At 40.6% G+C, this 115,343-nt stretch carries 98 protein-coding genes, 2 tRNA genes and 2 riboswitches (1 of these 102 running past the window's edge); of the genes, 61 read left to right on the top strand and 39 right to left on the bottom strand.

Annotation, left to right across the window (positions count from 1 at the left end):
• Positions 1-560: the 5' portion of an AAA family ATPase gene (locus tag SLH46_RS17980; RefSeq protein ID WP_320282602.1), read on the bottom strand. Its footprint begins 436 nt before the window's first position; only the first 560 of its 996 coding nucleotides appear in the window; its start codon is at positions 558-560; its stop codon lies off the left edge, out of view.
• A 488-nt stretch (positions 561-1,048) separates the two neighbouring features.
• Between SLH46_RS17980 and SLH46_RS17975 the strand changes: the two genes are divergently transcribed.
• Positions 1,049-1,429 (top strand): hypothetical protein, encoded by a 381-nt coding sequence (locus SLH46_RS17975; protein ID WP_320282601.1) that lies wholly within the window; start codon positions 1,049-1,051, stop codon positions 1,427-1,429.
• Between the two features lie 79 nt (positions 1,430-1,508).
• On the opposite strand, the gene SLH46_RS17970 is transcribed toward SLH46_RS17975, so the two are convergent.
• Positions 1,509-1,949, bottom strand: coding sequence for an Hsp20/alpha crystallin family protein (locus SLH46_RS17970; protein WP_320282600.1), 441 nt, complete (start codon positions 1,947-1,949; stop codon positions 1,509-1,511).
• A 606-nt stretch (positions 1,950-2,555) separates the two neighbouring features.
• On the opposite strand from SLH46_RS17970, the gene truA reads away from it, so the two are divergent.
• Complete coding sequence (truA, locus tag SLH46_RS17965; RefSeq protein ID WP_320282599.1) at positions 2,556-3,317, top strand: tRNA pseudouridine(38-40) synthase TruA; 762 nt, start codon at positions 2,556-2,558, stop codon at positions 3,315-3,317.
• Here truA and SLH46_RS17960 read toward each other — a convergent pair.
• Positions 3,298-4,173, bottom strand: coding sequence for an AraC family transcriptional regulator (locus SLH46_RS17960; protein WP_320282598.1), 876 nt, complete (start codon positions 4,171-4,173; stop codon positions 3,298-3,300). The genes truA and SLH46_RS17960 overlap by 20 nt on opposite strands.
• A 349-nt stretch (positions 4,174-4,522) precedes the next feature.
• Here SLH46_RS17960 and SLH46_RS17955 point away from each other — a divergent pair, with 349 nt between their 5' ends.
• The 7 genes from SLH46_RS17955 to SLH46_RS17925 all read left to right on the top strand — a co-directional run bounded on the left by SLH46_RS17955 (position 4,523) and on the right by SLH46_RS17925 (position 12,208).
• Positions 4,523-5,416 carry a dihydrodipicolinate synthase family protein gene (locus SLH46_RS17955; RefSeq protein ID WP_320282597.1) on the top strand — a complete coding sequence of 298 codons (894 nt, stop codon included), beginning with the start codon at positions 4,523-4,525 and terminating at the stop codon, positions 5,414-5,416.
• Between the two features lie 3 nt (positions 5,417-5,419).
• Positions 5,420-6,901 (top strand): aldehyde dehydrogenase (NADP(+)), encoded by a 1,482-nt coding sequence (locus tag SLH46_RS17950; RefSeq protein ID WP_320282596.1) that lies wholly within the window; start codon positions 5,420-5,422, stop codon positions 6,899-6,901.
• Positions 6,902-6,929: 28 nt separating this feature from the next.
• Positions 6,930-7,946: a 4-hydroxyproline epimerase gene (locus SLH46_RS17945; RefSeq protein WP_320282595.1), complete on the top strand. Its 1,017-nt coding sequence runs from the start codon at positions 6,930-6,932 to the stop codon at positions 7,944-7,946.
• Positions 7,947-7,952: 6 nt separating this feature from the next.
• Positions 7,953-9,197 (top strand): NAD(P)/FAD-dependent oxidoreductase, encoded by a 1,245-nt coding sequence (locus SLH46_RS17940; RefSeq protein WP_320282594.1) that lies wholly within the window; start codon positions 7,953-7,955, stop codon positions 9,195-9,197.
• A 99-nt stretch (positions 9,198-9,296) separates the two neighbouring features.
• Positions 9,297-9,498: riboswitch (cobalamin riboswitch) on the top strand.
• 71 nt (positions 9,499-9,569) lie between these two features.
• Positions 9,570-10,376, top strand: coding sequence for an ABC transporter substrate-binding protein (locus tag SLH46_RS17935; protein WP_320282593.1), 807 nt, complete (start codon positions 9,570-9,572; stop codon positions 10,374-10,376).
• A gap of 19 nt (positions 10,377-10,395) precedes the next feature.
• The gene (locus SLH46_RS17930; protein ID WP_320282592.1) at positions 10,396-11,406 is read left to right on the top strand and encodes a FecCD family ABC transporter permease; all 1,011 of its coding nucleotides are present in this window, start codon (positions 10,396-10,398) and stop codon (positions 11,404-11,406) included.
• 1 nt (position 11,407) lies between these two features.
• Positions 11,408-12,208, top strand: coding sequence for an ABC transporter ATP-binding protein (locus SLH46_RS17925; RefSeq protein WP_320282591.1), 801 nt, complete (start codon positions 11,408-11,410; stop codon positions 12,206-12,208).
• A gap of 10 nt (positions 12,209-12,218) precedes the next feature.
• On the opposite strand, the gene SLH46_RS17920 is transcribed toward SLH46_RS17925, so the two are convergent.
• Positions 12,219-12,377 (bottom strand): hypothetical protein, encoded by a 159-nt coding sequence (locus SLH46_RS17920; protein WP_320282590.1) that lies wholly within the window; start codon positions 12,375-12,377, stop codon positions 12,219-12,221.
• A 264-nt stretch (positions 12,378-12,641) separates the two neighbouring features.
• Positions 12,642-12,859, top strand: a riboswitch (cobalamin riboswitch).
• 78 nt (positions 12,860-12,937) lie between these two features.
• Between SLH46_RS17920 and SLH46_RS17915 the strand changes: the two genes are divergently transcribed.
• From SLH46_RS17915 to cbiB, 8 genes are all read left to right on the top strand, one after another.
• A complete protein-coding gene (locus SLH46_RS17915; RefSeq protein WP_320282589.1) occupies positions 12,938-14,872 on the top strand; it encodes a TonB-dependent receptor in 1,935 nt (644 codons plus the stop codon).
• Between the two features lie 15 nt (positions 14,873-14,887).
• Positions 14,888-16,195: a PKD domain-containing protein gene (locus SLH46_RS17910; RefSeq protein ID WP_320282588.1), complete on the top strand. Its 1,308-nt coding sequence runs from the start codon at positions 14,888-14,890 to the stop codon at positions 16,193-16,195.
• Positions 16,196-16,294: 99 nt separating this feature from the next.
• On the top strand, positions 16,295-16,822 hold the full coding sequence (cobU, locus tag SLH46_RS17905) for a bifunctional adenosylcobinamide kinase/adenosylcobinamide-phosphate guanylyltransferase (RefSeq protein ID WP_320282587.1): 528 nt from the start codon (positions 16,295-16,297) through the stop codon (positions 16,820-16,822).
• A 130-nt stretch (positions 16,823-16,952) separates the two neighbouring features.
• Positions 16,953-17,957, top strand: coding sequence for a nicotinate-nucleotide--dimethylbenzimidazole phosphoribosyltransferase (gene cobT / locus SLH46_RS17900; RefSeq protein ID WP_320282586.1), 1,005 nt, complete (start codon positions 16,953-16,955; stop codon positions 17,955-17,957).
• 19 nt (positions 17,958-17,976) lie between these two features.
• On the top strand, positions 17,977-18,738 hold the full coding sequence (locus tag SLH46_RS17895; RefSeq protein ID WP_320282585.1) for an adenosylcobinamide-GDP ribazoletransferase: 762 nt from the start codon (positions 17,977-17,979) through the stop codon (positions 18,736-18,738).
• The gene (gene cobC, locus SLH46_RS17890; RefSeq protein ID WP_320282584.1) at positions 18,735-19,283 is read left to right on the top strand and encodes an alpha-ribazole phosphatase; all 549 of its coding nucleotides are present in this window, start codon (positions 18,735-18,737) and stop codon (positions 19,281-19,283) included. The genes SLH46_RS17895 and cobC overlap by 4 nt, the downstream gene beginning before the upstream one ends.
• A complete protein-coding gene (locus SLH46_RS17885; RefSeq protein WP_320282583.1) occupies positions 19,276-20,751 on the top strand; it encodes a cobyric acid synthase in 1,476 nt (491 codons plus the stop codon). The genes cobC and SLH46_RS17885 overlap by 8 nt, the downstream gene beginning before the upstream one ends.
• Complete coding sequence (gene cbiB / locus SLH46_RS17880) at positions 20,744-21,670, top strand: adenosylcobinamide-phosphate synthase CbiB (RefSeq protein ID WP_320282582.1); 927 nt, start codon at positions 20,744-20,746, stop codon at positions 21,668-21,670. The genes SLH46_RS17885 and cbiB overlap by 8 nt, the downstream gene beginning before the upstream one ends.
• Positions 21,671-23,126: 1,456 nt before the next feature.
• On the opposite strand, the gene floA is transcribed toward cbiB, so the two are convergent.
• The 4 genes from floA to SLH46_RS17860 are packed head-to-tail and all read right to left on the bottom strand — an operon-like array spanning position 23,127 to position 26,307.
• Complete coding sequence (floA, locus tag SLH46_RS17875) at positions 23,127-24,110, bottom strand: flotillin-like protein FloA (protein ID WP_320282581.1); 984 nt, start codon at positions 24,108-24,110, stop codon at positions 23,127-23,129.
• Between the two features lie 3 nt (positions 24,111-24,113).
• Entirely contained in the window at positions 24,114-24,584 is a 471-nt protein-coding gene (locus tag SLH46_RS17870; RefSeq protein ID WP_320282580.1) for an NfeD family protein, read from the bottom strand.
• 5 nt (positions 24,585-24,589) lie between these two features.
• Entirely contained in the window at positions 24,590-24,868 is a 279-nt protein-coding gene (locus SLH46_RS17865; protein ID WP_320282579.1) for an ATP-dependent Clp protease adaptor ClpS, read from the bottom strand.
• The gene (locus SLH46_RS17860) at positions 24,865-26,307 is read right to left on the bottom strand and encodes an SPOR domain-containing protein (RefSeq protein WP_320282578.1); all 1,443 of its coding nucleotides are present in this window, start codon (positions 26,305-26,307) and stop codon (positions 24,865-24,867) included. The genes SLH46_RS17865 and SLH46_RS17860 overlap by 4 nt, the downstream gene beginning before the upstream one ends.
• 154 nt (positions 26,308-26,461) lie before the next feature.
• Here SLH46_RS17860 and bcp point away from each other — a divergent pair, with 154 nt between their 5' ends.
• From bcp to rpe, 7 genes are all read left to right on the top strand, one after another.
• Positions 26,462-26,926 carry a thioredoxin-dependent thiol peroxidase gene (gene bcp, locus SLH46_RS17855; RefSeq protein WP_320282577.1) on the top strand — a complete coding sequence of 155 codons (465 nt, stop codon included), beginning with the start codon at positions 26,462-26,464 and terminating at the stop codon, positions 26,924-26,926.
• Between the two features lie 11 nt (positions 26,927-26,937).
• Positions 26,938-27,960 carry a recombinase RecA gene (gene recA / locus SLH46_RS17850; protein ID WP_320282576.1) on the top strand — a complete coding sequence of 341 codons (1,023 nt, stop codon included), beginning with the start codon at positions 26,938-26,940 and terminating at the stop codon, positions 27,958-27,960.
• 137 nt (positions 27,961-28,097) lie between these two features.
• Positions 28,098-30,518: a bifunctional aspartate kinase/homoserine dehydrogenase I gene (thrA, locus tag SLH46_RS17845; RefSeq protein ID WP_320282575.1), complete on the top strand. Its 2,421-nt coding sequence runs from the start codon at positions 28,098-28,100 to the stop codon at positions 30,516-30,518.
• Between the two features lie 102 nt (positions 30,519-30,620).
• Entirely contained in the window at positions 30,621-31,826 is a 1,206-nt protein-coding gene (locus SLH46_RS17840) for a cofactor-independent phosphoglycerate mutase (protein WP_320282574.1), read from the top strand.
• 105 nt (positions 31,827-31,931) lie between these two features.
• Entirely contained in the window at positions 31,932-33,245 is a 1,314-nt protein-coding gene (gene thrC, locus SLH46_RS17835) for a threonine synthase (RefSeq protein ID WP_320282573.1), read from the top strand.
• Between the two features lie 161 nt (positions 33,246-33,406).
• Positions 33,407-34,273: a sigma-70 family RNA polymerase sigma factor gene (locus SLH46_RS17830; RefSeq protein WP_320282572.1), complete on the top strand. Its 867-nt coding sequence runs from the start codon at positions 33,407-33,409 to the stop codon at positions 34,271-34,273.
• Between the two features lie 11 nt (positions 34,274-34,284).
• On the top strand, positions 34,285-34,935 hold the full coding sequence (gene rpe, locus SLH46_RS17825; RefSeq protein WP_320282571.1) for a ribulose-phosphate 3-epimerase: 651 nt from the start codon (positions 34,285-34,287) through the stop codon (positions 34,933-34,935).
• On the opposite strand, the gene SLH46_RS17820 is transcribed toward rpe, so the two are convergent.
• Together SLH46_RS17820 and feoB are read right to left on the bottom strand one after the other, a co-directional pair.
• Positions 34,927-35,175, bottom strand: a complete 249-nt coding sequence (locus tag SLH46_RS17820; RefSeq protein ID WP_320282570.1) for a hypothetical protein — start codon at positions 35,173-35,175, stop codon at positions 34,927-34,929. The genes rpe and SLH46_RS17820 overlap by 9 nt on opposite strands.
• Positions 35,175-37,637 carry a ferrous iron transport protein B gene (feoB, locus tag SLH46_RS17815; RefSeq protein ID WP_320282569.1) on the bottom strand — a complete coding sequence of 821 codons (2,463 nt, stop codon included), beginning with the start codon at positions 37,635-37,637 and terminating at the stop codon, positions 35,175-35,177. Before feoB ends, SLH46_RS17820 begins: the two co-directional genes overlap by 1 nt.
• A 142-nt stretch (positions 37,638-37,779) precedes the next feature.
• On the opposite strand from feoB, the gene SLH46_RS17810 reads away from it, so the two are divergent.
• The 5 genes from SLH46_RS17810 (at position 37,780) to SLH46_RS17790 (ending at position 43,715) form a co-directional block, all read left to right on the top strand.
• A complete protein-coding gene (locus SLH46_RS17810; RefSeq protein ID WP_320282568.1) occupies positions 37,780-38,532 on the top strand; it encodes a hypothetical protein in 753 nt (250 codons plus the stop codon).
• Positions 38,513-38,815 (top strand): thiamine-binding protein, encoded by a 303-nt coding sequence (locus tag SLH46_RS17805; RefSeq protein ID WP_320282567.1) that lies wholly within the window; start codon positions 38,513-38,515, stop codon positions 38,813-38,815. The genes SLH46_RS17810 and SLH46_RS17805 overlap by 20 nt, the downstream gene beginning before the upstream one ends.
• 144 nt (positions 38,816-38,959) lie before the next feature.
• Positions 38,960-39,036 (top strand) — tRNA-Arg (locus SLH46_RS17800).
• Between the two features lie 260 nt (positions 39,037-39,296).
• Complete coding sequence (locus SLH46_RS17795) at positions 39,297-40,976, top strand: hypothetical protein (RefSeq protein WP_320282566.1); 1,680 nt, start codon at positions 39,297-39,299, stop codon at positions 40,974-40,976.
• A gap of 48 nt (positions 40,977-41,024) precedes the next feature.
• Positions 41,025-43,715, top strand: a complete 2,691-nt coding sequence (locus SLH46_RS17790; RefSeq protein WP_320282565.1) for an alpha-L-rhamnosidase — start codon at positions 41,025-41,027, stop codon at positions 43,713-43,715.
• Positions 43,716-44,135: 420 nt separating this feature from the next.
• Here SLH46_RS17790 and SLH46_RS17785 read toward each other — a convergent pair whose 3' ends face one another.
• From SLH46_RS17785 to SLH46_RS17760, 6 genes are all read right to left on the bottom strand, one after another.
• The gene (locus SLH46_RS17785) at positions 44,136-44,996 is read right to left on the bottom strand and encodes a helix-turn-helix domain-containing protein (RefSeq protein WP_320282564.1); all 861 of its coding nucleotides are present in this window, start codon (positions 44,994-44,996) and stop codon (positions 44,136-44,138) included.
• Positions 44,997-45,122: 126 nt separating this feature from the next.
• A complete protein-coding gene (locus tag SLH46_RS17780; protein WP_320282563.1) occupies positions 45,123-46,535 on the bottom strand; it encodes a sodium:solute symporter family protein in 1,413 nt (470 codons plus the stop codon).
• Entirely contained in the window at positions 46,535-46,762 is a 228-nt protein-coding gene (locus SLH46_RS17775; RefSeq protein ID WP_320282562.1) for a hypothetical protein, read from the bottom strand. The genes SLH46_RS17780 and SLH46_RS17775 overlap by 1 nt, the downstream gene beginning before the upstream one ends.
• A gap of 192 nt (positions 46,763-46,954) precedes the next feature.
• The gene (gene ablB / locus SLH46_RS17770) at positions 46,955-47,797 is read right to left on the bottom strand and encodes a putative beta-lysine N-acetyltransferase (RefSeq protein WP_320282561.1); all 843 of its coding nucleotides are present in this window, start codon (positions 47,795-47,797) and stop codon (positions 46,955-46,957) included.
• Positions 47,787-49,103: a lysine 2,3-aminomutase gene (ablA, locus tag SLH46_RS17765; RefSeq protein ID WP_320282560.1), complete on the bottom strand. Its 1,317-nt coding sequence runs from the start codon at positions 49,101-49,103 to the stop codon at positions 47,787-47,789. Before ablA ends, ablB begins: the two co-directional genes overlap by 11 nt.
• Positions 49,104-49,184: 81 nt before the next feature.
• Positions 49,185-49,562 (bottom strand): hypothetical protein, encoded by a 378-nt coding sequence (locus SLH46_RS17760; protein ID WP_320282559.1) that lies wholly within the window; start codon positions 49,560-49,562, stop codon positions 49,185-49,187.
• Between the two features lie 167 nt (positions 49,563-49,729).
• Between SLH46_RS17760 and SLH46_RS17755 the strand changes: the two genes are divergently transcribed.
• Both SLH46_RS17755 and SLH46_RS17750 read left to right on the top strand, forming a co-directional pair.
• Positions 49,730-51,934, top strand: a complete 2,205-nt coding sequence (locus tag SLH46_RS17755) for a bifunctional alpha,alpha-trehalose-phosphate synthase (UDP-forming)/trehalose-phosphatase (RefSeq protein ID WP_320282558.1) — start codon at positions 49,730-49,732, stop codon at positions 51,932-51,934.
• A gap of 64 nt (positions 51,935-51,998) precedes the next feature.
• A complete protein-coding gene (locus tag SLH46_RS17750; RefSeq protein WP_320282557.1) occupies positions 51,999-53,804 on the top strand; it encodes a glycoside hydrolase family 15 protein in 1,806 nt (601 codons plus the stop codon).
• A gap of 7 nt (positions 53,805-53,811) precedes the next feature.
• Here SLH46_RS17750 and SLH46_RS17745 read toward each other — a convergent pair whose 3' ends face one another.
• Positions 53,812-54,306, bottom strand: coding sequence for a MarR family winged helix-turn-helix transcriptional regulator (locus SLH46_RS17745; RefSeq protein WP_320282556.1), 495 nt, complete (start codon positions 54,304-54,306; stop codon positions 53,812-53,814).
• A gap of 153 nt (positions 54,307-54,459) precedes the next feature.
• On the opposite strand from SLH46_RS17745, the gene dinB reads away from it, so the two are divergent.
• Together dinB and SLH46_RS17735 are read left to right on the top strand one after the other, a co-directional pair.
• Positions 54,460-55,542, top strand: a complete 1,083-nt coding sequence (gene dinB / locus SLH46_RS17740) for a DNA polymerase IV (protein WP_320282555.1) — start codon at positions 54,460-54,462, stop codon at positions 55,540-55,542.
• 134 nt (positions 55,543-55,676) lie between these two features.
• Positions 55,677-56,684, top strand: a complete 1,008-nt coding sequence (locus tag SLH46_RS17735) for an alpha/beta hydrolase (protein ID WP_320282554.1) — start codon at positions 55,677-55,679, stop codon at positions 56,682-56,684.
• A gap of 118 nt (positions 56,685-56,802) precedes the next feature.
• Here SLH46_RS17735 and pgl read toward each other — a convergent pair whose 3' ends face one another.
• The 7 genes from pgl to mutY form a co-directional block, all read right to left on the bottom strand.
• A complete protein-coding gene (gene pgl, locus SLH46_RS17730) occupies positions 56,803-57,534 on the bottom strand; it encodes a 6-phosphogluconolactonase (protein WP_320282553.1) in 732 nt (243 codons plus the stop codon).
• A gap of 34 nt (positions 57,535-57,568) precedes the next feature.
• The gene (gene zwf, locus SLH46_RS17725; RefSeq protein WP_320282552.1) at positions 57,569-59,062 is read right to left on the bottom strand and encodes a glucose-6-phosphate dehydrogenase; all 1,494 of its coding nucleotides are present in this window, start codon (positions 59,060-59,062) and stop codon (positions 57,569-57,571) included.
• Positions 59,063-59,071: 9 nt separating this feature from the next.
• Positions 59,072-59,707 (bottom strand): 4'-phosphopantetheinyl transferase family protein, encoded by a 636-nt coding sequence (locus SLH46_RS17720; protein WP_320282551.1) that lies wholly within the window; start codon positions 59,705-59,707, stop codon positions 59,072-59,074.
• Positions 59,707-60,279, bottom strand: coding sequence for a gliding motility lipoprotein GldD (gldD, locus tag SLH46_RS17715; protein ID WP_320282550.1), 573 nt, complete (start codon positions 60,277-60,279; stop codon positions 59,707-59,709). Before gldD ends, SLH46_RS17720 begins: the two co-directional genes overlap by 1 nt.
• Positions 60,280-60,300: 21 nt before the next feature.
• A complete protein-coding gene (gldE, locus tag SLH46_RS17710) occupies positions 60,301-61,617 on the bottom strand; it encodes a gliding motility-associated protein GldE (protein WP_320282549.1) in 1,317 nt (438 codons plus the stop codon).
• A gap of 15 nt (positions 61,618-61,632) precedes the next feature.
• Positions 61,633-62,082 carry a single-stranded DNA-binding protein gene (locus SLH46_RS17705; protein ID WP_320282548.1) on the bottom strand — a complete coding sequence of 150 codons (450 nt, stop codon included), beginning with the start codon at positions 62,080-62,082 and terminating at the stop codon, positions 61,633-61,635.
• Between the two features lie 70 nt (positions 62,083-62,152).
• The gene (gene mutY / locus SLH46_RS17700; protein ID WP_320282547.1) at positions 62,153-63,202 is read right to left on the bottom strand and encodes an A/G-specific adenine glycosylase; all 1,050 of its coding nucleotides are present in this window, start codon (positions 63,200-63,202) and stop codon (positions 62,153-62,155) included.
• A 137-nt stretch (positions 63,203-63,339) separates the two neighbouring features.
• Between mutY and SLH46_RS17695 the strand changes: the two genes are divergently transcribed.
• From SLH46_RS17695 to SLH46_RS17675, 5 genes are all read left to right on the top strand, one after another.
• Positions 63,340-63,624 (top strand): HU family DNA-binding protein, encoded by a 285-nt coding sequence (locus SLH46_RS17695; protein WP_320282546.1) that lies wholly within the window; start codon positions 63,340-63,342, stop codon positions 63,622-63,624.
• Positions 63,625-63,843: 219 nt separating this feature from the next.
• A complete protein-coding gene (locus SLH46_RS17690; RefSeq protein ID WP_320282545.1) occupies positions 63,844-65,394 on the top strand; it encodes an Rne/Rng family ribonuclease in 1,551 nt (516 codons plus the stop codon).
• 62 nt (positions 65,395-65,456) lie between these two features.
• Positions 65,457-66,536, top strand: a complete 1,080-nt coding sequence (locus SLH46_RS17685) for a helix-turn-helix domain-containing protein (RefSeq protein ID WP_320282544.1) — start codon at positions 65,457-65,459, stop codon at positions 66,534-66,536.
• Positions 66,537-66,721: 185 nt separating this feature from the next.
• Positions 66,722-68,647, top strand: a complete 1,926-nt coding sequence (locus SLH46_RS17680; RefSeq protein WP_320282543.1) for a protein-disulfide reductase DsbD family protein — start codon at positions 66,722-66,724, stop codon at positions 68,645-68,647.
• Between the two features lie 13 nt (positions 68,648-68,660).
• Entirely contained in the window at positions 68,661-69,113 is a 453-nt protein-coding gene (locus SLH46_RS17675; RefSeq protein ID WP_320282542.1) for a protein-disulfide reductase DsbD domain-containing protein, read from the top strand.
• Between the two features lie 523 nt (positions 69,114-69,636).
• On the opposite strand, the gene SLH46_RS17670 is transcribed toward SLH46_RS17675, so the two are convergent.
• Entirely contained in the window at positions 69,637-72,450 is a 2,814-nt protein-coding gene (locus SLH46_RS17670; protein ID WP_320282541.1) for a M16 family metallopeptidase, read from the bottom strand.
• A gap of 191 nt (positions 72,451-72,641) precedes the next feature.
• Between SLH46_RS17670 and SLH46_RS17665 the strand changes: the two genes are divergently transcribed.
• A complete protein-coding gene (locus SLH46_RS17665) occupies positions 72,642-73,265 on the top strand; it encodes a cysteine hydrolase family protein (RefSeq protein WP_320282540.1) in 624 nt (207 codons plus the stop codon).
• Positions 73,266-73,423: 158 nt separating this feature from the next.
• Here the strand turns inward: SLH46_RS17665 and SLH46_RS17660 are convergent, their stop codons facing one another.
• Positions 73,424-74,716 (bottom strand): aminotransferase class I/II-fold pyridoxal phosphate-dependent enzyme, encoded by a 1,293-nt coding sequence (locus SLH46_RS17660; protein ID WP_320282539.1) that lies wholly within the window; start codon positions 74,714-74,716, stop codon positions 73,424-73,426.
• 162 nt (positions 74,717-74,878) lie between these two features.
• Entirely contained in the window at positions 74,879-75,298 is a 420-nt protein-coding gene (locus SLH46_RS17655) for a hypothetical protein (RefSeq protein WP_320282538.1), read from the bottom strand.
• A 109-nt stretch (positions 75,299-75,407) separates the two neighbouring features.
• Here SLH46_RS17655 and SLH46_RS17650 point away from each other — a divergent pair, with 109 nt between their 5' ends.
• Complete coding sequence (locus SLH46_RS17650) at positions 75,408-76,007, top strand: HAD family hydrolase (protein ID WP_320282537.1); 600 nt, start codon at positions 75,408-75,410, stop codon at positions 76,005-76,007.
• A 64-nt stretch (positions 76,008-76,071) separates the two neighbouring features.
• Here the strand turns inward: SLH46_RS17650 and SLH46_RS17645 are convergent, their stop codons facing one another.
• Together SLH46_RS17645 and SLH46_RS17640 are read right to left on the bottom strand one after the other, a co-directional pair.
• On the bottom strand, positions 76,072-77,697 hold the full coding sequence (locus SLH46_RS17645) for a hypothetical protein (protein ID WP_320282536.1): 1,626 nt from the start codon (positions 77,695-77,697) through the stop codon (positions 76,072-76,074).
• A gap of 18 nt (positions 77,698-77,715) precedes the next feature.
• Positions 77,716-78,423, bottom strand: coding sequence for a hypothetical protein (locus SLH46_RS17640; RefSeq protein WP_320282535.1), 708 nt, complete (start codon positions 78,421-78,423; stop codon positions 77,716-77,718).
• Between the two features lie 138 nt (positions 78,424-78,561).
• On the opposite strand from SLH46_RS17640, the gene uvrB reads away from it, so the two are divergent.
• The 3 genes from uvrB (at position 78,562) to smpB (ending at position 81,787) form a co-directional block, all read left to right on the top strand.
• Positions 78,562-80,595, top strand: coding sequence for an excinuclease ABC subunit UvrB (gene uvrB / locus SLH46_RS17635; RefSeq protein ID WP_320282534.1), 2,034 nt, complete (start codon positions 78,562-78,564; stop codon positions 80,593-80,595).
• 127 nt (positions 80,596-80,722) lie between these two features.
• Positions 80,723-81,289: a Yip1 family protein gene (locus SLH46_RS17630; RefSeq protein WP_320282533.1), complete on the top strand. Its 567-nt coding sequence runs from the start codon at positions 80,723-80,725 to the stop codon at positions 81,287-81,289.
• A gap of 36 nt (positions 81,290-81,325) precedes the next feature.
• The gene (smpB, locus tag SLH46_RS17625; RefSeq protein WP_320282532.1) at positions 81,326-81,787 is read left to right on the top strand and encodes an SsrA-binding protein SmpB; all 462 of its coding nucleotides are present in this window, start codon (positions 81,326-81,328) and stop codon (positions 81,785-81,787) included.
• 97 nt (positions 81,788-81,884) lie between these two features.
• Here smpB and SLH46_RS17620 read toward each other — a convergent pair whose 3' ends face one another.
• Positions 81,885-82,607, bottom strand: a complete 723-nt coding sequence (locus SLH46_RS17620) for a 3'-5' exonuclease (RefSeq protein WP_320282531.1) — start codon at positions 82,605-82,607, stop codon at positions 81,885-81,887.
• Positions 82,607-83,221 carry a uridine kinase gene (gene udk, locus SLH46_RS17615; RefSeq protein WP_320282530.1) on the bottom strand — a complete coding sequence of 205 codons (615 nt, stop codon included), beginning with the start codon at positions 83,219-83,221 and terminating at the stop codon, positions 82,607-82,609. The genes SLH46_RS17620 and udk overlap by 1 nt, the downstream gene beginning before the upstream one ends.
• 105 nt (positions 83,222-83,326) lie before the next feature.
• On the opposite strand from udk, the gene SLH46_RS17610 reads away from it, so the two are divergent.
• The 8 genes from SLH46_RS17610 (at position 83,327) to SLH46_RS17575 (ending at position 88,869) form a co-directional block, all read left to right on the top strand.
• Positions 83,327-83,626, top strand: coding sequence for a Dabb family protein (locus tag SLH46_RS17610; RefSeq protein WP_320282529.1), 300 nt, complete (start codon positions 83,327-83,329; stop codon positions 83,624-83,626).
• 39 nt (positions 83,627-83,665) lie between these two features.
• Positions 83,666-84,649 carry a type I phosphomannose isomerase catalytic subunit gene (locus tag SLH46_RS17605; RefSeq protein WP_320282528.1) on the top strand — a complete coding sequence of 328 codons (984 nt, stop codon included), beginning with the start codon at positions 83,666-83,668 and terminating at the stop codon, positions 84,647-84,649.
• A gap of 46 nt (positions 84,650-84,695) precedes the next feature.
• A complete protein-coding gene (yihA, locus tag SLH46_RS17600) occupies positions 84,696-85,295 on the top strand; it encodes a ribosome biogenesis GTP-binding protein YihA/YsxC (protein ID WP_320282527.1) in 600 nt (199 codons plus the stop codon).
• A 202-nt stretch (positions 85,296-85,497) separates the two neighbouring features.
• Entirely contained in the window at positions 85,498-86,439 is a 942-nt protein-coding gene (locus SLH46_RS17595; RefSeq protein WP_320282526.1) for a ribose-phosphate pyrophosphokinase, read from the top strand.
• Positions 86,440-86,556: 117 nt separating this feature from the next.
• Positions 86,557-87,171 (top strand): 50S ribosomal protein L25/general stress protein Ctc, encoded by a 615-nt coding sequence (locus SLH46_RS17590; RefSeq protein ID WP_320282525.1) that lies wholly within the window; start codon positions 86,557-86,559, stop codon positions 87,169-87,171.
• Between the two features lie 86 nt (positions 87,172-87,257).
• A complete protein-coding gene (gene pth, locus SLH46_RS17585; protein WP_320282524.1) occupies positions 87,258-87,821 on the top strand; it encodes an aminoacyl-tRNA hydrolase in 564 nt (187 codons plus the stop codon).
• A complete protein-coding gene (locus SLH46_RS17580) occupies positions 87,822-88,199 on the top strand; it encodes an RNA-binding S4 domain-containing protein (protein WP_320282523.1) in 378 nt (125 codons plus the stop codon).
• 130 nt (positions 88,200-88,329) lie between these two features.
• The gene (locus SLH46_RS17575; protein WP_320282522.1) at positions 88,330-88,869 is read left to right on the top strand and encodes a DUF4924 family protein; all 540 of its coding nucleotides are present in this window, start codon (positions 88,330-88,332) and stop codon (positions 88,867-88,869) included.
• Here SLH46_RS17575 and SLH46_RS17570 read toward each other — a convergent pair.
• Complete coding sequence (locus tag SLH46_RS17570; RefSeq protein ID WP_320282521.1) at positions 88,866-89,237, bottom strand: thiol-disulfide oxidoreductase DCC family protein; 372 nt, start codon at positions 89,235-89,237, stop codon at positions 88,866-88,868. The two genes, SLH46_RS17575 and SLH46_RS17570, sit on opposite strands and share 4 nt — an antisense overlap.
• 53 nt (positions 89,238-89,290) lie before the next feature.
• A complete protein-coding gene (locus tag SLH46_RS17565) occupies positions 89,291-90,313 on the bottom strand; it encodes an N-acetylmuramoyl-L-alanine amidase family protein (RefSeq protein WP_320282520.1) in 1,023 nt (340 codons plus the stop codon).
• Positions 90,314-90,522: 209 nt separating this feature from the next.
• Here SLH46_RS17565 and SLH46_RS17560 point away from each other — a divergent pair, with 209 nt between their 5' ends.
• The 3 genes from SLH46_RS17560 to lnt are packed head-to-tail and all read left to right on the top strand — an operon-like array spanning position 90,523 to position 93,692.
• Complete coding sequence (locus SLH46_RS17560) at positions 90,523-91,182, top strand: 5'-nucleotidase (protein ID WP_320282519.1); 660 nt, start codon at positions 90,523-90,525, stop codon at positions 91,180-91,182.
• The gene (locus SLH46_RS17555) at positions 91,175-92,083 is read left to right on the top strand and encodes a bifunctional metallophosphatase/5'-nucleotidase (RefSeq protein WP_320282518.1); all 909 of its coding nucleotides are present in this window, start codon (positions 91,175-91,177) and stop codon (positions 92,081-92,083) included. Before SLH46_RS17560 ends, SLH46_RS17555 begins: the two co-directional genes overlap by 8 nt.
• 16 nt (positions 92,084-92,099) lie before the next feature.
• Positions 92,100-93,692 carry an apolipoprotein N-acyltransferase gene (lnt, locus tag SLH46_RS17550; protein ID WP_320282517.1) on the top strand — a complete coding sequence of 531 codons (1,593 nt, stop codon included), beginning with the start codon at positions 92,100-92,102 and terminating at the stop codon, positions 93,690-93,692.
• 507 nt (positions 93,693-94,199) lie between these two features.
• Here lnt and SLH46_RS17545 read toward each other — a convergent pair.
• The 3 genes from SLH46_RS17545 to SLH46_RS17535 form a co-directional block, all read right to left on the bottom strand.
• Positions 94,200-96,011 carry a glycoside hydrolase family 2 protein gene (locus SLH46_RS17545; RefSeq protein WP_320282516.1) on the bottom strand — a complete coding sequence of 604 codons (1,812 nt, stop codon included), beginning with the start codon at positions 96,009-96,011 and terminating at the stop codon, positions 94,200-94,202.
• Between the two features lie 10 nt (positions 96,012-96,021).
• Entirely contained in the window at positions 96,022-97,197 is a 1,176-nt protein-coding gene (locus SLH46_RS17540; RefSeq protein ID WP_320282515.1) for a glycoside hydrolase family 43 protein, read from the bottom strand.
• Between the two features lie 148 nt (positions 97,198-97,345).
• Entirely contained in the window at positions 97,346-101,500 is a 4,155-nt protein-coding gene (locus tag SLH46_RS17535) for a hybrid sensor histidine kinase/response regulator transcription factor (RefSeq protein WP_320282514.1), read from the bottom strand.
• 325 nt (positions 101,501-101,825) lie between these two features.
• On the opposite strand from SLH46_RS17535, the gene SLH46_RS17530 reads away from it, so the two are divergent.
• The 4 genes from SLH46_RS17530 to SLH46_RS17515 all read left to right on the top strand — a co-directional run bounded on the left by SLH46_RS17530 (position 101,826) and on the right by SLH46_RS17515 (position 108,913).
• Positions 101,826-102,752 carry a glycoside hydrolase family 16 protein gene (locus SLH46_RS17530; protein WP_320282513.1) on the top strand — a complete coding sequence of 309 codons (927 nt, stop codon included), beginning with the start codon at positions 101,826-101,828 and terminating at the stop codon, positions 102,750-102,752.
• A gap of 49 nt (positions 102,753-102,801) precedes the next feature.
• Positions 102,802-105,846 (top strand): SusC/RagA family TonB-linked outer membrane protein, encoded by a 3,045-nt coding sequence (locus tag SLH46_RS17525; protein ID WP_320282512.1) that lies wholly within the window; start codon positions 102,802-102,804, stop codon positions 105,844-105,846.
• 12 nt (positions 105,847-105,858) lie between these two features.
• Positions 105,859-107,571: a RagB/SusD family nutrient uptake outer membrane protein gene (locus SLH46_RS17520; RefSeq protein WP_320282511.1), complete on the top strand. Its 1,713-nt coding sequence runs from the start codon at positions 105,859-105,861 to the stop codon at positions 107,569-107,571.
• Positions 107,572-107,782: 211 nt separating this feature from the next.
• A complete protein-coding gene (locus tag SLH46_RS17515) occupies positions 107,783-108,913 on the top strand; it encodes a glycoside hydrolase family 88 protein (RefSeq protein ID WP_320282510.1) in 1,131 nt (376 codons plus the stop codon).
• A 104-nt stretch (positions 108,914-109,017) separates the two neighbouring features.
• On the opposite strand, the gene SLH46_RS17510 is transcribed toward SLH46_RS17515, so the two are convergent.
• Positions 109,018-109,092 (bottom strand) — tRNA-Arg (locus SLH46_RS17510).
• Between the two features lie 145 nt (positions 109,093-109,237).
• On the opposite strand from SLH46_RS17510, the gene SLH46_RS17505 reads away from it, so the two are divergent.
• From SLH46_RS17505 to SLH46_RS17495, 3 genes are read left to right on the top strand one after another with little or no spacing between them, the layout of a single operon-like run.
• A complete protein-coding gene (locus tag SLH46_RS17505; protein ID WP_320282509.1) occupies positions 109,238-110,020 on the top strand; it encodes an HD domain-containing protein in 783 nt (260 codons plus the stop codon).
• Positions 110,020-110,430: a secondary thiamine-phosphate synthase enzyme YjbQ gene (locus tag SLH46_RS17500; protein ID WP_320282508.1), complete on the top strand. Its 411-nt coding sequence runs from the start codon at positions 110,020-110,022 to the stop codon at positions 110,428-110,430. Before SLH46_RS17505 ends, SLH46_RS17500 begins: the two co-directional genes overlap by 1 nt.
• Positions 110,430-110,645 (top strand): (2Fe-2S)-binding protein, encoded by a 216-nt coding sequence (locus tag SLH46_RS17495; RefSeq protein WP_320282507.1) that lies wholly within the window; start codon positions 110,430-110,432, stop codon positions 110,643-110,645. The genes SLH46_RS17500 and SLH46_RS17495 overlap by 1 nt, the downstream gene beginning before the upstream one ends.
• A 22-nt stretch (positions 110,646-110,667) precedes the next feature.
• Here SLH46_RS17495 and SLH46_RS17490 read toward each other — a convergent pair whose 3' ends face one another.
• Entirely contained in the window at positions 110,668-111,615 is a 948-nt protein-coding gene (locus tag SLH46_RS17490; protein ID WP_320282506.1) for a PorP/SprF family type IX secretion system membrane protein, read from the bottom strand.
• A gap of 45 nt (positions 111,616-111,660) precedes the next feature.
• Positions 111,661-115,343: gliding motility-associated C-terminal domain-containing protein (locus tag SLH46_RS17485; RefSeq protein ID WP_320282505.1), on the bottom strand; the 3,683-nt coding region annotated here is incomplete at its 5' end.

Genomic DNA, 115,343 nt, shown 5'->3' with positions numbered 1-115,343 from the left:
TAGTTGATAACCACTTTCAGCATAAAACGGTCGACCTGCGCTTCAGGCAATGGGTAAGTACCTTCCTGCTCAATCGGGTTTTGTGTTGCCATTACAAGGAAAGGCTCGTCTAATTTGAACGTTTCGTCGCCAATAGTGATCTGGCGTTCCTGCATGGCTTCAAGCAAAGCAGACTGTACTTTTGCCGGTGCACGGTTGATCTCATCCGCCAAAACGAAGTTGGCGAAGATCGGTCCTTTTTTAATGCTGAACTCTTCTTTCTTCTGACTGTAGATCATCGTTCCCAAAACGTCAGCAGGCAGCAGGTCGGGCGTAAACTGAATACGTGAAAACTTAGCGCTGATTGTTTGCGACAAGGATTTAATGGCGAGTGTTTTTGCCAATCCCGGAACACCTTCCAGCAAAATATGGCCGTTTGAAAGCAGGCCGATCAGCAAACTTTCAACCAGGTGTTTTTGTCCAACAATCACCTTGTTCATTTCCATGGAGATCATGTCCACAAATGAACTCTCTCTCTGAATTCTCTCGTTTAATTCTTTAATGTCAATTGCTTGATTCATTTGTATGCTTATTTCTTATAATTTTTATCAATAAATGTTTTTTCGATTTCACTGGTTTTATCGGCCGGAAGACGGAAGACTGAAGACGGCAAGGTTTTCAGTGTCCGCATATTTTAATTTCAGGGACGAAATCAAAATACCCGCCTGCCTGTGACAAGCGATTTCTAAAAAACTAATCGTCTAATTTTTCGAAAGCACGAAATTAAACGATTGCAAATATAAAAAGCCTTTAATTGTGTTAAAAAATTTTAAGTTGTTAAATAACTGGTAAAAGCTGCATTCTATTGACTCATTTTTTGCCCGCGAATTAAGGAAATACCTAGTTTCGCGTAGTATTCGGCAGTTTGGACGCTGGCCGGGAAAAATACATTTTCAAAAAAAAGTAGATTTATTATTAACCAGAACTGTTGAAGAGAGAGTGCTATGCTTTTGTATTGTGTTCTTTTTGAGTGGATATGTGGAGTAGGCAAGAGTCACTTATAGGGACTATGGAAGTTTCAAAGGTAAAGTATGAATACAAAGATCGGATTGTATTCAAACAGTATTTTGGGGTGATCAGTGTTATGGATATTGCTGAAACGTGGTTGACAGCAATTAAACAAAATTTGCTGCCCGGTAATTCTATTGGATTTATCCTTGATTACCGGAATGCACGTTTTGATATAGAACCGGGAGGGCATATAGAAATTCCGAAATTTTACCAGCAACATCCGGATATATTTTATGGAAAAAGAGTTGCCGTGCTTACGGTACGCCCCGAGGATGTGGTTTATCCGTTGTTAGTTCAGGTTTACGACAAAGGTTATGAGTCGATGCCTTTTTCAACTGTTGAGGCTGCAATCCGGTGGGTAAAAGATTCCGTTTTTTAATCCGCTTTTATTTTTGCAAAGTGGACATAAAAAACGCCACCCCGCAAAAGCTGAGTGGCGCATTTCAAAAAACAAGTTCTTAAGCAATTTTAATCTGTCTTTCGGGTTGTGGTTTCACCTCGTCGCGTTTAGGCAGTATGATGTGTAAAATTCCGTTGTTATACTTCGCCGAAATTTTTTCGCCAACAACCGCATTTTCGGCTACCGTAAACGAACGCTGGAACGACTGATAACTAAACTCACGACGTGTGTACTTATCTTTTTTCTCCTCGTTTTCGCTTTTCTTTTCCGAAGAAATGGTAAGTACATTGTTTTTAAAGTTCACGTTAAAATCATTTTTGTCCATTCCCGGAGCCGCTACCTCAATTACAAAGTCATCATCAGTTTCTTTTACATTGATTGCCGGTAACGAGGTATTTGTACTCGAAAAATTGTTGTAATCCCAATCCATCAAATCATTGTTGAAAAACCTGTCAAAGACTGATGGAAAATACGATTCGTTTCTTCTAGCTAATTTCATGGTTATTTCCTCCTTTAACTTTAATGGTTAAACAATTCATTGAACGTTCTCGGAGTATAAAAATCAAATGCTATTCCAAGCCCTTTTTTTCTGAGATTATTTCATGGTTATATGTCTGTATGTCAGTGGTGTGAGTATTGATTTTTGAATGGTATTGATAGTCAGTAAATTGTTTGGTGTCAAAATTTCAGACTGATTCATTTATGGTTAAGCAACATCTTTATTGTTCTTGTTTTTAATGAATTAAAGCTTTAATTTTAATAAAAAATAAAAGCTAACCGTCCCATTTTAAGGGCCACCAAATAATATCAAGCGTGAATAAGTTTTAACTCCGGTAAAATGTAAAATACCAATAGTATTATTGGTAGGATGTTGGTTAAAACTTCAGCGTAAAAACAAAACGAAATTGCAGTATCAATTCAGGGTTAAGGATTGGAAAAGTAATTGAATCCTTTCAAGAACTTTTTGGCTTCGTTCTGAAGTCGCGTGTTTGGGGTTAACTGGGGCCGCCTCTCTTTTCAGGGAGGCGGCTATTTTTTACGATGAATTGCAAATCTGTGTCCTTTCAACTTTTTCTGTAATTTTACGCCCTGATAAACGAGAACAATGCCACAACGCTATTTTTTACAGTTAAGTTACAAGGGAATCCATTACCACGGTTGGCAAATTCAGCCCAACGCAGTTTCCGTTCAGGAGGTGATGGAAGACGCATTGTCAAAAATCTTGCGTGAGAAAATAGCCGTGGTTGGTGCCGGACGAACGGATACCGGTGTACACGCTTCGTTTTTTATCTTGCATTTTGATTCAGATAATGGTATTCCTGAAAACCTGGATATCATTTATAAGCTCAACAGCTTTTTACCATCCGACATCGCCGTGCAAAAAGTATGGCCGGTTGATGAGGAGGCACACGCCCGATTTAGTGCAACCTCGCGCACGTATCATTATTTTATCTCCACCGAAAAAGATCCGTTTGCCACTGAAACGAGTCATAAATATTTGAAGCCACTTGATGTGGATAAAATGAACCAGGCAGCACAAAAGCTTTTTAACTACACTGATTTTACCAGTTTTAGTCGACTACACACCGATGTGAAAACCAACAACTGCAAAATTATGCAGGCAGAATGGACGCAGCAAGGTGAGCGGTTGCAATTTACAATTAAAGCCGACCGGTTTTTGCGCAACATGGTGCGCGCCATTGTTGGAACGTTACTGGAAGTAGGACAGGGAAAACTGAGTATCGAACAATTCTGCGCTATTATTGAAAAGCAGGATCGTGGCGCAGCAGGAGCATCAGCACCGGCGCAAGGTTTGTTTTTGGTCGATATTGAATACCCCGAATCGATTACACAGGGCCGCTATTAAACTTTTTGCGGTATTGTAAAGGTGATACGCCGTTAATTCGCTTAAACTGACGGTTAAAATACGAGATGCTGTTGTAGCCGCATTCAATGGCAATATTCCCAAAACTTTCGTTGCTTCCGGCTATTAATTTTCCCGCATATTCAATCCGCATATCATTCAGAAATTCTGAATAAGCTTTACCTGTTCGTTGTTTAAAATAACGGCAAAACGAATTAGGAGTCATGTTTGCAACATCTGCCAATTGCCCCAGAGTTACTTCATTTCGGAAGTTTTTTGACAGAAAGTTAAAGATTATATTTATACGTTCGTTGTCCGATTCGCGGGTTGGCGTGCGGTAGCTCACCGACGAAAGTGTGCGCAAATCTTTAGAGTTTGCAAATGTGTTGAGAATACTCAATAGCAATTGAAAGCGTTTGAAACCATCTGCATCGGGGCATTGTTTTATCCACTCACTCAGCGTTTTTTTATCCGGCCCGTTGATTTTAATTCCCATCGAAGCCTTGTCGAGCAAGTGTTTAATGTGCACCATCTCAGGGATTTCGAAAAACTGGTTTCCAAACGTTTCGTCTTTAAAAAACAGTGAAATACTTAATACTTCCAGGTTGCTGTCGGGGTGATAGTAAGTTTCGTCGCATTTGGTTACGTGCGGCACATTTTTGCCGATAAAAAAAACATCGCCCGGCTGAAAACGTTCCACATGATTTCCTATAAAACTGGTGCCTTCACCTTTTACTATGTAAGTTATCTGGTGCTCCGGGTGATAATGGATAGTATCATAAAACCGCGCTCCATCATCAATTTGGAGCCGGAAAGAGTTTCCTCCTGTCTTTGGAATTACAAAACGTACTGCTTTCATTTTTTATCGATCAATGTATATTTCTTATTACAACATCATTACTAATTCTGTTTTGACAGATTGCACTTTCAAAAAATGATTTTTAGGATTTTACCCCGTCCCTGAAGGGAGAACTCCCAAAAATCAATCTGGTTCCCTTTAGGGTGCAGGGTAGAACAGATTGATTCTATCAATCATCCATGAATCTGTCAAATTAGAATTTCAAAATTGTTCTCAATTACCATGATAATTTACCATAAAACCTTAAAAGGGTAAAATAGTTCAAAAAATGGATAAAATAGGAAAATTAAAGATGCTTAACTCCGATAATTTTGCAGTTGTAAATAGTCATTAAATAAAATAAAGAAATATGAGACCAACATGGACAGGGGTTTATCCCGCAGTAACAACAAAATTTAAGGAAAACGGAGAACTGGATATTCCAGCATTTATCAAGAACATTGAATTCCAGATTGAATCAGGAGTTTCAGGAATTATTATCGGAGGTTCGCTGGGCGAATCAAGCACGTTAAGCAACGAAGAGAAAGTTGAGTTAGTAAAATCACTTCAGCCTTATCGCGAACAGGTGCCGGTAATTATGAACATAGCCGAGTCGAGCACAGTAAATGCGGTTGAGGCTGCAAAACAAGCAGAAGCAAATGGTGCCGATGGTTTGATGTTGCTTCCACCGCTTTTATACAAAGCCGATGCCGACGAAACAGTGGAGTATTTCAAGACTGTGGCCGAAGCAACTTCGTTACCAATTTTGTTGTACAACAACCCGGTTGATTACAAAATTGAGATTACAGTTCCGATGTTCGAGAAACTGAAAGATGTGAAGAATATTGAGGCTGTAAAAGAATCTACCCGCGACCTTACAAACATTACACGATTAAAGAATGCATTAGGCGATCGTTTTAAAATTCTTGGCGGTGTTGATACACTTTGTTTAGAGTCGTTGTTGTTGGGTGGCGACGGTTTGGTAGCCGGTTTGGTTTGTGCTTTCCCAAAAGAAACAGTGGTATTGTACGAGTTGGCCAAAGCCGGAAAAATAGATGAAGCACTGGAATTGTATCGTTGGTTTATGCCGCTTTTCGAAATGGACATCCACGCGAAACTGGTTCAGTACATCAAACTTTGTGAGGTGTACACCGGTATCGGAACTGAATATGTACGCGCTCCACGTAAAATGATCACCGGAGCAGAACGCGAATCGATCATTGCTACCATTGAAACTGCATTGGCAAACCGTCCAAAATATTAGAGTATGGCCGAATTGAAAGACCAAATTAATGAGATAATGTTGAAGGCTGCTGAAGCCTTCAACGTGTATAAGAAAGTTTCTGCTGAAAAGCGTGCTGCTTTTTTGCGTACGATCGGTGAGGAGATCATGAATATTGGCGACGAATTGGTGGAAACCGTTATGGCTGAATCCAATTTGCCGGAAGCCCGTGTTCGCGGAGAGCGGGGTCGTACAGTTGGTCAGCTGAATAAGTTTGCCGACCTGATAGACGAAGGATCGTGGTGCGAAGCTACAATTGATGTTGGTGATCCGGGGCGCGAGCCACTGCCAAAACCTGATATCAGAAAGAAATTGGTACCGCTCGGGCCAGTTGTTGTTTTTGGCGCGGGAAATTTCCCGTTGGCATTTTCAGTTGCCGGTGGTGATACCGCTTCAGCGTTGGCAGGAGGAAACCCGGTGGTTGTAAAGGGGCACCCTGCGCATCCAAAAACCGGAGCATTGGTGGCAGCTGCTATTGAGGAGGCTGTTGAAAAATGCGAATTGCCTGCCGGAACTTTTGGTTTTATTGATGATGCAAGTTACGAATCAGGTCAGTTGCTGGTGAAACATTCTGTTACAAAAGCTGTCGGATTTACCGGCTCGTATCAAGGCGGAATGGCACTGGTAAAACTGGCTGCAGAACGCGAAGAGCCAATTCCTGTTTTTGCCGAAATGGGAAGTATCAATCCTGTTGTTGTAATGGAGGAAGCACTGGCTAACGACCATGCAACAATAGCCTCAAAACTGGTTGCTTCCGTAAATGTTGGAGCCGGTCAGTTTTGTACCAATCCCGGATTGTTGATCACAACAAAAACAGATGGCTACGAAGCATTTGTGGAAGAACTGGCAAAAGAGGTTGCAGCAACCAAAGGTTCGCAAATGTTCAGCACTTCGGTACTTCGAAATTACGAACTGAACAAGGATAAAATGTTCTCGCACTCGGAAGTGAAATTGCTTGGAACAGGAATCGGTGAAGAAGAAACGGGAAATGTTCCTCCTGCTCTTGCAACGGTTTCGGGAGCTGATTTCATAAAAAATCCGCATTTGCACGAAGAGGTTTTTGGCCCCTTTAGTTTACTGGTGGTTTGCGAAAACAAGGCAGAACTCCTTGATGTGGTGAACGGCTTAAAAGGACAGTTAACGGCTACTGTTCACGCAAAAGAAAGTGAGTTGCCCGATAACCAGGAAATTGTGGATGCCTTGCTTGAAAAATGTGGACGACTGTTATTGAACGGAGTGCCAACTGGTGTTGAGGTTTGTGCGGCTATGCAGCACGGCGGACCTTTCCCTGCAGCAAGCGATTCGCGCTTTACTTCGGTTGGTGTGAGTGCTATTAAACGTTTTGTACGTCCGGTGGCTTTCCAGGATTTCCCTGACAGTTTATTACCTGCCGAATTGCAGAACAGCAACCCGCTAAATATTTGGAGAGTAGTTAACGACACGTGGACTAACGCCGCGGTTAAATAGTATAGTTATGATTTTATAGAATCTGACAATGACAAGAAGATCATTTTTTTGTATCGATGGACATACCTGCGGCAATCCGGTGCGGGTAGTGGCCGGTGGTGTTCCCCGCTTAAAGGGGAAAAGTATTTTTGAGAAACGCGAGCATTTCCTCGAGGAATACGATTGGATTCGCACAGGTTTAATGTTCGAACCCCGTGGCCATGAGCAAATGTCGGGGAGTTTTATTTTTCCTCCGGAAAATCCGCACAACGATGCCGGAATTCTTTTCATCGAGACAAGTGGTTGTTTGCCCATGTGCGGGCACGGAACCATTGGCACAGTTACCATTGCCGTTGAAGAAGGGTTGATCGTGCCGCATACACCGGGAACCGTTCGTTTGGAAACGCCGGCCGGTTTGGTAATTGCGTATTACAAACAGAATGAAAAAGGCAAAGTAACGTCGGTGAAAATCATCAACGTTCCGTCGTTTTTATATGCACGAGGTCTTACGGTTGAAAGTCCGCATTTGGGCGATTTAACTGTTGATGTGGCTTACGGTGGAAACTTTTATGCCATTGTTGATGAGCAGCCAAATTTCTCAGGATTGCACAATTTTACTGCCGACGAGTTGATCACTTTCAGCGGTGCAGTTAGAAAAGGCCTGAATGAAAAATACAGTTTTGTACATCCGCAGAACGAGAAGATATGTGGATTGAGCCATGTACTTTGGACCGGAAATACCAAAAGCGAAGAAGCTGACGCACGTAACGCTGTTTTTTATGGCGAAAAAGCGATTGATCGTTGCCCGTGTGGTACCGGAACTTCAGCGCGGATGGCGCAGTGGTTCTCGAACGGGAAATTGCAGTTGGGCTCAACTTTCTTACACGAAAGTGTAATTGGTAGCCAGTTTATCGGTACCGTGGAACAGCAGCAAAAAGTTGGCGATTTCGATGCCATTGTTCCGGGAATTGAAGGCTGGGCAAAAGTTACCGGTTACAATCATATTATTATCGATGATGAGGACGATCCTTATGCCCACGGATTTAGGGTGGTAGGAAAACTATAGCGAAAGATGAGCAAGAAAATTATTGTTATTGGAGCGGGAGTGATAGGTTTGCATTGTGCCTATTATTTGAATGAGGCCGGTTTCGAGGTGGAAGTGATCGAAGCCGGCAGCGAAAACAATGAAGAAGGTTGTTCGTACGGAAACTGCGGGCTGTTGGTTCCCAGTCATTTTGTGCCATTGGCGTCGCCCGAAATGTTGCGCTCCGGTCTGAAAATGATGCTCGACCGAACCAGCCCTGTTTATCTTCCACCGGGTAAAAATATTTCCTCGCTCCCGTGGTTTTTGAAATTTATGAAAGCTGCGAACAAAAAAGCAGTTTCCCGCGCTATCCCTACTTTGTATAAACTAAATGACGAAAGTCGCAAGTTGTATGAAGAGTTAAGTGCTCAAAACAAGAACCAAAGTGGCTTCACGAACAAAGGACTGCTAATGGCTGCAACAACTGAAAAAGGATTGGAAGAGGAAGTTGCTTTGGCCAAAATTGCAAATGACCTTGGAATTGAAACGCAGTTGCTTAATCAACAACAGCTGAAAACCATTGAACCGGAAATTGATTTGCAGGTTGCCGGAGCAGTGCTGTACAAAAGCGATGGAAATGTATCGCCGGAAGGGCACCTACGTTGGCTGAAAAGTTACTTAAAAACTAGTGGCGTTGTTTTTCGGTATGATACCTCTGTTAATCGTTTTCAAGTTGAAAATGGTAAAATCAAAGCAGTGGACACCAGTTTTGGGAAACTGAATGCAGATGAGTTTGTGTTGGCAACAGGATCTTATTCGGCAAAACTGGCCGCTTCTGTTGGTGTTAAAGTTCCGGTTATTTCCGGTAAGGGTTACAGTTTCGACTTGCAAAAAGACAGTCTGAAATTACAAACGCCACTGATTTTAACAGAAGCCAAAGTGGCGCTAACGCCTTTTGAAAATACTGTGCGTTTGGGTAGCGGAATGGAGTTCAACGGAACCATCGGAGATATTTCATACAACCGTGTTCAGGCGATTATCAACCGTACACAAAAGGCTTTGCCAAGTATGGAAAAACTGGATGCCAAAAAACTGGACATCTGGGAAGGATTAAGGCCGGTTACTCCAACCGGAGTTCCAATTATTGGCCGAACAAACAAGTACATTAACTTGCTTGTAGCAGCCGGTCATGCTATGATGGGCGTTAGTCTTGGCCCGATAACAGGAAAAATAATCAGCCAGTTGGTAGCGGGCGAAAAAACCGGTTTCGACATGGAACTGATGAAAGTTTAATACTTCACTTGTTTAATGTTAACCTCCAAAATATCGCTATTCTTTTCCTCAAAGACAGAAAACAAATCAGAAAACTTTCCGGCAGAAAAGATTCTGCTTATATTTGTCCGCGAGTTTGGTTCGATGGTTTATAGCACTATAAACACGATGAAAAGGGAATCCGGTGTAAATCCGGAACTGTACCCGCAGCTGTAAATCCTGAAACTGATCATTACTCACGCCACTGTCGGTTCAGCCAATGACGGGAAGGCAATGATCAAAGGGGATGAGTCAGAAGACCTGCCAACAATATGGATGAACGAACTTCGGGAACAAAGTTTCGGGAATCAATCTATTGATTTCTGCACCTGATTTCCTGTTAATATAAAAAGGATGAAGTATAAATTTGTCTTACTATTGCTGCTTGCCGGTTTTTCGGTGTTTGCACAGGACGTTAAGCGCGTAATTTCGCTGGCACCGTCGATTACCGAAAATATTTATCTGGTTGGCGGAAAAGATAAACTGGTTGGCTGTACGAGTTACTGCATTCAGGCTGTTAACGATGGTGTAGTAGAAATTGGCTCGACCATCGATGTAAACGTAGAGAAAGTATTTGCACTGCAGCCTGATTTGGTTCTGACAATGAAGTTGACGAAAGATCAGGATGTTGCCGCGCTGAAAAAATTGGGAATTCGTGTTGAGGTGTTGGAAACGCCGGTTTCGTTCGACGAAATTTGTGAGCAAACACAGCAGATAGCAGCGCTTATAGGTTGCGAGGATCAATCGACAGAAGTTGTTGCCAAAACCCGAAAAACGGTGGCCGAAATTAAGGAGAAAGCGAAGCGACTACCTTCATCAAAAATATTTTTTCAGATTGGAGCTAATCCCATTTTTTCGGTGTTGGATCACACGTATATGAACGATTTTATACTATTGTGTAACGCGACAAACATTGCCGAGGGATTAACACAAGGAACATTAACACGCGAAAGTGTTTTGCTTAAAAATCCTGATGTGATTATTATTGCAGAAATGGGAGGTTTTGGCAATGAAGAACAACGAGTGTGGAACACCTACGAGGGAATGAAGGCCGTTAAAAACAATAAGGTTTTTTTGATCTCTTCCGAGACATCGTGTAGCCCGACTCCTGCAAATTTTGCCAGCGCATTAAATGATGTTTACCGCTTTATTAGCGAGTAATTACGATATTTAAAGAAGAATGAACAGCAAATATTTAAAATGGATACTTTTTTTAGCCGCACTTATCGTATTGTTGCTGGTGTCTGTTTTGTTTTCATTATCGGCCGGCGAGGTTAAAATTTCTTTTTCGCAATTGCCACAAATCTTATCCGATAAAACCAGCATCGAATACATGGTTTTATCAAAGATTCGTGTACCTAGAATATTGCTCGCCATTGGAGTTGGAGGAGCTTTAAGTCTATCGGGTGTTGTATTGCAGGGCATTTACCGCAATCCACTGGTTGAACCATATACACTTGGTATTTCGGGTGGAGCTGCGTTGGGTGTGGCTATTGCCATTGTTTTCGGACTGAATACTTTGAGCTTTTATTCGCTTCCTGCATTTGGTTTTATAGGAGCGCTTGTTACCTTGTTTGTGGTTTATTTTTTAAGTTCAAAAAGAGGAGGTTTAAGCGTAAACAGTATGTTGCTGATTGGAGTGATGGTAAGTTTTATATCCTCTTCAGCGATGATGTTTTTAATGTCGATATCTACCTCCGAGAACCTGCATAACATTGTCTTTTGGGTGATGGGCTCGCTGGATGAATCAAACAATTCATTGATTGCAATTGCTTTATATTCTTCGTTAGCCGGATTGGCGATTTCGTACTTTTTTGCACAAACCTTAAATGCGCTCCGACTGGGAGAAGTAAAAGCTCGACACCTAGGAATTAACACCGGAGTAGCTATAAAATTGCTGTTTTTTGTGGCTTCCCTGCTCACCGGAATTGCAGTTTCGGTGGCCGGAGTTATTGGCTTTGTTGGTTTGGTAATTCCGCATGTTATACGATTGATTATTGGCAACGATTACCGGATTCTTTTGGCCGGTTCGTTTTTGGGAGGAGCAATTTTTCTGATTCTTTCCGACACGATTGCACGCACCATTATAGCTCCGAATGAGCTGCCAATTGGTGTAATAACCGGCTTTATCGGCGGATTGATTTTTATAGTTGTACTGAGTCGTTCAAAATCACACTTCAAACTGAATTAGCATGGAACAGTTTTTTCAGATAACTAATTTATCGTGCGGATATCCGGGAAAGTTTACTTTGGAGGATATCAATTTTACGATAGCCAAAGGTGATTTTGTAGGTATTATCGGTCCGAATGGATCGGGAAAAACTACCTTGTTCAGAGGTATTTCAGGGGAACTCCCTCCGTTAAAAGGTAAAATGGAACTAAACGGAACCGACACGCAAAAAATGAGCCTGAAACAACGTGCGCAAAATATTGCCATTGTTACCCAGAATATTGAAGTGGGGAGCATGACCGTTGAGGAATATGTGTTGATGGGTCGGATTCCGTATCACAAACAATTTCAGTTTTTCGAGACGAAAGAGGATTTTGCCATTGCCGACAAATACATGAAGTTAACCGGTGTTGACAAGCTCAGAGGAAAATATATGAATGCGTTGAGCGGTGGTGAGCAGCAACTGGCAGGAATTGCCCGGGCATTAACGCAGGAGCCCGATCTGCTTTTGCTCGACGAGCCAACTTCGCATTTAGATATTACACACCAGGTGCAAACACTGAATCTCATTCGTAGATTAAGCCGGGAACTGGGATTGACCGTTTTGATGATCATTCACGACCTGAACCTGGCCGGTGAATACTGCGACTCGTTGATTATGATGCAAAAGGGAAGTCTTCGTAAGAAAGGTTTGCCAACCGAGGTGCTCAATTATAAAGACATTGAAGCAGTTTACGAAACCGTTGTAGTGGTGCGTACCAACCCCATCTCAAATAAACCGGTGGTATTTTTGGTATCGGAGGAGGTGATCGAAAAAAGTTGATTCCGAAAAATTATCTCACGCGTATCGGTTGATAAACCAGCATGGTTTGCAACGATTCCTGCTCCAATGGTTCTTCGCGTTCAATTTCCCGGATAAAACGAGTCATTAAATTGTTACGTTTAATCGTATTTATGAATTCTCTTCGATTATTTCTTTTACTTGCTTTCATGTCTTCTATTTTTTTGTTTGAGTAGCACTAAACAACTTGTGTGCAAATATTTAGATCATTTGGATTTTTTCAGGAATTTTAAACTTTTTTAGAATTCGTTGGAGTGTGCTAATTTTTTCTTAATTCACGATTCAGCTTTGTGTTCTTCTTTTAATGAGCAGTGTGTCAGTGATGTAGAGGGGTTTTTCACATGCTGTTAGTAAGTGCTGGCAATTTCCTGCGTATCTTTTTCAATAAAATCATTGTTGTTAAAAAATGTCACTATCTTTGTCGGTGAATTTAGGTTCTTAAAATTTCTGTATCAGAAATAAGATGAAAAGGGAATCCGGTTAAAAACCGGAGCTGTACCCGCAGCTGTAAGTCCTATCCGTCGGTTGACGGATCGTGTTATTGAACCAGAAGCCACTTCGCGTGAGAATTGCGAGGGAAGGCATCAATAACCGGGATGAGCCAGAAGACCTGCCATAAATTCAACAGTATAAATTAAGCTTCGGGATAAAAGCTTGAGAAATATATCCGTATTTTTCACCGATTTATCCAAAGCTCCTTAAAAGTTGTGAATGAGGAGGTTTGTAGTTATAGGAATTGTTTTGTGGGCGCTGGCTCAAAATGTAGTTGCGCAGCAACCTTTTACAGTGTTTGATACCGTTCAGGTAGAAGAAGTAGTGAGTTATGGAAAGCTTCAGAAATACCAATCGGGTGCAAAAATTGAACGTATTAACGCCCGGCAGTTTTCGCTGGGGCAAGATGGAAATCTGGAGCAATTGCTTTCGCGCAGTTTGCCCATTGCTTTTAAAACCAATGCAGGTGGTTTAGCCACCATTCGTATCCGTGGTTCGGCACCCGATCATACCAGTTTTAATTTTGGCGGAATAAATATTAACTCGCTCACGCTGGGTCACTCCAACGTAAATAATGTGCCCATTTATTTGTTCGATAATATTGGGGTGCAGTTTGGAAGTGCGAGTTCTGTAAATGGTTCGGGAAGTATTGGGGGCGCCATTCATTTGGGGCTGCAAAACAACTGGACCAAAGGTTTTAAGGCAGAAGCCCGCGTTGCAAATGGCTCGTTTGGTGAGCAATTGTACGGTACAAAACTCTTTTATGGAAACGGTAAGTTTGAAGGCGTTACGCGTGCTTACTATTATTCCAAAAAGAATGACTTTAAATTTTTGAATCCCAACTACCGCGATTTTGAAAACGACATTTTTGAAATAGAAGATACGCAGCACAATGCCAATATCGAAAACATGGGTTTGCTGCAGGAGCTGAATTATAAGTTCAATATGGACGAGTTTTTCATCTTTAATGTTTGGCTGGAAAAAGACTGGCATTTAGTTCAGCAAAATATGCAAACGAATTTGAATAATCCGGATTTAAAAGAACAGTACAATGATGATCATGTGCGTGTTTGGACCGGTTACAAAAACCGAAAAAATCCTTTCAAATTCGAAATAAACGGAGGTTATGTTTATGACAATGCCGTTAGCAACGAAAACACATCCGATACCATTTCAACCCAACGCATAATTGGCGAGGCGTTTATCGAGCACGATTTTTCGCCCAATGCCAGCTACAAAGCCGGAGCTAAAGCTACCCGAATCTATCCGTCGGTTTATGCCTATTCAAAATCGCTGGATCATGAAGACCGGGTAGACTTGTATGCTTCGTACTATCAACGTTTTTTTAACCGTTTAACCACCACCCTGAACTTACGCTATGGTTACGTTACCGATTTTGATGTGCCCTTTACGCCGTCGTTCGGACTGAATTACCTGGCGCTGTCGACCGAAAAGTACGTGCTTCGTTTTACCGGAAATGTTGCGCGAAGTTATCGTGTCCCAACCTTTAACGACCGTTTTTGGGTGCCCGGCGGAAATCCTGATCTCGATCCGGAAAAAGGAATGAATTATGAGTTGGGGAGTAAATGGAGTTACTGCGACGGAACTTTATCGGGAAATGTAAAACTGAATGCCTTTCTGATGAATGTTGACGACTGGATACTCTGGAAAAACGGTGGTGCATACTGGTATGCCGCCAATGTGCAAAAAGTACAAAGCAAAGGTCTTGAATTAATGACCGATTGGGATTACACTGTTTTTGGTCTGAAAGCAAACTCAGGATTGAACTATACCTATACTTCTGCACAGCGAAAAGAATCGGAAAACAATACAAATGCACTTAACCGTCAGTTAGAATATGTGCCACTACATTCCGGTAACTTTTTCACCACCGTAGCCTACAATAAATTCGACTTTACCGTTGATGGAAGCTACACCGACGAGCAATTTACCGATGAAGAGGAAAAGAATATTCTCGATGCTTATTTCCTGATGAACGTGGCGGTTGGATACAACTGGAAGATTGACGAACAGAATCAAATTAGAATTAACGGAATCATCAATAACGTACTCGACACCGATTATCAGTCGAGTTGGGGCTATGCAATGCCCGGCATAGCTTATCGATTAAGTATTACATATAAATTCAAATAGCAAACGATTAACAAAATGAAAAACCGATTTAAAATTTTAACGTTTTCGGCGGTGTTGGCAATTGCCTTTACTGCCTGCAATGACGATGATCCGGCAAATGTTGCTGCCGGTTTTACAATCACTCCTGAAGATAATATTCAGGTTGGCGATACTGTATTTTTCTCGAATACATCAACAGAGGCACTTACTTTCGTATGGAGTTTTGGTGATGGAGAAACTTCAACTGAAGCTGATCCTTTCCATATATACAACGAGCCGGGTGTTTATGATGTAACGCTGGTTGCTGCAAATGGCGATTTGACTGACATGATTAGCAGACAGGTTAATGTTGCCGCCGACCTGACTTACATAATTAATTACGGAAGTTACTCGGGCGATAAAGCCACTGTTTCGGCTTACAACAAATATACCGACGAGGTTATTAACGAGTATTATACTTCTGTAAATGGCGTAAATATGGTGTCGAATGTGCAGTATGCGTACAACTACAACGGCAATATTTACATGATGGGAAATAATTCGGATCAGGTATTTTGGGTTGACAACAAGACTTTTGAGCAAACGTCGAACGCAATTACTGAAGGAATTGTTAAACCGCGTTATTGTGTCGGTCAGGATGATTACCTGTATGTTTCCTGCTGGGGTGGCGATATTTGGGCTGATGAGTCATTGTCTTACATTGCAAAAATTGATCTTTCATCAAAAACTGTTGAAAGCACAATTGTTTTGCCCGGTGGTCCTGAAGGATTAGAGATCGCGAATGACAAACTGTATGCGGCTTTAAATTATAAAGATAGTGTTGCGGTTATCGATTTGAACACTGATGCGGTTTCGTATATTGAAACTCCTGCCGTTAGTTCTTACTTTTTGAAAGACGCAAGCGAAAATCTGTATGTTTCGTTTGTGAGTACTTTCAGCGATTATTCTGAATCTGCCGGATTAGGATACATTAATACTACCAACAACGAGCTGGAAGCAACTTATGTTTTGCCGGGAGTTAGCACTTCGTATGTTAACCTTTTGGAGCCAAATGCCGACTTCTCAAAACTGTATTTAATGACTTCGGCATACGATGCCAACTGGAATCTTAGTGGTGCGGTTGCTGTTTTCGATGTGGCTGCCAAATCGTTCGAATCCGAAAACCTTATTGAAGGAGTACTTGGTTTAAATGGTGTAGCTTTTTACGACGGAAAACTATTCACATTTGTATCGGAGAGCGCCACCAGTAACGGGAAAGTGGTTACTTACCTGCCCGACGGAACACAATTAAGTGAGTACGAAACAGGTATTTCTCCATTCATGTTGTTAGAAATTGAAAATTGACAAAATAGATTTTGCTCTATGACGCACAATATTGTGCATTGTTATGTTGAAAACCCTCGGCTTGTTGAAGTTGGGGGTTTATTTTACAAATTCTAATTAATGGCACAAATTACATTTATAACGGGCGGTCAACGATCGGGGAAAAGCAGTTTTGCGCAGAAACGTGCTGAAGAGAATTCGGATGCTCCGGTTTATTTGGCAACCGCACACATTTGGGACGAAGATTTTCATAATCGGGTAAAACGTCATCAGTCTGATCGTTGTGGGAAATGGACGACCATCGAGGAAGAGATTGAAATCAGCAAACACGACCTAGCCGGAAAAACGGTTATACTTGATTGTGTTACACTGTGGCTGACCAACATCTTTTATCAGAACAAAAATGATGTAGATACCAGTCTTGAAATAGCTAAACGTGAATGGGATAAATTTATCAATCAGGAAATGGAGCTTTTTGTAGTAAGTAATGAATTGGGAATGGGAGTTCACCCTGAAAATGAAATTGCCCGCAAGTTTGCCGATCTGCAAGGCTGGATGAACCAGTACATTGCCAAAACTGCCAACGAAGTCTTTCTGATGGTTTCCGGAATTCCTGTGCAAGTCAAACGAATTTCGAATGATGATTAACGAATTAAGATTTCAGGTTGAATATGCAGTAGGCAAAAACAATAGGCAAATTGTACTGTGCCCAATGTGCCTATTAGTATTCAAAATTAAGTAGTGCTTATCCGCGTAATCTGCGAGAAAAAATAAAACTATGACCTTAAAAGATCAACTTCAACATAAAATTGATAACAAAACCAAGCCGCTCGGATCGCTTGGATTGCTTGAAGAACTGGCCCTGAAAATCGGGTTGGTACAAAATACACTATCTCCCAAAATTGAAAAACAGGCACATCTTGTTTTCGCTGCCGACCATGGTTTGGCTGACGAAGGAATCAGTCCATACCCAAAAGATGTCACCTGGCAAATGGTGATGAACTTCTGTGCAGGCGGCGCATCAATAAACGTTTTTTGCCGTCAGAATGAGATGGAGCTAAAAGTTTACGATGTAGGTGTTGACTACAATTTCACTGACGAACTTCCGGTGATTAATGCAAAAGTTGCAAACGGAAGTCGTAATATGCGAAAAGAGCCAGCCATGACATCTGAAGAATGTAATGCTGCTATGGAAGTTGGTGCAATAGCTGTTCGCGAACAGGTTGCCATAGGTTGCAATACTATCGGTTGTGGCGAAATGGGAATTGGAAATACCTCGCCCTCGTCATTACTGATGCACAAATTTACCGGCCTTTCTATAGAAGATTGTACCGGTCGTGGCTCGGGTTTGGGAGATCAGCAGGTAGATCGTAAAACAAAAATTCTAAAAGAAATTGCAGAAAAATACACTCCGGCCACTCCTGAAGAAATTCTGGCAACATTCGGCGGACTCGAAATTGCGGCAATGACAGGAGCTTACCTGGAAGCAAAAAAGCAAAATATGCTGATTCTTATCGACGGTTTTATTGCAACGGCTGCCGTGCTTACTGCTATTCAAATAGAGCCTTCTGTTAAAGATAATTGTATCTTTTGCCACAGTTCCGATGAAAAAGGCCATAAACTGATGTTGGAGCATCTTGGCGTAAAACCATTGCTACAGTTGGGAATGCGACTGGGCGAAGGAACTGGAGTTGCTGTCGCGATGCCATTAATACATTCGGCAGTTAATTTTCTGAATGAAATGAGCAGTATGGAAGATGCCGGGGTGAGCAATAAAGATTAATCGGTGGAAAACCAGCAATATGAAAAACGAAATAAAAATATTCCTCACAGCCCTAATGTTTTACACCCGTATTCCTGTTGGGCAAATTGAAGGTTGGTCGGAAAGAATGCTTAACAAATCGACACGCTACTTTCCGGTAATCGGATGGCTTGTTGGAGGAGTTGCAGCATTGGTTTTTTCACTTGTTGGGACGGTGTTGCCTGTTACGTTGGCAATAGCGCTCAGTATGGTAGCCACAATTCTGCTGACAGGTGCCTTTCATGAGGATGGTTTTGCCGATTTCTGCGATGGTTTTGGTGGCGGTTACACGCCCGAACGAATACTGGAAATTATGAAAGACAGCCGGATCGGTACCTACGGAACAGTAGGGCTCTTGTCGGTTCTGGCTATAAAATTTTTGGCGCTGTCGCATCTCGATGCCGTTAGAATACCATTCATTTTAATTGCAGGTCATGCGCTAAGTCGTATCTTTCCGGTGTTGCTGATCTATTCTTCTGGTTATGCACGTCTGGATGCCAGCAGTAAAACCAAACCGGTAGGAAAGGCAGATTCCTTATTCTCTTTGCTTTTCGCTTTGGTTACCGGAGCATTATCTTTGTTATTCTTCAACTGGCAGGAAATCGTTTTGGTCGTTGCTGTTTTGCTCATTGTAACCTTTTTCTTTCGGAATTATATTACGCGTAAATTAGGCGGGTACACCGGGGATGTATTAGGAGCTCTCCAGCAACTTTGCGAAGTGTTTTTTTATCTGTGTATTCTTGCTTATCAGAATATAGTATGAAGTTTTATGCGATTCGACATACCAGCGTTGATGTAAAGCCAGGCATTTGTTATGGACAAACGGATGTTGATGTAGCCGTTACGTATGAGGAAGAACAAAAACGTCTGGCAAAAGAATTGGAACCGATAAATTTTGAAAAGATTTGGTCGAGTCCGCTACTGCGTTGCCGAAAACTGGCCGAAAGTCTTTTTCCGAATGAGGAAATACATTTTGATTCGCGTTTAAAAGAATTAAATTTTGGCGATTGGGAAATGTCTTCCTGGGATGAAATTTACGCCTGTCAAGAAGGAAAGATTTGGATGGATAATTACCAGGTATTGCCAACAAAGAATGGCGAATCGTACCCGGAAATGGTGGAACGAGTTTCTGACTTTGTGCGTGAAATAGAACAACTAAAAGTTGAGAATATTGCAGTTGTTGCTCATGCCGGGGTAATTCGCATATTAAAGAGTGTGATCGAAAAAATACCAATCTCCGAGCTTTTTGAAAATTTTAAACCGGCTTATGCCAGTGTTACCGTATTCGAAATAAATCAGAATGACTAAATCAAATACATACCGTCCGATAATGTTTGTGGGCACCGGCTCCGATGTCGGGAAAAGTGTTGTTAACGCGGGATTTTGCCGCATTTTTAAACAGGATGGTTTATCGCCCGCACCTTTCAAAGCACAAAACATGTCGTTGAATAGTTTCCCGACTGCTGATGGATTGGAAATTGGTCGTGCACAAGCCGTTCAGGCGGAGGCATGTGGTATTGATTGCCGGGTTGAAATGAATCCGGTGTTATTAAAACCAACGGGTTATATGGATTCGCAAATTGTACTGAACGGCAAACCCTGGGCAAACAAATCGGCTAAAGCTTATTTTAACGAAACCGATCGCGATTTTCTGTTCAATGAGGCGATGACTGCTTTTTCTCGTTTGGAAGGGGAGTTTAATCCGATCGTTGTCGAAGGGGCCGGAAGTATTTCGGAAGTAAATCTGTGGGAAAAAGATATTACCAATATGAGGGTGGCTGTTGAGAAAGATGCAGCAACTTACCTCATTGCTGATATCGACAAAGGCGGTGTGTTTGGGAGTGTTTACGGTACCATGTTGCTGTTGCCTGAGCAGGAGCGAAAACAGGTGAAAGGGATTTTAATCAATAAGTTCAGGGGCGATATCTCCCTGTTTGAGGATGGTGCTAAAAAACTGGAAGAGCTTTGTGGTGTGCCGGTTGTGGGTATCATTCCGCATTTCCGCGATATTTATATCGATGATGAGGATTCGGTGGTGGTCGACAAAAAGCAGTTTAAGGCTGTAGAGGGGAACACGAATATTGCCGTTGTCTTGCTGCGGCACATGTCAAACTTCACTGACTTTAATTTTCTCGAAAAACTACCGGAAGTTAATCTGTTTTATGCGGCTTCACCCGAAGATATCGATGAGGCTGATATTGTACTATTGCCCGGATCGAAAAATACCATTTCTGATATATTGTTTCTCCAAAAGCAGGGAATGGCAACGGCCGTGAAAAAAGCGCACGAACAGGGAAAGGCGGTTTACGGCATTTGTGGCGGTTTTCAAATGATGGGAGAGTGGATTGCTGATCCGCATCATGTAGAAGGGAAGATTGAAAGAGTACCGGGACTTGGAATTTTACCCGTAGAAACAATTCTCACCGAAGAAAAGGTGACCGAACAATGTACTTTTACTTTTCAAAATCAAGAGGAAGGAAAAGGCTACGAAATTCATATGGGCGAAACTCTTGCTAAACACGAAAGTCCTGCCTGCGTAATAAACGGAGCGAAACAGGACGGGTATTACCTGGATGAACGAACATGGGGAACATACATACATGGTATTTTCGATAATATAAGTGTGGTAAACCGGATTTTGAAAGAATCGGGGAAACAGGTTTCAACGCAAATGGATTTTCAGCAGTTTAAAGAGGAGCAATACGATAAGCTGGCCGCGCTGATAAGGGAAAATGTAGATATGGAATACATTTATAAATCCATGGAAATTGAATGAACATCTTGAACTAGTTATACCGCTTCTGGCCGGTTTTGCGCTCGACTGTCTCATTGGCGATCCACATTTTTTACCACATCCTATTCGTTTGTTTGGCAAAGTAATTTCTGTTGGAGTAGCAAAGTTAAACCGTGGTAGATATAGAAAGATAAAGGGAGCGGTTCTGGCTTCTTTTCTGATTCTATGTACTTACCTTCTTTTTAAACTAGGTTTGACAGCATTGTCAGCATATCAGGATCTGTTCCTCATTGCTTCTTCAATTTTAGTTTTCTATGGTTTAGCCAACCGCTCGCTTATTCAGGAATCATTACGAGTGATAATAAAATTGGAAAATGAAGGATTGGAAGCCGGCCGCCAACAATTGTCGATGATCGTCGGGCGCGAGACCACGCAGCTAAACAAAAACAAGATCAGAACTGCGGTTTTGGAAACGCTGGCTGAAAATCTCAGCGATGGCGTAATCGCTCCCTTGTTTTTTTATTTCATTGGTGGTGTTCCTGCCATGTTTGCGTATAAAATGGCGAATACACTCGATTCGATGATCGGCTATAAAAATGAACGTTACAAGGACTTTGGCTTTTTTGCTGCGAAATTGGATGATGTATTGAATTTTATTCCCGCACGTTTAACTGCTGTTATAATGGCTATCGTAAGTTTTAAGCTCAGGGCGATCAAATTCATTTTTAAATATGGGAGTAAACATTCGAGTACAAATGCAGGATATCCTGAGGCTGCACTAGCCGGGATACTCAATTGTCGTTTTGGCGGCCCTAACCGTTATCATGGTGTATTGGTTAACAAACCTTTTATTGGAATGAATCCAAGGCCGGTATCAGCGAATGATGTTTACAAAGCTTGCGTGATTAATGTGGCGGTAACGCTGGTGTTTATCGGAGTTTTTATTCTTTGGTTGGTATAAAATAAAAAAGGACGGGTCAACACCCATCCTTTTCGTCTAACTAAACCAATAAAACTAATCAAACCTAAACTTATGAACTAAAACTTATGCTACAAAGATAAGCTGAATAGGTGAGTTAAAAGTTAATCAAATGTTAAGTGTTGTGATGTCTAATTGTAATAATTTATGGCCGATAGGTTTTGTTTATGCCTTGCAGTGTCGTAGAATAGTGACAAAAAGATTGTGAAAGATTAATGAGGTGGCAAAATGATAATGGGCAAAATGTGTGGAAACAAAAAAAGGACGGGTCAACACCCATCCTTTTCACTAACTAAACCAATAAAACTAATCAAACCTAAACTTATGAACTAAATTTGTACTACAAATGTACGGCGTATTATTGAATGGAAGGTTACGTCAATGTTAAAAAGTATGCTCTATAACATATTTTAACTCTATGGGGCATCAATCAAATCTATTCTGAGAATTTTCTGGGGAAATGTAAAAGTTACTGTTATTGGTGTGTTGAGGTGTAAAATAAAAAAAGGATAGGTCAACACCTATCCTTTTCACTAACTAAACCAATAAAACTAATCAAACCTAAACTTATGAACTAAACTTGTAGTACAAATGTAAGCTGTATTTCTGACAATAAGGTTACCGGAATGTTAAAATGTATGCTCTATAACATATTTTAACTCTATGGTGAATCGATGAAATCTATGACCTCAAAATAGTATACCAGCTTTTTGTTTTTACTGATAATCCGGAATGGTTGATAATAAAGCGTTTTGAGGAAATGTTGATTTATTTAGAAGTAATAATTCTATGAAGAATAGAGAAGATAGGAGTGTCTCACCAGTGTTATATCGAATGTTAAGATAGCGTTAGGAGGTTTTAAAACTTACACTGTGATTTTTATTTTGATGAATCTGTCCGGTTTGGAATCCTGTATATTCAGAGCTGAAGAAATTTACGGATTGGTATAAAATAAAAAAGGACAGGTCAACACCTATCCTTTTCACTAACTAAACCAATAAAACTAATCAAACCTAAACTTATGAACTAAAACTTATGCTACAAAGGTAAGGCGGTTGTGTAAATTAGAAGTTACGCCAATGTTAAAAAATGTGTTTTATAACATATTTTAAATCTATGGGGACTTCAAGAAAATCTATTGAGTGGAGTTTGATTGCGATTGTAGGTTGAATATTTCTGGCTGAAATTTGAAAGAAAAAAAGGACAGGTCAATACCTATCCTTTTCACTAACTAAACCAATAAAACTAATCAAACCTAAACCTATGAACTAAAACTTATGCTGCAAAGATATGCTCAAAAATGTTCTCGGCGAATGCAATTTGCAGGAAAATGTGTTCTAGAGCATGTTTTTTAACAAACGCTTAAACTTAAAATTTAAGCCTAAAAAAAGCCCGAAATTCATAGAATAACGGGCTCTTCTACTGGTTGTGATTTGTTTTATTCGTCTTTGTTTTTGCCTTTGTCCTCGTCTGCAATTGACTCACGCATAGACGTATCGGCCATAATGTTCTTGTATTTCATGTAATCCATAATACCCAGATTGCCACTGCGGAAGGCTTCTGAAATGGCAAGCGGTACCTGAACTTCCGCCTCAATAACTTTTGCACGCGCCTCTTGTGCTTTTGCGATCATTTCTTGTTCAAGCGCAATTGCCATCGCACGGCGCTCTTCTGCTTTCGCCTGCGCAATATTTTTATCCGCTTCGGCCTGGTCGATCTGCAGAACTGCCCCAATGTTTTTACCTATGTCGATGTCGGCGATATCAATCGATAAGATCTCAAATGCTGTTCCTGCATCCAATCCTTTTTCAAGTACTACACGCGATATAAAGTCAGGATTTTCCAACACTGCTTTGTGCGAGTGCGAAGAACCAATTGAAGATACAATACCTTCACCAACACGTGCAAGAACCGTTTCTTCGCCGGCACCACCAACCAGTTGTTTGATGCTTGCCCGAACGGTAACACGGGCTTTTGCAATCAACTGAATACCATCTTTCGCAACAGCGGTTACAGGAGGTGTGTTAATTACTTTTGGATTTACCGACATTTGTACAGCTTCAAAAACATCGCGTCCTGCAAGGTCGATGGCTGTTGCCATATTAAATGGCAATTCGATATTTGCTTTTGATGCCGAAACAAGTGCGTGTACAACATTTGCCACATGACCACCGGCCAGGTAGTGCGCTTCAAGCGCATCGCGACTTAAGGGAACATCGGCTTTGGTACCTTCGATTAGTGCGCGAACGATCACCCCCGGAGGAACTTTTCGGAAACGCATCAAGAATAATTGGATGAGCGAAATTCGTACGCCCGATACCAATGCTGAAAACCATAATCCTATTGGGATAAAATAAAGAATTATAAAAAGTAATACGATTGCCCCGATGATTAATCCCCAGGTACCTGCTGCTTCTGCCATGTTTTATTTCTTTAAAGGTTCAACTATAATTTTATTGGATTCAATTTTTAAAACCCGAATTTCGGTATTGTGATCGATAAAGTTTCCTGTTGATTGTGCTTCCACCATTTCTCCGTTTACTTTAACCTTGCCCATTGGTGCCAGGCGGCCAATCGCTTTTCCGGTATCGCCCACAACAATTTTCTCCTTATTAATAAGGTCAACTTTTCCGTCGATATTTTTTTCAAGGATCATTTTTTTGCCGGTCCGCGATTTAAAGAAGTAATAGACCATTGCCGGTGCCAGAATAAGCACAATTGCCAGCGTTATAAATCCCGGAATTACTCCGTACTCTGCAAAGGCTACATAAACTGCTCCTCCTAAAAGAAGAAAACCACCAATTCCGGCAATTGTAACGCCCGGAATCACCGCAAATTCAATCAGCAATAACAGCAGGCCGAGAAGAATGAGTAAAATAATCGCAAGAATGCTCATATGTTTTAGTCAATAGTTGCGTTTAATTCGCGTTCAATCAGTGCATCTTTCATTGGTTTTAGTGCATCGAATGCTCCTTTTTTAACATCGCATTTTCCTTTGTAATGAACCAGCATTGTACATTGTGTAGCCTGTTCGTAACCGTGGTTGCACACATCAATTAAAGCATCGATAACATAATCGAAAGTATGAACATCGTCGTTATGCAAAGTCAGAAAATTTTCTTCAACAACTCCTTCTCTGAAATCTCCGGTTGGGATCTTTTTTGTCTCTTTCTGCGTCATTTGTCGTTTTCTATTTCTTTTGCTTCTTTCAAAGTTATTCTTTTTCCGTTAAAATACGGCACTACAAAAGCATCATCTACACCTTCCTGTCGTACTTGTTCCTGCATTTTTAATGCATCATCGTAATTGCTTAGGTTTCCGGTGGTGTAAACCACAATACCTTTGTCGTCAGTGTAATTCTCAATTTTACGAATATAAGATAACTTGTCGAATAATCGTTTAACGTACGAAGGTAAGCCGCGACTATACGCACCCAGCTGGATTTTATAGATCAATTCATCCTCGTTGGCGCCGTTCGTTTCATTGGTAATAATTCCACTCGCCGGCGCAATGGACGGGCTAATAAAAATAATCGAATCCGGCTCTTCCGGTGCTGTCATTTCGTGCAGTGCACTGTTGTAGGCAGCAAACTCTTCCCTGAAAGTCTGTTTCTCATCCGGAGTGGCCTTTTGCCAAAACGCATCCTCTTCCTGTTGCGCTTTAATAAGTAACGCAGCCGACTCGTCTCTTAACTGGTAAATACCGGTTTCTTTTTCGAGAATAACTTTTCCTAACGATTGTTTTTCGCTGTATGATGAGGTTGCTCCGTATTTTTTCCGGAGTTCATCGGTTTCTACTGTCGTTTTATCCAGCTCTTTTTGTTTTGAGCTTCCTTCGTTGTAAAATTTTAATCCTTTTTTGGTTTTAAAGAAAGTGGTATCGGGGTAAGTAATCTCGGCATTTACCACAAAATTTATAGGTTCTTTAATAACTCTCGGCGACGGCTCCTCAATTACAGGTTCTGCTTCCATTGAATCTATTAAAGCTGAATCGGCAGGAATTGAATCGATCGTAGCCTCGTAATCAACAGAATCATTCATTTCAATGCTTGCCATGGTTTCTCCGATAACGGGATTAAACGGTTCCGGTTCAGTTTCGCGGGGGACAGGAGTTGGCAGCACATCGGAAGTAGCTGTTTCTGTGGTTGCAGTGGTTTCTTCGGCTGCCTCGAACGGATTAATTTTGTCGCGGCATTGTTGCATTTTTTCTGCCAGTTTTACCTCTTGTTTGGTTTCTTCGTCTGCTTTATCACCAAAAAGCTTGTAATAATTTAACGCCTCGCTCCAACGGTTTTTAGCGTGGTACTGCACAGCAATATAATAATCAGTTTTTAGCGGCGATTCACCCAGGCTACCATTCAAAAGGTAAATGATTTCATTTGTTCCGTAATGCCCGTTTTCTGTTCGGCAGGCACCATAATAGTAATTAACCATCAGGTGGTCAGGTTTTTCATCCAACAGTTTTTTCAGGATAACTTCGGCATCCTCGTATTGACCATTGTCGAATAAACGAATGGCCTCCGACAGCGGATTTTCCTGGTTTCCTCCAAAAACTTTATTGGACGCAAACAAAAAAATAAAGAATATTGTTAGTAGAGCTAAAACCTTTCTAAAAATCATAGTAAAAGAGGTATTTCTTTTTCGTGATGTAAAGCTACAAAAAATGTACTTTTTCAGAGATTAAATTATACTGAAGTAGCAGCTAAGATAAAGAATGGAACTGAGATTTATCATTTATTAAACTATATTTGTAGAATTGAATAATTCGTAAAACATGGCAAATTTGAAAGTTGGAGATAAGGCACCTGAATTTGAAGGTGTCAATCAAAATGGAGAGAAGATCGCCTTAAAAGATTTTGCGGGGAAGAAGTTAATTCTTTATTTCTACCCAAAAGACAATACACCCGGATGTACAGCCGAATCATGTAATTTAAACGACAATTACGATGCCTGGTTGGAAAAAGGTTTCGACGTGGTAGGAGTGAGCCCCGACAGTGAAAAATCGCATCAGAAATTTATTGAAAAATTTGGCTTTAAATTTAATCTGATCGCTGATACTGAAAAGGAAATTCTGCAAGCTTACGGTGCCTGGGGATTGAAAAAACTGTACGGAAAAGAATATATGGGTGTTTTACGAAAAACATTTGTTATTGACGAAGCAGGCGTAATCGTCGAAATTTTTGAAAAAGTTCAAACAAAAGACCACACAAATCAAATCATTCAAACTTTAAATTTATAACCTGTCTGAACATGACAAAAGAAGAGAGAACTCAAATGAATAAAGAAAAGCTGAAAGCGCTTCAGCTTACTATGGATAAAATTGAAAAGAGCTATGGTAAAGGCTCGATAATGCGCATGGGCGACCAGGGAGAGCAGAATATTCCTTCTATTTCTTCCGGATCAATCGCTTTGGATGTTGCATTAGGTGTTGGTGGTTTCCCAAAAGGACGGATCGTTGAAATATACGGTCCTGAATCGTCGGGTAAAACAACACTTGCCATTCATGCAATTGCCGAGGCACAAAAGGCCGGTGGTATTGCAGCAATTGTTGATGCCGAGCACGCTTTCGATCCGTATTACGCACGTAAACTGGGTGTTGACATTGACGAACTTTTAATCTCTCAGCCCGACAATGGTGAGCAGGCTTTGGAAATTGCTGATAACCTGATCCGTTCGGGAGCGTTGGATATTGTTGTAATCGACTCGGTTGCCGCATTAACTCCAAAAGCTGAATTGGAAGGCGAAATGGGAGAGTCAAAAATGGGTCTTCAGGCGCGTTTGATGTCGCAGGCTTTGCGTAAACTTACTGCCAACATCAACAAAACAAAAACCTGCTGTATTTTTATTAACCAGCTACGCGAAAAAATCGGTGTAATGTTCGGTAACCCTGAAACAACAACCGGTGGTAACGCACTTAAATTTTATGCATCGGTGCGTTTGGATATCCGTCGTATCGGACAGATTAAAGATGGCGATGAAGTGAATGGTAACCATGTTCGTGTGAAAGTGGTAAAAAATAAAGTAGCACCTCCGTTCCGCAAAGCTGAATTTGATATTATGTATGGCGAAGGAATTTCTAAATCAGGCGAGATCATTGATTTGGGCGTTCAGTTCAACATTATTAAAAAGAGCGGATCGTGGTTTAGCTATGGCGAAACAAAATTGGGTCAGGGACGTGAAACAGTACGTCAGCTGGTTATCGACAACCCGGAGCTTGCTCAGGAGTTAGAGACGAAAATTGTAGAAGCTATTACCGGAACCACCACAGAATAGAAAAAACTGATATAGACAGAATATACCGGGTGAATTGATTCTGTCGATTCATCCGGTTTTTTTATAAGTAACTCGTTACTAAAACATGCTTTAGATTGAACTAATTTTTACAAATAATAATAGAAAAAAACTCTTGTATGAAAGTGTTAAAGTTTGGTGGAACATCCGTAGGTTCCGCCGCAAACATTAAACGTGTAAAAGACATTGTACTAAATCAGAACGATGATGTTCTGGTAGTAGTTTCGGCCCTTGGTGGCATAACCGATAAAATACTCACGGCAGCGCACAATGCTGCCTCCGGTACAGGCGACTTTCATACGGAACTAACGGAAATCAGAAAGAGACATGATGAAACCATCCATGAACTTTTTAATGGAAATAAAGCGGTAAAAGAAACGGTTGACAATTTGCTCGATGAGCTGGAGAAATTGTTGACCGGTATTACTTTGGTTGGCGAATTAACCTCGAAAACGCTTGATCGAATTGCCGGTTTAGGCGAGCGCATTTCGTCGCATATTGTTGCCGAATTTATTGGTTGTCCGCGAAAAGACTCTTCGGAATATATTCAAACCGACAGCAACTTTGGTAAAGCAAAAGTCGATTTTGAGGTAACCAACAATAATATCCGGGAAGCATTTGCCGGTTTTAAAGGAGTTGCAGTTGCTCCCGGTTTTATCTCGAAAAATGCCAAAGGCGAATTTACGACACTTGGTCGTGGTGGTTCCGATTTTACAGCGTCAATTTATGCTGCAGCTCTCGATGTGGAAATTCTGGAAATATGGACCGATGTAAACGGTTTTATGACTGCAGATCCACGAATAATTCGTAAAGCTTACACCATTCCGGAGATTTCTTATTCGGAAGCTATGGAGCTTTCGCATTTTGGTGCAAAAGTGATTTACCCTCCGACAATTTTGCCGGTTTATCAAAAAGGAATTCCAATTCAGATTAAAAATACCTTCGATCCTGAAAACCCGGGAACAAAGATCGTTAAAGGCGTAAAAAATGGATTCGACCGCCCGATTAAAGGTATTTCTTCTATTTCGGGGATTACGCTGGTTACGCTGCAGGGAATTGGAATGGTTGGTGTTACCGGTATTTCAATGCGTTTGTTTACCGCACTGGCAAAAGTGAATGTGAACGTCATTCTTATTTCGCAGGCGTCATCTGAGAATTCGATAAGTATTGCCATTGAAGAAAAAGCGCTTGATGTTGCCGAAGCTGCCATTCGCGAAGAATTTGAAAAAGAAATTGCAGGTGGACAGGTAAATAAAATTGAACTGGATACCGGAGTGTCGGTAGTGGCCATTGTAGGCGAGAATATGAAACACACCACCGGTATTGCCGGAAAACTTTTCTCGACTATGGGAAAAAGTGGTGTAAATGTAATTTCTATCGCGCAGGGTGCTTCGGAGCTAAATATTTCGTGGGTGGTAAAAAATGAAGACCTGCGAAAAACACTGAACGTGGTTCATGAATCATTCTTCTTATCGGAAAATGTGGAACTGAACATTTTCCTGATGGGAATAGGTACTGTTGGCGGAAACCTGCTTGGTCAGTTAAAACAACAACAGGAACGACTTTTAAAAGAGAATCATTTGCGCCTGAAACTAACCGGGATAGCCAATTCCAAAAAGATGCTTTTCAATCGCGATGGAATTGAAATAGAGAATTTTAAAGAGCAACTGGACGCATCGGGGCAAACTTCGTCGTTACAAGGTTTTGTAGATGAAATCAAAGAAATGAACATCTACAATTCGGTGTTTGTGGATTGTACGGCTAACGACGCGGTTGCCGATTTGTACAACGAAATTTTAAGCTCAAACATTTCAATTGTTACTGCCAATAAAGTTGCCGCTTCGTCGGAATACGAGAACTATGCCGAACTAAAAAAGATTGCCAAAAAGAAAGGCATAAAATTCCTTTTCGAAACCAATGTCGGTGCCGGATTACCAATTATCAATACGCTGAATGATTTGGTAAATTCAGGCGACAAAGTACTTCGAATTGAAGCTGTTCTGTCTGGTACGCTTAACTATATTTTTAATACTATTTCGGCAGATATTCCACTGAGCAAAACCATTCAAATGGCGAAGGAAGAAGGTTATTCAGAACCTGATCCGCGTGTTGATTTAAGTGGTGTGGATGTGGCCCGTAAAATTTTAATTCTTGCACGAGAATCCGGATACCGAATTGAGATGGAAGACATCTCTATCAACCGTTTTGTTCCTGAAGAGCTGTTTGTAGGAAGTCTTGACGAGTTTTGGGCGGGAGTACCTGATCTTGATGCGCAATTTGAAACTGAACGACAACGACTGGAAGCCGAAAATAAAAAGTGGCGTTTTGTGGCCCGTTTCGAAAACGGAAAAGCAGAGGCCGGTTTGGAAGAGGTGGATTCAACCCATCCGTTTTACGACCTGGAAGGAAGCAATAACCTGGTGATGTACACAACAGAGCGCTACCAGGAATTTCCGATGCTGATTAAGGGTTATGGTGCGGGAGCTTCGGTAACTGCAGCCGGTGTGTTTGCCGATTTAATAAAGGTGTCGAACATATAGAAAAACCTGATGTTAAAGCATTGATATAAAACAGTAAAAAAACTTTGAGGGCCGGTTTTCACTGCTGTCACCGGACATCGGTCTTCAACTATTTCTGAACAAATGAAACACATAATAATACTTGGCGATGGTATGTCGGACGAGCCACTCGCCGCATACGGTGGGAAAACTCCGCTTCAAATGGCCAAAAAACCGCACATCGACTGGCTGGCAAAAAATGGTCAGTCGGGCCTGTTAAAAACAGTGCCCGAAAGTATGCATCCGGGAAGCGAGATTGCAAACATGGCGGTGCTGGGCTACGATGTTGAAAAGGTTTTTGAAGGTAGGGGAGTACTGGAAGCTGCCAGCATGGGAGTTGAATTACAACCCGGAGATTTGGGTATGCGCTGCAACCTGATTTGCGTTGAAGACGAGAAAATAAAAAACCACTCGGCCGGGCATATCTCCAATGATGAAGCCCGGGAATTGATCCAGTTTCTTAACGAAAAACTGGGAACTGATAAAATCAAATTTTATCCGGGAGTTTCTTATCGCCATCTTTTGGTAATTAAGGACGGAATAAAGGATTTTGCCTGTACGCCTCCGCACGATGTGCCGGGAACAGCTTTTGAACCGTGTTTGCCAAAAGCGAAAACCGATGCAGCAAAAGAAACTGCAGATTTAGTTACTGAACTGATTTTGAAATCGCAGGAGTTACTGGAAAAACATCCGGTAAATCTGAAACGTAAAGAGGCTGGAAAAGATCCCGGTAACAGTGTTTGGCCGTGGTCGCCTGGTTATAAACCTGCCATGCCAACTTTACAGGAGATGTTTGGGATAAAAAGTTCGGCGGTTATTTCGGCTGTCGATCTGATTCACGGAATTGGCGTCTATGCCGGTATGAAAGTGATTCATGTGGAAGGTGCAACAGGCTTGTACGATACCAACTACGAAGGAAAAGCCAAAGCTGCTGTTGACGCTTTAAAGGAAAATGATTTTGTTTATCTGCACATTGAAGCCAGTGATGAAGCCGGCCATGAAGGAGATGTGGAATTGAAAACAAAAACCATAGAATACCTCGACCAGCGCGTAGTAAAATACATTCTGGAAGAAACTGCGAAGATGGACGAAGAAGTGGCAATTGCCATTTTGCCCGACCATCCAACGCCGTGCGCTTTAAAAACACACACCCGCGATGCTGTTCCGTTTACCATTTACAAACCCGGTATTGAACCCGATGACGTTGAAGAGTACGATGAGTTCGACACCAAAAGGGGTGTTTACGGCACCTTGAAAGGCGATGAATTTATTCGCGCTTTTTTGAAATAAACCTTACTTTTTGATTTAAAATGGTGTTAAATTTCTGATATATGTCATGTTTTTCATGTGTTAGGAAGATAACCTTTACTGCAAAACTATATTTTTGTACAGAAGATGAAATACTATAGTACGAACAAAAATACACCGGACGTAACCTTAAAAGACGCTGTAGTTAAAGGATTAGCAGCGGATAACGGTTTGTTTATGCCCGAGCAGATCAAAAAATTTGATCCGTCGTTTTTTGAGGAAATCCAAAATCTTACTTTTCAGGAAATTGCTTTCGAGGTTGCCACGAAATTTTTTGGTGAAGATATTGAAGAGGCAACACTGAAAGAGATTGTTTACGATACGCTGCAATTTGATTGCCCGGTAGTAAAGGTCACCGACTCTATTTATTCTCTGGAATTGTTTCACGGACCAACACTGGCATTTAAGGATGTTGGCGCCCGGTTTATGGCACGTTTATTAAATCATTTTCTTGGAAAACAAGAGAAAATGGTGAACGTACTTGTGGCTACATCGGGCGATACTGGAAGTGCTGTTGCCAATGGTTTTCTGGGTGTTGACGGTATTCATGTTCATGTGCTTTATCCAAAAGGAAAGGTGAGCGATATTCAGGAGTCGCAGTTCACAACCCTTGGGCAGAATATTACCGCACTGGAAGTTGAAGGTACTTTCGACGATTGCCAGCATCTGGTAAAAACTGCCTTCCTTGATGAAGAACTAAATAAAAAGCTGGTGTTAACATCGGCGAATTCGATAAATGTTGCCCGTTTTTTACCACAGGCATTCTATTATTTTAATGCCTATGCACGGTTAAAGGAAGCAGGAAAACTTGATGGTAAAGAGTTAGTGGTTTCAGTGCCAAGTGGAAACTTTGGAAACCTTACAGCAGGATTGATTGCCGCAGAAATGGGACTGCCGGTAAAACAGTTTATCGCAGCAAATAACGAGAATGATGTGGTTTTTGAATACCTGCAAAAAGGGGAGTATAATCCACGTCCATCGGTTGAAACTATCGCCAATGCAATGGATGTTGGAGCACCAAGCAATTTTGCGCGTATTCTTGATTTGTACGATCACGATCATGCTGTAATATCAGATAAAATAAAAGGTTACCGGTATTCTGATGAGGAAATCAGGGAGGTAATTCTAAAAGTATATAACGAGCAAGGATATTTATGCGATCCACACGGAGCTTGTGGATATCAGTCATTAATTGAGTATTTATCAGAAGGCGAGATAGGTGTGTTTTTAGAAACCGCACACCCGGCAAAGTTTACCGAAACGGTTGAAAATGTTATTGGTAAAAATAAATTAACATTGCCCGAAAAGCTTGCTGAATTTATGAAAGGAGAAAAACATATTGAGCAAATGTCTATTACATATGCTGATTTTAAAAATTATCTTCTGAATAGTACGAACTAAAACAAAAGAACAACAATGAACTGTTATCGTGTTTTAGTGTTTTAAATCATAACTAGTAGATAATCGTTAGATTTTTAAAAATAGAGTATTACTTTTATGACTACAACGTAATATTATATAAAGAGATCACTTAGGTGAATTAATGTTAACAATATCAAAATATGAGACAACTAAAAATTACCAAACAGGTAACTAACCGCGACACCCTCTCGCTGGATAAGTACCTGCATGAAATTGGCAAGGTGGAGTTGTTGTCTGCTGACAAGGAGGTAGAACTGGCCAAACGCATAAAAAAGGGAGACCGGCAAGCGCTGGAAACCCTTATAAAAGCGAATTTGCGTTTTGTTGTGTCAGTTTCAAAGCAATACCAAAACCAGGGTCTTAGTTTGCCCGATTTAATTAATGAAGGAAACCTTGGATTGATAAAAGCAGCCGAGAGATTTGATGAAACAAGGGGATTCAAATTTATTTCGTATGCTGTTTGGTGGATTCGCCAATCAATACTTCAGGCTTTGGCCGAGCAGGCACGAATTGTACGTTTGCCTTTAAATAAGATCGGTTCGATCAACAAAATCAACAAAGCATTTAATAAGCTTGAGCAGGAATTTCAACGCGAACCAACCGTTGATGAAGTGGCCGAGTTAATGGAGTCGAAACCTGATTTAGTAGAGGACTCTATGAATTTCTCGAGTACACATATTTCAATGGATGCACCGCTGCGCGAAGAGGAAGGAAACAGCCTTTATGATGTGATGTTGAACGACGATTCACCAAAACCTGATGAGGAGCTGATGGACGGATCGCTGCGTCAGGAGATTGAACGCTCATTGTCAACGCTGGGCGACCGTGAAGCAGAGATACTTCGCTTTTATTTTGGGTTGAATGGGTATCAGCCGCATACATTAGAAGAGATTGGAGATGCGTTTGGATTAACGCGTGAGCGTGTGCGACAGATTAAAGAAAAAGCAATTAAAAAACTAAAAAATCAATACCGCAACAGGTTGCTAAAATCGTACCTGGGTAAATAAACCTAACTTTTATGAGAGCTTTGGTGGCACCCTCCATTCTGTCAGCTGACTTTAATAACCTTGGAAAAGACATAGAAATGATCAATCAAAGTGATGCCGATTATATTCACTTTGATGTGATGGATGGTGTTTTTGTACCGAATATTTCGTTCGGAATTCCGGTGATAAAACATGTCAATAAAATTGCCGAAAAACCACTCGATGTTCATTTAATGATCGTTGATCCCGATAAATTTGTCGAACCCTTTGTTGAGGCCGGCGCTTCCATTTTAACGGTTCATATCGAAGCCTGCAAACATTTACACCGAACCATTCAGCTGATAAAATCCTATGGGATTAAAGCAAGTGTGAGTTTGAATCCGCACACTCCGGTAGCACTATTGGAGGATATTATCGAGGATTTAGACATGGTATTGCTTATGTCGGTCAATCCTGGATTTGGTGGCCAGAAATTTATCGAAAACACCTACAAAAAGGTTCAGCAATTGCGCTCGATGATCGATAATGCCGGATCTGACTGTTTAATCGAAATTGACGGTGGTGTAAACTACGATACAGGGAAAAAGTTGCTTGATGCAGGTGCGAATGTTCTGGTAGCAGGTAGTTTTGTATTTAGCGCCGATAATCCGAAAGAAATTATTTCAGGCTTAAAATCACTGTGATCGAACAGCTGTTTCGTTACACTGATCTATATTTTTATCGATAACTTTTTGAGGTAAATCTCTCAACGCACAGTCTGATGCAGCACAGTCTGAACAGTTATGTGCCATCGTAATTTTATCCTTTTTAAAATCGACTTGTTTCTTCTTTGATGCCTTTTTAAAAAAGCGGTTATAGATTTTTACACCTGCCCAAATTACAGCTGCCGCCACTATCAGGTATGTAATAATTTCCTGAACCATTACATAAACAACTGAGCAACATTATAAGTAACAAAGCCTGCCAGCCACGCAAGACCGGTGGTGTACAAAACCGAAAACGCAGCCCATTTCCAGGAGCCTGATTCGTTTTTAATGGTCGCAACTACCCCAATACAAGGGAAGTAAATAAGAATGAAAATTATAAATGCTAACGCAACCGGCGTAGTAAAAACGGGTTCTCCGATATGTTTACCACTATGGTGAGTTTCATTTTGTAGCTTGTGCTGCAAATTAATTGTGTCTTCTCCGTCCTGAGTCTGATATAAAACTCCCATGGTACTTACAACAATCTCTTTTGCCGGTAGTCCGGCAACCACAGCAATACTCATTTTCCAATCAAAACCCAGCGGGCTCATTACCGGCTGAATAAACTTTCCGGCCCTACCCAGGTACGAATTTATCAGACGATCAGATTCGCGGGAGTGATTAACAGCAGTGATCTGTGCTTCTTTCTCTTGAGCGGTCAGTTCAGAATTCTCAATTTGTACAATCTCCTGTTCAAATTCGGCCGTTTTTTCTGTTGTTCGCGGAAAATATTCGAGTGCCCAAACAATAATTACACCGAGCAGAATGATCGTTCCAATTTTTTTCAGGTAGTGTTTTGTTTTGTCCCACATGTGATAAACGACATTCCTGAATGTTGGCAAACGGTAGGTGGGAAGCTCCATAACAAAAGGAGTTTCTTTATTCTTAAAGACCGTTTTATTCAGCACCTGTGCCGTGATAAATGCAAATGCAATTCCGGCAGCATAAATTCCAATTAACACCCACGCTTCGTACTTCTGAAAGAAGGCCGAAATGATTAAAATGTATACCGGAAGCCGGGCACTGCACGACATAAACGGAATAATAAGCATCGTAAGAATCCGGTCGCCACGGTTACGCATCGAGCGTGTGGCCAAAATAGCCGGTACGTTACACCCAAAGCCCATAATCATCGGTATAAACGATCGCCCGTGTAAACCAAAACGGTGCATAATATTGTCCATAATAAAGGCGGCACGAGCCATGTATCCCGATCCTTCGAGCAGCGATATAAAAAAGAACAGAATTAGAATGTTTGGCAAAAATACCAACACACTACCTGCTCCACTGATTATCCCATCTACAAGGAGGTCGTTTAACATTCCTTCGGGAATTATATTGCCTACGAAATTGCCAAGAGCAACAACTCCCATATCGATCCAGTCCATTGGGAACGCGCCGAGCTTAAATGTCGTCCAGAAAATAAAAAACAGCAGTGCAGTAAAAATCGGAAAACCAAGGTAACGGTTGGTTAAAATACTGTCGATTTTCTCCGAATTAGTCTTTTTTTCCTTACGTTTATTGCTGTATGTTTCGCGTAATGCACCTGCAATAAAACTGTATTTGGCATTGGCAATAACGGTTTCGCTATCGTCGTTTTCCAACAGTTCTATTTTTTTTATCTCTTTTAAAGTTACCTGTTGAATCTCTTCGAAATTCGAATAACTCGAGAGTAACTCAATAACCTGATTGTCTTTCTCAAGCAGTTTTATCGCCAAAAAGCGCGACGATATTTTATCTGTTATCGGCTTATCGGCTTTAATTTTTTTACGAATAGTCTTAATTGATTCTTCCAGGTCTTTTCCGTAATTGATATGAACGTGGCGCGAAATCGTATCGCGGCCTTCAAAAACCTCAATCACCTTTTCAATAAGCGAATCGAGTCCCAATCCTTTTGAACTAACTGTTGGAATGAGTGGAATACCGGTAAGTTTAGAAAGTTCGTCTTTGTCGAGCTTGAGTTTATTTTTCTCCAGCTCATCGAACATGTTTAGCGCCATAATACACCTCAGGTCCATGTCAATGAGTTGGGTCGTCAGAAAAAGGCTTCTTTCCAGGTTGGTTGAATCCAACACGTTTATGACAATATCCGGCGTTTGTTCGTAAATGAACTTCCGCACAAATATTTCTTCTTTCGAATAGGCCGTTAAACTATACGTTCCCGGAAGATCGTAAAAGTTAAAGGTGTAATTGCCTTTTTTAAAGGTTGCTTTATGAATATCGACAGTAACACCGCTATAGTTTCCAACTTTTTGTTTCGATCCGGAAATAAAATTAAACAGGGTTGTTTTCCCGCAATTCGGGTTTCCAACCAATGCAATATTAATTGTTCGGGTACGCTCCGATTGGTTTACCAGGTCGATGTTGCGGTCTATTGTACCTTCAAAATGATCAGGATAATTTTTTTTGAAATCTTTGGCAGGAATTACCTCAATCCGTTCAGCCTCCGATTTTCGCAAAGTAATATTGTAGTTCAGAATTTTGTATTCGGTAGGTCCGTTAAACGGGGCATTTTTTATGGCTCTGACTTCGTTGCCACGGATAAATCCCATTTCAGTAATCCTCTTTCGAAACGAACCATGACCCAAGACTTTGGTGATAACCACCAACTCATTATTTTTTGCCTCGCTTAATTTCACTCTCCCCCTGCTTTCTAAATTTAAATTAAATAAAAATAAGCGTACAAATATATTTAAATTCCGATGAAAAAAAATAAAATATATTTGTTCTTTACATAGTTACAACAAGTAGTTATTTTTGTTCGAACGAAGGAGGCGATAAATGGAGGAAGACAAGTTTTATAACAATATTCAAAAGGCATTGGATGATTTGCCCGAAAACTTCAGTATTCTGGAGGAGCAGATTGATGTGGGTATTCAAATGAAATATTTTGAGTTCACCAAAGCGTTGCGCGATAAAGATATTTCGGAGGAATGTTTCGAGGCAAGAGAAGAGCTGTTTGATGCAGAAGTGGATGAGGAACGGAAAAAGGAGATTTTAACTGCGATTGCTGTTTACGATGATGTAAAAGCATACCGGACACTCGAGCGTTTTGTGAAAGAGGCGCAGGGAGATCTGAAACAGTGGGGAACACTGGCTTTGCAGGAAAGTCGAATGCTGATGCACAGCTCATTGCTTGACGAGCAGCAGGTATTTATCTCGACAGGACTGGGGGGGAAAGGACAAAAATTGAGGTATTTTGTAGTATTTCTTTCGGTGCACGAACACGAGATGTTAAGCGAAACGCAGCAAAAACTATTGAAAGATGAGTTAATATTCGAATTAAATCATCATGATGGTGAATTTGAATCGATGGATTTTATGGAAGGCTTTTCGTCGGCACTGGTGATGCTTCCAATAACAGCCGAGATAAGAAACGTATTTCAGAATGTGATTAATGAATGCAACCAGTACGGTGGCTTTTTGCGCGAAGATATGGTAATTACCAATGTTAAGATTTTGTCGCGGGGAGAGATCATCCAGTTAATACATCAAAAGAAAAATAGCAACAACGATGAGTTGGAAGACGAATAAGATAAATGTAGCGATTCAGGTTTTGCCCGAAGCCGACGGAAAAGTAAAATACGAGTTGGTTGACAAAGCGATTGAAACAATTCAGAAATCTGGCTATCGTTACCAGGTTTGTCCGTTTGAAACGGTAGTAGAGTGTGAATTTAATGAATTGCCGGCTCTGTTGGAAAGTATTCATGCGGCCTGTGGAGAGGCCGGAACACAACGAATGATCACTAATATTAAACTTCAGGTAAACTTTGAAAACGACGTGGCTATTGAAGATAAAATGGAAAAATACGCGTAAATTAGTTGTTATCAGGCAGCTTAGTTTATTCGTAGAAAAGGCAGAATAAAAGGATTTGTAATAAATTTCAAAAAAATCTTGTGCAGATTTGTATTTATACAAATAAGCGCTATATTTGCACCGCTTTTAAAGCAAACACGTTCTGGACCTGTAGCTTAATTGGATAGAGCACCTGACTACGGATCAGGAGGTTAGGGGTTCGAGTCCCTTCAGGTTCACCAGAAAACAGAGAGTTGCAAGATTTATTTCTTGTAACTCTTTTTTTTTGCACAAAATTTGCCCAGCAAGTACCTTTGTTTCTATTTCAGTACAATCTTTATTAGTGCGATTTGAATAACCGGCGGAATATTCAAACCTGAAATATACTCCGCTCGGAGTGTAGTGCGTGGTGGTTGTGTTAAAAGATTATCCGGATTTGATACGTAAGGTTTATAAATGAATTTTAAATTTGAGAAATCTAAACTTAAACCTAACTAAAAACATGAACCGCAAATTTAAATTTTCTGCTTTGATAATTGGAGTTGTGGCGCTTCTGTGGGCGTGTCAAACACCGAATAAACCTGAAGAAATAACTGGTGAAACCGATGCTCCTAAAATCGTAAATATTATCAATTTTATCCGATTGCTCGAACCCCGTGATGAAAGAATTACAGAAACTGTGCTTTTTGAAACAACGGCCAAACAGGTAGAGATTATGAAACAATACCAGCTGGGTGGTACGTTTCTGTTACAATATGATGCGCTGCTGGATTCCCGGTATCAGGAATTATTAAAAGGTTTGCCTGCTGATTCGTTTGAAATTGGAGCCTGGTGGGAGATACCACAACCGCTGGTTGAGCATGCCGGGATGAAATGGCGTGGCCGTTATCCGTGGGACTGGCATGCAGATGTTGGCTTCTCAACAGGTTACACTCCTGAAGAACGGGAAAAGCTCGTTGATGTGTATATGGAAGACTTTAAAAAAATCTATGGCTACTATCCCAAATCTGTGGGATCATGGTTTATTGATGCTCACACCTTGAATTACATGCATAAAAAGTATGGAATTATAGCTTCCTGTAACTGTAAAGATCAAATAGGTACAGACGGATATACGCTTTGGGGAGGTTATTGGAACCAAGCTTATTATCCAAGTCAGAAAAATGCTTATATGCCAGCACAGAATGAGGAGAATCAGATTCCTGTGCCTATTTTTCGTATGTTGGGGAGCGATCCGGTTCGCCAGTACGATAACGGCATTGGGAACCAACATCAGGGGGTGATCACTTTGGAACCGGTTTATCCAAAAGCAGGTGGAGATTCAGCATGGGTTAACTGGTATTTAAAAGAGTTTGTTGAGGGCGAATGTATGGAGTTTGCTTACACGCAGGCAGGCCAGGAGAACTCATTTATCTGGTCTGGTGTTGAAAAAGGATTTCAGATACAGATGCCGCTAATCGCTCAATTGCGTAATCAGGGTAAAGTGAAAGTTGAGACATTAGCAGAGTCGGGTAAGTGGTTCAGAGCCAATTATCAGGTAACACCTGCTACATCTGTTACGGTTAATAATGATCTGGAGAGTGAAGATGTTCAGACTGTTTGGTTTAACAGCCGGTTTTACCGGGCAAATCTGTTTTGGAAAAATGGAACTTTACGGTTTAGGGACATTCATTTATTCGACGAAAATGTGTCGTCGAAATATTTAACCGAAAAAGTAAATTCAAACGAGTGTTATTTCTTCACGCTTCCATTTGTCGACGGTCATGTGTGGAGCTCGTCGGAAGAAATGGCCGGATTAAATTTAAAAGCCGTAATCGATGGACATGAAATAGCAGTACAAGGAGGTAAGCCGGAGATAAAGAGCTCTGAAAAGGGCTTGTTACAGGTTGTTTGGCCTTTGAGTACAGTAGAAGGAAATTTTGTTGTAAAGTTTACTGAGCAGCATATTTCGATGAAATTAGAATCAAAGGAAGCAGTTGACTGGTTTTGGGATTTAGATGTAAAATCAGGTGCTGAATTACCGTTTGTAAATGTTACTTCCTCCGGAGTGAACTGCGAATTTGATGGTGTGAATTATTCCGTAAATGCAAATGAAGGGATTTTCGCTAAATCTTCACCGGGGGCAGTCTTAAAGCTAAGCCCCGTTAATAATACGATTCTACTTGGTTTAAATAACAAGTAAATCAATAATCTGTTTCAAATACAAACCTTTCGAAGAATTAGAATGATCATGAATAAATTCAGTATTTCGATCCTTTTCCTGTTGCTTTTGTGTAATTATTTGCAAGCCCAGTCTCAATCGGAAACCGTTACTCAGTTGAACTGCGAATACCTTATCAATCCGCTTGGAGTTGATTCTCCTAATCCCCGTCTTTCCTGGAAGATGACGGATCCGAGACTTGGCGCGAAACAATTGGCGTATCAATTGCTGGTTTCAACCGATTCGCTTGCTGTTGTAAAAGGCCAGGGAACGATCTGGGATTCGGGTAAAATCTTATCCGACGATATGCTTGTTTGTTACAGCGGAAACGAACTAAAACCATTTACCAAATATTTTTGGTCGGTAATAGTATGGAACAATAACAATGAAAAGTCGACCTCGGCCATCGCTTCATTTGAAACCGGAATGATGGGTGTCGAAAATTGGAAAGGGAGCTGGATAAGCGACCACAGTGATAAAAACGAAAAAGCTGCTCCTTATTTCAGAAAGGAGTTTAAAACTGAAAAGAAAATAAAATCGGCGCGAGCCTATATGGTTGCGGCTGGTTTATACGAGTTATACTTGAACGGAGAAAAGATAGGTAATCACAGACTTGATCCAATTTATACCCGTTTCGACCGTCGTAATCTGTATGTTACCTACGATGTAACTGATCAGCTAAAAAATGGTAGAAATGCCATTGGAGTTCTTTTGGGTAATGGTTGGTACAACCACCAGTCATTGGGCGTTTGGGATTTCCATAATGCACCATGGCGAAACCGGCCGGCTTTTTGTCTCGACCTTCGAATTACCTATGAGGATGGATCTGTGGAAACAATTGTTTCTGAGCGCGATTGGAAAACTTCAACAGGAGGAGTTGTTTTTAACAGCATCTACACCGGCGAACATTTCGATGCCAGAGAAGAACAGGACGGCTGGAACAAACCCGGTTTCGACGATAGTAATTGGCAGGGAGTTAAATACCGACCTGCTCCTTCTCAGAACATTGTTTCTCAACTATTACATCCCATTCGAAATGTAGAGGCGATCATTCCTCAGAAAATGACAAAAATAAATGATACCACCTATTTGTACGATCTGGGAAGAAATATAGCCGGTGTTAGTCAAATTAGGGTAACCGGCGATGAAGGAACAATTATCAAACTTAAACATACCGAAAGATTGTCGGATGACGGGAGAGCTGATGGTTCGAACATAGATGTTTACTACCGGGGAGATAAAATTACGGATCCTTTTCAAACAGATATTTTTATCCTTAGTGGGAAAGGAGAGGAGCAGTTTATGCCGAGGTTTAACTATAAAGGTTTTCGTTATGTTGAAGTTACCAGTAGCCAACCAATTGATTTGAAAAAGGACAACCTTACGGGTTATTTTATGCACAGCGACGTGCCATCGGCCGGCACTATTGAAGCATCAAATCCATTGATCAATAAGTTGTGGTGGGCTACAAATAATTCTTATTTATCTAATCTGTTTGGTTACCCAACCGACTGTCCGCAGCGCGAAAAAAATGGCTGGACCGGAGATGCCCATTTTGCCATTGAAACTGCACTTTACAATTTTGATGGAATTACCATCTATGAAAAATGGCTGGCCGATCATCGTGATGAACAACAACCCAACGGAGTGCTTCCGGATATTATTCCTACAGGCGGCTGGGGCTATGGTACTGATAATGGAGTAGACTGGACCAGTACGATTGCCATTATTCCGTGGAATATTTATCTGTATTATGGCGACAGTAAATTATTGGCCGATTGTTACAACAACATAAAACGCTATGTGAATTATATCGATTCCCGCAGTCCCGACGGTTTGACATCGTGGGGCCGTGGCGACTGGGTGCCTGTTAAATCGCAGTCTACCAAAGAATTGATGTCTTCCATTTACTATTATGTAGATACAAAGATTCTTGCGGATGCTGCAAAACTATTTGACAAAGAGGATGACTTTAACCATTATTCAGCTCTTGCACAGAAAATAAAACAAGCCATCAACGAAAAATACCTGGACAAGGAAACCGGTATTTATGCCAACGGAACACAGACCGAACAGAGTATGCCGCTAATGTGGAATGTAGTTCCGGCAGATATGCGACAACAGGTTGCCGATAATCTGGCGAAAAAGGTAGAAGAAAATGGTTTTCATTTGGATGTTGGTGTGCACGGAGCAAAGGCACTTTTATTTGCATTAAGCGAAAACGGACATGCTGAAGCCGCTTATAAAGTGGCTGTTCAGGACAAATATCCTTCGTGGGGATGGTGGATTGAAAACGGAGCGACAACATTGCTCGAGAACTGGGATCTTGAAGCCGAACGGGATATTTCTGATAATCATATGATGTTTGGTGCCGTGGGAGGTTGGTTTTTCAGAGGATTGGGCGGAATATATCCGGACGAGAACAATCCAGGTTTTAAGAATGTGATTCTCCGCCCTAACTTTATTTCTTCATTGGAAAACATTAAAGTGTCTCACCAAACTCCTTACGGAGAAATCATTTCGGCGTGGCAACACAAAGGTAAAGGGATTATTTATTCGCTTACTCTTCCTGCCAATTCTGTTGCCGACTTTTATGTGCCTGCAGGCTATTCTATCCAAAAAGCAAGTGATGCCCTTAATGGTAAAAAAGTAAACCTGACAGTGAATGAAAATGGTAGCTGCAAGTTGCAGTCAGGAAGTTATGTGATTGAACTTAAATAATCAGTTTCAAAAACCAGATTAATTAAACCTGTTTCGGAAGTGGGCAACCAGCAGGATGCTTACAATACTCCCAACTACAATGATCAGATTGACCAATACTTCGCCTAATGTTATAATTTGTACGTCTGCCATAACTGTAAATTTTTAAGTTTTATACTATTGTTTTATGCGTGTATTAGTAACATGGTGATTAATGTGAAAAATGAGGCAACCATAATTACTGCTGCAATGCTTAAATACTTTTCAATTGTTGTTTTCATTTTTGTTTCGCTTTATAATATGAATAATTACAGAGGCAAAAGTACAGCAACAGTATGGCAAAGGGTATGACAGAAAATGTCAGGAAAACCTGAGAAGAAGTTAATAAATGTTAAGCCAGAAGTTAATATTGATTGGAAGAATAGCGTCTTTAGCAACTCTCTATTTCGACAGAAATTCATTAAAATTACCGGCAAGGAAAGTGGCTTTTTGATCGGGATGGTCCTCCAATATTCGCTCCCAAATTATATTAAAACCAATTTCTCGAAACCGTTCAACTTTTAGTTCCTGGTAGGTTATTCCGGCAAAAATGTAATTATTCAGTTGTCGTTCTTTAAAATAATAAAGCAACTTATTAATTAAGTAGAAGTTGTTGTCGGTCGAATTCGAGTAGATGGAATAAAAATAAAAGACCGTTGGATTTTCGTCAACATGCCTCGAAAGGTCGTTTTCAGTCAGCTGATGTTCTTGTTTCTTTTGGTCGCGAATCAATCCGTAAGCCTCATATTTTAATGGTAAAATGGCCATGTGTCCACCGTGATAGCCTGAATGATCGCGAATAACAAGGTTAAGTTCGGGTAATATTTTAGCTGCAGTTTTTACTACATCCTGTCGAATAGGTGTGCTATTCTTTTGGTTTTCCTGAATATAGGAGATAAAATTAAAGTCTTTGTCGAGTTCCAGTTGATCAATCCGGCTTGTTTCGTGAGTAATTTCGGCTTTAAAATCGTTGGCGTTTCGTACTACATTCGAAAGCAATGTGAGCGAATACATCCATTTTTTAAAATCGAAATATACCGGCATAGGTAGATTGGTGTTCAGGTTACGAATAAGCTGATGTGGAACGCCAAAATCTTCAACAAGTAACTTTTCTTTATCCGATTTTATGAGGCTCTGGTTGTTCTCCCATCGGATTACAGTGCGAGCATCCACATCCATCATTGCCGCAAAATCAAGTTGAGTCAGGTTGCGATGTTTTCTGTAATCAATCAGAAATTCTCCGAGTGTGTAGTATCTTTTCACGTATTCGAGTTTAAACGTGTAGCTAAGATAAAAAAAATAGTAGACTGACATGTCACATCAGATTCCGGATAAAGTTTGGGGTTAATGTTTCTTACACGAGTAAGAAGGAGAAAAAGGAGTTATAATTTATAACACCTTTTCTCTTTTTATAGAAGCTACAATAATATAAACCAATAGCGAAGCCGCAATTCCAAAAATATTGGCATCCAGTCCGAGCGGAAGTTCCAGTCCCGACAGAATTAGGAACAGTGTTAACGAACCTCCGGTTAGCATGGAGAACAGTGCTGCTAACTTATTTGGGTTTTTGGAGAATAAAGCTGCCAGCACCGGAATAATCATTCCCGAAACCATAAAGGAGTAGGAGTGGAGCATTAAATCCAGCACACTTGTCATTTTTAAGGCCAGTAACAAAGCAATTGATCCAATTATCAAAGTCAGCAACTGCGAAAGAAGCAAACTTTTTCTGCCGTTGTGCAAGCGGAATACATCGGTTAGTAAGTTCCCTGATGCCGCCATTAAACAACTATCGGCAGTTGACATGATGGCCGAAAAATAGGCCGATAACACTATTCCCAGAAAACCAACCGGGAGTATTGTTTTTAGCAATACCGGAAGTCCCATTTCTGCATCGAGGTTTGCTGCGTTATAACCCGGTAATAACTGATTCTCCATAGCTACGCGTGCAAACATTCCTAATATTACTCCTATAAATGCCATTAACGGGTATTCAAATAGTCCGGCAATAAACCAACCACGTTGTGCGGTTTGTGTATTCTTTGCTGCATAAATCCGCTGATAAAGAGTCATCCCGATAAACCAAATTGGAATAATGGTAAACATCCAATTTACAATTTGCTGCCAACTTACATTGCGAAGTGATAAGAACTCGCCAGGGAGTGTGTTTGTAACCGCTTCGAATCCTCCAATACGTACATAGGCAAAAGGTAGACCGACAAAAATCAGCCCTGCCATAAGAATGATCCATTGAATGGTGTCGGTGTAGATAACAGCCTTTAGCCCTCCCAAAACCGTATAAACAATGGCAATTGTTCCCATTAACAGCAAAGCATTATCAATGCTAAGTCCATCAAAAGTTGAGGCAGCCAGTTTTGCTCCTGCAAGTATTTGCGAACTGGTAAACCCCAGATAACCTATGGCAGAGATCAATCCGGCAATTAGTGCCACTTTTCTGTCGAAAACAAATTCCAGAAACTGCGGAAAGGATAGAAATCCTTTTCTACGTGCTAATCCCGAAACTTTTGGAATAAGAAGCACGCCACTTAACCAGGCACCCAGCAAGCCGGTAAATAAAAGCCAGCTTCCTGAAAGGCCCATAGTAAATCCCAGTCCACCCAATCCGATTGAAAAGCCGCCGCCAACATCGGTCGCAACAACTGATAATCCGATGTGGATGCTGCTGAGTTTTCTCCCGCCAACAAAGTAGTCCTCGGTATTTTTGTTTTTTCGAAGAAAATATACCCCAACACCCAGCATGGCAAGGAGGTACACACAGAAAATAGAAAGGTCGATCCAGCTCATTACTTAATATTCACATTAAGCTTCAGGTACGAAGACTGGTCGACATGTTTGATAAAACCACGTTTTATAAGAGACAGTATTGATTCCTGTCCTTTTGTGGCCGACAATTTCAGGTCTTTAATTATATCGCCGTAAACGTATTTTTCTTTTTCTTCTAAAAGTTTTAAAATATCTTTCTCAAAAGGATTTGTGATTTTTTGAATGTCAATTGTTTTTTTGTTACTCATAAATATTTACTGCTTTCTTTTTAATTGTCCTCATTTGTTAATTCCATGTACCGGTCACAGTTTTTCCAACCTTTCATCCCTCGATTACAAAATACGTTTCTGAAAAGAGGCAAAGGCATATCCTTCGATTTTTCTATTCCGTTAAACAGGGGGCAGGTTTTGGCAAAATGGCATCGGTATCCCAGGTTCATATCAAATGTGTTTATATAATACGTTCATACTTTCAATCTTTCCTGCTATATGCGTGTTTTTAATAAGTGTACCGGAATAACGGTAATTCAGTTTCAGAAAAGTTTTGTTCATTCCCGGAGAATTTAGCCGGGCAATGGTATACAGCGTTTTAATGCCCTGTTCTTTCATCGATATTTCCATGGCATCAAGCAAAAGCAAGGCAAGCTTGCGTCCACGATGTTGTGGTAAGGTAGCAAAATCTGTCATCTCTGCATTTTTACCCTCTTTGTCAATCTCTGCAGATGCCAAAGCAATGAGTTGTCCTTCTGCCTCGGCTCCAAAGTATTGAGTTCCGTCTTGCATCGATTTTAAAACAAAACCGGGATTGTAAATGGGGAACGGATAGGTAACGAATACCTTGCGGTAAATTTCCGTTATTTTCTCAAAATCTGTTTTGTCCAGTTTCCTTACCTGCACTTCCGGAACCTTTACTTTTTGTGTAAGAATGAAAGATTCCTGTTGTTCCAGCATCTTATTAAATTCGTTAAGCCGGTCGGTTTCAATTTCAAGCAGCCTGTCGGAATTCAGAAATTTTGATACAAAAAACGCTGTGTATTTATCGTTGTAAAATGCCGGTATCTGCGCTTCGGGGAAAAAGCCATCAGCTAAAAACAACGGAGTAGCAAAGTCCGGAATTTTACAAAATATTTTTGTGTAACCATGTTTTCTGGCTAACTCATTAATCTCGTGAATAAATGTTGTGTTACAATCAGAAGGATTCAGTTTCATCAGGTAAACGCGGCTGTTTAATTGCCCATGATGAATAACACTTCCGTTGCCAATTTTTTCAATTTTATCCTGCATCTTCCTCCCTTCTGTTCATCCGTTCGTTGTCTTCCGGCACCAGCGATATAGCATCGTTGGTATCCGATAATAACTTTTCAATACCAATTGCTTCGGTTTCATCGCCTTCTTCAATTTTTAAATCGAGGTTGCAGTTGTCGCAATCCCTGTCGCACATTTTTTGCTCATAAGAGTCTGGTTCTTTATAGGTGGTAATTACGCCTTCGTAGTTCCGAAGCACCACTTTATTTGTCGACCATGAAATAATATAATTAGGCATTACCGGAATCTTTCCACCTCCTCCGGGTGCATCTATTACATAAGTAGGTCTTGCAAAACCACTTGTATGGCCAACCAAACTTTCCATAATCTCTATTCCTTTTCCAATAGGTGTTCTGAAATGTGACAACCCTTCAGAAAGATCGCATTGGTACAGATAATAAGGTCGTACTCGGTTCTGAACAAGTTTATGAAGCAATGATTTCATAATTCTCGGACAGTCGTTTACATCGGCCAACAAAACGGATTGGTTACCCAATGGGAATCCGCCATCGGCCAGTTTTGCTAAAGCTTCTTTAGATGAGGCGGTTATTTCTTTTGGGTGATTAAAGTGCGTGTTGATCCATAATGGTTGGTATTTCTTTAATATTGAAATCAGGTTATCGGTAATTCGGTAGGGGAGAACAACCGGCATTCTTGTTCCTATTCTTACGATTTCAACATGAGGGATTTCGGTGATCTTTGCCAATAGCCAGTCTATTTTACTGTCAGGTAGCATAAAAGGATCGCCACCAGACAACAATACATCTCTAACCTGTGGTGTGTTGGCAATGTAGTCGATTCCTTTTTGCAACTGATCTTTTGACGGTACAAAGTCGATATCGCCAACCTTACGTTTGCGTGTGCAGTGGCGACAATACATCGAACAGGTATTACTTACGTGAAAAAGTACGCGGTCGGGATAACGATGTGTAATTCCCTCAACCGGGCTGTCGCGGTCCTCCGACAACGGATCTTCCAGTTCTGATTTTAATGTGACCAGCTCTTCAATACCTCCGAAAGACTGTTTAAAAACCGGGTCGTTTTTAAAATCCTGCTTGTTAATTAACGAAAGGTAATAAGGCGTTATCGATAAAGGAAATTTTTCGAATGTTTCACCTAACTTTTTCCTTTCTTCATCTTCAAATTTAACTCCCAATAGTTCTTCAAACTTATCCAAACTTCTTATTGAATGTCGTAATTGCCACTTCCAGTCTCTCCATTTTGAAAGTTGTGCTTCCGATTCGATTTTTTGTGCAATTGTCTGCTGTCTGTTATTATATATCATAAAACTTTTTTTACCCGAGATCTTTCGGGTGATTGCTGTCTGTCTGTAGTGAATTATTGAGCTACACCAATAAAGGTGATGCTAATTAGGGACGTACATCAGTTTTATGTTTCTGATGTCGTTCTTAATAATTGCTTCTTCGGCTGCGCTCAAATTTGGTTCGGGCACAATAATGAATAGTTCCCCCTGCCGAACTTTGGTGTAATGGGAAAAAATACGCCACTTTTCTGCGTCTATTTTGCTGTTTAGTTGTATTTCGTAAATATTGGTTTCTCCATTCTGCTCAATGGTTAAAATATCCGGTGAAAATACGTCACGAGATGATTGTGTTGTTATTTGGGGAGATGACGAGTAACTATTCAATAAACCTGTTTGAACAGATAGTTCGTAAGACTGTTCTTCTAGTTGAGAAATAACTGTTTTAGCAACCTGCTGTTTTGTTAGCGAAGTAATGTTCATAAATTAAATAGTTTCTATGCGAACAAAATTAGAAAAAAATAACGGCATACAAATTCAGCTGCGTGTTAAATTCATTGTTAATATTGATTTCATGTAAGCGTAATGTACATTTGTGTATATAACAATATATTTGTAGATTAAAATAATTTCTATAGAAATAATAATATATGAGTAAACTAATAATTGCCTCTAACAGGCTCCCGGTAATGATAAACAAAGATGACGATGGTATGACTATTAAATCAAGCGCCGGAGGACTGGCAACAGGTTTAAAATCGTATCATAAAGAGGGCAACAGTGTTTGGATTGGTTGGCCCGGAGTTATGCCTGAAACAAAAGAAGAAGCTAAAGAAATTACTCAACTACTCGAAACGCAGAAATGTCTTCCGGTATTTTTAAACGAAGAATTGATTTCTAACTATTACGATGGATTTAGCAATGCCACACTGTGGCCGTTATTTCACTATTTTGCTGAATTTGCCGAGTTTAACGAAACATACTGGCAATCGTACTGCCAGGTGAACGAACTTTTTGCCAATGCGATAATTGAGCAGGCCGAAGAAAACGATATTGTGTGGGTACACGATTATCAGCTATTACTTTTACCACAGATCCTTCGCGAAAAAAGACCCGATCTAACCATTGGTTTCTTCCTGCATATCCCGTTTCCATCGTACGAATTAATCCGAATTTTGCCCTGGCGCGAAAAACTGGTGGACGGATTACTTGGAGCCGATCTCATAGGTTTTCATACATACGATTATGCCCGACACTTTATAAGTTCGGTAAAACGACTCTTGGGTTACGATGTTGATTTTAATCAGATTAAGATTGATGGCCGTCAGGTATTTATTGATGTGTTTCCGATGGGTATCGATTTTGAAAAATTTGAATCGCATGCACTTAAGATTCAGAGTAAACCTGTTCAGGAACGATCGAAAGAACATCAGGATATCGACAGGTTTCTTCTCAGTATGCCAAACCGAAAATTGATTCTGTCGATTGATAGGCTCGATTATACAAAAGGAATACCGCAACGTTTACATGCATTCAGGCACTTTTTGGAAGAACATCCGGAGTATCGCGAGCAGGTTTCCCTGATAATGCTTACCGTTCCGTCGCGTACAGATGTGGAACAATACCAGAACCTTAAAAACGAAGTTGATGTGCTGGTAGGTAACATAAACGGTGAGTTTGGTACCTTGAACTGGAATCCGGTGATTTATTTCTACAGGTCTGTTCCTTTCGAGAACCTAATTGAGTTATACAGTTCGGCAGATGTGGCTTTACTTACACCGCTTCGCGATGGAATGAACCTAGTGGCCAAAGAATACCTTGCATCAAAAGTTAACCGAAAAGGGGTGCTGATATTGAGTGAAATGGCAGGTGCCGCAAAAGAACTTGGAGAAGCCATTTCTGTTAACCCGAATAATATCCCGGATACTGCCGATGCGATTTATAAAGCCCTGGTAATGTCGGACAGCGAGAGTGAGAAGGCGATTACTACCATGCAACAACGTATTAAACGCTACGACATTCATAAGTGGGCATCCGAATTTATGACGGCACTTCATAAAACCATTGAGCAACGTTCGGAACATCACGCGCGAAAGTTGACGGCAAGAATAAAAAGCAAAATTCAGACGGAGTTTTCCGAGGCGAAATCAAGAGTGCTATTCCTCGATTACGACGGAACACTGCAGCGTTTTTATGCCAACCCACAGTCGGCCAGTCCTGATGAGGAACTGTATAACCTGCTGGACAAACTGGCGGCCGATAATAAAACAAAACTGGTGTTGGTGAGTGGCCGCGACAGGGAAACTTTTGATCGTTGGTTTGGCAATAAAAAGTATACCCTAATTGCGGAACATGGTGCGTGGTTAAAAGAAGTTGGAAAAGGATGGGTTGAACGTAAACCCGTTCATACCGAGTGGAAAGAAAATATTTTGCCGGTTCTTGAATCGTATGTTGATCGCACGCCGGGAAGTTTGATCGAAGAAAAAACCTATTCACTTGTTTGGCACTATCGCAAAGCCGATATTGAATTAGGCGTGTTGCGTGCACTTGAGTTGGTTCACGATATTTCAAACCTGATTTTCAATCAGGATCTGGAAATTCTTGAAGGTAAAAAAGTGGTTGAAATAAAGGTTTCGGGTATTAATAAGGGAACCGCTGCAACAGAGTTCCTCTACGGCAATTCGTCTGATCTTATAATGGCTTTAGGCGATGACTGGACGGATGAGTTCCTGTTTAAAGAACTTCCGGAACAAGCTCATACAATTAAAGTCGGAAGCGAAAATTCAGTAGCCAAATATTACCTCAACAATTATAAAGAGGTAAGAACCTTTTTAGGCAGTCTTGTAAAATCATAGTTAAAAAAGAAATCATACAAGAGGTTTCTGTTATTATTTATTCAAATTTCAATAGGTTACAATCATGGATAATTTGAACTATGCAATGATCGGAAATTGCAAAAGTGCTGCATTAATTTCCGATAAAGGATCGATTGACTGGTGTTGTTTACCCGATTTTAACTCTTCATCGGTGTTCGCCAAAATACTGGATGAAAAGAAAGGCGGGAGTATGGAATTCCTGGTGGACGACAGTTATGAAATTAGTCAAAGCTACATAAGAACAACAAATATTGTTTCAACATTCTTTAAAAACGAAGACTCATGTTTTGAAGTGGTGGACTTTATGCCACGGTATAAAACAAACGAGTTTGGGTACTTTACGCCACCCGAAATAATCCGTTACATAAAATACAAGTGGGGAAAGCCAAGCTTTAAAATCAGGTATAATCCAAAAGTGGAATATGCACGATTTAAAACCAATACGGTTGTTGACGAAGAATATATAAAATGTTACACTACCGAGGGAGATTATGATTCGCTCTACCTGTATACTGACCTCGATAAACAGGCCATTGTAAATGAAGAGGAGATCACGTTAACGAAAAATGCTTTTGTGCTTGTTTCGTACGATCAGAAGCTGTTGACCCAGACACTTGACAGACAGTATCTTAAACTACAGAAAACAAAGGTGTACTGGTTGGAGTGGGCGAATAAACTCACATCATTTACAAAATACAATAGCGAGATTGTTCGAAGTGCCCTAGTGTTAAAACTCTTAAGTTACGACAAGTCGGGAGCCGTTTTGGCCGCTGCTACAACTTCGTTGCCCGAAACAATTGGTGAGGAAAGAAACTGGGATTATCGTTTCTGCTGGATACGCGATGCGTCGATGGTTATTAAAGTAATGTCGAGCCTGGGGCACCTGAATACCGTAAAACGATTCATGCGTTTTATTATCGATATTATTCCGGATAAAGATGAAAAGATCCAGATTATGTACGGTATTAATCGCGAGAAAAAGCTTGAAGAGGAAGTGCTTGACCATTTAAGCGGTTACCAAAATTCGTACCCGGTACGCGTTGGGAATGCTGCCTACATTCAAAAGCAGAACGACATTTATGGCATTCTGATGGATGTGATTTACCAGCAGTTTACCGAGTTTAAAATTTCGCTTGAAGACAGTGAGTCGCTGTGGACAATTGTTAGAAGCATCGTAAAAACGGTAGCCAATAACTGGACGAAACCGGACAAAGGGATTTGGGAGATTCGAACAGAAGACAGGCATTTCACTTTCTCGAAAGTACTTTGTTGGGTGGCCATCGATAGAGCGATTAAAATTGCACACTTCATTCATAAAGATAGTTACATGAACGAATGGCAACCGCTGGCTGATACAATAAAAGCTGACATTTTTGCCAATGCCTGGAATGAAAAAGCAGGTGCATTTACTCAGGCGTATGGATCAGAAGACCTTGATGCATCGACACTTTTAATGCATTCTTACGGATTTATCGATCCTAAAGATGAGCGCTTTGTAAAAACGGTTCAGGCAACTGAACGTGAACTGTGTTTTGAAGGGCTTATGTACAGGTATAAAAATCAGGATGATTTTGGTTTGCCAAGCTCATCGTTTACAATTTGTACATTCTGGCTGATAAACGCTTTAAATGCCACAGGGCAGCGCAAAAAGGCAAAAAAACTTTTCGATCAGTTGTTGTCGTACAGTAATCATGTAGGGCTGTTTAGCGAGGATATCGATTTTAAAACCAAACGTTTATTGGGAAATTTCCCGCAGGCTTATTCGCATTTGGCACTAATTGAAACGGCCATTAACTTCGCGAAAGGAGAAACAACGGAAGATGAACAGATTCTTGACGCAATACATTAGAAATTAACTAAATAAGCTGATCGTTATTTGTTTCAAGCTCCGAATCGAGCGTAATCATCGGAGAGGCTTCAATTTTCTCAATATCAAGGATTTTAACCAGGGTGTTTAATCCTGCTTCAACAGTTGCCAACTCACTTTCGTTAAGTTGTAAAAGCTTTTCCGAAAGTTGTTCGTGCAATAACGAAGGTATGGAGCTTAATAACTTGTGGCCTGCCGAAGTAAGTGTAATATTCACAACACGTTTATCACCGGTTTTCGGAAGCCTTGCCAGGAATCCTTTTTTTTCCAATCGGTTAATAATACCGCTAACGGTACTTGGATTTAAGTTGAGATATTTTCTAATCTCGCCCTGCGTAGATTGGTAATTCGGAGATTCATTTAAAAAACTTAAACAAAGGACCTGTGGAATACTCACGCCATGTTCTTTCTGTATTTTTTTCGATTCGATGTCGACTGAACGAACTATTTTTCTGATTTTGATTAAAATATCCGTGGTTTCCATTTTCTTCGTATGCAAATTTTTTGCTAATATAACGTGAATATGGGATAAGCGATCGTAGCGGCTATGGAAAATTTTAGGATGAACTATAAACAGGTTGGCAAAATCACCGCTTGTTTGTTATTCCGGAGAGTTTGATTCGTAAGTAATTGTACAATGCAGGCAGAGTCCAATCGAAAAATAATACATGTTGACATGGATGCATTTTTTGCATCGGTTGAACAGCTCGATCATCCGGAGTTGCGTGGTAAGCCTGTTGCCGTGGGTGGAACCAGCGAGAGGGGTGTGGTTGCAGCTGCCAGTTACGAAGCCCGAAAATTTGGTGTACGATCAGCCATGTCGTCGAAAGTGGCAAAACGTAAATGCCCCGACCTGATTTTTGTAAAACATCGTTTCGATCGTTATAAGGAAATTTCTTCGCAGATACGAACCATTTTTCTGGAATATACCGACCTGGTGGAGCCGCTTTCGCTCGACGAGGCCTACCTCGATGTTACCTACACCAAAAAGGGCAGGCCCTCGGCAACATTGATCGCGAAGGAGATCAGGCAACGCATTTTTAATGAAACCGGTTTAACGGCGTCGGCCGGTGTGTCGTACAATAAGTTTCTGGCAAAAGTCGCCTCCGATGTGAATAAACCCAACGGAATGTTTGTGGTAACTCCTGACAAAGCACAGGCATTTATTGACCAGTTGGAAATCCGAAAATTCTTTGGAATAGGAAAGGTGACTGCAAAAAAGCTCAACGAAATGGGCGTTTGGTATGGCCGCGATTTAAAACTAATCGATCGGCTGGAACTAACCCGGATGTTTGGAAAGGCCGGCAACTACTATTATGATATTTGCCGGGGAATTGATAACAGGGAGGTACAACCGTCGCGCGAAAGAAAATCGGTTGGTGCAGAGAATACCTTCTCACAGGATTTGTTCCGTGAAGAAGAACTGAAAAAGGAACTTTTAGTAATTACCGAAAAAGTTTGGGAGCGGGCAAGCCGGTCAGGAGTAAAAGCCAAAACTGTAACCTTAAAGTTTAAATATGCCGATTTTGAACAACATACCCGCAGCAAAACCCTTGAGCCATTTATTGTTTCAAAAGAAATCTTTATTCGCGAAAGCCTGAAACTGATAAAACTGGAAGGTGGATTTGTAAAAGGAATTCGGCTACTGGGACTAACACTCTCGAACTTTTTGCACGAGCAGGAGGGAGAGATTGGTGTTCAGCTGGTGATAGAATTTTAATTTCGATTAGTGAAAAATTATTGTTGAACTATATTATGTCCTTTAACTCTCGTATCTTTCCATCTAATTAATAATCATGCAGGCCGATTGGGAAAAATACTGCCAGCTTCGGTCTTTGAGCTTCAGAATTCATTATGAAACGAATTAAACGCTTTTTACTTATTGTTATTCTTTTGGTGATAATTGCTTATCTGTTGGGACCCAAACCACCAAAACCCGAATTAAATAAAGACCTGCCATCAATTTCGGCAAGTATTGCGAATATTGAAAGTTTTGTAGAACGAAAAGAAGCTGCATTTTCGATAAAACCGGATAACGAATCGAGGATATTTTGGGCGAACGATTCGCTAAAGGAAAGAACGGATTATTGTGTGCTTTACCTGCACGGATTTTCGGCATCGTGGTATGAGGGGCATCCGGCGCATGAGCGTTTTGCACAGCATTTTGGCTATAACTTATACATTCCGCGCTTGCACGATCATGGGTTGGTTACCGAAGATCAGCTGATTGATATGACACCGGATAAATTGTATGCATCGGCAAAAGAAGCTTTGATGATTGCCCGGGGAATGGGAAGGAAAGTGATTATAATGAGTACTTCAACCGGAGGAACACTTGGACTAAAACTGGCCGCTGATTTCCCGGAGTATGTGGATGGATTGATTCTTTATTCCCCGAATATAAAGGTGTATAACAAATCGATGGTACTATTGTCGAAACCGTGGGGATTACAAATTGGACGAAAAGTTATGGGGGGGAAATATCGCGTTTCTGATGATGACCCAGAGTCGGAGGATTGTAAATACTGGAATTGTAAATATCGGGTAGAAGCGCTGGTTTATTTGCAGCAATTATTAGATGCCACCATGACCAAAGAAACGTTTAACCGGGTGACGGTGCCTGTATTTCTGGGGTACTATTATAAGGATGATGAGAACCAGGATAATACCGTTAGTGTTGATGCAATGCTCGATATGTTTGATGAACTGGGAACATTGCCGTCGCAAAAGATTAAAAAGGCATTTCCTGATGCCGGCAACCATGTTATTGCCTGCGATCTAAGCTCGGGAAGTGTTGAAGAGGTTATAAACGAAACCATTCGTTTTGGTGAAGGAATTCTGGGTTTAAAACCAACGAACTAGCAAGAAAATAATCTAGTCAGCAAGTTTAATCCAAACTGGGATTTTCTGAATCAAAAGGTCTATTTCTCCTTGTAACAGATTTCTCCTCGTGCCTCGTCGAAATGACAGATTCTTATCGTTATGATATTTGTGCAGCAGCTTCCTCGTCCAAAAACCAGGTGAGAGTACCATTTTCCGGCGAAATATAATAGGCTGGCAATAATTGAGCGGCATCGTTATCATTCATAATTTCCGATATCCGTAAGGCCTTATTCGTTCCGGTAACAAGAAAAAATACCTGGTTGGCATTATTTATTACGTTGCCTGTAATTGTAATTCGTTTTTGTCCGGTAAGCGGATGAACAGCAACAGCACAGTTTTGCTCGTGTTCAAATAAATCCAATTGATCAGGAAAGATTGATGCAGTATGACCATCGTCGCCAAGTCCGAGAATAATCAAGTCGAACACCGGGTTTTTACCCCTTGAGTTTAATGTGTCTTCCATTTCTTTCGAATAACGAAGTGCTTCCAGTTCCGGATCTTGTTCGCCTTGTATCCGATGTATATTATTTTCCGGAATATTAATGTTCGAAATCAGGTAGTCAACGGTCATTTTATAGTTGCTTTGTTCGTCGGTTGGAGGAACGCAACGTTCGTCGCCCCACCACAAATGAATCCTTTGCCATGGAACCTGCTCAGCATATTTTTTACTGATCTTTTTAAAAAGTCCTTTAGGTGAATAACCGCCCGAAAGCGCAATGTCGAAAATTTCCTGATTAGAATTTTGTACCATCTTAATGATCTCCTTCGCGATGGCATTGTAAACATTCTTAGGTTTAGAATAAATTTTCACTTCAGTAAAGGTTTCCATCTCAATTAGTTTAATGCTTCTTCACAAATATATGTTAAAGTTCACAATACAAACCATCGTTAGATAAGTTTTTGCAAGGATAGCGCCATTTTCCGTTTCCAATTAATTTGTCCGAATCTTCTGGCCCCCAACTACCTGCAGGGTAACCGTAAATTGGGATTTCAGGATTGGTATCCCAGGCGTTGATTATTGGCTGAACAAATTTCCAGGCTGCTTCAACAGCGTCGCCACGGGCATAAAGTGTAGCATCTCCCTGCATACAATCAAGCAAAAGGCGCTCGTATGCCGCCGGAACTTTTTTGTCGGCCAGATCGGAGTAATGGAAATCCATATTTACCGTTTGTACCTTAAATCCTGTTCCGGGAGTTTTCATTCCAAACTTTAGCAGAATACCTTCATCGGGTTGAATACGAATAATCAACTGGTTATTGCCCTGCGATCCTTCCTGTCCAAATAAATGATGAGGTACTTTTCTGAAGTGAATAACAATTTCGGTAACACGTGTGGGGAGTTTCTTACCTGTTCGAATGTAAAACGGAACACCTGCCCAGCGCCAGTTATCGATAAAGAACTTTAACGCGACAAAAGTTTCGGTACGGGATAATTTTGCTACACCCGGCTCTTCGCGGTAACCTGCCACTTTTTTACCAGCGATGGTTGAGGAAGTGTACTGGCCACGAATAACAAAGCGTGATACTTCATTCTCTTTAATCGGACGAAGTGACTGAAATACTTTTAGCGTTTCGTTCCTGATGGCATCGGCTTCCACAACCACCGGTGGTTCCATGGCTACAAATCCGGCCACCTGAAGCAAGTGGTTTTGTAACATGTCGCGCATGGCTCCCGAGTTTTCGTAATATCCTCCACGTCCTTCTACTCCCAGACTTTCTGCCGAAGTAATCTCCACACGCTCGATATAACGCCGGTTCCAAAGCGGCTCAAAAATTCCGTTGGCAAAACGCGTTACAAGCATATTCTGAACCGTTTCTTTACCGAGGTAATGATCGATACGGTAAATCTGCTCTTCTTCAAAATAGTTCAGCAACTGTTTGTTTAATTCTTTTGCCGAAGTTAAATCGGTTCCAAAAGGTTTTTCAACAATTAAACGCCTGAAATATTTATCGGATTTCGATAGTCCGTTTTCGCATAAATGTTTTGGTATTACCGGGTATAAAGATGGGGGAGTTGACAGGTAAAATATATAGTTCTTTTCTATTTCCAAAGAATTGGAAATGGTTTCCAATCGTTCTTTTAATGGGATCAAATCATCGGCCGAATCATTTTGAACCGCCTGGTAAAACAACATTTTCTTAAACTCTGCTGCTTTTTCGTCGTCGGGTAAAAACTCGTCGGCTCGTTTTCTGAAATCATCGTCAGAAAGCGCAGAACGGGAAGCACCAATCACCGCGAACTTTTTGGGCAAAAGATTTTGCAGGTAAAGTTCGAAAAGTGCCGGAATTAACTTACGTTTTGTAAGGTCTCCCGATGCCCCGAAAATGATTAATATTTGATCTTCTGCTTTCTTCATAATCAATTTTTACTTTTCAACGCAATACACCAGAACATTGTTTTTTATAAGGTGATAATTTAAACGATATTTTATTGTACCCGACGGATGGATCAGTTTTCCTGAAAATTCATTTCCGGCTGTGTAATCAAACGGATCGATGATAATCTGCTCGTTAAACTGAATTCCTAACATGCCCGAACACTTGTAAATAGCTTCTTTTGCTGCCCAAAGCATAATTTTTGCCAGTTGAGGGTGCGAGCCCTTTTTTATAAAATCCATTTCGCTTGGGGCAACAAAACGAGTTACAACTTTTTCAATGTTTCTGTCTAATTGTTCAATGTCAATACCAACCGGTTCATCAGAAATAATAACTGCCGCCAGATTGGCCGAGTGTGTTATGCTGATGTTTAAATCTGAATCTTTAAAAACCGGTTTCCCCGATGATTTTGTATAACTAATTTCAGGATATCCGGGAAAAATTTGTTGTAAAGTCAACCGGCTTGCAAGGAATTCCCGGCGCCTTTTTTCAGCACGGAAAGAGTTAAATCGCTCCAAATCTGCCAGGTGTAATTGGCAGTTTTTTAATAAATCATCAGCCGATTCGCTGAGTTCCCAAATACCAATTGTACCACTTTTACTCTCTATTTTTTCTATCAGTGGCATTAGTTATTCCAGCTAGTGGTTTCGATTAAATGTATAATATCGGGTTCGATAAAGTTTATTACCGGGCTCAGCGAGTCGATATCGGGTACTTCGCGAATGTAAAAAGCACCGCGTAAAAAATGCCGGGTGCTGTCGGTGAGGAAAAACTGCATTGGCGAAGCCGCATTTCCTTCAATGGCGTAAATTGTTCCGTACACCTTTTGCTGCGGATTTAAAAATAAACGTTCGTCAATTGCATCGGCTTTTACCGAATGTTTGTAGGCCAAAGTTCTTGTTTCTTCCATTAACTCGAATAAAAGCTGGTCGCTGTCGATGTCGTAATACGATATGTGTATCTCAACTTTATTCGCCGGTACAGCAACATTTATCCAATAGGGTTTATCCGGATTTCTGTTGTCTTTTTCAATTTGTGCATATTCCGGAATTTCAAAATTATAAGGAAATGAATGATCAAGTGCGGTGTAACTTTTTTCGGGAAAATCGATGCGATAGTATCCGCGTGGTTTCGGCGTGTAGTTTTCCTTACATCCAAAAACAAACAACAGTAATAAAAGTATTAATGTGTTTCTCATCTCCCTAAATCTTTCTGTGTATTAATTGATAACCACCTTAATTTGTTTAATCCGGCGGTTGTCCACTTCTTCAATGGTAAACGAAAACTGTTTACATTTTACCTTTTCTTTTAACGTTGGAATCTCTCCTTTTATTTCAAGAATAAGACCGGCAAGTGTATCGGCATCGCCTTTAACGTCATCGAAAACGGTGTCGTCACAGTTTACGATTTTATAAAAATCGCCTAATAAAACTTTGGCGTCAAAAATCCAGGTGTTTTCTGCCAATTTGGTAAAGAAGTCTTCTTCTTCGTCAAATTCGTCGGTAATATCACCAACAATTTCTTCCAGAATATCTTCCAGCGTTACAATTCCAGAAGTTCCGCCATACTCATCAACAACAATGGCCAGGTGCACTTTTGTTTTCTGGAATTCCTCCAAAAGTGAACTGATCTTTTTTGTGTCGGGAACATAAAACGGCGGACGAATCAGTGTTTGCCATTTAAACGACTTTGTTTTATGGCTGTGCTGAAGTATATCTTTAATGTAAAGCAGGCCGCTGATATTATCGAACGAATCGATATAAACCGGAATTCGTGAGTAACCTGAATCGTTGATTACATCAAGAACATCTTCGAAATTTGCTTTAATATCAAGCGAAACCACATCAACACGCGGAGTCATAATTTCTTCCACGCTTTTATTTCCGAACTTTACAATACCTTCCAGAATTTCTTTTTCTTCCGATAATTCCTGGTCCGAGGTTAGTTCAAGCGCCTGCGAAATCTCGTCCATCGAGATGTTCTTTTTGTGCTTTAAAAGCCTGCGGTTTACAAATCCTGTGGAGTAGATTAATATGGCATTTACCGGGCGGAACAGTTTTTCGAGTACTTGCAATGGCAAGGCCATAAAACGTGCAAAACGCAGGGCAAAGTGGGTGGCATAAACTTTTGGAAAAATCTCGCCAAAAAGTAAAAGGAAAAACGTAATAACCACTACCTGGAAAATAAACTCCAGTGTATCATTTTCAAAAGACACCAGGTTACTTGAAATGTAGGCCGTTAAAATTACGATACCAACATTCACAAAATTATTTGCCACTAAAATAGTAGCCAGCAGTTTTTCCGGGCTATCCAGGTTATGAATTACACGTTCGTTGTTTTTTCCCTTGTGTTTCAGCTTTTGTTTATCACTTGCCGTAAGCGAAAAATAAGCTACTTCAGAACCGCTTATCAACGCAGAAGTAAACAACAAAAACAGCACAATCACTATTGAAACGATAATTCCAAAATCGATAGGGTGTAGTTGAATTTGCCACGAGCCTGATGAGGCCAAACTTAATAGCGGTTCTGTTTCCAAATTTTATAATTTTGGTTAGAAAGGAAGATCCTCGTCGCCCTCCGGTTCTTCAATATCCGGTTGCGAAACTTGTGGTGTAGGTGCAGAACCCGAGTTTTGCATTGCTCCGCCTTGTTCTACTGATCCCTGGTTGTCACCGCGGTTTCCAAGCATTTGCATTTGATCGCCGTAAATCTCAGTAACATAACGTTTGTTGCCATCCTTGTCGTCGTACGAGCGGGTACGTATTCTTCCTTCAATGTACAGTTGGCGTCCTTTGGTAACATATTTTTCAGCCACTTCGGCCAAACCTCTCCACAAAACAATATTGTGCCATTCGGTTGTAGTTACACGTTCGCCGCTTTTAGCGGTATAACTTTCAGAAGTCGCCAACGGAAAATTTGCAACTGCAACACCCGTGTCGAGGTGACGTACTTCTGGATCTTTTCCTACGTTTCCAACAAGAATAACTTTGTTTACTGACATAATCTTAAATTTATTTGGTTAACATTTTTCAGAGCTAATAAGAATCTGTAATTATTCACCGGTTTTATTATTAAATCTCCAGACCGGCCTCATGTAAAAACTGTTCTACCAATCGGGATACAGCAAATTTAGAAATATCTTTTTTATTTACCCGAATAAGATGCGACGGAATGTTAAAATTGGGGGTAACTTCAACATAGATCATCTTTGCATAAATTATCTGGTGGCTTAATACGTGTTTTTTTTCTGCTGAAAGCTGTTTGATATTTGCTCCCGGAGCATTGATAGGCAAGTCCGTTTTTAATAAATCTTCATCGCTTATGGCTTTTTCGCTTTCAATTAATGGCAGCTGGTACAGGTTTTTCCAAATATCTTCGCCCGTTCTTTTTTCCAGTAAAACAGTGTCGCCTATATTATATAAGTAATAGTAGAAAAAACGTTGTCGTTGTTTCGTCTTTTTTTCTTTAACCGGCAAACCGCTTACCTGGTTGTTGTTGAAAGCATAACATTCCATTGCCACGGGGCAGTTTTTGCAATCAGGCGATTTCGGAATACATTGTAAAGCTCCAAATTCCATTAAGGCCTGGTTGTGCATGCCCGGATCGTGTCCGCTTATTAATTCTTCGGCCAGTTCCTGAAACTCTTTTTTTCCCCGCGTAGAATCAATAGGAGTATTAATACCATAGAATCTTGCCAGAACACGATAAATATTTCCATCCACAGCCGGATAGGGAAGATTAAACGCAATTGAAGCAATGGCAGCGGCTGTGTACGGGCCAACTCCCTTTAATGCCAGAATACTTTTATAGTCGGTTGGAAAGTTACTGTTAAACTCCGAAGCAATTATTTTAGCCGATGCATGCAGGTTTCGTGCCCGTGAATAATATCCCAGTCCCTGCCAAAGTTTTAGTACTTCATCCTCTGCTGCATTAGCCAGCTCGTTCACTGTCGGATAGTTCTCGGTAAAACGTTGGAAGTAGTTCATTCCCTGATCGACTCGGGTTTGCTGAAGTATAATTTCCGAGAGCCAAATCTTATATGGATCCTTATTTTTTCGCCATGGTAAATCGCGTTGATTCACCGCATACCATTTATAAATACTAGTCAGGAAATTGTCCATTCTTCGCTAAGTGGTTAAAAATCTTACAGAAAAACAAAAATAATTTATTTGAAATGCTTTTCGGTTTTATAATATTTTTTATTTTTGCATCCTCGATTAAAAACGATTAATATATTGAAAATTAAATATTTTAAGAGATGACTAAGGCAGATATTGTAAATGAAATTTCGAAAGAAACAGGAATTGAAAAGGTAACTGTTCAAAAGACAGTTGAAGCTTTTATGGAAACCGTAAAAGATTGTTTAGTTGATGGTAAAAATGTTTACCTGAGAGGTTTTGGTAGTTTTGTAGTTAAGAAAAGAGCAGAAAAAACTGCCCGCAACATTTCTAAGAACACAACCATTATCATTCCTGCACACAATATACCTTCATTTAAACCAGCGAAGACATTTGTTTCAGAAGTTAAAAATCAAGTAAAATAAAGAGTTATGCCAAGCGGTAAAAAAAGAAAGAGACACAAGATGGCCACTCATAAGCGCAAAAAAAGATTGCGTAAAAACAGGCACAAGAAAAAGAAATAAGATATTAGTGAGATAATTTCTTATAGTTATAGAGTAAACCTAAAGCATACTAATGCTTTAGGTTTAGTCTGTTATAACGATTAGTATTAACCAAAAGAAGTAGATGATTAATTAAAGGTTGTGAGTAGCGATTTAATAATTGATGTAACTCCATCCGAAATTGTTATTGCCTTACAGGAAAAGAAAAAGCTAGCAGAGCTAACCAGAGAAAGAAGCGGGGCAAAATTCGCTGTCGGAGACATATACCTCGGCAAAGTGAAGAAAATTATGCCCAGTCTGAACGCTGCTTTTATCGACGTAGGTTACAGCAAAGACGCTTTTTTACATTACCTCGACATGGGACCACAATTCGCCACACTGAACAAGTTTCTGCGAATTGCCTCGTCACGAAAGAATAAAATTTCTTCCATTTCCAAAATTCATTCGGAACCCGACATTAACAAAGAAGGTAAGGTAAACGAGCTCTTAAAAGTAGGTCAGAAAATATTGGTTCAGGTTGCAAAAGAACCAATTAACACAAAAGGCCCGCGGTTAACTTCAGAAATCTCCATTGCAGGTAGAAATTTAGTTTTAATGCCATTTAGCGACAAAATATCTGTGTCGCAAAAAATCAGATCAACCGAAGAAAAAAACAGGTTGAAAAAACTGATCCAGAGTATTAAACCCCGCAAATATGGAGTAATAATCCGCACTGTAGCCGAAGGTAGAAAAGTAGCTGAACTCGACAAAGAGCTTCGTCGTTTGGTTGAAAAGTGGGAAACCACCTTTCAAAAGCTTCGCAGAGCACAGGCTCCTTCGCTGATTATTGGCGAAATGGACCGAACAACAGCCCTGTTGCGCGATATTTATCATCCCAACTTCAATAGCATTATTGTTAACGATCAATCGGTAGCGTCAGAAATTGCCGATTACATAGGTAGCATTCAGGCCGACAAAAAGAAGATAGTTAAATACTACAAAGGACGTCAGCCAATTTTCGAACATTATGGCATTGATAAACAAATAAAAGCCTCGTTCGGAAAAACAGTATCATTTAAAGATGGTGCCTATTTAATCGTAGAACACACCGAAGCGTTCCATGTTATTGATGTAAACAGTGGGAATCGTGCAAGAGCCGGAAACGACCAGGAGAAAAATGCCCTGGAAGTGAACCTGGCTGCCTGCGACGAAATAGCAAGACAATTACGGTTGCGAGACATGGGTGGAATCATAGTAATTGATTTCATCGACATGCATGTCGCGGCCAATCGCCAGAAAGTGAATGATCACATGAAGGAGATTATGGCTGACGACCGGACCAAGCACAACATCCTTCCACTGAGTAAATTCTGTCTGATGCAAATAACCAGACAAAGAGTTCGCCCGGAAGAAAAAGTGGAGACTGCCGAGAGCTGTCCTACTTGTAAAGGAAGTGGAAAAGTTGTGCCCACTGTTTTATTTGCCGACGATATCAACGGTAAAGTAAACTACGCGCTAAAGGAGCTGAACAAGAAGAAACTAACTCTGAAAGTTCATCCTTATACAGCTGCTTATCTTACAAAAGGATGGAAAAGCCAGCAAAACAAGTGGTTTTTCAAATACCTGAAATGGGTAAGCGTTGAAGCTGTAAATTCGTATTCCTATCTGGAGTACCATTTTTTCGACGAGAATGAGGAAGAAATTATTTTATAAAAGGAAAGCCGTTCATAATTGAGCGGCTTTTTTTATTTTCGCAGTATAGCAAAGAAATTCGGATGTCGTTAAAAAAATTACTCTATATAATTCTTCTCCTTTTTATTACTACCACTTCTTTTGGACTCGAGATTAAAGGTAAGATCGAGTTAACAGATCAGTGGCAGCCAAAAGTGTTTCTTGCTTTACTCAACACGCCCGAAGATATTTTTGTGGCATCGCCCGATTTTATTATTGCCGAAACATTTATTAATCCCGATGGCAGTTTTGTGATTAACACACATTCAGTTCCCGATGACGAACGTTTTTACCGTTTGTACCTGGTGCAGGGCGACAATGCATCGGTTCAATTTAGCGCGACTCAAAACAAAAATTACGTTCATTTGCTGTTAAACCGCCAATCGGCAATTGAACTGAGTGCCACAACCCGGAATAATTCGCTGGAGATTACAGCGTTGAATGGAAGTGATGATACAAAAGATATTTTTGAATTTGACGAAAAGTTTCAGGAACAAAACAGTGAGTTGAGTGGCCAGTTGCCAAAAGCGCAAAGTACTTTCTTGTCGCAGGAACTGGAAACTTTTATTCATTCGGTTGTAGCCGATGCGAATAATCCTTACGTAGGACTTTATGCCTTGTACCACATCGAAGACAAGGAAACCGATTTTTTGAGAAACAGCGATTTCTATTTTAATTTTCAGAAGCGTTTGGAAGCGGAACTTCCGGTAACGCCGTATACCGAAGCTTATTCCGAGCTACTGGATGAACTCGTAGGTTTTCGTGAATTTGTTTGCGAAATGCCCGGCGTACAACCGAAGTGGAAAGATTGGTTGATGATAATTGAGGCGGTTATTATCCTTGTGCTACTTATCATTTTGATCGGATTGTACAGTCGAATCAAGAAAATTCGCGGACAGGAAAACGATCCTGCAAACAATTTGAAACCACTCTATGAAGGGTTAACCTTAAAACAACAGGAAATACTCGGTCTTTTGGCCGATGGAAAGACGAATAAGGAAATTGCACAAGAACTTTTTGTGGAATTAAGTACGGTGAAAACGCACATTAATAACATTTACAGGCAGTTAAATGTGTCGACACGCAAAGAAGCAGTTGACTTTTATCGATCGATGAAAAACTAATGGGAGGGGGTCTAGACCCTATTTCAAACCCAGTCTAAGTACTTTTAGTTAAACAGAACTATCATTTTTTTTGTTTTCACTTTTAGTTTTGTAACATCCAAAAACTATTGGATAGTTGGCACCAACAGAATGCCGTTAATAAAACCAAAAAAGTAATATCACAAGTTTATTTCAATAATAACGCTATGAAACGAATACTATTAGCAGTTTTTCTACTAACATCTACTTTGTTGGCTTCTGCACAAATTGTGGAACCTGTAAAGTGGAGTTTCTCTCAAAACAAAATTTCTGACAACGAATTTGAACTCACTTTCACTGCAAAGATTGAAGATGGTTGGCACATGTACTCAACCGATCTTCCTGAAGGTGGTCCGATTAAAACCAGCTTCTACTTTGAAAATGTTGAAGGTGCAGAGTTGGTAGGTGAACCTACTCCGAATAAAGAAGTTACTGAAGAATTCGACCAGTCGTTCCAAATGGATCTGCGTTGGTTCTCAAAAGAGGTAACCTTTACCCAAAAAGTAAAGGTTACAGGAACAGGAACTGTTGGTGGTTACGTTGAGTTTATGAGTTGTAACGACGAAACCTGCACACCGCCGATGGATAGCGAATTCTCGTTTGAACTAACAGACGGAGCAGATCAAACAGCTGATACCGTACCGGTGGATGACAGTGATAGAAATTACTGGAGTATCTTCTTGCTGGCATTTTTAGGTGGATTGGCAGCATTGTTAACACCGTGTGTTTTCCCGATGATACCAATGACCGTAAGCTTTTTTACCAAACAGAGTAAAACAAAGGCCAAAGGAATCAGAAACGGAATCTGGTACGGAATATCAATTATACTTATTTATGTAATACTCGGAACAGTTGTAACTGCCGTGTTTGGAGCAGAGAGTCTGAACAGTCTTTCTACCAACCCATGGTTTAACCTGTTTTTCGCATTACTATTGTTTGTTTTTGCTTTCTCATTTATGGGAGCTTTCGAAATAGTATTACCAAGCAGCTGGGTGAACGCTGTCGACAGAAAAGCCGATAAAGGTGGACTGTTGGGAATATTCTTTATGGCTTTTGCACTGGCGCTGGTTTCGTTCTCGTGTACCGGACCAATTGTTGGAGCCTTGATTGTTGAAGCTGCCCGGAGTGGTGGTTTGGCGCCTGTAGTTGGTATGTTAGGATTCTCGTCGGCACTTGCGATTCCATTTGCCTTATTTGCAGCTTTCCCGGGATGGTTGAACTCGTTACCAAAATCAGGTGGCTGGTTGAATTCAGTAAAAGTTGTTTTAGGATTCCTGGAGTTTGCTTTTGCTTTCAAATTCCTGTCAATTGCCGACATGGTTCTTGACCTGCATATTTTGGAACGCGAAGTTTACATTGCCATTTGGATCGCCATTTTTATGGGACTGGCGTTGTACCTGTGGGGTAAAATTAAACTGCCACATGATTCGCCAACAACTCATTTGCCGGTATCGCGCTTTATTATGGGAACCATGGTTTTTGCATTCGTAATCTATATGGTTCCAGGATTGTGGGGAGCACCGGTGAAATTGATCAGTGGATTTCCTCCGCCGGTTGATTATGCTGAATCGCCGCTGGGTGTTGGTCGTACACAACCTGCAGGCGCTGTTGCAACCGGACATTCATCGGGTACAATGGCGGTGGGAATGCACATTGGACCACACGGAATTCCATTATTCGATGATTATGATAAAGCACTGGCGCACGCCAAAGAAACAGGAAAACCCTTGTTAATTGATTTCACCGGAAAAGGTTGTACCAACTGCCGGAAAATGGAAGACAATGTTTGGGTAGCGCAGGAAGTGAAAAACATGTTCCTCGAAGATTTTGTGGTCGTGTCATTATATGTTGATTTAAAAACCAAGTTGCCGGAAGAAGAACAATATGTTTCGGAAACCACTGGTAGAAAAGTGAGAACGATTGGAAATAAATGGACCGATTTCCAGATTTCGAGATACCACAGAAATACCCAACCTTATTATGTAATTCTTGATAGTAACGAGAAAGAAGTAGTTGATGGATACGGCTATGATCCGGATGCTGACGACTTTATCGAGTGGCTGAACAGTGGATTAACGGAATACAAAAAATAAAAAATACAAACTGATGAAAAAGCTAATTTTCTTTCTGGGATTTATTGCCGTTGCGGCATTTGCTCAGGCACAAATGATGGAGCCCGTTAAATGGGATGTTCAGATCAAACCGTTAAAAGGTGGAAATCAGTACGAGATTGTTGCAAAAGCAAAAATCGATATGGGATTTAAACTTTACGGTGTTGAAATGGAGGACGGTGGTCCGGTGAAAACATCATTTAATTTCGAGACACTTGAAAACTGCAAGGAATTTGGAAAAGCCGTTGAAGTTACGCCTTCGCATAAAATGCACGACAAAATGTTCGACATTGAAGTAACCTATTTCAAAGGCGAAGCAACAATCTCACATAAAATTTGGGTAACCGAAAAACCAGCAAAAGTTGCCGGTTATATCCAGTGGATGAGTTGTAACGACGAAATGTGCACACCTCCAACCGATGAAGAATTTGAGTTCGTGATTGAGTAATCGATCGCTATTCAGATATTTTAAAAGTAAAAACTGCACTAAGGCCGGAAGCGAAAGTTTCCGGCTTTTTAGTTTTTGGTTGGCTGCATGAATCTTTATGATTAAGGGCTAAAGCCCGGAATGTTTGGCGGTTGACTAACCCCGGCATTAATGCCGGGGTTAAGCATTATGTAGCTACACCTGGGCTTTAGCCCTTAATTGTTTTAGCTGTTTTTATTTTGGTCATTGAAGTGGTTGTTAATAGGATAGTATTGCCATAGAATAACACAATCTGTAAGTAAACACTTGGTTTTTTACCCCTAAATCCCCTGTAGGGTACTTTAGGTCTCCCACTTTAGGGAAGGTTCGGAGGAGTTAATTGTGCGTTGATTATAAATTGAAAGTTTCATCTTTACTTGTTTCACTTTTTATACTTCCTTGCAAATTATTTTGTGGTAGTGCAACATTTAATATGGTACATCATGCAATAAAAAAAACCGGAGTGAAGCACCCCGGTTTTTTTTATATTCGTTTAATCGAATGTCTATTCTGCCTTTTTCGGTAAGAAGACTACATCAACAACATCAGAGTCGGTATAAAATGCTTTTGCAAATTTTTGAATTTGTGCTGTAGTTAAACCATCCAATACGTTATCGAAGTTTTCTGCTGCATCAGTATTGTATCCATGGTAATAGTCGTTGTACAAGGCGTTCATCCAGTAATTGTTGTGCTCTTTGGCCTGTGCACGCTCTTTTTTCATGTTCAGGATAACTTTATCCAGGTCTTCCTGTGTTGGGCCTTCAGCAACAATTTTGTCAATCTCGCGGTAAATGATCGATTTCAGATGATCAGCTTTTTCCGGATCAGTATCGAACGAAATTTGTAAAGTTTTTCGCTCGTAAGGATACTGGTTCGATGATGAATTAAGAATGACGCCATAAGTTCCACCTTCTTTTTCGCGAACTTCTTCGGTATAACGCAAATCCAGAATTGCTTTTAATACAGCCAATTCAATATTGCTAACAGGTTTATATGCTAATTCCTTACGGATAATAATAATTACAGTTCCTTTTTCGGTTTGTAAAGGCACTTCAATTTTCTTTTCGGTTTTACCTTCCGGAATTCTAACTTTATGGTCAACCCACTTTTCTTCGCCAGGCAGATCTTTTAACGAACCGATGTATTTAATGGCCATTTCTTTTGCCAGATTTTCTTCGATATTACCAACAATAAAGAAGGTAAAATCACCTGCATCTTTAAAACGGTCGTTATATAATGTTTCCATTTGAGCAAAAGTTATCTCATCGAACATATCAGCTGATGTCAGTTTTGTGCGCTCGTTGTAATTGGTTGCAATCAAAGAAAGCGAATCGCCCATTATCTTTTGCGGATTGTTTGCCATATTTTGCAAATACGCTACGTAACGGCTTTTTAAGGCTTCATAAGCTTCCTCATCAAAACGTGGATTGTTGAATTGCAGATACAATAACTGCATCATCGTTTCAAAATCTTTTGGCGTACTACTTCCGTTAAAACCTTCAGTAAGTTGTCCGAGACTGGCAGAAACAGCTGCCTTTTTCCCTGTTAAAACTTTACGAAGAGCAATTGCGTCAAAATCGCCAACACCAAACGAGCCGATAAACTGTGGAAGCATGTCAGCAGCCTGCAGGTCGCCAGTTTCCAATAACGAATTCCCTCCAAGGCTGAATGAGCGCAACGTAACCTGATCTTTTTCGTAGTCGGCATGTTTAAACACTACCGTGGCGTTGTTGCTCAATTTCCATTCAACAGCATCCAGCTCTTCAAGTTTTTTAGTTGAAACAACTTCAGCTCCCGGTAATTCTCCTTCAATTAGTGAGGCCGCTTCGGCTGAATCTTCATACGGATCGATTGTAGAGGCTTCAACATCAGCCAAAATGGCGAATGCTTCATCTTGTGTGAGGTGTTTTACGCCGCTGTCGGGGCCGGTAATAACGATTACCCGGTTTTTGTCAACGATCATATCGGTAGCCAGTTTGTTTACATCGGCCAGCGTAATTGTTTCAAGAATTGCCTGACCAAATTGCCAGTCAAACTCAGCATCAGTTAAAGGTTCTCCTTCAAGGAAATAGTTCTGAATACCACTAACATATTGGTCGTTGCTGATTTTATCGCGTTGTTTGTAGGCACTTTCCATCGAAGTCAGCAGGTTTACTTTGGCGCGGTTCAATTCTCCTTCAGTAAATCCGTGGCGAATAATTCGTTGTGCCTCGGTGTAAATAGCTTTTAAACCTTCGTCTTCTTTATTTGGATTAGCAGTAGCCGAAATATATGCTGCATCGTACCCTCTTACAAAACCACTAACCTGAACGCTACCGTTAATAAACGGAGGATTTCCTTTTTGTAGCAGTTCTGAGATGCGTTCGCGGCTCATTTGGTTCAGCAGCGTTGCAATATAGTCTTCGCGCAGGTAACCAATGTTTTTATCTTCGCGCGGAGTTGCTTTGTGTTTTATGTAGATTGAAATGCTTGAGTTTGTAGCTTCCTCGTCGGTTGCCAAAACAAATTTCGTTTCGTCGTGCTCAGGAATTTCAAATTGCGGACGCGGTTGAGGATTTTCAACAGCAGGTATTTTCGAAAACAGCTCTTTTACTTTTGCTTCCAGCTGGTCAACATCAATATCACCAACAATTGCAATAGCCTGTAAATCGGTACGGTACCAATCGTGATAGAAACTACGTAAAGTTTCAGGCTTGAAGTTTTTAATGATATCCAGATCGCCGATCACATCACGTTCTGCAAACATCGATCCTTCAAAAACCACCGGAAACCACTGACCACGCATTCTGAAACTTGCATTACGTCGTGTTCTCCACTCTTCAGAAATCACACCGCGTTCGTTGTCAATTTCTTCTTCGGTTAACAAGAGGTAGTTCGACCAGTCGTTTAACACCAAAAGACACGAATCGATTAAGCCTTCACGTGTTGAAGGTACATCGCTAAGGTTATAAACGGTTTCGTTAAAAGCCGTGTAAGCATTAATATTTCGTCCGAAAGCAACACCATTTTTTTCGAGGTAATCCAAAAATCCATTTCCCGGATAGTGTTCGGTACCGTTAAATGCCATGTGCTCGAGAAAGTGAGCCAGACCATTTTGATTATCGTTTTCGAGCAGGGCGCCAACATTCTGAATCATATAAAAACTTACCCTTTCTTTGGGCTCTTCGTTATGACGGATAAAATAGGTCATTCCGTTTTCCAGTTTTCCTGTTCTGATGGCAGGATCAACCGGCACTGCCTGCTTTAGCATGTCTTGTGCTGACACAAAAATTGGGGCAATCAGTAAAAATGCCAGCATCGATAAAACAAATTTTTTCATATTTTTTCTTTTGTAGTTCCTTTTAAACTGCGTTTGAATTTAAGTATTACTCTGTGAGTATAGTTATAACAACGGAAATTACAGAAAGGGTGACTTGAATGGGCAATTTTTTCGGCTTAAATTTTAGAAAACAAGAAAATAAGATAATTTTAGAAGACAAATTGAGGCATAAAACAGCAAAACGTTGAGCAATGGAAAACAAAAAAGTTATTTTTTGGAATGTTGATACGCAGGTAGACTTTGTAGAGCCCGAAGGTAAATTATATGTACAGGGCGCTGAAAAAATAAAACCTTTGTGGCAGCAGATTACGGATTTTGCGAAACAGAAAAATATAACTGTAGTGAATACGGCCGATTTTCATTATCCTGAATCGGCTGAACTTTCTGATGAACCGGACTTTGTAAATACCTTCCCACAACATTGTATGGCTAACACCACGGGAGCAGAATATGTTGCTGAAACACAACCAAACAACCCGGTGGTGTTTGAATGGAACGAAGATTACGACTCGTTTGAGGCAGTTCGGAAAGCGAGAAATATTGTTATCCGCAAAGATGCTTTTGATGTATTTGCAGGCAATCCTTTTACTGATAATGTTTTGCAATTGCTTTCGCCCGAAACGGTTGTAGTTTATGGAGTTACAACCAATGTTTGTGTAAACGATGCGGTTGTTGGCCTGTCGAAAAGGGTGAAGCGTGTTATTGTTGTAAAAGATGCAATAAAGGAATTGCCTAATATTCCTTTACCATTTGACGTGTGGAAAAAACTTGGCGTTGAAATGATGACGTTTGAAGAGTTGGCGGCTCAACTATAACCTGTCATTTCGAACAAAGTGAGAAATCTGTTCTATAAATGTTATAGATTTAGCTTCGCTGATTTACAATTCTCAGTCGTGTCTCCTTCGAAATGACATAAAAAAAAGCCGCATCAAAATATGAAGCGGCTTTCCCGAACTGTGATTGATCACAGTATTTATTTTTTACAGTCTTTGCAGGCTGCGTATATTCCGTCGAACATTTCTTTTACATCGGCAGCGGCTACTGCCGAGAATGCTATTCGAAGAACGTTACCCAAAGCAATTAAACCGATTCCGTATTTTTTAATCAGCAGTTGGCGAACTTCATCTCCAACCAATCCTTCAGCTAACTGAACACACATAAAGTAGCCCGAGTTGTATGGAATTGCCTTAAAACACTCCTCGTATTTCTCGTCTGATAATGCTTCTTTAACCGCATCGTAACGTTTTTGCATGATGTGGTATTTCGCTTCCTTCTGTGCAGCATATTCTTCACTTTCAAAAGCTGAAAGCAACAACGATTGTGAAATGTTTGCAGCGTTGGAAATGTTTCCACGAATGGCACCGGCGGTTTTCGACTCCAATGCGCTGTATAATTCAGCATCGCCACCTTTTATTCCGTAAGTGATAAATCCAACGCGAAATCCCCAAACGTAATCTTCTTTTGTGGCACCGTCAACTTTTACTGCCAACACATTTTCGTGTAACTGGCTAAGTGGCGAGAAAATACTTTCGGTAGCGATTCCCTCTTCGTAAACCAATCCGAAGTAGGCATCATCTGTAATTGTAACAATTTTATTTCCGGCCTCAGCAGCTTTTTTAATAATGGCAACAATTGCGTCTTGCTCTTCAACAGTTGGAGTATAACCCGATGGATTGTTCGGGAAATTCAGGATGACAATTTTTTTGCCAATTCCACCTTCGTTCAATTTTACCTCAAACGCTTCAAGGTCGAAACCACCATCTTTAAACAAGTTGAATTTGCCGATTGAACAGCCGTAAGCATTTGTTAGCGTAAGATTGTAGTTACCCCAGAAAAGATCCGGTACGATAATTTCATCTTCAGCATCGGCAAACATATAACCGGCCATGCTAATACCATGTGTAAGCGCATTGGTTACCACGGGAAGACTCATTTCAACTCCTTCTAATGAAGGATTCTTCTCGTAAATCATCGTTTTCCATTTTGCCCTGATATCGGGACGACCAAAACTCGGCGCATACGGGAATACCAATGAAGGATCCATATTGATCTTTGAAGCCACAGCTTCCAGTCGCATAGGTGTTCCATCGTCCTCAATTGCGGCTCCAATGGTTGCATTAATCTTTGTTCCTTTTGCTTCAGCGGTTTGTCCTAAAATGCCCTTCTTCGGAAAGAAAATGTTTTTTCCTCTCTCGGAAAGCAGTTCAAAAACGGGGGTGCTTTTAGCTTGAATTACGCTGTTAAGTTCAGCAGCCTGTGGATTCATAATCAATAAATTTGTCTGTTGTTATTTGGCTGCAAGATAGGAAAAGCCCTAATGAAAAACGAAGTTTTGTTAACAAGTTGATTTCATTTTTTATAAATACCTAACATATTGAAAGCAGTGGTGTAGGGGATTCTTAAAAATCAAATGTAAAGCCGGTGGAAATTATATCGATCGGACTGCGCCAACCACGATAAAAAAACCAAACAACGCTACCAAACCTGCCAAAACCATAAATAATCGATTGTACTTTTTATTCAGCCAGTCGAGTAGAAGCGCAATAATTGCCAGTATTGCCGAGCCCATAAAACTCAGGTAAGCGGGTAGAAGTTGTGCTTCAATGGGTGCCTCGTTAAGTATTTCGTCATTCAGCTCTTCACTCATTACTTCTTCAGGAGTTAAAAATTTGCCCGGAGCAAGATAATCTCCCAGAATAACATACAGTGAAAACAGACCAAGCGCGATAAAACACGCCAGGCCAATTAAACGAAAAGCCTTTTTGTCTTCCACCCAGCCGTAAACCAGGCCGAAAAGTGCTGCAAAAACTATCCATTGGGGAAATGTGTATAGAAATACTTCTGTCATTGAATCTTAAATTACCGGAAACAAAGGTTAAAATTTTTCTTAAATGTAAAAAGCCTTTTCTGTTTGCACGCTGTAAAAGTTTATTTTCACGCCGCATAATTTGATTACAATGAAAACATTGGATATAAACCCAAAAGCAAAAGGATTAATTTTTGATCTCGACGGAACGCTTGCCGATACGATGCCTGTGCACTTTGTAGCCTATCAGAATATACTTGGTAAGTACGGTGTAGATTATTCTGCAAAAATGTTTCTTGCATTAGCAGGAGTACCTGCGATTGAAACCATTGAAAGAATAAATGAGGTGTACGGAACTTCTCTGAATGCCGAGGAGGTAGGTCACGAGAAGGAAGCAGAGTACGAACGTATGATGCACGAGATGAAACCGATTGAGCCGGTAGTGAATCTGGTAAAACAATATCACGGTAAATTGCCAATTGCGGTTGGAACCGGTGGTTATCATCGTTTGGCGTGGAAAACACTTGAAATAATCGGCTTAAAAGATTATATCGAAATACTGGTTTCGGCCAACGATGTTCAAAACCCAAAACCTCACCCCGAAACATTTCTGCGATGTGCTGAACAAATGGGAGTAGCTCCGGCCGATTGCCAGGTTTTTGAAGATGGTGAACCCGGAATGATTGCTGCCCGCGAAGCAGGTATGATCGCCACATTGGTGACCGATTATTACGATGTTTTTAAGGCATAAAAAAAGGATTCAAAATATAGTTGAACTAAGTTTTGAACCCTTTAATATTTAGGAGGCGGTAATTTTACCATCCCATATCATCACAAATATTCTGTTCAAATTCGTGTTCTATCAGAAACCTTATACGACCGTCTGGCAACTCTTCTGTTACAACCTTCGAGTCGGTAGTGTTAATGTAGTTTCCGTTGGCATCAAACTGAGTTGAGAAGTCTGTTGTTTCCCATTCATCTTCCCATAGTAAACGTAACTGGTACACTTCGCCGGGTTTGGCAAGTACATCCACAATTCCGCCCTCCATATCTATTCCCTGCCAGGCATCGTTGCTGTCTTTTATGCGAATCTGCCCGCTGTAAGTTGGCGCAATTGCAATTGTTGGATTGTCAGGACAAATCGCTTTTAAAACAATCTGGTACTCTTCATATCCATCTGCTTTATCAACATCAACTTTGTAAGTTCCGCTGCAAAGATCGGTAACCGATAAGTCGCTAATTGGTGCAAACGCCGGATTATTCGTTCTGAAAACAAAGGTTGCGGCTCCTGAAGGAACATTTTCAAGCGTAAAAGTCTCAGGGAATTTTCCCTTAAAGTTGGTGCTTTTAATTAGCGAACCATCAGCGTCATAAATATCGGCATCAATTGAAAAACTGGATTGAGCGTTTGACGAAAATTTTATATTGGCACCTGTGGTGCATATGTCTAGCGACGCCTCTGCAACAAGGTACGAGAAATCGGGAGTAGAAAACCATTTGCTGGTTCCGGTGAAACTCCAACTGTCGGTTTCAAAACCGGTAAATCCGAATAAATCTGGTACCGGAGAACTCAGGTACGAGCAGCTAGCTGTAATACCACCATTTTGAAAACTCTTTACCACTTTCCCGTCGATTACCAGCGAACCAAAACTGCCTGATTCCAGCTTTTTAAACAAAACCGACTGTTTTTCGCCCTCAACATTCACAACATCAATTCCTGCGTTGTAATCCGTTTTCTTATTGCTGATGGTTAACTGCAGGAAATTTGCTTTGTCGCTACTGTTTGCATAGGCAGCTTCCAGTTCAGCAACACTGCTGAATAATTCCTTTCCATTAGTATCGGTAAACTGAATCATATCAGCTTTGGTAATGCCGAACTGAACTTTATATGACTTGTCGTCAACTGATACGGATTTGGCAACTAGAGCTCCGAAAATAAATGAATCATCATCTTCCGTTCCGGTAAGTGTTTCGTCATTCGATTTTTTTACAAGCTGTAGTTCATAGGTTTTTTTGCCTTCCGACTGAATTTCAATCCCTTGAGTGAATGCCTGATAGCCATCAACTTCAACATGCACACCATAGTTAAACGGAGAGCTTGCAGTTATTTCAACATTTGGATCGATTGTTAATTCCATTTCCCCCTGCTCTGTCAGATATTCGCTGTTTTTTTCACCGGAAAAATTTACGATGTCGTTAGCATTATCACCGGTAAACCATATTTTGGCCGATTTGGTAATCTGCGCGTTGTCGTCGGCATCCAACAATTTGAAATTCATGCGTGTGGTGAAAAAGTTGAAATCAACGATCAGAAGGTTGATGTCTTCACCGGTATCTTTGTCAATGGTAGGGTTGTTAAACATTTCACCGCAACTCAAAACTGCGATTGCCATTACAAACCCAAGTAGCATTTTATAAATATTCGATACAATCTTTTTCATGATGTCGTGTTTTTGATGTTAAAATAGTTTTACTGCGAGGCCGATTTTTACAACCGGATAAATCTTATACGCATCAAACTGGTATTCCAGGTATTCTGCCTGGCCAAAAGCCGGATCGGCAGTAGGAGAGAGCAAACCGGTAGCTTCAATTTCAATGTCCGGCGGCCCCATGTAATACAATCCTGTTTCAAAGTTAAAAACAATCCCGTCGCGTTTTCCCCAGAAAGCACGATAACCTGCACCAGCGTATGGCGAAACACTCAATCCCGGTTTTGCGGTAAATACAAAATCACCAATAGCTTCCGATGGAATTACAATGTCGCCATATTCATAATCGCTAACGGCAAATCCTTCTACCTCGGTGTTAAACGAGTTAAGTATTGCGCCTACTGAAATATAGAGGTTTTTAGTGTAGTTAAAATCTACCAGGGCCAGAATGCCTCCGGTTTTAAAATCCATGGTAGCATCGTAGGCAATGTCGTTTTCATCAAAGTCAAAATCAACACTTAACGACAAAGTTTCGTATCCTGTTCGCACTGAAAAATTATCGTTAAAAGCATAACGAAGATTGCCCCCAAAACCGTTTGTGGAAACCTGGCCGCCTAGGTATAAACCTTTTGCTTGTGGTGCCCGGTAATTCGACGATACATTTTCATCTTGAGCCAATGTTAAGAAAGAAAATCCCAAACAAAGCACAAGAAAACTCAAGTGTTTTATCCAATTCATATTTAGCATGTTACAAAGCAATTTGCGTCCCGACAAATCACTGATAATTAATGGTTGGGGGCAAAAATAGGAAAAAAAATATATGCAGGTCGTTTTATTAAGATTAAATTTGGAGACATAAATACTGAGAAAAGTCTAATGGATTTTAAAGTAGTTTCGGATTATAAACCTACCGGCGATCAACCGGAAGCGATTAAGCAACTGGCTGAAGGTGTGGATAATGGAGAGCGTTATCAGACCTTGCTTGGTGTAACGGGTTCGGGAAAAACCTTTACCGTTGCCAACGTAATTGAAAAGGTTGAACGACCAACGCTGCTGCTTAGTCATAACAAAACACTGGCGGCGCAATTGTACAGCGAAATGAAACAGTTTTTCCCAAATAATGCTGTTGAGTATTTTGTTTCGTACTACGATTACTACCAGCCGGAAGCGTATTTACCAACTACCGACACATACATTGAAAAGGATTTGTCGATTAACGAAGACATTGAAAAACTGCGTTTGAGTGCAACATCTGCATTGCTTTCAGGAAGACGCGATGTTGTTGTGGTGTCGTCGGTTTCGTGTTTGTACGGAATTGGAAATCCGGAAGATTTTCATGCCAACGTGACCAAGGTGAGTGTTGGCGACGAGATTCAACGAAATGCCTTGTTGTACAATTTTGTTGAAGCACTTTACAGTAGGAGTGAAGTGGAGTTTAAACGAGGAAATTTCAGGGTAAAAGGCGATACCGTTGATATTTTTCCCGCCTATGCCGATGTGGCTTACCGCATAACATTTTGGGGCGACGAAATTGAAGAACTTTCGAGTTTTGATCCGGAAGACGGCCTGACAATTGAAACACTCACTGAGATTGTAATTTACCCGGCCAATATTTTTGTAACCACAAAAGACCGCATGAAATCGGCGATTCATCAAATTCAGGATGATTTGGTGAAACAGGTTGACTTCTTTAAGGAAATTGGAAAGCCGCTAGAAGCCAAACGAATTTTAGAACGTACGGAATACGATATGGAAATGATGCGCGAATTGGGTTACTGCCCGGGAGTGGAAAACTACTCGCGATATTTCGACGGGCGTGCACCCGGAACGAGACCGTTCTGTTTGATGGATTATTTTCCTGATGATTTTCTGGTGGTGATAGACGAAAGCCACGTAACTATTCCGCAGATACGCGCCATGTACGGTGGCGACAACTCCCGAAAAGTAAACCTGGTAGAATACGGTTTCCGTTTGCCGGCAGCCATTGATAACCGCCCGCTAAAATTTGAAGAATTTGAACAGTTAGTAAATCAGGTAATATACGTTAGTGCCACACCGGCCGACTATGAGTTGGTAAAAAGCGAAGGCGTGGTGGTGGAACAGATTATTCGACCGACCGGTTTGCTTGATCCGATAATTGATGTGCGGCCAAGTACCAATCAGATCGACGACCTCTTGCACGAGATTCATCTTCGTATCGATAAAAACGAGCGGGTACTGGTTACCACGCTGACAAAACGGATGGCCGAAGAACTTTCGAAATACCTTGTAAATATGGGCGTAAAAACGCGGTACATTCACTCTGATGTTGATACCATGGAGCGTATTGAAATTATGGAGCAACTGCGCAAGGGCGAGTTTGATGTGCTGGTTGGTATTAACCTGTTGCGTGAAGGTTTGGATTTGCCGGAAGTGTCGCTGGTTGCTATTTTGGATGCCGACAAAGAAGGTTTCTTACGCTCGGAGCGATCATTGACACAGACGGCAGGTCGTGCGGCACGCAACCTGAATGGAATGGTAATTATGTATGCCGACAAGATTACTGCCTCGATGCAAAAGACCATTGATTCAACAAATTACCGCCGGGAGAAACAGTTGAAATACAATGAGGAGAACAACATTGTGCCGAAAGCAATTGTAAAACCAACCCGCGAAATAATAGGATACGAATACCGGAGCGACAAAAATCAGGAGTATGAAGGCGGAATGGGACAGCCCGATATTGCTGCCGATCCGGTTGTTCAGTACATGAGTGTTGAAGGCCTTGAAAAAGCGGTGGAGAAAACAAAAAAACAAATGCAGGCTTCGGCCAAAGAGCTTGACTTTATTGAAGCTGCCCGTTTACGTGATGAGATGTTTGCTTTACAAGCCCTCATCCAGGAAAGGAAACAAGGACAAGGAAAAAAGTAAGGCATCTTCAAATTCATAAAACGTCGGCTTTTTCAATTCTTCAGTTTAACAAATTTTAAATTGAGTGAAACGCGCAGAAATAGCATGTTCTTTAAAAAAGTGTATTTTTGCCGCAAAATCTTGATGGATGGAATTTTCATTTTCAAAACATATTAATGAAATCAAGTTGCTTATTGTAAAACCCGCAGAATTTTGGGAGGAGCAAAAAGAAACCGAAAACAGTGATAAACTTTGGCTGTCCTATTTATTGCCAATTGTTTTGGCAGTTGCCTTATCTGTTTTTATCGGTGAATTTTTTCGACGCACCGATTTTTTTATTCAATATCCGCTGGTAAAAGCTTTTGGCAAAGTTGTCCTTTTTGTATTGCAATATTTTGTCAGCGTATTTTTTACCACGGCGTTGATGAAAACATTTGGAGCCGAGAAGAAAATTGATGTTGCACGAAAGCTGGTAGTTTATTCAATGACACCGATGCTTTTGGTGGCACTTGTAACCAACCTGTTCCAGTTTTTGTATATTCTTGATATTCTGGGAATGTACAGCTTTTATTTGTTTTGGGTTGGAGCAAAAAAGTTGCTTACCTTTCCGAATAATAAAGAACAGAGTTATATATTAATTACAATTGTAGTCAACTTCTTTGTTTTTAGTTTTTTAAATGTGTTTTTGTCCGAATTATTGAAGGCATTTTATTAAAAACGGACGAACAGAATTATTTAAATTGTCAGAATCATGTCGCATAAGCCACAACAAAATATCAGCATTAAAAACCGAAAAGCATCATTTAATTATGAGCTTATCGAGCGGTTTGTGGCCGGAATGAAACTGGTTGGAACCGAGATAAAATCAATTCGTAACGGAAAAGTTAATCTCACCGATGCGTATTGTACACTTATTAATGGCGAGATGTATGTGATAAATCTGCACATTGCCGAATATGAATTGGGTACGATCAATAATCACATTGCGAAACGCGACCGGAAATTGCTTCTGAATAAAAAGGAAATTCAAAAGCTCGATAAAAAAATCAAAGAGTCGGGATTTACCATCGTTCCAACAAAATTGTTTGTAAACGACCGTGGATTGGCAAAACTCGAGATTGCTTTGGCTCGCGGTAAAAAAACATATGACAAACGCGAAACACTAAAGTCAAAAGACGCCAGACGAGACATGGATCGGGCAATGAAGTTTTAGAGTCGTTCAAGGCAAAAGGCAAAAGTTTCGAACTTGTTCAAGCTTTTCTCAATCTCAGAATCAATCCATCAGTCCTTCAATCCCTCAGTAGGCAAAGCTACACACTCTCTAAATTCTCAAAAGGAATAATCTTGTCGCCTTTATATTTCAGCAGAAGATTGGCAACGGCCATGGTATCTTTTTCGCAATATTTTACAATGCGGTCAATATCGTTTTCTTCCCAGTATACTTTGGCAACCTGACTACCGTCGATATCGTCTTTTGGCGTTGGAATATTAAACAACTCGCACAACAGCGATAGCGACGTGTAATGTTTATAGTCGCCAAATTTCCAAAGTTGCAAGGTGTCAATCAAAATATCTTTCACTTCCCACGGTTTGGCGCCGGCAATGTCAAGCACTTTTGGCAGGTTTAAGTTATTCACCAAAGCCCTTCTGGAGATGTATGGAAAGTCAAATTCCTGTCCGTTATGGGCGCAAAGCCTCCTTTTTCCTGCACGAGCAAAACTGTCAAGCGCATTAAAGAAATTCTGGATCAGCTTTTTCTCGTCATCATCATAAAACGATTTTACACGAAAAAAAGGTTCGCCGTGTTTTTGTACAACATAACCGGCTGAAATACAAGCTATTTTTCCAAACTCAGCATAAATACCTGCACGTTCGTATAATTCGTGCGGAAGCTCGCCATTGTTGATCTGGAACTGCATTTTGTGCTCCCAAAGTTGCTGCCATTTGTCGTTTAGTTCCGTGTATTCCGGTGCCAGCGGAACAGTTTCAATGTCGAGAAAAAGAATGTCTTCAATATTTAGGTTTTTAAGCATCAGGTTTTGTTTAAAGTTTGTAGTATGTGGTTGGTTAGAATCTGAATGGCGATTTTGTTTTTACCGCCCTGTGGAACGATTATGTCGGCATAACGTTTTGTTGGCTCAATAAACTGGATGTGGCTCGGGCGAACGGTTTTTTTGTAACGTGCCAACACCTGTTCTACATCTCTTCCGCGTTCCTGTATGTCGCGCTGTATTACTCTCGCCAGTCGTACATCCGAGTCGCAATCAACATAAACTTTTATGTCCATTAAGTCGCGTAATGCTTTGTTGGTGAGGCATAAAATTCCTTCAATTATCAATACTTGTTTTGGTTCAACAGTGTTTGTTTCTTCTTGCCTGGTACAACTAATAAACGAGTAAACCGGTTCATTAATGGCATTACCTTCTTTTAATTGTTTTACATGTTCAATCATCAGGTCGAACTCAATGGAATCGGGGTGGTCGAAGTTTTTTTGCCTTCTTTCTTCCAACGAAAGATCGCTGTTGTCGTAATAATACGAGTCGTGCGAAAGTATAGCCACCTCGTTATCGGAAAACTTTTCACTGATCTTTTTTACTACTGTAGTTTTCCCCGAACCGGTGCCGCCTGCAATGCCAATTACCAGCATATTCTTCTATTTATTTGTTAAATGATAATTGAAGATTAAAATTAAACGCTAAGAAAACACTATTTTCGCAGCCATAAAAGCACAAGTTACAAAAAATAGACAGCAATGATTAATCACGTCGTTCTTTTTAAATTGAAGGATTATCCGGCCGAAGAGAAAACGGAAATAATAGCAGAACTAAAAGCAATGTTATTGGGTTTGAAAGGTAAAATCGCTGAATTAAAGCACATTGAAGTGGGCGAGAATTACGAGTTGGATTCAAAAAGTTTCGATTTGGCGCTGATTACGCATTTCGAAAGCGTTGAAGACCTCGATGTGTACCGGGTGCATCCTGAGCATATGAAAGTGGTAAAACGCGTTGGCGAAACTACCGAAGCACGTGCCGCTGTTGATTTTAATTTTTAGTCTGTTTCCAAATACATTTATCGTTAATACTTAGAAATTATGAGTGAGCTGTATCCCATAAAGTTTCAACCTATTTTCCACGAGAAAATATGGGGTGGAAACCGAATGAAAACGATCCTGAATAAAGATTTCGGCAATTTGCCAAACTGTGGAGAAAGCTGGGAGCTTTCGGGCGTTGGCGGTAATATTTCGGTGGTAAGCAATGGCTTTTTGGCCGGTAACGATCTGAATGAACTGATCGAAATTTACATGGGAGATTTGGTAGGCGACAAGGTTTACGAAAAATTTGGAAACGAATTTCCGCTGCTCATAAAATTTATCGATGCACAGGACGATCTTTCTATCCAGGTTCATCCCAACGATAAACTGTCGAAAGAGCGCCACAATGCTTACGGAAAAACCGAAATGTGGTATGTTGCCGGAACCGAAGAAGGGGCATTGATCAACTCAGGTTTTAATCAGGAGGTTGATCGAGAAAAATACCTTGAATATTTCAATTCTGGCAAATTAACCGATTTATTACATTACGATGAGGCGGAAGTAGGTGATGTATTCTTTATTCCGGCCGGCCGTGTGCATGCCATTGGTAAAGGATGTTTGGTTGCCGAAATTCAGCAAACTTCGGATGTAACTTATCGTATTTTCGATTACAACCGGAAAGACGACAAAGGAAACGAACGCGAATTACATACCGACCTGGCATTGGATGCGATTGATTTTTCATATTCAAGTCAGTATAAAACCGATTATAAAACCGAAGAAAACAAAGCAGTAGAAATTGTAAGCTGCCCGTATTTTACCACGAATATCATCGAATTCAGCGAGGAGCTGGACAAAGATTATTATCAGCTCGATTCGTTTGTTATTTACATGACAATGGAAGGCGAATTTGAGGTGATTACCGAGGAAGGTACTGAAAAAATTGAAATGGGTGAAACTGTTTTACTACCTGCAAGTCTTGAGTCGGTTCAGCTAAAACCAACAAGTAAGTCGGTAAAAATTCTTGAGGTTTACATCAAATAAAAGAATATTTCTTACCTTAAGAAACCATTCTAAAAAAGCACCTTTTATGGAGATAAAAGAAGCTCAGTTTGTGATGAGCAACACTGAAGTAGAGAAGTGTCCGGCAGCTGATCGGCCGGAGTATGCTTTTATTGGTCGGTCGAATGTGGGCAAGTCGTCGTTAATAAACATGCTCACCAACAAAAAATCGTTGGCAAAAACTTCCGGCAAACCCGGAAAGACCCGATTGATAAACCATTTTCTTATCGATAAAACCTGGTACCTCGTTGATTTACCCGGTTACGGCTATGCTTCAGTACCAAAAGCTGAGCGCTTGAAATGGGAGAAAATGCTCAAAAACTATATCCTGAAAAGGGAAAATCTGTACTGTCTTTTTGTGCTTATCGATTCGCGTCATGAAGCACAAAAAGTTGATCTTGAATTTATGGAATGGTTGGGGATTAGTGGAATCCCTTTCAATATAATTTTTACGAAAGCCGATAAGCTAAAACCCTCCGAACTGGAGGCGAACTTAAAGGCTTACGAAGCAAAAATGTTTGAGACCTGGGAAACCATGCCTGGCTATTTTGTTTCATCGTCGGAAAAAGTGTTAGGGAAAGATGAAATACTCGCTTTTATCGACGACGTAAACAATGAGGAACAATAAATCAGGGTATTGAACCAAGTAAATGAGCTAACAATTATTTAAGATACATGTAAAGTTGTTAACTTTGCAGCATCTTGACGGATACAAAGAAAACATTATGGCTAAAGCAACATCTTGCTACTTATTATCCAAAAAAACGTTCGTATGGATGGTCGTGTGTTTTTCCGTGCAGTCTTTCGAAATAAAATTCAAACAAATATAAATGGAGATGAAAACTCACCCACTAAAAATTTTTACAGGACGAGCAACCCGATACTTAACTGAAAAAATTTGCGACAGTCTGGACGTTGATCTGGGACATTCGTCGTGTCCGGTTTTTGCCGATGGAGAATTTGAGCCTTGTTACGAGGAAACCATTCGTGGTTCGCATGTATTTATTGTGCAATCAACTCCGCCGACAGCCGATAACTTGCTTGAACTGTTGTTAATGGTTGATGCCGCCAAACGTGCAAGCGCCTACAAGGTAATTGCAGTGATACCGTATTTTGGTTACGCGCGTCAGGACCGCAAAGACAAACCAAGAGTTTCTATCGGAGCAAAATTGGTTGCCGACTTGTTGTCGGTTGCAGGAATCGACCGTTTAATAACCATGGATTTGCACGCCGATCAGATTCAGGGATTTTTTGATGTTCCGGTTGACCATTTGTATGCATCAACACTGTTTGTACCATTTATCGAAAAAATGGGACTCGACAATGTAATTATTGCATCGCCTGATGTGGGTGGAACAAAACGTGCCAACACTTATGCAAAAATGTTGAATACAGGTATCGTAATATGTCATAAAACGAGAGCGCGTCCGAATGAAGTGGGTAATATGACCGTAATCGGTGATGTTAAAAACAAAGACGTGATTATCGTTGACGATATGATTGATACCGCCGGTACTATTACCAAAGCTGCCAACCTGATGAAAAAAGAAGGTGCACGAAGTGTTCGCGCTTTTGCTGCTCATGGAGTTTTATCCGGACCGGCACTCGAACGAATTGAAAAATCGGAATTGGAAGAAGTATATTTCACCGATTCAATCAAGCCAAAAACAGGTTGTGAAAAGATTAAATACATCTCAACTGCCGAAGCATTTGGTGAGGCGATTCGCAGGGTGTATAAAAATCAGTCAATAAGTTCGTTATATTACAAATAATTTCTATTTTTGCACCGCTTTTTCCATAAGCAGACGCATTAATAATGTGCATGCTGTTTGCCCGACCCACAGGAAGGGAGGACTGAGTACCATATTTATTAACGTAAATTACTTAAAATGAAATCAGTAGTAGTTAAAGGAGAGTTAAGATCATCTCTCGGAAAAAAAGATTCTAAAAAACTTCGCGCAGAAGAAAAAGCTCCTGCAGTATTGTACGGTGGCGATCAGCCAATTCACTTTGCAGTTCCTTTTTCTGAATTAAGACAATTGGTTTATACTCCAAGTGTATACCTTATTGATCTTGATATTGACGGAACAGTTTACAAAGCAATTATGCAAGATATTCAGTGGCACCCGGTTGAAGAATTGGTATTGCACGTTGACTTCCTTGCTATTAGCGAAGACAAACCGGTTAAAATTGCAGTTCCTGTAAAAATTCAGGGTTATGCAAAAGGTTTAAGAAAAGGTGGTAAATTGAATACTAACCTTCGTCGTCTTACTGTAAAAGCGTTGGCAAATGCCCTTCCTGATACAATTGATATCGACGTATCAAATCTTGATCTTGCTCAGAGTATCAAAGTTGGTGATTTAACTATCGACGGAATTGATTTGTTGGATCAGAAATCGAACGTTATCGTAAGTGTTGCAATTACTAGGGCTGCAAGATCAGCGGCTGGTGCAGCAACTGATGACGAGGAAGAGGAAGAGTCAACAGAAGCAGCTGAAGAATAAACATATTTCTGTTAAGTGCGCATGAATTTTAACTAAACTCTTGCGCCTTGCATGTGTTTCCACAATAATTTCATAAAACAGAACACATGAAATACTTAATTGCCGGACTCGGTAATATAGGGCCAGAATATAAAAATACTCGCCATAATATTGGCTTTCAAATATTGGACGCACTCGCTGAGGCGTCCAATATTAGTTTTAACGATAAGCGTTACGGTTTTGTAGCAGAATACAAATTTAAAGCCCGTACGTTTATTTTGTTAAAGCCAACCACTTATATGAACCTGAGTGGACGGGCAGTAAGTTACTGGCTGCAAAAAGAAAAGATCGATATAAAAAATATGCTGGTTTTGGTTGACGATCTGGCTTTGCCATTTGGTACACTGCGCGTTAGAGCAAAAGGTGGTGCCGGGGGGCATAACGGGTTGGAAAACATTAATCAGGTACTTGGCCGAAATGATTATGCGCGTTTGCGCTTTGGTATCGGCGACGATTTCCACAAAGGATTCCAGGTGAATTACGTTTTGGGCGAGTGGTCGAAAGAAGAGCAAAAAGAATTGCCGTTTAAAATCGACGATGCGATTGACATCATTAAAAGTTTTGGTACAATTGGTGTCGACCGAACAATGAACTTTCACAACAAAAAGTAAATGGAATCCGGAGTTCGCATAGATAAATGGTTGTGGGCCGTGCGTATTTTTAAAACGCGTAGCCAGGCAACTGAAGCTTGTAAAAAGGGTCATATTAGTATTGCTGACAGCCCTGTAAAAGCATCGCGCGAAGTCCATGTTGGTGAAACGGTAAGTGTGCGTAAATCGCCCATTACACGTAGTTTTAAGGTGCTGGCTTTGTCGGGAAAAAGAATGGGGGCAAAGCTGGTAACTGATTTTTTTGAAGATGTAACTCCATCGGAAGAACTGGAACTGCTCGAAATGCAGAAGAATATGCGATGGAGTGAACGCCAAAAAGGAACCGGACGCCCGACTAAAAAGGACCGCCGCGATTTGGATGACTTTTTCGAGTGGTAAGATATTGAGGGATAGAAGGATTGAAGGATAGAGGGATTGAAGGATTGATACTGGATACTTGATTCTTGATACTCGTAGCTAGAAGCTGGTATCTTTTATCTTGAATCATAGAAATTAAAAAACAAAAAATATGCTGGTTGCAAAACAAAAACGAAAAGAAAATATTGTAGAATACATTTTGTACCTCTACCAGGTCGAAGACCTTATTCGTGCCTTTAAACTCGATATGGAGCTAATTGAAGAACGTTTGGTAGCCAGTTATAAAACCGATGATAAAACCAAAGTGGCAATTACCGATTGGTATGCTAACCTGGTTTTAATGATGGAAAAGGAACAGATCCAGGAAAAAGGTCACCTGCAGTTTATCACCAACCTTGTTGCCGAGGTGAACGACTTTCATCAAAAGCTGATGGAAACTTCAAAAGACGGTATGTATGTGCAATCCTTTAAAACGGTTTCTGGTCTCATTACTGAACTGAAGGAGAAAAATCCAGATGCTAAAAACGATATCGATCTGGGAATTACAGCCATTTATGGTTTTCTTATTTTAAAAATGCAAAAAGCCGATATTTCGATCGACACACTTGAAGCCATTAAACGAATAAGTAAATGGTTGGGTGATCTGTCGAAACTATACCGCGATTTTGAAAGTGGTGATTTTGCGTTTTAAATGACCCGGCAGGTTTTTCTTTTTCCAAACCACTTGTAACGATTGTTGGCTATCCAACGATACAAGATATCTCTGAAATTTTTAGGTAGAATTTTAAATGCCCGCAGCCAATTCCATGGTGCGCGAAGGTGTTTGCAAATCTCCAGCACAGCGTCAGATTCCACATATACCTGATCATTCTGAATAAGTAAAACGGAATTTATCTCCTGTTGTAATCCAAATTGATTTAAGATTTTTTGTCCTTCGTATGATTGAAGCGAGATCATTTTAAACTCGCTGGCAGATGTTCTTTTTACGATAAAATCCACCGAGAAATTACAAAGCTTACAAACTCCGTCGAAAAGAATTATTTTTTGATCCTGTTTCACATGAGCATAACAAATTGCCCGGTGTTCGGTTTGAAGGTCAAAAGGCAGAATGTTTATTTGTTTGTTTTGAAGTCTTTTATCAAACCAAGTGCCAGCCAGTTGGCAACGGCCTGTCTGTTATCATAAATTACCAGGCGTTTTACATCGCGCTGGTGATTCATATTTCCGAGTTCGATAAAGATTGCTGTTGGCCAGGTGTTTTTTACCACGTATAAAGGCCGGGTAGAAACAGTGCCGCTATAACCACGGTTCGGCTGGACTTCGTGGTATTTCTGTTCGATTGTATTTCTTAGAATCTTACATGCTTTTTCCCCTGTTTCGCTACGTTTATCGTGGTAGAAAAAGATATCGATATTTTCACCCTTACTCCTGGAATCCACATGCACCGCTATCATTCGCTGAAACGATCCTTTGTGTGTTTTATAAAGTTTATTCACAGCATCGGTGCGTTGACGCAGGCGTTTGGTATGGTTTAAAGGAATGGTGAGATTTGGATAGCAAACTTCGTCCTTGTCGGCTTTTAAAACATTGGCATCACGAATTCCGTCGTTTTTGTCACGTGTGATCATGTAAACCGTAGCACCTTCTTCTATGAGCCGACGAGCGAGTCGCAAGGTTACATCGTAAGCGTATTCATCTTCGCACACCATATTGCCGTTGTATTTTCCAACTGCACCCGGGTCGGGACCACCATGTCCTCCAACCAAATAGTAGACGGCTCCTTTTAATTCGTTAGTTAATATCTCAACATCGGCATATTTACTTCCAAAAATATCGTAATGTACAATTTTACCTGTGCCTTTCGAAGGTGTTGCTGCAGGTTCTGCTCCTCCACCTGAAACGGCCGTGTCGGGGAGTTTGTATTTAACTCCGGCAAGCAAGGTATTATCTTTTCCCAGGTTGTTTTTGTTCAACGCAATAAAATCATCCATGTATTCCGACGACGATAAACCATAGCGCGTAAGCAATCGGTAAATTCCATCGCCTTTAAGAGCTACAACTTCTTTTGTTTGCGCATGCGTAACCTGCGGAAGTAGAAATATTACTAAAAAACATATAAAAAAATATTTCGACAATAATTTTATATGTATGTTTGACACGAACATGATTGATCCTATTTTGTTTCTGTTGAACACTATGATGCTAAAATAGAATTAACGTAAAAATTTATAATTTATTTATGCGACAAAGTATCAGCTATCTGTTGTTAATAACTTGCTTGTTTTTCATTTTTTCATGTAAAACACAGTTTGTTCAAAAAAGTTATGAAATAGAAAATGTTTCTGTGTCAGAGGAAGTTGGGGTAATGGATAGTAGCATTGTTAAGCTATATGCACCTTACAAAAATATCCTTGAAAAGGACATGAACCGTGTACTCGCAATTTCCGATGTTGAGTTGGTAAAAGACAAACCCGAAAGTCCGCTTACAAACTTTTTAGGCGATTTGTTATTGACAGAAGGGGCAAAAGTTGGCCAAAATCAGTCGACTAAATTAACTCCAGTAGTTTCGTTTTTTAATTATGGAGGAATACGTTCATCGTTACCAAAGGGAGAAATTACCGTAGGCAATATTTTTGAATTGATGCCATTTGAAAATGAAATGGTCTTTTTGGAATTAAAGGCCGAACAAATTGAGGAGTTTCTGCATTATATTGCTGAACACGGTGGTGGCAGCGTTGGTGGAATACAGATGGTGATCAACGATGAAAAAGCGACCAATGTTTTAGTTGGTGGCGAAAAATTAGCTATGAATAAAACCTACTGGCTGGTAACCAACGATTATGTGGCAGCCGGTGGCGACGGACTTGAAATGTTCCAGAATAGTGTGCAATATATAAATAGCGGAGTGAAAATCAGAGATGCGATTATCAGCTTCCTGGAAGACAAGAACAAAAAGAATGAGCACATTACCACTAAGCTGGACGGGAGGATAAGGAATGAATAGAAGAAGATTTATTAGAAATGTAGCAGCAGGAACAGCCGGAATAACCTTAGGAGCAGTTCCGTACGAATTATTTGCTCACGAAGATTTTACCACTATATCGATATTGCATACCAACGATATTCATTGTCATATCGAGCCGTTTACAGGATCCAATGAAAGGTACGCCAATAAAGGTGGTTTGGCCCGCATTGCTCAGTTGGCTGCTATTCAAAAACAAAATAATCCGAATACTTTGCTACTCGATGCAGGAGATATGTTCCAGGGAACACCTTACTTCAACTACTTTAAAGGTGAGTTGATGCTTAAGGTAATGAGCCAGGTTGGTTACGATGCCGGTACCATTGGGAATCACGAATTTGATAACGGTTTACAGGGAATAAAAGACCCGCTGCCAAACGCCGAATTCCCGATTATTTCTTCGAATTACGATTTCTCGGATACAATTCTGTCGGGTAGTTTTCCCGCGTACAGGATCTTTAAACGCGCCGGCGTTAAAATTGGAATTTACGCTGTAGGTATCGAGTTGGAAAATCTTGTAGGAAAGAAAAACTACGGAGCAACGGTCTATAATGAGCCGGTGGAAATTGCTCAAAAAATGGAGAGCTTCCTGAAAAACGATAATAAGTGCGATTTGGTTATTTGTTTATCGCACCTCGGATTACGTTATCGTGACGATAAAGTGAGTGACATGGTATTGGCTTCAGAAACTTCGTTTACCGATTTAATTATTGGCGGGCACACACACTCATATCTCGAAAAACCACTGGAAGAGAAGAACAAAGTAGGAAATCCTGTAATCGTAAATCAGGCCTGGTGGGGTGGTCTTGTGGTTGGAAAAGTTGATTTTGTTTTCGAAAAATCTAAAAAGAATAAAAAAGCAGTTTATTCTGATTTACTATAACTAATTTTTAATGCCTATGAAAAGGATTCACAGGCTGTTACTTTCCGGTTGTGCGGGATTATTATTAAGTCTGCCCTGGTTTGGTTTGCCCGGCTGGATTTTATTCTTTGCGTTTGTCCCGCTACTTTATCTCGAACATTTCTTTTATAAATACAAAGAGGGATTTCCAACGGTATCGTTGTGGGGCCATGTTTTTTTTGCTGCTCTTATCTGGAATATTCTGGCTTCGTGGTGGATGACAAAAGTATCGTTGGTGGGAGTTGGGTCTGCCATGATTTTTAATGCCTTTTTGATGTCGACGGTATGGTGGGCTGCCCATTCAATTCGTCGAGACTTGTCATCGCCTTTAGGATACATTTCGCTGGTTGTGTTTTGGATTTCGTTGGAATACCTGCAGTTTAGCTGGGATATCGAATGGCCATGTTTGCAATTGGGAAGCGTTTTGGCGAGTAATCTTAAAATAATTCAGTGGTATGAGTACACCGGAACTTTTGGTGGAACATTGTGGATTCTATTGTTGAATATCTTTTTATTTAAACTGCTTCAATCCTTCCTTGATAAAACAAAACAGTTAAAAGTTAAGCTAACCTATGTTACCGTGTCCGGCCTGTTTATTTTGGTGCCCATTGTTTGGTCGTTGATTTTGTATACTGGTTATACTGAAGAAAAAAATCCTATTCATATTTCGATTATTCAGCCAAACGTTGATCCTTATACTGAGAAATTCGATATGGAATCGGAAGAGCAAAAACTTGACGACTTTTTACGTTTGGCTACACACGTTACCACCGACAGCACCGATCTTATTGTTGGACCGGAAACGGTTTTCGAGCATCAGTACCTGTGGAATGAGGACGGATTTCAATCGAATCATTTTCTTAACGAATTACAGCATTTCCTAAATAATTTTAAAAAAGCAGAACTCGTTTTTGGTGTCTCGTCGTTTAAGGTTTATGAGAATGAGGATGAAATTACTCCCTCTGCGCAGAATAAGGATGGTGTAATTTACGACCGGTTTAATACAGCTTTGCTTTTAGATCGTGCCGGTGAGACTCAGATTTACCATAAATCGAAACTGGTTGCAGGAGTGGAAAAGGTACCTTTTCAAAAGTATTTTTCTGTATTAAAGAATAACTACATCGATTTGGGAGGAACATCCGGTACGCTGGGCAGACAAACAGAAGCCTCCAATTTGGAAATGCAAAACGGAGTGGTGATTGCACCGGTAATTTGTTTCGAGTCGGTGTTTGGAGCCTACGTAAGCGACTATGTAAAAAAGGGAGCAGAATTAATAGTTGTAATGACCAACGATGGCTGGTGGAAGAATTCACGCGGTTACAAACAGCACCTTTTGTTTTCACAATTGCGGGCAATCGAAACCAGGCGCAGTATTGCACGGGCGGCAAATACCGGAACGTCATGTTTTATCAATCAGAGAGGAGAAGTTTTACAAGCTACAAACTGGTGGGAAGCAGCTGCAATTTCGGGTTGTGTAAATAAAAACGATGAGATTACTTATTATGTGGAGCATGGCGATTTTATACCTCGCGCAGCTATTTTTGTAAGTATAATGATTGTGTTGTTGGTATTTGTAAGAAGGTTCAGATAAGGACAAAAAAAATCCGCACTAATCCATTGCGAAAACCCCTGTATAACAGGATTTGAGCGCCCGGCTGATCAAACTTCCACCGGTCCGAAGACTCACCCCGATAAATCGGGACTACAAGGCCTGCTTTTACAACCATAAAGAGCTTACTCGGTTTAATTTTTTCTGTTGAGTTTACCAATTTTAGATTAATGCGGAAAATATTTTTTCTCTCTCAAAGAACTCGTTTTGTATGTTTCAAATGTAGCTGTAAGCTTTGTTATTTGCAAATTTTGGAAGTTAATTTTAGCGCTCTAAAAGGTAAGGTATTGTTGGATAGTAGCTTAAATAGAGCTTATTTTCGATAAAATTCAATATGAAAAAACAGGTAGTTTTACCGGTCGTATTTTTATGATAGATAATGGTAGGATTAGAAATGAATAAAAACAAAAAAAGTCCACCAAACAATAAGCTTTGAACTTGAGCTTACTGGTTGATGGACAATCTCTTTCGCATGATTAACTGTAAATTTTAATCTCCGAACTCTTCAGCCTTTTTGTTGTAGTAGTCCTGCAAAACAAAAAAGGCTTTCTTTTTAATTCCTTTTTCAGATATCAAACCTTTTCTGTTCCAGCCATCCTGAACATCAGGTAGCTGACGCAGCGGAGACATAAAATCAGTTAATATCCAAGGTGTCATACCGGCCAGTCCGTCAATTTTATCAAACATATCAATACTTTCGCGGTACAAATATTCCTGAAATTCTTCACTCCAACGGGTGAGACTGTCGGCATAAAATCCTTGTAAGGCCCCGCCTCCAAACTCACTCACAATAATTGGCTTGTCTTCATCCGACGAGATAACTTTCTCACGGCACTCATCGGGTAAACCGCCGTACCATCCCAAATATTCGTTGAAACTTACAATATCGAGGTATTTCATCAGCGGATCGTTGATGGTGTAATATTTGGCTTTATTGCCATCGCCGGGCTGGTCTTTTTTACAGGCTGCCGATAATAACCGCGTATTGTCAATCGAACGGATGTGATCGGCCACCGCACCCAGAAATGCATTCCTTGCATCAGATGGAGTAGTTTCGTTTGCAATCGACCAGATTATCGAACATGCCCTGTTGTAATCGCGGTTGATTACTTCAGAATATTGTTGTTTTGCTTTTCTGAGTACGTCCTGGTTTTCCCAGTCGATTCCCCAATACAAAGGCAATTCTTCCCAAAGCAAAATACCCATTTTGTCGGCCACACGAAGAATATTTTCCTGGTGCGGATAATGTGCCAGACGGACAAAATTACACCCCAGTTCTTTTGCCCATCCCAAAACAAGTTCAGCGTCTTCAACAGAATTGGCGCGGTCGGCACGAAGTGGATTTTCATCGTGTAACGATATTCCTCGCAAGAAAACCTGTTCCCCGTTTAAGAGGATCTTTTTGCCTTGCGTTTCAATTGTTCTGAATCCTATTTGATCGCTCACTTTATCGTAGGCAGCGGAGATTGAAACCTCGTATAGTTTTGGATTTTTAGGCGACCAAAGCTCTAAATTTTTAACATCGATAGAAAAATTACAAGTACCGTCAGCTTCAACAGAAACTTCTTCACTCACATTTAACTCAGGTATTGCAATCACCGCATTATCAGGGAAAACTTCTCCATTGAGATTCAATTTCCCGTTAATCCTCTTTGTTTTATCATGAAGTGAACTTTTATCCAGCGACAGGAAATAGTTGCTCACAAAGGTTTTTGGAACCTCAATCAGCTTCACATCGCGTGTAATACCGCCGTGGTTAAACCAATCGGTTACCTGCGACGGAATGCCGTCTTTAATACGTGTATTGTTTACACCGATAATTAAATAATTGTCCTTATCCTGAATCAAATCAGTTATCTCGAAAGCAAAAGGAGTAAAACCACCTTCGTGAATTCCCAGCACTTTCCCGTTAAGTGTTACTGTGCTTTTGTAATTTGCTGCACCAACATATACAAAATAACGTTTGTCACTCGACAGATCTGGTTTGTCAAAAGTTTTCCGATACCAGATACTTCCTTCGTAGTATGACAGTTTTGGATCTTGAGCATCCCAGGCACCGGGTACCCAAAGCGTTTGAGCGCCGTCAAAATTATACTCAACCCGGTCGGATTTGTCTTTTTGTTTTACATTCTCATAAACCGGCATAAATCCAATTTGCCCTTGTTCGTAGGGGTCAAGAACATATTTCCACTTACCGTTCAGGCTCGTGAATTCCCTTCCTTCGGCATTCTGAATAAATGCTTCCTGCGACCGACCAATAAATGGCAGAAGAACCAGTGCTAATATTGCTAATTTTCTCATCATTATAGTTTTAATTCGTTGTGTCAAATATGCTCAGATCCCACTGATCTTTCCACTTTAACACCGGCAATCCATTCTCGAATTGTATGGGTAGCCATATGTATGGTGCATCAATCGGGCTTTTTGGTGTCCAGCGGTCGGCCATAAAAATAAAGGCATCCTTTTTCCCGGCTACCGGTAAAATATAGGTGCTTTGCGAGTGAAAAGTAAGATCGGCATCGGGGCCAATACATGGGTTCGGATGTTGTGTCCATGGTCCCCAAATTGATTCTGCGGTAAACAGTCGGGCAGCGTTAGGATCCCAACCTGTGCAGCCCGATGTTATCATAAAATACTTACCATCTTTGGTGAAAATGGCCGGTGCTTCGTTGTGTCCGCCGGGAGCTATGCGAATATATCTTCCGGTGTAGCTTAGGTAGTCATAGCTTAATTCGGCAATGTTTAACGTCAGATTTTCTTCCGAAGCAAAAATATGATAGGCTAAGCCATCATCGTCGACAAAAAGTGTCATGTCGCGCGACATTTGTCCGCCTTCAAAATCACGACGAACGAACAATCCATCGTTAACAGCCTGCATCCATTCATCGGTCCACCAATCAGCAAAATCATCGAGCGTAACCTTACTCGATTTCTGTTCTTCAGTCATATTCTCGGGCCAAACTCCGGCATTCGGACGTAAGGAACGAAGGTAGGTGAAAGGGCCGGTAGCTTTATCGCTTACGGCAATACCAACCCGCGCAGCACTGTATCCTTTGCCTTTTAATTCCAAATGAAAGTACAATACAAACTTTTTGGTTTTTGCGTTATAAATAACCTTCGGACGCTCCATTACACAACCGGCTTCAATATCACTTCCAACACTGTCGCTAACCGGCAAAACTACACCTTCGTGTTTCCAGTTGTAGAGATCTTTTGACGAGTAACAATTTACACCCACCTGCGCCGAACTGGTGTGTTCGCTTTTGTGTTCGCCATACCAGTAATAAGTGTTGTCGTGGTATAAAACTCCACCTCCGTGTGCATTAATATGCACGCTGTCGGTATCGGGCCATTGTTTTCCGGGAGTAAAGTTTTGAAATCCTTTCGGCTGTTCTTTTTTTGCATTACATCTGCAAAATACAGTTAATAAGGACGCAACAATTAAAAGATGCAGAAGGGGAAAATGTTGGTTCGATCTTGATTTCATAATACCTGATTGTTTTGCTTTTAGCGCTTCTAATGATATAAGAAGGTGATGCAAAAATATCAGTACACGTTGGTATATAGTGGCATAAATTCAACGTAAAATTGCAGATATTCGATACCGCAGGTAAAAAACGATAAAATGCTAGAACTTAATTCTGCGAATTCTTTTCAATGTATTCTTTTGGTGTGCAGCCGTAAAAATCTTTGAAGCACCGGCTAAAATACGAAGGGCTGGTAAATCCAACCATGTAAATAATTTCGCTTATCGATCGTTTATTTTGCACAAGCATACCCGCTGCAACTTTTAAGCGTTGTGTACGAATAAATTCATTTGCGGTTTGTCCGGTAAGCGCTTTTATTTTTCGATAAGCCTGGTTGGCACTAACTTTTAGTTCCTTGCTGAAAGCGTCAACATCAAAACCTGCATTATCAAGATTGTTCTGCACCGATTGTACAGCGGCTTTCAGAAATTCTTCGTCGAGAGAAGACAGTTCGATTTGCTCCGGCTCAAGAAGTTGTTCCGTGCGAAGACGATCCTGTTTTTGTTTTTGCAAAGTCAGTAAATTGTAGATCTTCAGCGACAACGATGCCATGTTGAATGGTTTGTAGATATAATCAACAGCTCCCAGTTCTAATCCTTTTATATGGTCTTCCTGCATGGTTTTGGCGGTTAGGAAAATTACAGGAATGTGCGAATAATTCAGATCATTTCGGAGTTCCCGGCAAAGTTCAAAACCATCCATTTCTGGCATCATAATATCCGAAAGAATCAGGTCGGGAATGTTTGCTTCGATTTTTTCGAGCGCTTCTTTACCATTGCCGGCACATTCTACCTTGAGGTATTTTGCCAACCCAGTACACAAAAATTCTTTCAGATCGGTATCATCCTCAACAACCAATACTTGTGGCTTTTTACTATCCGTTCCGTTTACAGAAACATCGTGCAAAATATTGTCGAATGTTGAGTCTTCGGGTTGAACCAAAGAGGATATCGAATCTTCCGGTTTCCATTTTTCGTTTTTCTGTGCTTTGGCAGCCAGTTCGCCGTTAACCGGTAAAACAAGGCGGAAACAACTTCCTTTGTCCACCTCGCTGTCGAGTTCTATCGAACCGCCGTGTTGTTCGATCATTGCTTTAGCCATAAACAAACCAATTCCACCAGTACTTTGTGTGCGTACTCCTTTCACCTGAAAAAAGCGCTCAAATATCTTTTCCTGGTACTCTTTTGCAATTCCAACACCACTATCTTCAACTTCAATAATCACTTCTGAAGAGTTGGCCATTGTGGTGCGTTCAAACAGTTTTATTGAAATGGCACTGTTATCGGGTGTGTATTTAAAGGCATTCGACAGCAGGTTAAATATAATTTTCTCCATTTTATCCGGATCGAAATAGGCCATGATGTTATCCGGAGAGATGTTTAGTGTGTAATTAATTTGTCGCGAATCGGCCAATGGTTGAAAGAAATTATAAACCTCCCGAAGCAGTTTTGCCAGGTTACAATGTTGAATATAAAGACTGTCGGGAATTCCTTTTTCGATCTTTCGGAATTCCAATAATTGATTCACCAATCGCAAAAGTTTATGTGAACTGGTGTTTATCAGGTGTGCCTGTTTGTGTGATTCAGGACTTAGTTTTTTATCGTCGAGTAAAGCTTTCGACGGACCTAAAATTAGTGTTAGTGGCGTTCGAAGCTCGTGTGTGATGTCGGTAAAAAACAGCGATTTTTGTTCGTTCATACGCTGCAATTCTTCCGATTTCATTTTTTCAAAAGCCAGTGTGTGCTTTTCTTTTGCCCTGATAACCGACAGCAGTTGGTACAAATATAAAAGACCGATAAACAGTACGAAATAGATAACATACGCCAGGTTACTTTTCCACCAGGGAGGTGTAACAATCAGCGACATGGTTGTCATCTCATTCTCTTGTGGATTATCCGCATTGGTTGCGCTAACTTTAAATGTGTAGTGTCCGGGCGGAATATTGGTGTAGGTAACCGAATTACTCCCCTCGATAATGTTCCATTGGTAATCAAAATCATCGAGCCTGTAGTAGTAGGTATTTTTATCAGGATTTTTAAAATCCATGGCCGAAAATATGAAAGTAACCATTTTGTCTTTGTACGACAGCTTTATCTGATCGACGTATGGAATAGTGGAGTTTATACCATATTTATTTTGCAGCCCTTTATCTTCGAATATACTTTTATTGTAGACTTTCAGGTCGGTCATCTCAACTTTCGGAACTGATTTGTTCGAGATCTTGTTAGGATCCATCAAAACAACACTTGCCAGGTTGCCCAACAGTAGGTTCCCATTTTCCAACAACAATTCTGCATTTCTTTCAAAACGTTCATTTTTAAAATCCTGAGAAAAATGCACCTCATTAATTTCTTCATTCTCAAGATTAAATTGAATGATTCCCCGATATAATCTCACCCATAAATTCCCCGAACGATCTGCGAGTATGCCTGAAATAAATTCGTTACTGAGATATTCGAGGTCAGGGTATCCTTTAAACTTGATTGTAGAATTGCCATCATTATCCTGTGCAATAATTTTTTTATTTAATCCTGAATTTGTTCCTACCCATAAATTGCCGGAATGATCTTCCATTATTGCATTTATTGCATTGTCGTTTAGCGAATTGGTGTCGTTGGCGGAGTAGTAGAACTTTTCAAATTCTTCTGTTTCTGGATCAAAACAGTTTAAACCGTTTTCTGTGCCAATCCATACTTTACCATTGCTATCTTCGTAAACCGACCGGATAATATTGTTGCTTAAAGTTTTATTCGTATTGCCTGCAAAGTATTTCTTCACGTTGGTAATCCGGGCTCCCGACCGTTCGATTTTAACAATTCCAATTTCGTTTACCCCTGCCCAAATCACCCCGGGATATTTTTTCGACGGGCAAACCTCGGTTATTTTATTCCCCGAAAGCGATGGTTCGGTTACCGTATTATAAATATTGGGATTTTTGATATCAAGGTTTGAATTCCTTTTAAACGGATAATGAAGAATACCGGCATCTTCGCCTGCAACCCAAAGACCTGTTGAATCGGCAAACATATCAAAAATGTTGTAGGCCGTGTATTTCCTGTTGTACATCGAATAGGTGAGCTCTCCATAGTCCTCGGTTAAAACATAAATCCCATTCCTTTTCTCGTATTGCAAAAGGTTATAGGTTGTCCCAATCCAAAGCTGGTTTTCGTAGGCCGCAAAACAGTGAACAAAAACCCGGTTGTCAGCTTCATCCATTCGTACCGGAAGCACATAACGGTTTAGCCCTTTGTCGGCGATAGAAGTTAAATCAATTGTTCCGGCGCCAACCCAAAGCAATCCGTTCCGATCTACATGAATGGCAGCCACATTATTCCCGGAAATACTCCCCGGGTTGTCAACCTGTTCGTAATACGACCAGAAGTGCGCCTTTTCAGGTGGAAGTTGCTGCTGATCTTTTGTTAGCAGACTTAATCCGTTTATCCAGCTTCCTATCCACAGATTATCAAATTGGTCGTAAAACAGCCTGTAAACCACTTTGTTACGATCGCCCGTTTTGTTTTTTTCAACGTAACTAATAAATTCTGTTATCTCGCCATTCTCATCAACGATTGCCTTGTTCAGTCCACCGGTCCACGTGCCAATCCACAAGGTTCCGTCAGCCGATTCTACGATTTGAGTTACCGTATTGTCCGAAATCGAATTTTTATTCGGATCATATTCGTAACGTGTAAAGGTTTCGTCTCCGGGATTAAATTTTAACAGACCATTGTAGGTTGTTACCCACAAGATATTTCTCGAGTCTTCGTAAATATCACTGATAACTTCATTTTCATAATATCTGGTTAACTGGTTGGTTTCAGTATCGAGTTTAAAAAGGCCACCGCTCCAGGTGCCAATCCAGATATTTCCGTTGTGGTCTTCACAAAACGACAAGATCCGCTTTGTAATATCAATTTTGGTAATCTTGCCGCTTTCAAGATTCATACAGTTTAATCCGCTTGCAGTACCAATCCATAAGTTACCCTTCGAGTCAACCATCAGCTTGGTGATTTCGCGGTTTGTAATGGAGGTAGAATCATGAAATTCGGGTTGATAAGTAACGCAGTCGTAACCATCAAAACGATTCAAGCCATTCCAGGTACCCACCCAAATAAATCCATTGTCGTCCTGAACAATGGTGTTTGCTTTATCAATTGTAAAACCCTGTTCGGTTCCCAGATGAGAAAAATAAAGCTCATTTTGTGCAGTCGCAAAATAGCAGGTAAGAAGTAGTATAATGGAAAAAATATAAGTCTTTCGCATCTCGGCTAATAGGTCGTTTAATGATATCAAAAATCAAAATAACAAATTTCTGACGAAACCCTGTGAAGTCTATAAATTCCACATTTTCTAGTTCCGGACAATAAACTACTAGTTGTCTGATGTTTACATTCTGATATTTAAAGTCCTCGTAAACGTGCTGTCAAAAAAGTGTTAGCAATTTTCAAATTTATGCAATCGGTTTCAATTTAATGAAAGGTTAGGTCGAATTTGTTTTAATCCTTCACAAAATCTTACCTGAACTTTGTATTGCTTTCATTTCTCACTTATGATTAATGGGAGCAAACCATAAACAAAACTTGAACTTATGACTCGTATGAAAAATACGATAAACGTTTTCTACAGGCTATTGCTAAGCTGTATTTGCCTGTTTGGTGGCAATAAATTAGTTGTTGCCCAATTTCCTGCCAAAATTTCTGTTGATGAGAGTAATCATCAAAAATCAGGCTTCGAACTGGTTTGGGAAGATAATTTCGATATTGACGGTCATCCCAATTCGCAAAACTGGACCTATGAATATGGTTTTGTTCGCAACCGTGAATTACAATGGTACCAGCCGCAAAACGCAAATTGCGCGAATGGTATCTTAAAAATTGAAGCACGTCGCGAAAAAACATTCAACCCGAATTATAATCCACTTAGCGACGATTGGCGTTTAAACCGAGCAAATGCGGAGTATACATCAACTTGTTTAATAACAAAAGGATTGCAGGAGTGGCCTGTTAACGGGTATTTTGAGATACGTGCGAAAATCGATATTTCGAATGGTTCGTGGCCTGCGATCTGGTTACTGGGAACCGAAAAATACTGGCCTGATTGCGGCGAAATCGACATCATGGAATTTTATCGTATTAAAGATGTTCCGCATTTGCTCGCCAATGCTGCATGGGGATCGTCGTATCAAAACCAGGCCAGCTGGGACGATGCAAAAATTCCACTTTTATATTTTACCGCTTCCGATCCCTTATGGGCCGAAAAATTCCATATCTGGTCGATGAATTGGGACAGTGAAAAAATAAGTATCTACCTCGATGATGAACTGATGAACGAAATTGATTTGAAAAAAACGGTTAATACTGACGGGTACAATCCGTTCACCTCAAATCAGAAATTTTACCTCTTACTTAATCTTGCCATCGGTGCGAATGGGGGAGATCCCGATCAGACAACGTTTCCCCTAAAATTTGAGGTTGACTATGTACGTGTGTACAAACAGAATCAAAACACAAACTAAATATTAGTATTAGAACTATTTCATTTTAATAATTAAATCATGAATCTTTATGAAAAAGAAGAGTAATTTTAATCAATGCTTTTGCAGCAATCTGGTGCTAAAAACCATGGCTGTAACATTGATGCTAATCATGGTTCTCGGATCTGCTGCATTTGCCGCATCCGGAACAGCATTACAAGAAAAATCTATCACAGGAAAGGTGCTAAGTGTTAACGGTGAATCTTTACCCGGTGTTACGATTTTAGTAAAAGGAACTACCCGCGGAACCATTTCCGACGTGGATGGAAATTTCTCTATCGGCGACGTGCGTTCTGAAGATATCCTCGTTTTTTCTTTTATAGGTATGAAAGAAGTTGAGGTTGCAGTAGGCGATCAAAGCAGTATTCAAATTACAATGGAAGATGCCGTAATTGGTGTTGATGAAGTTGTGGTGGTTGGTTACGGTACACAAAAGAAATCGGATATTACCGGTTCTGTAAGTTCTGTATCCGAAGAACGACTGGCCAAAATTCCGGTTTCAAACGTTATGCAGGCGGTACAGGGATCGGTTTCAGGTGTTAATATCACACAGGTATCATCTATTCCTGGTGAAGCACCTTCTATTTTGGTTCGCGGTGGTGGATCTTTAACCGCATCAACAAGTCCTTATGTTGTTGTTGACGGTATTCCTATTTCAAAAATGGGAGGATCTATCAACGATATCAACCCTAACGACATCAAATCAATCGAGATTTTGAAAGATGCTTCTGCAACGGCAATTTATGGTATGAATGGTGCAAATGGTGTTATTCTTATCACGACAAAAAGCGGAAAATCTTCAACCCCAACAATCAAATATTCTGGTTACGTTGGAGTAGAAGAATTTGCTCACATTCCTGAGATGGTTTCAACCGATGAATTACTTGCACGTTATGCAGAAGGAAACCGAATTAATGGTTCTCCATTGTATCAGGCTCCGGTTAAATACCAATACGAGGTAGAAAATTACGAAAACGGTCATACAATCGACTGGATTGATGAAGTTTCGCAAACCGGTATTCAGCAAAATCATAATGTTAGTATTTCCGGTGGAAGCGAAAACCTGACTTACTACATCTCGGGTGATTTATTAGACCAAAAAGGTGTTGTAAAAGGTTATAACTACAAACGTAATTCAATACGTACAAATATTGATGCACAGGTTACAAAATACCTGAAAGTTGGAACCAACTCATCGATTGTTTATCACAACCGCGATGGTGGCCGCGCAAACCTGTTAAATGCAGAGGCAATGAGTCCTTACGGAAGAATGTACGAAGAAGACGGTAGCTACACAATTTACCCAATGTTTGGCGAAACTTTGTGGGCGAACCCAATGCTTCCAACAACTACTAATCCTGAGCGTCGTCAGTTCAACGTTAACCTAAATGGTTTTGCCTATGTTACGTTTGGCGATATCTGGAAACCACTTACCGGATTAACTTACCGCCTGAATGCAGGTCATTCTACTATTCAAAGCCGCAGCAGTAATTATACCGGTGAATCAGTAAACGATTTGCTTGGTACTGCTTCAATTTCAAGAAGTGAAACACAAGCGTATACCATCGAAAATATTTTGCGTTACGATTACGATGTAAACAAGCACCACATCGACCTTACAGGTGTTTATTCTTCACAAGAAAGAGAGTACAACACTAACTGGGCACAAGCGAGCGACTTTGTAAACGACGAGCTTGGATGGAACAGAATGCAGGCAGGTGCCAGCTCAAGTGTTAGTTCTTATGCCGATCGTTATGCAGCGGTTTCGCAAATGGGACGTTTAAACTATTCATACGATAGCCGTTACCTGTTTACAGTTACTGTTCGTCGCGATGGTTCATCGGTTTTTGCCGACGGTATGAAATACGGTACATTCCCATCTGTAGCTCTTGGATGGAACATTCGTCATGAGAGCTTCATGCAGAGTGCAGAAAACATTACCAACCTGAAATTGCGTTTATCGTATGGTAAATCAGGAAACGAGGCTGTTGGTGTTTACCGCACGTTTACAACAATGGCCGACCGACAAATTCCATTTGGCGGATCAACAAACATTGCCATGGTTACCGATCGTTTAGGTAACGGCGATTTAAGCTGGGAGACAAAAGAAAGTTTGAACCTTGGTTTGGATTTTGGTTTCTTCGATAACCGAATCAATGGTTCGCTTGATGTGTATTCTGCTAATAACTCAGACTTGTTGCTGTCGCGTAAATTGCCATCAGCTTCAGGATTTGGTTCTGTAACAGCAAACATTGGTGAAACCTCTACTAAAGGTATCGAACTTACACTGAATACTGTAAACGTTGCCACAGCCAACTTCAAATGGAACAGTTCGATTGTATTCTCTAACAGCAAAACAGAGATCGTTGAATTGTATGGCGATGGCCTTGATGATATTGGAAGTGGTTGGTTCCTTGGTGAGCCTATCGGAGTTATCCGCGACTACAAGAAAGTGGGTATCTGGCAAGAAAGCGAAATTGCAAATGGCGATCATTTAGAATGGGACCCTGTTGCAAAAGCCGGTGATGTAAAATTGGAAGACATCAACAACGATGGTGTTATTAGCGACGACGACCGTGTTATTCTTGGTCAAACAGCTCCAAAATGGACCGGTGGTTTAACCAACACTTTCTCGTATAAAAACTTCACACTGAACGTATTTATTCAAACTGTTCAGGGAGCGATGCGAAACAATTCGCATATTGGTATGGCTTCCGACGAAATCGAGCGTAGAAACAGTTTCGCTGAAATTGGTTACTGGACACCTGAAAACCAAAGCAACGAATGGCGTTCGCTGAATAAAAACTCAAATCCTCACGGATACGGATTCCCGGTTAAAAATAACTTCACCCGTATTAAAGACGTAACACTTAATTACGATATACCTCAGCATTTGCTCGACAAAGCCGGTATTAGTGCTTTAAGCGTGTACCTGAGCGGACGTAACCTTTACACCTTCACCGATTGGATCGGTTGGGACCCTGAAGAACGCGATACACAACGTGGCTGGTCGAATTGGGAAATCAATTACCCGGCAGTAAGAACAATTGTTTTTGGTATTAATCTTACTCTATAAAAGAATACAACAATGAAGAAGAATAAATTTCACATATTAATAGTGATGGCGCTAACTTTTATAGCCATCTCTTGCAGCGAAGACTTTTTGGATGAGACACCGTATTCTTCGTATGCGCCTGAAACATTAACCGACGAAGCCGGTATTGAAGCCGCTTTAAAAGGGTTGCACTATAATTTTGGTAGAATCTGGACCTGGTCAGATCAACAAGGATGGGCTGGTGTTTGGCAGGATGGAACCGATGTATGTTCTCCTGGCGGTGTTCAGGGTGTAGAAATTCCGTTTTTTAAATACGAAGACCTGAATTCTGAAAATGCCGCAGTTAGTTACATGTGGTCGATGTGTTACCTGATCATCAACAATGCAAACAATGCAATGGTAGCAATCGGCGAAGATGGCGATCCTGCAAAAATGGCCGAAGCACGATTTTTCCGTGGATACTGTTATAACATTCTGGCTACACTTTATGGCGATGTTCCGTTACTGGTTGAGCCAACAGCATCTGCCAGAACAGATTTAGAGCGCACACCTGTTGCTCAGGTAAACGCACAAATTGTTGAAGATTTGAAATATGCAGCAGAGAACTTACCTGATATCACGGGTACAGTAAGCGAAAGTCGTGCCAATAAGCACATGGCTATGCAAAGTCTGGGTGAAGTGTATTTGCGTTTAGATCAACCTGGCGAAGCAGAAACTGTATTAACTAACATTATCAACAGCGGACTTTTCTCGATTGTTGAAGAACGTTATGGTGTTGCTATCGATGTAAATGGCGACTATTTCAGCGACATGTTCAAGTTTGGTAATCAGCGTCGTTCTGAAGGAAACTCGGAAGCGATCTGGACATTTGAACTCGAGTACAACAAAGGTGGAATTTCTGGTGGATTTACAAATGCACCTCAGCAACGTCGTAACTGGGTACCGGCTTATCACAACGTTCCGGGAATGACTTACGTTTACGATGGTGTTGACGAAAGTTTTGTGCATCCATACGGAGGTCGTGGTAACGGTCGTATTCGCCCAAGTAACTGGGTTAAATACGAGTTATATGATGAAGGCGACATTCGTAACTCTGAAAACAATATTACACGAACAATGTACTACAACTCTGTTGGTTATAGCGCAACCTGGGGTGTAGATGCAAACGGTTACAGAGTTTCAGCGGATTCACCGGATGCAGTTAAAGTAGTAGAAGTTCAGGAAGGTGATACTGCATTAATTGCAGCCAGCGACACGCTGGAAGTTGCATTCCCTTATACACGCAAATGGGATTCGTTCGACCCTACTGATCAGTGGGGATGGACAAATATTAAGGATTTCCCAATTATGCGTTTCGGCGAAACTTACCTGCTTCGTGCTGAAGCTCGTTTGAAAAACGGAAATACTGCGGGCGCTGCCGACGATATTAACGTTTTACGCGACCGTGCCTTCAAAGCTTCACGCGAAGAAAGTGGCGACAGCGATTTAGGAAAAGTATCGTCATCTGATATCGACCTCAACTTTATTTTGGATGAACGTGCACGCGAATTGTTTGCTGAAGAAAACCGTCGTATGACATTGATGCGCACCAAAACATTGGTTGAGCGTGCAGCTCTGAATACCGAAAGTACGATAAAAGGTACAATTAGTGGAATTAGTGAGATAAACCTGTTGTTACCTATTCCTTTAAGCGAAATCCAACGTAATAAAGATGTTCAATGGGAACAAAACCCGGGATATAATTAGGAATTTTCTGTAACCACGAATTAATACTCGATGGTTCATTAGTTTAGTTAGATTTGTTTGAGTATTATAGAAATGCCCTTCGGGGCATTTCTTATTCTTTTTAAGTTTGAAGCAATTTTAAAACGATTCGGTCATGTTAAAAACCACTTCCTTTCTCGTAATACTTCTCTTGTTTATGGGATGCAAAACACCTGATAAAAATAATACGTCATTGAGTTTGATTATTGATCAATCGCTTGAACGTGCCACACAGCAAAGTTTATTAATGGCTGAGTCGTTAAAGGATCAACCGGACAAACTACCTCAAACAATCGATAAGGAGGGGAGACTAGTAACCTGTAATTCGGATTGGTGGGTAAGTGGATTTTTCCCCGGTGTTTTATGGTATTTGTATGAAAACTCACCTTCAGACTCTTTAAAACAATGGGCCGAAAACTTCACTTTGCGCGTTGAAGACCAGCAATACACAACCGATAACCACGATGTGGGTTTTATGATCTTCTGTAGTTTCGGAAACGGCTATCGTATTACCGGAAATCCTGCATACAAAGACGTGATTCACAATGCGTCGAAATCGTTGATTACACGTTTTAATCCAACTATTGGCTGTATTCGTTCGTGGGATTATGCCAGCTGGAGCGCCCAGTGGCAGTACCCGGTTATCATCGACAATATGATGAACCTGGAACTATTGGAATGGAGTGCGAGAGCATTTAATGATACTACTTTTAGTCATGTTGCCCGCACACATGCAAATACAACAATGAAAAATCATTTTCGCGATGATTACAGCAGTTACCATGTAATTTCGTACGATACGATTACCGGAGCAGTTGAAAAGAAAAACACTTCGCAGGGATATTCTGATAATTCGGCTTGGGCACGCGGTCAGGCTTGGGGCCTTTACGGATACACCATGATGTATCGTGAAACAGGAAATAGGCCTTATTTAGAACAGGCAAAAAATATTGCCGATTATATAATCAATCACCCCAATTTGCCCGAAGATAAAATTCCATATTGGGATTTTAATGCACCCGATATTCCCAATGCTTTGCGAGATGCATCGGCAGGTGCAATTATGTGTTCTGCATTGATTGAATTGAGTGGTTATTGTTCTGCCGAAAAAGGAGAGGAGTATCTTGATGTTGCCGAAAAACAACTTCGTACACTAAGCTCTGACGAATATCTTGCAGTACCGGGTACCAACGGAAACTTTATTCTAAAACACAGTGTTGGTCATATGCCAAATAGGAGTGAGGTTGACGTACCGCTGAGCTATGCCGATTATTATTATATCGAAGCGCTTATGCGAATGAAAAAGGTGATTGCCCGAGAATAAGCAATCCGATAATATCATTATCAGTTCTGTAAATAAACCGATACTTCTACATCTTTCTGAGTTTTAATCTCCAAAATAAAAAAAGCCGCATTTTAAGCGGCTTTTGGTGATCCCCACGGGACTCGAACCCATATCGTCAGAACCGGAATCTGAAATTCTATCCATTGAACTAGGGGACCCGATTCGGCTGCAAAAGTAACAAAATTCCCGAATGTGTATGTCTTAATTCCAGGTTAGGTTTCTAATAAATGTTGATAAAATACCCTGTTCCCGGCAGCTCTCATTTTTTTATATCGCTACATTTGCCAGCATAAACAGATGAGTATGGAGAAGAGGGCCGATTTGGCTTTGAAGAAGTTTAACGATTACGTAGATTCTTTTTCAGGATGGAGTGAAGATCAGATTAAAAACCTGGAAATAAAGCGGGAGCATTCGTTTCGAGTTGCACAGCTTGCCACTATGCTGGCAGGAAAAATGGAACTTAATGAAACGGAAACTTACCTGGCTTATCTGATAGGTTTGTTTCATGATATCGGAAGGTTTAAACAGTTAAAAGAGTTCAATACTTTTAACGATGCAAAGTCAGTTGACCATGCTGATTATGCTGTTGAGATTTTAAAAGAAAACAACTTTTTTGAAGATCTTGATGAGGGGCAGATAAATTTGATTCTTTTGGCAATCAGCCAGCACAATAAACTTGGCTTGTCAAAAAAAATGAGCGATAAAGAACGCCTCTTCGCCCAATTGATAAGAGATGCGGATAAGTTGGATATTTTACGGGTGTTAACCGATTATTATACCAATCCGAAAGCTACTCCAAATCATACCTTAACCTGGGAAATGCCACGAGGCGTTGCGGTTTCTCCCAAGGTTTCGAAACAAATTCTGAATGGAGATTTGGTATCGAAAGACACCGTTGCAAGCGAATTGGATATTAAAGTTATGCAACTTTCGTGGGTGTACGATTTAAACTACAGGCAATCTTTTGAGGTAATGGTGGAGAACCGTTATGTGGATAAAATCTACAACTCGATGCCAAAAAATGATACGGTAATCGAAATCTACAGAAAAATAAAAGTTTATATCGAAAATAAAGTGATCGCCTGATGCAGCAAACAATAACGGTTTCTACGCCACGACATAATATTTTAGTTGATATTACTTCGGAAGTTGAAGCTGTTGTGAAATCATCGGGCATACATACCGGGTTGGTGAATGTTTATGTTCAGGGTGCGACGGCAGGAATAATGATTCAGGAAAACTGGGACGACTCGGTACAGAACGATGTGGTTAGTCTGATGAATAAGTTAATTCCGGCCGATGTTTGGGAACACGATGCGCAGGATAATAATGGCGATTCGCATTTAAAAGCCGGACTGGTTGGTCCGGGCGAAACAATTCCAATTGTAAATGGGAAAATGGGTTTGTCCACCTGGCAAAATATCTTTTTGTGTGAGTTTGATGGACCACGTACTACCCGTAATGTAGTTGTAACGCTTTTTAATTCCGAAAAATAATGGCAAACAGACTGGTGTGCATGTGTAATTTTGTTGATGAAAAGGAGATTAAACAACTGCTTGAAAAGGGAGCTGATTCAACCGCCCAGATTCAATCGTTAACGCGTGCCGGAACTTCGTGTGGACGATGTTTACCGGTTATTGATGATTTGGTTGAACAGCATTCAAAAACAAAACCCAAGCCACAACAAGGAAAGTTGCGACTCGGGTTCTAAACACAACATCAAAATATATTTTCTAGAAGTATCTTGGTGATACTACTTTTTCTTTCTTGAATTTTAATTCGTACGAGATCATTACCTCATGTGTTCCGTTGTTGTAATTTTGCAAGTTTGTTGTTGAAAAATCGATGGCATAACCCAACCGAAGTTTCTCTGCAAACAGGAACTGAGCAATAAAACCATACGAATCGCCTGAACGCCACATCGCACCTAACCACAGTTTTTCTTTAATCAGGAAGTTTCCTGATAAATCGAACTGAACAGGAGTACCGGTTTCCGAGGTAAACGAAGCTTTTGTTAAAGCCGTTGGTTTGAATTTCACATTCTCACCCAAATCGAATACCGCACCGGCAATCAGGAAGTAGTGACGCATTTGTGCTTCTACCGAAAAGTTGTCGTAATCGTTATCGAAAGTACTGTTTACAATCCTTGGAATAGAGAATCCCAAATAAGCTCTTTTACTGTAAAGGAATGCTCCAACTCCAAAGTTTGGTTTTAGTTTCGAGTCGATTTCTCCAACAAATGAAGGATCTCCCGGATCAAGAATATTATGCAAGGCCAGGTTGTGCGAGTAGTTGGTAAAACCACCTTTCAAACCCATACGCAGGTTCAATGTTTCGCTTAATGGCACCAGGTACGAATAATCGGCGAACATATATAACCTTTTTACATATTGCACTTTATCGCTGATGAGGTTGAATCCTAAGGCTACTCTTTCATTTTTAAGAGGAGCCTGGAACGAAAAGGAGTATGTTTCGGGAGCACCATCGAAACCAGTCCATTGGTGACGCCCGAGTAACATAAATCCTACTGATTCCCATGTCCCGGCATAAGCCGGGTTTATGGTTTGTGTATTGAACATGTATTGTGTATACATTGGATCTTGCTGAGCATTTGAGGTAAATGCTGATAAAACTATTGCCAGAATCCCTAAACCTTTGATTATATTTAATTTTGCTTTCATCGTTTTAAATTTTTTCAGATTTAACATTCATTAATTATTAATCAATTAATTATTTAGGAATATAGTTCCGGTAATCGCTTTACTACCATCGTTCAGGTAGAGGATGTAGAAGTAGGTTGCCGCAGGCAGTTTATCTTTGCCGATCTGCATATCGTGCATCGATGTTCCGTCCCACCACGCATCGGTACTTCCCCAACGCGATACATTACCATAGTTCTCTTTCTCATAGATCAGGTTACCCCAGCGGTTAAAGATCTCTATTCGGGCTTCCGGATATGCTTCTTCAAAAGTCTGTTCTCCTTCAGCACAAATAAACCTTATTTCGAAGTAGTCGTTGTAACCATCCTGGTTTGGAGAGAATCCGTCAGGAATATTCCGTACGCATCCTTCAACCTGGAATGTGTCTACCACCTCAGGTCTTTCGTAGATATCCCTCCAGTCGCGGATGTTATTAGCTGTATCGGCAGCCATATCCTGTAATGGTGCACCTGAACCAATTGCATTTCGTCCATGCAACCATTCGCCTCTGGTATCGTAGGTATCGTATGCATCATCAAGACCATCTCCATCAGAGTCTACTCCACTCCATTCAACATCAGCAACAGTATCGTGCTCATTTGCATCCCAGCCTTCAATATAATCAGGTATTCCATCATTGTCTGAGTCTGGATCCTGGTGATCAGGAATTTCATCCATATCCATATCAAATAGTGGGTAGTAGTATATGTTCTCGTTGTCTTCGTCATACTGGTCATCCCAGCCGTCACCGTCTGAATCGACTCCAAGTGGCGGATAGTAATCAAATTCGAGATCAATACCATTAAATATTTCAGCACTATATGCTCCTTCAGGAATGTTCTGTTGCCACTCTATGTTGTCAACAATACCATCATCGTCAGAGTCAATATCTAAACGGTCAACAATTCCGTCACCATCAGTGTCAATGTCTCCATCACTTGGGTCGTCATTAACAGGACTTTGTTCGTGTATATCAAGGATACCATCATCGTCATCGTCAATATCGTCAAGGTCAGGTACTCCGTCGCAATCTGTGTCAAGAAGTACATGGATCGTTACCTCAGCAGTGTCGCAGTTATCAGTAATAAATGTATCGCACACAGCATAGGTGAGTGTAAGAACAGCCTCATTTGCAGCTTCGTTTACATAAACCAATTCTCCATCAGTAACACTAATGCCCTCTGGTATATCGGTAAGTATATTGAAGCTTACACCGCCGCGTGTAAATCCTTCATCGTTGGCAAACAAGTCGATGTCTCCCGATACTCTTCCACCAGGACAGTAAATCAAGGTAAGCACATCTGCATTTGCTCTCAATACTTCAGTCTCAACACAACGGATACCAAAGTCAAGTGTTAAATCAACTCTGTTTGTTGCATTTATTTCGGCAGACTTAGGTCCGCTTGTTGCACCACAGCTAACAAATTCACTATCGTATAAAATTGTTCCGTTTTTAGTGAGCATCGCACTTTTGAACTCAGGTAATATCTTCACTAAGCCCGAAGCTTCCAGCTGTTGTGCATAAGCTTCGATGAATGCATCAGGTACCAGCGTTGCAGTGTAAGTACCCCAGGTATCTTCAGTATTGCCCGGTCTTGTTCTCCAGTATCCGATAATACCAACGATTACGTCTTTAACATAGCCATTAGGTCCTTCTATATGGATGTTTGGTGTTGTTACACTACCATAAAGGCCAGCCTTGTTCAATTCTCCTTCGTTTTGTGGTCCGGAGTAGCTTCCGTCGCCATTCAGGTCAATCCATTCCCATGCGGCTAAATCAACGTATCCATTGGCATCAGGTATATTCTGAGTTACCAGGTCGTCGTCGTTTGCATCGTACCATTCATCCTGAATTCCGTTTCCATTCAGATCGTACCATACAAAGTCACCCAGTACTGCAAGATCTGACAATTCGTACCCAAAGTCATTAGTTTGGAATTCACATTCTTCAATTGTTGTAAAGAATAAACTTGATTCGGTTGGGTAGTAACCCTGACCATTCAAATTAGCATCCTGAACCTGAACCAGGTAATCGCCAGGAACCATATTGGTAAAGTAGTATTCGCCGGCAGCATTTGTAATCTGCATAATAATGTCACCCGGTGTTTCTCCCTGAGGAATTAACATTACCATAGCACCTGGAAGAGGAGCTCCGGTTAATGTATCATAAACGATACCATCGATGCGGGTCTGACCTTCACAAATTACTGTAACAGTAAAGCTGCATGAATCAGTGTTTCCACATTCGTCAACAGCAGTGTAAGTAACTGTTGTAACTCCAAGTGGATATAAACCGCTTGCATCAGTGGTTCCATTAAAGTCATTCGAATAAGTTACATCTCCACAGTTGTCCGAAACAAGTGGTAGTGGAATTTCCACAATTGCATCCGGATCGTCTGCGTCAATACTTACTACAACATCTTCCGGACATTCAATTACCGGAGCTGTCGTATCTATAATGCTGAATTCTGCTGTTGTAAATACAGAGTTTCCGCAATCATCAGTCGCAGTGAAAGTAACTATAGCAGAACCAGTGCTTCCACAACCCGGAGTAAGTGACTCAAAGTCATTAGTCCATGTTATATTACCAACTGCAACTTCTGCTTCACCAGTGGTTCCATTTGTATTTAACCAGTTCTCAAGAACACCATCGATTCCTTCAGCACCACATTCAACAGTTAAATCGCTGGCATCGCTGATTAATTCAAGAGGTTCAAGAATTGTCAGATTCAATGTAATTGTTAGCGTACAACCGTTGTCATTTTCACTAAGAATAGTGTATGTGCCACTTTCAGTGTATGTAGTTCCATTAAGGGTGTAGCTCTCACATTCTGTTATGTTCAGCGTTTGTTCACCACTTTCAAGTATTGTTAATACAAGGGTAGCAATTGAATCACATCCGGCAGCATTTTCCGTTTCAAACGTATATGTACCGCTCTGAGTATAGGTTGAATCGTTCCATGTGTATGAATCACATTGAGTAATCTGAGTTATACTGGAAGTACTTTGAATAACATTTAAAACAAGAATTGAATCAGGCGCACAGTTAGCACCTTCGTATTGTACAGTGCTGTCTCCGTCAGTACCAAGGTAAGTAACGCCGTCCACATCCCATGTGAATGTTTCATTCGAGCAAATTGTCGTATCCGTTACGATTGGTTCTGGTTCCGGAGTTACGGTAATATTCAGTACAGTATCCGGCGCACAGTTGGCACCTTCGTAATGAACAGTAGTATCACCCTCAGTACCGAAGTATTCCACTCCGTCCACAGTCCATGTATAAGATTCATCCGAACAGATGGTTTCGTTTGTAACGATTGGTTCTGGTTCCGGAGTTACGGTAATATTCAATACAGTATCCGGCGCACAGTTGGCGCCTTCGTAATGAACAGTAGTATCGCCGTCCGTACCGAAGTATTCCACTCCGTCCACAGTCCATGTATAAGATTCATCCGAACAGATGGTTTCGTTTGTAACGATTGGTTCTGGTTCCGGAGTTACGGTAATATTCAGTACAGTATCCGGCGCACAGTTGGCACCTTCGTAATGAACAGTAGTATCGCCGTCCGTACCGAAGTATTCCACTCCGTCCACAGTCCATGTATAAGATTCATCCGAACAGATGGTTTCGTTTGTAACGATCGGAACAGGTTCCGGAGTTACTTTAATATTCAATACAGTATCCGGCGCACAGTTGGCACCTTCGTAAT

The sequence above is a fragment of the Draconibacterium sp. IB214405 genome (genome assembly GCF_033963885.1).
Lineage (GTDB): Bacteria > Bacteroidota > Bacteroidia > Bacteroidales > Prolixibacteraceae > Draconibacterium.
This window is presented reverse-complemented; position numbering and strand designations above follow the sequence as displayed.

Excerpts from the sequence above, each read along its gene's own strand:
- floA (WP_320282581.1), bottom strand. The coding sequence starts at position 24,110 with ATGGCAGAAGCAGCAGGTACCTGGGGATTAATCATCGGGGCAATCGTA.
- SLH46_RS17780 (WP_320282563.1), bottom strand. The coding sequence starts at position 46,535 with ATGAGCTGGATCGACCTTTCTATTTTCTGTGTGTACCTCCTTGCCATG.
- thrC (WP_320282573.1), top strand. The coding sequence starts at position 31,932 with ATGAAATACTATAGTACGAACAAAAATACACCGGACGTAACCTTAAAA.
- SLH46_RS17495 (WP_320282507.1), top strand. The coding sequence starts at position 110,430 with ATGGCAAACAGACTGGTGTGCATGTGTAATTTTGTTGATGAAAAGGAG.
- SLH46_RS17925 (WP_320282591.1), top strand. The coding sequence starts at position 11,408 with ATGGAACAGTTTTTTCAGATAACTAATTTATCGTGCGGATATCCGGGA.
- SLH46_RS17575 (WP_320282522.1), top strand. The coding sequence starts at position 88,330 with ATGCTGGTTGCAAAACAAAAACGAAAAGAAAATATTGTAGAATACATT.
- SLH46_RS17865 (WP_320282579.1), bottom strand. The coding sequence starts at position 24,868 with ATGACGCAGAAAGAGACAAAAAAGATCCCAACCGGAGATTTCAGAGAA.
- SLH46_RS17940 (WP_320282594.1), top strand. The coding sequence starts at position 7,953 with ATGAGCAAGAAAATTATTGTTATTGGAGCGGGAGTGATAGGTTTGCAT.
- SLH46_RS17645 (WP_320282536.1), bottom strand. The coding sequence starts at position 77,697 with ATGAAAAAGATTGTATCGAATATTTATAAAATGCTACTTGGGTTTGTA.
- SLH46_RS17650 (WP_320282537.1), top strand. The coding sequence starts at position 75,408 with ATGAAAACATTGGATATAAACCCAAAAGCAAAAGGATTAATTTTTGAT.
- SLH46_RS17620 (WP_320282531.1), bottom strand. The coding sequence starts at position 82,607 with ATGCTTAAAAACCTAAATATTGAAGACATTCTTTTTCTCGACATTGAA.
- SLH46_RS17630 (WP_320282533.1), top strand. The coding sequence starts at position 80,723 with ATGGAATTTTCATTTTCAAAACATATTAATGAAATCAAGTTGCTTATT.
- yihA (WP_320282527.1), top strand. The coding sequence starts at position 84,696 with ATGGAGATAAAAGAAGCTCAGTTTGTGATGAGCAACACTGAAGTAGAG.
- SLH46_RS17555 (WP_320282518.1), top strand. The coding sequence starts at position 91,175 with ATGAATAGAAGAAGATTTATTAGAAATGTAGCAGCAGGAACAGCCGGA.
- SLH46_RS17595 (WP_320282526.1), top strand. The coding sequence starts at position 85,498 with ATGGAGATGAAAACTCACCCACTAAAAATTTTTACAGGACGAGCAACC.
- SLH46_RS17685 (WP_320282544.1), top strand. The coding sequence starts at position 65,457 with ATGTCGTTAAAAAAATTACTCTATATAATTCTTCTCCTTTTTATTACT.
- SLH46_RS17660 (WP_320282539.1), bottom strand. The coding sequence starts at position 74,716 with ATGAATCCACAGGCTGCTGAACTTAACAGCGTAATTCAAGCTAAAAGC.
- pgl (WP_320282553.1), bottom strand. The coding sequence starts at position 57,534 with ATGGAAACCTTTACTGAAGTGAAAATTTATTCTAAACCTAAGAATGTT.
- SLH46_RS17530 (WP_320282513.1), top strand. The coding sequence starts at position 101,826 with ATGACTCGTATGAAAAATACGATAAACGTTTTCTACAGGCTATTGCTA.
- SLH46_RS17655 (WP_320282538.1), bottom strand. The coding sequence starts at position 75,298 with ATGACAGAAGTATTTCTATACACATTTCCCCAATGGATAGTTTTTGCA.
- SLH46_RS17680 (WP_320282543.1), top strand. The coding sequence starts at position 66,722 with ATGAAACGAATACTATTAGCAGTTTTTCTACTAACATCTACTTTGTTG.
- SLH46_RS17520 (WP_320282511.1), top strand. The coding sequence starts at position 105,859 with ATGAAGAAGAATAAATTTCACATATTAATAGTGATGGCGCTAACTTTT.
- smpB (WP_320282532.1), top strand. The coding sequence starts at position 81,326 with ATGTCGCATAAGCCACAACAAAATATCAGCATTAAAAACCGAAAAGCA.
- dinB (WP_320282555.1), top strand. The coding sequence starts at position 54,460 with ATGCAGGCAGAGTCCAATCGAAAAATAATACATGTTGACATGGATGCA.
- SLH46_RS17955 (WP_320282597.1), top strand. The coding sequence starts at position 4,523 with ATGAGACCAACATGGACAGGGGTTTATCCCGCAGTAACAACAAAATTT.
- bcp (WP_320282577.1), top strand. The coding sequence starts at position 26,462 with ATGGCAAATTTGAAAGTTGGAGATAAGGCACCTGAATTTGAAGGTGTC.
- SLH46_RS17540 (WP_320282515.1), bottom strand. The coding sequence starts at position 97,197 with ATGAAATCAAGATCGAACCAACATTTTCCCCTTCTGCATCTTTTAATT.
- SLH46_RS17755 (WP_320282558.1), top strand. The coding sequence starts at position 49,730 with ATGAGTAAACTAATAATTGCCTCTAACAGGCTCCCGGTAATGATAAAC.
- gldD (WP_320282550.1), bottom strand. The coding sequence starts at position 60,279 with ATGAGAAACACATTAATACTTTTATTACTGTTGTTTGTTTTTGGATGT.
- SLH46_RS17490 (WP_320282506.1), bottom strand. The coding sequence starts at position 111,615 with ATGAAAGCAAAATTAAATATAATCAAAGGTTTAGGGATTCTGGCAATA.
- cobC (WP_320282584.1), top strand. The coding sequence starts at position 18,735 with ATGAAGTTTTATGCGATTCGACATACCAGCGTTGATGTAAAGCCAGGC.
- SLH46_RS17670 (WP_320282541.1), bottom strand. The coding sequence starts at position 72,450 with ATGAAAAAATTTGTTTTATCGATGCTGGCATTTTTACTGATTGCCCCA.
- pth (WP_320282524.1), top strand. The coding sequence starts at position 87,258 with ATGAAATACTTAATTGCCGGACTCGGTAATATAGGGCCAGAATATAAA.
- SLH46_RS17735 (WP_320282554.1), top strand. The coding sequence starts at position 55,677 with ATGAAACGAATTAAACGCTTTTTACTTATTGTTATTCTTTTGGTGATA.
- zwf (WP_320282552.1), bottom strand. The coding sequence starts at position 59,062 with ATGAAGAAAGCAGAAGATCAAATATTAATCATTTTCGGGGCATCGGGA.
- cobU (WP_320282587.1), top strand. The coding sequence starts at position 16,295 with ATGGCACAAATTACATTTATAACGGGCGGTCAACGATCGGGGAAAAGC.
- SLH46_RS17840 (WP_320282574.1), top strand. The coding sequence starts at position 30,621 with ATGAAACACATAATAATACTTGGCGATGGTATGTCGGACGAGCCACTC.
- SLH46_RS17885 (WP_320282583.1), top strand. The coding sequence starts at position 19,276 with ATGACTAAATCAAATACATACCGTCCGATAATGTTTGTGGGCACCGGC.
- truA (WP_320282599.1), top strand. The coding sequence starts at position 2,556 with ATGCCACAACGCTATTTTTTACAGTTAAGTTACAAGGGAATCCATTAC.
- SLH46_RS17500 (WP_320282508.1), top strand. The coding sequence starts at position 110,020 with ATGCAGCAAACAATAACGGTTTCTACGCCACGACATAATATTTTAGTT.
- SLH46_RS17920 (WP_320282590.1), bottom strand. The coding sequence starts at position 12,377 with ATGAAAGCAAGTAAAAGAAATAATCGAAGAGAATTCATAAATACGATT.
- SLH46_RS17830 (WP_320282572.1), top strand. The coding sequence starts at position 33,407 with ATGAGACAACTAAAAATTACCAAACAGGTAACTAACCGCGACACCCTC.
- SLH46_RS17795 (WP_320282566.1), top strand. The coding sequence starts at position 39,297 with ATGAACCGCAAATTTAAATTTTCTGCTTTGATAATTGGAGTTGTGGCG.
- SLH46_RS17975 (WP_320282601.1), top strand. The coding sequence starts at position 1,049 with ATGGAAGTTTCAAAGGTAAAGTATGAATACAAAGATCGGATTGTATTC.
- SLH46_RS17640 (WP_320282535.1), bottom strand. The coding sequence starts at position 78,423 with ATGAATTGGATAAAACACTTGAGTTTTCTTGTGCTTTGTTTGGGATTT.
- SLH46_RS17915 (WP_320282589.1), top strand. The coding sequence starts at position 12,938 with ATGAGGAGGTTTGTAGTTATAGGAATTGTTTTGTGGGCGCTGGCTCAA.
- SLH46_RS17750 (WP_320282557.1), top strand. The coding sequence starts at position 51,999 with ATGGATAATTTGAACTATGCAATGATCGGAAATTGCAAAAGTGCTGCA.
- SLH46_RS17910 (WP_320282588.1), top strand. The coding sequence starts at position 14,888 with ATGAAAAACCGATTTAAAATTTTAACGTTTTCGGCGGTGTTGGCAATT.
- SLH46_RS17580 (WP_320282523.1), top strand. The coding sequence starts at position 87,822 with ATGGAATCCGGAGTTCGCATAGATAAATGGTTGTGGGCCGTGCGTATT.
- SLH46_RS17970 (WP_320282600.1), bottom strand. The coding sequence starts at position 1,949 with ATGAAATTAGCTAGAAGAAACGAATCGTATTTTCCATCAGTCTTTGAC.
- SLH46_RS17525 (WP_320282512.1), top strand. The coding sequence starts at position 102,802 with ATGAAAAAGAAGAGTAATTTTAATCAATGCTTTTGCAGCAATCTGGTG.
- SLH46_RS17535 (WP_320282514.1), bottom strand. The coding sequence starts at position 101,500 with ATGCGAAAGACTTATATTTTTTCCATTATACTACTTCTTACCTGCTAT.
- ablB (WP_320282561.1), bottom strand. The coding sequence starts at position 47,797 with ATGCAGGATAAAATTGAAAAAATTGGCAACGGAAGTGTTATTCATCAT.
- udk (WP_320282530.1), bottom strand. The coding sequence starts at position 83,221 with ATGCTGGTAATTGGCATTGCAGGCGGCACCGGTTCGGGGAAAACTACA.
- SLH46_RS17960 (WP_320282598.1), bottom strand. The coding sequence starts at position 4,173 with ATGAAAGCAGTACGTTTTGTAATTCCAAAGACAGGAGGAAACTCTTTC.
- SLH46_RS17505 (WP_320282509.1), top strand. The coding sequence starts at position 109,238 with ATGGAGAAGAGGGCCGATTTGGCTTTGAAGAAGTTTAACGATTACGTA.
- SLH46_RS17605 (WP_320282528.1), top strand. The coding sequence starts at position 83,666 with ATGAGTGAGCTGTATCCCATAAAGTTTCAACCTATTTTCCACGAGAAA.
- ablA (WP_320282560.1), bottom strand. The coding sequence starts at position 49,103 with ATGATATATAATAACAGACAGCAGACAATTGCACAAAAAATCGAATCG.
- uvrB (WP_320282534.1), top strand. The coding sequence starts at position 78,562 with ATGGATTTTAAAGTAGTTTCGGATTATAAACCTACCGGCGATCAACCG.
- SLH46_RS17810 (WP_320282568.1), top strand. The coding sequence starts at position 37,780 with ATGGAGGAAGACAAGTTTTATAACAATATTCAAAAGGCATTGGATGAT.
- SLH46_RS17950 (WP_320282596.1), top strand. The coding sequence starts at position 5,420 with ATGGCCGAATTGAAAGACCAAATTAATGAGATAATGTTGAAGGCTGCT.
- lnt (WP_320282517.1), top strand. The coding sequence starts at position 92,100 with ATGAAAAGGATTCACAGGCTGTTACTTTCCGGTTGTGCGGGATTATTA.
- cobT (WP_320282586.1), top strand. The coding sequence starts at position 16,953 with ATGACCTTAAAAGATCAACTTCAACATAAAATTGATAACAAAACCAAG.
- SLH46_RS17805 (WP_320282567.1), top strand. The coding sequence starts at position 38,513 with ATGAGTTGGAAGACGAATAAGATAAATGTAGCGATTCAGGTTTTGCCC.
- SLH46_RS17895 (WP_320282585.1), top strand. The coding sequence starts at position 17,977 with ATGAAAAACGAAATAAAAATATTCCTCACAGCCCTAATGTTTTACACC.
- SLH46_RS17720 (WP_320282551.1), bottom strand. The coding sequence starts at position 59,707 with ATGCCACTGATAGAAAAAATAGAGAGTAAAAGTGGTACAATTGGTATT.
- SLH46_RS17675 (WP_320282542.1), top strand. The coding sequence starts at position 68,661 with ATGAAAAAGCTAATTTTCTTTCTGGGATTTATTGCCGTTGCGGCATTT.
- SLH46_RS17745 (WP_320282556.1), bottom strand. The coding sequence starts at position 54,306 with ATGGAAACCACGGATATTTTAATCAAAATCAGAAAAATAGTTCGTTCA.
- SLH46_RS17545 (WP_320282516.1), bottom strand. The coding sequence starts at position 96,011 with ATGAGAAAATTAGCAATATTAGCACTGGTTCTTCTGCCATTTATTGGT.
- SLH46_RS17935 (WP_320282593.1), top strand. The coding sequence starts at position 9,570 with ATGAAGTATAAATTTGTCTTACTATTGCTGCTTGCCGGTTTTTCGGTG.
- SLH46_RS17665 (WP_320282540.1), top strand. The coding sequence starts at position 72,642 with ATGGAAAACAAAAAAGTTATTTTTTGGAATGTTGATACGCAGGTAGAC.
- thrA (WP_320282575.1), top strand. The coding sequence starts at position 28,098 with ATGAAAGTGTTAAAGTTTGGTGGAACATCCGTAGGTTCCGCCGCAAAC.
- rpe (WP_320282571.1), top strand. The coding sequence starts at position 34,285 with ATGAGAGCTTTGGTGGCACCCTCCATTCTGTCAGCTGACTTTAATAAC.
- SLH46_RS17945 (WP_320282595.1), top strand. The coding sequence starts at position 6,930 with ATGACAAGAAGATCATTTTTTTGTATCGATGGACATACCTGCGGCAAT.
- SLH46_RS17610 (WP_320282529.1), top strand. The coding sequence starts at position 83,327 with ATGATTAATCACGTCGTTCTTTTTAAATTGAAGGATTATCCGGCCGAA.
- SLH46_RS17695 (WP_320282546.1), top strand. The coding sequence starts at position 63,340 with ATGACTAAGGCAGATATTGTAAATGAAATTTCGAAAGAAACAGGAATT.
- mutY (WP_320282547.1), bottom strand. The coding sequence starts at position 63,202 with ATGGACAATTTCCTGACTAGTATTTATAAATGGTATGCGGTGAATCAA.
- SLH46_RS17590 (WP_320282525.1), top strand. The coding sequence starts at position 86,557 with ATGAAATCAGTAGTAGTTAAAGGAGAGTTAAGATCATCTCTCGGAAAA.
- SLH46_RS17705 (WP_320282548.1), bottom strand. The coding sequence starts at position 62,082 with ATGTCAGTAAACAAAGTTATTCTTGTTGGAAACGTAGGAAAAGATCCA.
- SLH46_RS17790 (WP_320282565.1), top strand. The coding sequence starts at position 41,025 with ATGAATAAATTCAGTATTTCGATCCTTTTCCTGTTGCTTTTGTGTAAT.
- recA (WP_320282576.1), top strand. The coding sequence starts at position 26,938 with ATGACAAAAGAAGAGAGAACTCAAATGAATAAAGAAAAGCTGAAAGCG.
- SLH46_RS17860 (WP_320282578.1), bottom strand. The coding sequence starts at position 26,307 with ATGATTTTTAGAAAGGTTTTAGCTCTACTAACAATATTCTTTATTTTT.
- SLH46_RS17820 (WP_320282570.1), bottom strand. The coding sequence starts at position 35,175 with ATGGTTCAGGAAATTATTACATACCTGATAGTGGCGGCAGCTGTAATT.
- SLH46_RS17775 (WP_320282562.1), bottom strand. The coding sequence starts at position 46,762 with ATGAGTAACAAAAAAACAATTGACATTCAAAAAATCACAAATCCTTTT.
- SLH46_RS17870 (WP_320282580.1), bottom strand. The coding sequence starts at position 24,584 with ATGAGCATTCTTGCGATTATTTTACTCATTCTTCTCGGCCTGCTGTTA.
- SLH46_RS17760 (WP_320282559.1), bottom strand. The coding sequence starts at position 49,562 with ATGAACATTACTTCGCTAACAAAACAGCAGGTTGCTAAAACAGTTATT.
- SLH46_RS17930 (WP_320282592.1), top strand. The coding sequence starts at position 10,396 with ATGAACAGCAAATATTTAAAATGGATACTTTTTTTAGCCGCACTTATC.